This is a genomic window from Rhodococcus qingshengii JCM 15477, assembly GCF_023221595.1.
GTDB classification, from domain to species: Bacteria; Actinomycetota; Actinomycetes; order Mycobacteriales; family Mycobacteriaceae; genus Rhodococcus_F; species Rhodococcus_F qingshengii.
This window is the reverse complement of the sequence record NZ_CP096563.1, coordinates 5,247,661-5,363,003: the sequence shown is the minus strand read 5'-3', so window position 1 is coordinate 5,363,003 and position 115,343 is coordinate 5,247,661. Positions and strand designations below refer to the sequence as shown.

The window sequence follows — 115,343 nt, the reverse complement described above, 5'->3', positions numbered from 1 at the left end:
CAATTCGCGCACTGGCCGACGAGGTCTTCACCAGCAAGGCAACGATCGAGCGCACCAAGGAGATCGAACTCTCCGCCGAGCGCGTCGACCGTGAACTGTGGCGTGAGCTCGCGAGCACCGGGTTGCTCGGTATCGCCCTGCCGGAGGAGTTCGGTGGCGGTGGCCTCGGCTTGTCCGAGCTGTACGCACTGCTCGAACAGCAGGGACGTCACGTTGCGGCCGTGCCGATCTGGGAAACGACCCTTGCAGCATTGGCTGTCAACAAATTCGGCTCTGATTCCCTTCGCGCCGAACTCCTTCCGGGAGTTGCCGACGGCAGTCGATTCCTGACCGTCGGTCTCGAAGAGTTCGGTCCGTACACGGGCGGCGACCCACTGACCACGGCTGAGCAGGACGCCGACGGCAACTGGACCGTGACGGGTGAGAAGGCAGTAGTGCCGATGACTCACGTCGCGAACCTTGCTCTCGTTTCGGCAACCGCTTCCACTGGTACGGCACTGCTGCTGGTCGACCTGAGTGCCGAGGGAGTGACGCTCGAACAGACGCAGTCCACCAGTTGGGAGATCTGTGCCAACGTCACCTTTGCCTGTGCCCCCGCGCAGCTGATCGGTGCGGCTGACGGCACCACGGTTCCGTGGCTGATCGACCGCGTTCAGCTGGCATTGGCCGCAATCCAATGGGGCGTCGGCTCGGGTGCAGTCGCGCAGGCCGTCACGTACCTGAACGGCCGCAAGCAGTTCGGCCGTCCGCTGGCGACCTTCCAGGCCGTCAATCATCAACTCGCTGACTGCTACATCGATCTCGAAGCGATGCGCGTGACACTGTGGCAGGCCGCCTGGCGCATCTCCGAGGGACTGGATCTCGGCACCTCGGTACTGGTCGCCAAGTGGTGGGCTACCGACGGCGGACAGCGCGTCGTGCATCGCACCACGCATGTTCACGGCGGCATGGGCGTCGACACCGACTACCCGGTTCACCGTCACCTGTTGTGGGGCAAGCAGATTGCTGCCACCCTCGGTGGTTCCAGCTCCGATCTGGCGCGTCTGGGTGCGCAGCTCGCATCCGGTGTGGAGGTGCTCGCATGACCGTACTTGCCGGTCGCAGTTACGCAGACGTCGTTGTCGGAGAGGCATTGCCCGAGTTGGCGATCCCGCTGACCCGCACGTTGATCGTCGCCACGGCAATCGCCACTCGCGATTTTCAGGACGTGCACCACGATCCGAGCCTGGCCCAGGAGCGTGGCTCGAAGGATGTCTTCATGAACATCCTCACGAGCAACGGTCTTGTCGGTCGATACGTCACGGACTGGGCCGGATCTGCATCGACCCTGCGCCGCATCGCCATTCGTCTCGGGGCGCCCAACTACCCGGGTGACACCATGACGATGACCGGTGAGGTCGTGTCCAAGGAAGACGGAGTGGTCGTGGTCAAGGTGCAGGGTGCAAACAGCCTCGGCAACCATGCATCCGGCACCGTCGCAGTCGCTTTCAAGGAAGAGGAGAGGCCCTGATGGCGATCAGCCCACTCTCGGGAGCCGCCGCCATCGTCGGCATCGGATCCACCGAGTTCTCCAAGAACTCCGGCCGCACCGAACTGCAGTTGGCGTGTGAGGCCATCGTCGCGGCACTCGCTGACGCCGGTATCGATCCGTCCGAGGTCGACGGTCTGTCCACCTACACGTCGGAGACGAACGGCGAAGCGATCGTGGCTCGCAACTGTGGTCTCGGCGAGCTGAAGTTCTTCTCGCGCATTCACTACGGCGGCGGCGCTGCGTGTGCCACCGTGCAGCAGGCAGCCATGGCAGTTGCGACGGGTGTTGCCGACGTCGTGGTTTGTTACCGCGCCTTCAACGAGCGCTCCGGTGTGCGCTACGGCCTGGGCCAACACGATCGACCGATGGACAGCACGGCTGACCGCGCCGCGTATGCGTGGATGACTCCTCAGGGATTGTCGACTCCCGCTCAGTGGGTCGCCATGTTCGCCCGCCGCTACATGCACCAGTACGGTGCGACGAGTGAGGACTTCGGACGAGTTGCAGTGGTGGCGCGCAAGCATGCCGCCAACAACCCGGCTGCTTGGTTCTACGAGCGTCCGATCACGCTCGAGGACCATCAGAACTCGCGCTGGATCGCCGAGCCGCTGCACCTGCTCGACTGCTGCCAGGAAACCGACGGCGGCCAGGCATTGGTCATCGTCTCTGCCGAGCGCGCAAAGGATCTGGCCAACAAGCCCGTCGTCATCAAGGGCGCCGCTCAGGGCAGTAGCAAGGATCAGCACATGATGACCAGCTACTACCGGCCCGACATCTCCGGTATCCCGGAGATGGGCCTGGTTGCTCGTCAGCTGTACGGCCAGAGCGGCCTGACACCGGACGACATCAACGCCGCGATCCTGTACGACCACTTCACTCCGTTGGTGCTTCCCCAGCTCGAAGAACTGGGCTTCTGCAAGCCAGGCGAAGCAAAGGACTTCATCCGCGAAGGCAACCTCGAGATCGGTGGACGCCTGCCGTCCAACACTCACGGTGGTCAGGTCGGCGAGGCGTACCTGCACGGTGTCAACGGAATTGCCGAAGGTGTGCGACTGGTGCGAGGCACGTCGACCAACCAGCCCGAGGGCGTCGAAAACGTATTGGTCACAGCCGGAACAGCAGTACCCACCAGCGGTCTCGTTCTCGGCGCTGTTTGAGAGAGGAAAAGACAGTGACAACTTCGGAAGCTGCGAAGACCGCCGGCGATTGGCGTGGAGCCGATCTCGGGACCCGCACCGTGTCGTACACCGAGCGCGACGCGATCCTGTACGCACTTGCCGTGGGCGCCAAGGCGACCGAGCTGGACCTCGTCTTCGAGGATCAGCTTCGGGTACTGCCGACCTTTGCTCTGACGCTGGCGCAGTGGGCTCCCGACGCTCTGGGTTCGGCGGGCGCCTTCGACACCTCGACGGCACTGCACGGCTCGCAAGAGCTGAAAGTGCTTGCTCCGCTTCCGCGTAGCGGTGACGTGACCTTGAAGGCTTCGGTCGGCGAGGTGTGGGACAAGGGCGCAGCGGCCGTGTTCGAAGTGAAGGTGGAGTGCGAATACTTCGTCGCGACCTGGTCACTTTTTGCCCCCGGTGCCGGTGGATTCGGCGGAGAACGTGGACCCTCACGTCCGGCGGAGCCGACCGGCGAGCCTTCGTTGACCGGTGTGCTGACCACAGCGGAGAACCAGACGGCGATGTACCGGCTCCTGGGCGACAAGCACCACATCCACATCGATCCCCAGGCTGCGGCGCGGATCAACCAGCCGCGTCCGATCATGCACGGCCTGTGCACGTTGGCCGCCAGCACACTCGAGCTTGCTCGGGTCGCCGGAGTGCATCCGGCTGATCTTGTCAGTCTCGAAGGTCGATTCGCTGCGGCGATCCATCCGGGTGAGGCGCCGTCCATCGTTGCGTGGGGAACTCCCGACGACCTGGCCTTCCAGGTCACCAAGGGTGATCAGGTAGCGATTTCCGGTGCACGAGTGAGCTTCTCCGCTCGCTAGTCCCTCCAGACTCAACTGCGGGGTGCTTGACCCCTCGTCGCGCCCCGCAGTTGTTCACACGAAGAAGCAGCCCCCGAGCGAATCCGCTCAGGGGCTGCTTCGTATTTGTTTCAATCCTGGTGGGTCGCCATGTAGCGAGCCGGGTACTCACCGCCGCCGTGAACGGCGATGTCGGCGCCGTTCACGTACGAGGAGAGCGGGCTCGCCAGGAACAGGCAGGAGTTGGCGATATCGGCCGGCACGGCCATGCGCTCCATCGGAATGGTCCTGGTGACCGCAGCGCCGCCGTCGGCGCCGTAGACCTCGGCGGCAGCCTCGGTACGGATCAGGCCGGTGGTGATGTGGTTGATCCGGACCTTCGGCGCCCATTCGAGGGCCAATGCCTTGGTCAGAACGAGGAGGCCTGCCTTGGCTGCGCTGTACGCCGCGGTTCCGGGCTGCGGGTCGATCGCCGAGACACTGCCGATGTTGATGATGGCACCGCCGTCGTCCTGAGTCTGCATCACTGCATTTGCGGCCTGGGCAACGTTGAAGGGTGCCAACAGGTTCAGGGCCACGATCTTCTCGACGAAGCGGGGTGACACCGTCGCAGCGTCGGCGTCGGGGGAGCCGCCGGCGTTGTTGACCAGGACGTCCAGACGGCCGAAGCGCTCGACGGCATCCTGGACGAGTGCTGCGGCGTCGGCGGGATCGCGGACGTCCGTGGCGCGAAAGGCTGCGCTACGACCGTCGGCGGTGGGTAGGTTTTCGGGCTCGTTACGGCCACAGACCAGCACGTTCGCACCCGCGGCGAGGAAGGTTTCGGCGATGACGTAGCCGATGCCTTTGGTGCCGCCGGTGACGATCACCGAGCGTCCGCTGAAATCGACGGGGTTGGGCAGTGTCACGGTGGAGCCTTCCTGGTGCGGTGCCGAGCTGAATTGCCGCCCAATGTGATTGACGCGACGTGGTCGCACACCTTAGGGTCAAGCAAGTGCTTGGTTGTTTTGTAGGTCGAGTGTAGACGACAAACAGCGGCAGTCACCAGAATCGACCGGTCCCTCCCGCAAAAGGGACCTCGGCGTCGACGGACATTGGAGTGGTCACATGGGCAAGCTCGAAGGCAAAGTCGCACTCATCACCGGTGCGGGTCAGGGAATCGGGCAGGGGATTGCCCTGGCCTTGGCCAAAGAGGGCGCCGTGATCGCCGTTGCCGGCCGCACCGAATCCAAGTTGCACACCACGTGCGGACTACTGGCTGACATCGGTGCGCGCGGTGAGGCGGTGGTCTGCGACGTCAGCAAGAAGGACGACATCACCGACGCCGTGGACCGTACCGTCGAACTGTTCGGCGGAATCGACATCCTGGTCAACAACGCCAACGACTGCAAGCCCGGCCCACTCTCGAGCGTGCTCGACGAAGACTTCGAGCGTTCCTTCGCGACGGGGCCGCTCGCCACCCTGCGCATGATGCAGGCGTCGTACCCCCACATGAACAGTCGTGGCGGTGGCGTCATCATCAACATGGTCACCTCGGCGGCGGTGCGCTGGGATGCCAGTAACTACGGCGCTTACGGTTCCATCAAAGAAGGCATGCGCTCGTTGACCCGCGCTGCCGCCTGCGAATGGGGCAAGGACAACATTCGCGTTCTCAATGTTGCCCCGCACGCCAAGACTCCCGCGTTGCAGTGGTGGATGGAAAAGAATCCCGAAGAGGCAGCGGCATTTGTCGCAGGTATTCCGCTGGGACGCGTCGGAGACCCCGAGGCCGACATCGGTCGTGCCGTCGTCTTCCTCGTCAGCGAAGACGCCGGGTACCTCACGGGTGCCACGATCCCGCTCGACGGCGGCCAGTCGCGCTGGGGCTGACCGCCATCGACCCGATCAGGTCATCACGGCGCCGCCGTCGACGGCAATCGTCTGGCCGGTGACGTTGCGAGCCTTGTCACTGAGCAAGAAGGCGACCATCTCGGCGATGTCTCCGGGCGTCTGAGCTCGACCCATCGGAACCATCTGTGCGACAAAAGAATCGAAGACGTCAGCATCGGAAACATCTGTGAGCGAGGGATCGCGTCGACGCAGTTCCTTGATGGTTCGAAGCCACATGTCGGTGAGGATCAGGCCGGGCATGACCGTATTCGAGCGAAGTCCTCGAGTCGCACCGATCCGGGCGACGCTGTGACTCATCTCGATCACGGCGGCCTTCGACGGTCCGTAGTGCGCGAGCATGTCACCGCCCAAGCGGGCACCGATCGACGCGATGTTGACGATCGCTGCCGGACCCTCGGTTCTGCTCACGAATTCGCGGCACATCAGGAAGCTGCCCTTGGTGTTCACCGCAAAGGTGTTGTCCCACTGGTCTTCGGTGATCTCGAGGAACGGAGTGAAGACGCCGATTCCGGCGCCGTTGACGAGTGCAGTCGGGCTTCCGGCCGATGCAGCCACGTCGAAGGCGTTCTTGACGTCACCTTCACGTCGAACATCGCATCGTGCCGTGTGGACTGCTACGCCAAGGCTTTCCAGGCGTGCTGCGGTGTCGGCGAGTGCGGCCTCTTCGATGTCGAGGAGAAGCAGGGTGCCGAAGTCCTCCGCAAGGCGCTCGGCAATAGCGGCGCCCAACCCGGCAGCTGCGCCGGTGACAATGGCTACGGGCGCGCTCACGGCAGGTGCGTTTCGAGCAGTGGGGCAAGCAGTTCGGCTGCGCGCGCCGCCGTGATGACCTCGCTCGGGTCCACCTTGGTCACGACTTTCGAAGCAGAATCTTCGTAGACATGCTCACCGATGAGTCGCCCCTGCTCGTCGTACGGCCAGACAAATGCCAAGGTCCGACGCACGAGATACCAACCGTTGGGGTCGATGTCCGACGACTGTTCGGGGGCTGCGGGGGTGGATCCACCCGATTCGTGCACCGCGCCGAACACCCCGTCTCCCAGAATCGATCCTGGTACGAATTGACTGAAGAGAGTCTCACCCGAGAATCCGCTGTCGGAGACCGCGAAGTCGGACTGTCCGGTCCACATGACAAGGGTGTCCGTCTCGGCGAGTGACTGGTAGAAGTTGGTGACGGCGTCCATGCCGTCGAGGACAATCGACTGCCCGTCTTCGAACAACCGGTAGACGGGTTCTTCGACGGTCATGTCGGGCGAGAGGATTTCCTTGTAACGACCGGAGACCTCGAGCAATGCGTGGCGCCGGTAGTTTCGGAGGATCTTCTGGTGCCGCGGATTGTCGATGGTTTCCAATTGCTTTTCGACGCCATCCATCATGTGGACGAATTCGTGCTCGTACTTGCTCATCACATCTCCTGGTTTCGCGGATTCGGCGGGCTGTCCGGATCTGCGACAACTGTGACCTGACGTGGCATTCGCTGTACATGTAGAACTTCGTTCGACAATTGCCGGTTTGCTTAACTCCGCTGTTCAGATACCGTGATGGTCATCACTTTGCTGGCGAACGGCGGCCTAAGACAACCGAATGGACGGTAATGAAAAAGGCGAGAAGAGGTGAAGATCTGAATCTGCGGTTGGTGTCCTCGTTGCTCGTCGTCGTGGCGGAAGGGCACTTCGGACGAGCGGCAGACCGGTTGTTCGTCACGGCGCCTGCTCTCAGTCAGCAGATTCGTCGACTCGAGGAGCAGGTGGGAACCGAGTTGATCGATCGCAGTTCGCACCCGGTGGTGCTCACCGCCGCGGGTGAGGTGTTCGTCGCGGATGCACGGCCCGCTCTCGAGTTCGCCGTCCGCGCGATGAACGGGCTCGACGCACTCGAGCGTCGGCGGGCCAGGCGGTTGCGGATCGGATTCATCAACGGGGCGGCCGGAAGTTTGGGACGTGCGGTGATCGATTCGTTGCATGCGGAGGTGGAGCTGGTCCAATTGGACTGGTCCCAACAGGTTTCCGCGGTGGCGAGCGCGACCGTCGACGCGGCCTTCGTGCGACCGCCACTGCCGGTGCTCGACGGTGTGGTGCTCGAACGGATAGGCGTCGAACCGCGGGTGTTGGCTCTGCCTCGAGGGCACCGACTGGCGGGTCGCGCGAGCATCGAGATTTCTGAAATAGATGGGACTGTGCAGGTTTCGAGTGACGGCGCACCACCCGAATGGGTGAAATGGTGGTCGGTGGACCCGCGCCCGAGTGGTGTACCCGTCCGGTACGGTCCCTCTGTCCGCACGATGGACGAAGCGCTCGAGGTTGTCGCCAACGGTCGGGCGGTGGTGATAACGGCAGCAACCATTGCCGAGTACTACACCCGCTCGGATATCAGTTTCGTGCGCATTTCCGACATCGAGCAGTGTTCGATCGATCTGTGTACCCGCGAGGGCGACAGCAGTCCGGCAGTGATCGAGCTACGCAAAGCTGTTTCAGCCCTCGGTACCGCCAGGTGATTGCCGTGTCCTGATGTGATGCGCATGTACTCGGATGAAATATGCATTCTTGCCGTCTTTGTTTTAGTCGGATAGACTAAAACCATGAAAACGATCAGCACGGCACTTGAAATCGTCGAGGCAGCACGAGTTTCGGCCGATGTGTTCGGGGGAGACTCCAGCGATCTCGACACCCGTCGCGCTGCGAAGCGTCGTTTTCATCGGCTCGCCTCCGCCATTCATCCGGACCGGGCGAAGCCCGAAGATCGGGTGCGATACTCGGCCGCAACATCTCGGTTGAACGAGCTATACCGCAGTTGGACAGCGGAGTTCGAGCCGGCAGATTCTCGGCCCGTTTATGTCGGCGAGCGGGGCGAGTACACGTTGGGTGGACTGGTAGCGCGCGGCTCGGTCGCTAACCTGTACCGGTCCGATGCCGGTGTCGTACTGAAGATTCCGCGAGACCCTCGGGCGAACTCGATGATCGAGGCCGAACGGAATGTGTTGACGGACATCGAGAATTCGTGCGAAGCCGGTTGGGCAGTCTCGTACTTCCCGCGATTGATCGATCAAATCACCCATGTGGGCAGCGGCACGAGACGTCAGATCGATGTGTTGGACGATCTGACCGAAGGTTTTGTGAGTCTCGCCGACGTCCGTGAGGCGTATCCAGGTGGCCTCGATCCACGGGACTGGGCGTGGATGCACCGACGGCTACTTCGGGCTCTGGCAGCAGCGCATGCGACTGGTTGGGTGCACACGGCGATTACCGCGGAGAACGTGCTGATCGAGCCTGATCGGCACGGGGTGGTGCTGGTCGGCTGGTCCTTTGCCACCCGTACGGGCAGCCGCCCGGTGGCGACGATCGGTTCCGATCGTGATTCGTACCCACCGGAACTCGGCGAAGGAGCGTCTCCGGCCTGGGACGTCTACATGGCTCATCATTTGATGCTCCGAATGCTGGGCGAGCAGACCCACGAACGGATGAAGGCGTTTGCCGACGGCTGCATGCAGGACAACCCGAGATTGCGTCCCGACGCGGTCGACCTACTGGGTGAGTTCGACGAACTCCTCGATCTTCTCTATGGCCAGCGGACATTTCGTCCGTTCGCCGTTCCATCCACGAAAGGACAGTGATTGTCATGGGCTACGGATACTGGGACGACAACACCTATTTGGCGGGCAAGACTTTTCGTGCCGCACGCGGTGTCGACGATTTCGGTTACACCGATTCGCTTCGGTCGCGTCCGCGAAGCAGTTGGAAAGCGGACCCGACCCTCGACCCCTTCGGCGTCGACAAGCGTGAATGCCGAGACTCGGCCGGGCACCCCGATTCTCTCCCGATAGCAGTGCTTTTCGATGTCACCGGCTCGATGGGCGCTGTTCCTCGAATCATGCAGGACAAGCTCGGAAAGCTGCACGGGCTGCTGCAACGCAAGGGATACGCGGATGATCCGCAGATTCTGTTCGGTGGTATCGGCGACGCCGATTCCGATCAGGTGCCACTACAAGTCGGCCAGTTCGAGTCGGGTAACGCGATGGACGAGCAGCTTCGGACCATCTTCCTCGAGGGCAACGGTGGTGGACAGAAGTCGGAAAGCTATGAATTGGCAGCATATTTCATGGCGCGCCACACCAGTACGGATGCCTGGGAGAAGCGCGGAAGGAGAGGCTACCTCTTCATCATCGGCGACGAGCTGAACAAGCCGCGGCTCTCGGCTCGTCACATCCGTTCGGTGATCGGCGACAAGGTACGTCAGGACGTATCGGTCTCGTCGATCTACCGTGAACTCGAAGAAAGATGGAATGTCTACTTCGTTCTGCCAGATCAGTCGTCGTACTTCAACGATCCGGAAATCGCGGATCACTGGAAGAAGTTGCTCGGTGAACGCTTCGTCAAACTCGACGACCCCGCTGCGGTGTGCGAACTGATCGCGCTGACGGTCGGAATCGGCGAGGACCGCATCGACCTGCGTGACGGACTGGCGGATCTCCGCGACATCGGTTCAAGAGCTGAAGCCGAGACCGTCGGCAAGGCTCTCGCTCTAATTCCAGGGCGCAGCACCGCGACGGTGGCCGGGTTGCCCCACGATCTCGGAACCGATACGGACGATGTCGATTTCGCATAGAAGGAGAGCATGATGGAGCCGTTCGAAGACCGCGATATCGTCGTCGTAGACCTCGGGTTCGGAGATGCGGGGAAGGGAGCAACCGTCGATTGGCTTTGCTCCGACCAAGCCGATTTGGGTGTGGCCGCAGTGGTCCGGTTCAACGGTGGGGCACAGGCAGCGCACAACGTGACGGTCGGCGAGCGCCACCACACGTTTTCGCAGTTCGGTTCGGGAACGCTGTCCGGCGTCCCGACGTTTCTCTCGAGATTCGTGTTGGTCGAGCCCATCGCCCTCGCCCGGGAGGCGCGTGCTCTGGAAGCGCTCGGAGTTCGAAATCCGTTCGATCTGATACGGATCGACGCGCGCGCATTGTTGACGACGCCGATTCACGTGGCCGCCAACAGGGCCCGTGAGGATGCTCGCGGCGGTAACCGACACGGCTCGTGTGGCAAGGGGATCGGTGAGACCGCGGCGTATGCGCTCGAAGTTGCGGATGCGCCTACGGTGGGAGACTGCCGGCGACCTGATTCCTTGCGTCGTAAGTTGTCGGCGTCGGCCACATTCTACGGACCGTTGATCGCGGAGAGTCGCCACGGTTTTCCGCCGATCGACGACATGGTCGACATGTACGCGGAATTCGGTGCCGTCGTGGACATCGCCGACCCGGATGCGCTGGGCGCGTTGGGTGCCCGTGGTCGTCTGGTATTCGAGGGGGCACAAGGTGTCCTTCTCGACGAGTGGCGGGGGTTTCACCCACACACCACGTGGTCGACGGTCGAGCCGTCCAACGCGCGAGCGATGATCGACGAGTTGGGCCGGGACAGTTACGTACTCGGCGTCACCCGCACGTACATGACACGACACGGAGCTGGGCCCTTCCCGACGGAGGATCCGGAGCTGGCGAAGGTGTTGCCCGAGCTGCACAACGGGACGGGTGAGTATCAAGGCGGATTCCGGATGGGCCACTTCGACGAGTTGTTGTTGCACTACGCAATCGAGGTGAGCGGTGGCGTCGACGGTTTGGCGCTTACTCATCTCGACGCGATGGATCGCGCGCGGGCTGCAGGCGTCCCGATCCACGGGGTGCACGCGTACGAAGGATTGCCGTTCGTTCCCGTCGGAGAGTGGAAGGATCTCGATCACCAGCAGGCGCTGACAGATTCCCTGAAAGCCGTAGGGATCGTGCCGAAGGAACTTCCGGCCGACCCGGAGGATTTCGCCCGGTATCTGAGCGAGGAAATGGGTGCGCCGGTAGTGCTGACCGCGAACGGTGCCGACCGGGTCGATCGTCAGATGCGATGCCCAGTGCCTGCATGATGGACGGTGTGGACCAGTCACTTGTCTCGATCGATGTCATCGCGCTCCGGTTCGGCAATCCGGAACCCGGGATGTTGCGATTTGCCGTCACTCCGCGGCAAGCGGAGCCGTACACCGGGCAGTTGGCGCTGCCCGGTGTACTGCTGGGCGCCGGTGAGCGGTTGCAGGACGCCGCCAGGCGAGCCGTGACCACCAAGCTCGGAATTCCCGACGAGAAGATCCTCGTCAGCGGTCAATTGACCGTGTTCGACGAACCCAATCGCGACCCCCGCGGTCCGACGCTCTCGGTGACGATGTGGGCAGTGATCTCGTCGGACGAGGTGCCGGGTTCGGCCGAATGGGTGAGCTGGGACAACCCGGGGGACCTTGCGTTCGACCACAATCGGATAGTCGCCGATACCCGCCCGATCCTTGCTGACACCCTGTTGTGGCGAGATCAGGCATTCACGCGGGCACTACTGGGTCCGTCGTTTCCGGCGTCGTACGCGCTGGCCGTGGCGGAGGAGCTTTCCGGTGTGCGTCCGGACCCGGGCAATTTGAACCGGACGCTCAAAGCGTTGCCAGGGCTGGAACGTACGGACGAACGAGTCCGGGTCAGTGCCACCGGGCGACCCGCGGTGGTCTGGGCGTGGACCGAAAACAGCTGACCTACCTCAGAAGTTGCCCCGCGCGGCCTGCTCACGCTCGATCGCTTCGAACAGGGCTTTGAAGTTTCCCAGTCCGAATCCCAGTGAGCCGTGGCGTTCGATGATCTCGAAGAACACGGTGGGACGATCTCCGATCGGCTTGGTGAAGATCTGAAGAAGATAGCCGTCCTCGTCGCGGTCGACGAGGATGCCTCGCTTCTGCAATTCCTCGATCGGAACTCGAACCTCTCCGATACGCGCGCGCAATTCGGGATCCTCGTAATACGAAGCCGGAGTAGAGAGAAACTCGATTCCTTCGTCGACCAGAGCATCGACTGCTCCGAGGATGTCGTTGGTCGCAAGTGCGAGATGCTGAGCGCCGGGACCTTGGTAGAACTCGAGGTACTCGTCGATCTGTGACCGCTTCTTCGCGATGGCAGGTTCGTTGAGTGGGAACTTGACTCGGTGATTGCCGCTCGAGACGACCTTGCTCATCAGCGCGGAGTAGTCGGTGGCTATGTCGCCGCCCACGAACTCGGCCATGTTGGTGAATCCCATGACCCGGTTGTAGAAGTCGACCCACTGGTCCATCTTGCCGAGTTCGACATTGCCGACGACGTGGTCGAGGGCCTGGAAGATTCGCTTGGGCGCGCCGTCACGCTTGCGGTACGACGACGTCCGTTCGACGTATCCGGGAAGGTAAGGGCCGGTGTAGCGGGAACGGTCGACGAGGGTGTGCCGAGTCTCGCCGTACGTCGCGATGCTGGCCAGGCGAACGGTGCCGTGCTCGTCGGTGACGTCGTGCGGTTCGCTCAACACTGTCGCGCCTTGGGTGATGGCGTGTGCGATGCACTTGTCCACGTCGGGGACGCTGAGCGCGATGTCGCGGATACCGTCGCCATGACGGCTGTGATGCGCGATCAACTCGCTTGTCGGATCCACAGCACCTTTGACGACAAAGCGCACGGCACCGCTCTTGAGTACAAACGCGTGGTGGTCGCGGTTTCCCGTCGACGGGCCTGAATAGGCCACCAATTCCATGCCGAATGCGGACTGGAAGAAATGTGAAGTCTGCGTGGCGTTTCCGACGATCCATTCGAGGCCGTCCCAACCACTCACCGGGAAGGGATCGTGATCGCTGTCGTACTCGACCAGTCCGACCAGCTGGCGTAATTGCTCCAGATCCAGGCCGGCCAACTGTTCGTCGTCGGTGAGAGTCTGTTCGACGGTCATGGTGAGTCCCCTCTGAGTGCGATGTACACAGCGCGGTGCTCGAGTTATGTTCGGCACTGCCAGTACAAACAGATAAGTCCTTCAGAGGTTGGGTAGTCAACGGAGGTAGTTGAAAGTAGACACAGCGCCGGAATGCGAAGATGGTGGCACTGTTTTGTAGGCAATTTGCATAGTTGAACGACGAGTGGAGCAGACGTGAATCTCGACGCAGTGGATCTGGCTCTGTTGGACGCGATGAACAAGCACCCGAGAGCCGGTGCGTTGGAGCTTTCGCGTCAGGTCAAGGTTGCGCGGGCGACAGTGCAGGCGAGATTGAAAAGGATGGAAGATGCGGGCGTCATCGCCGGATACGCGCCGCACGTCAATTTGGCTGCAGCGGGTTTCGGAGTACAAGCATTCGTGACTTTGCAGATCGCCCAGGGGGCGCTCGACACCGTCACCGCGGAACTCGAGGCAATCCCCGGTGTGCTCGAAGCCTTTGCCACCACCGGCTCCGGCGACGTGCTGTGCCGGATTGCCGCTGCGTCGCACGAGGATTTGCAAGCGACGCTGCTCGAACTGAATCGGTCGGGGATAGCCACCCGGTCGACCAGCGTCATGGTTCTCTCGGTTGTGGTGCCGCTCCGGTCGATGCCCCTACTGCAGACTCTGCAGTCGAAGCAGACGACAAAAGCTCCCGCGTATAGACACGACGATCAGTCTCGCTGACGACCCGGAGCCCAGAATCCCAGAACGATCGCGGATACCCACATGATCGCGGCGAGCATGAGTGCTCCTTGATCCATGCCTTTGATGAAGGCTTCACGGGCGAATTCGGCCAACTGGGCACCCTGCGGCCCGGCTGCTTCGGCGACGTGGAGAGCTGCGGCCAGAGAACCGGATACCGGCTCCTTGGCCGGTTCGGGTAGCAAGTCGACCGCGGGCTGGACGTGATTTCCGTAGCCGGCGGCGAGGATACTTCCCGCCAGTGCAACGCCGATGGCGGAGCCGATCTCACGGGTTGCGTCGTTGACTGCTGAGGCAACCCCCTGTTTGGAGTCCGGTGCGTTGGAGACGATGGCAGCAGTGGCGGGGGTTGTCGACAAACCCAATCCAATAGCGGCCACTACCAAGGGAACACAGACTTCGGCATAGGTCGAACTGGCATCCAAGCGCGTCAGGAGTGCAATTCCGGTTCCGAGGAAGGCGACACCGGTTGCGGTGAGGGCGCGAAGGCCGATACGCGGAATCAGTAGGGGCGCAACCACGGACAGGGCCATCACCGGCACGGCGATCGGCATGAGGGCGAGCGCCGATTGCAGGGGGGAGTAGTCGAGCACCAGTTGGAGATACTGCACGATCAGGAAGAACAAGCCGAAAGTCGCCAGGAATTGCAGGGTCAGTGACGCTGCGCCGCTGCCGAATGCACGATTGGCAAACAGTCTGACGTCCAGAAGTGGGTGGCGAGTGCGTAATTCGACCCAGCTGAAGATTGCTGTCATGGCAATTCCGCCGACCAGCAACGCGAGAACTACCGGATCGAGCCAACCACGGGCCGGCGCCTCGATCATCCCCAGGACGAACAGTCCGATCGAGCCGGCGATCAGCGCTGTACCAGGTAGATCGAGTGGAGTTGCCTCCGTGTCCTTCGACGTCACGATCGTGAACGACACCACGAGGATGAGGACCGAGACGACGGCCAGGCTGACGAAAATCGAATGCCAGGACCATTTTTCGAGGAGTAGCCCGGAGACGACGAGTCCGGCGATTGCACCGGACCCTGCGACGCCGGACCAGACTCCGACGGCGCGGGCACGCTGCGCCGGCGGGAAACCTGCAGTGAGTAGAGACAGCGTCGCCGGCATGACAAATGCGGCGCCGACGCCGGATATCACGCGGGAGACGATGACCCACGACGGTTCGTCCGCGAAGACCGGAATCGACGAGCCGGCAGCAAAAACGAGTAGTCCGAACATGAGCAGTTCTCGTCGACCGTATCGATCGCCGAGTGCGCCCGCCGGCAACAAGAGACAAGCCAGCGTGAGCGTGTACCCGTCCACGATCCACGTGAGCTGGCTCTGTGTTGCACCGGTATCGCGGGCCAAGTCGGGAAGGGCCGTGTTGAGAGCGGCCATCGCTGCGACGACCAGCGCGACGGCGCAGCACGCGACCGTCAGCATCCAGATCTGTCGGATGGTCCACGTGGACTGTTCGAGCGTCGTATCGCTACTCACGAAACCTCCCGATAGAAACAAGACCATCAGTATCGTTACAAGAACAGCAGTTCCACAACCCCCAAGTGGGTATAACTGAAGTTGTGACGGTGGGAATCGACAAGCAGGGAATCGAACAGCAGGGAAACGACGAGGACCCGCGCAAACAGCGTTCCAGGTCCAGGTTGCTCGACGCAGCGACCACGCTGCTGGCAGAAGGCGGCGTCGACGCCGTGACGATCGATGCCGTCACCAAGTTGGCCAACGTCGCGCGTGCGACGCTGTACCGCCATTTCGACAGCGGCACGGAGTTACTCGCCGCGGCATTTGCACGTCTACTGCCGCCGGTGCCGGAGATGTCCGGTGAAGGCGATCTCCGCGCGCAGTTGCTCGAGTTGTTGACCAGTCAGGCCAAGGCCATCGAAAGCGCACCGATCCAGGTGACGGCGATGTGCTGGCTCGGCTTGGGGCCGGAACTGAAGGGTTATTCGAGCGTCGATGCCCTGTCCACGGACAAGCCCGAATTGCGATCGCTGCGCCAGACGGTTTTCGAGCAGTACCGACACGCGTTCGATCGGATCCTGCGCTCGCCGGACGCGATCGACGCGTTGGGGGAGTACGACTACGACGTCGCACTTGCTCAGTTGGTCGGACCTTTGGTGCTCACCAAGCTGGCCACGCTGACGCCTCTCGGGGAGGCTGCGTGTGAGCAGATCGTGGACGACTTTCTGGCTGCACGCGGAGTGTCGAGCTGAGAGCTCACGGCTCCAGATTGCGGCGTAGCACGTACTGCTCGAGCCTGTCGATGCCGCGCACTCGTCGCGGACGAAGGTGTCGCAGTTTGAAATTGGCGTCCGAGCCGAGCTGGGTGGCCAGCTCGGAGTCGATCAGCACAGTGCCGGGACGAGCAGAGCTGGTGAGACGCGCGGCCTTGTTGACCACCGAACCGTAGAGATCTCCGAAGCGAACCAACGTCGGCCCCATGGCCAGACCCACCCGAAGCTGCGGATCGTCGTGATCGGCGAGGACCGCCTGCTGGATCTGCAAAGCGATCTCGGCGGCGTGGTGGGGACTTTCAGCGGCAAACATGACCTCGTCACCGACGGTCTTGACCACCCAGCCGTAGTTGCGACCGATGATTTCGGTGGACGCGGACTCGAACCGCTCGAGCAGATCGTTGAGTTCGGCGGAGTCGAGGCCGCGGGTCAGCGAGGTGTACCCGACGATGTCGGCGAAACCCACGACCAGAACACGACTCGCTACTTCTTCGCCCGGGTTTCCGACGTTGCGGCCCGTCGACGACGCGACGTGGCGCTTCCACACGTACGTCTGCAGAGATTCGACAGCGGGAATGATCTCGGCGCCGAGGCGCAGAACGATCTTCCGGATCGCTTCGGGCTCGTGATCTGCCGAGTCGGCGAGCTGGTCGATGATGTGTGTGCTGATCAGCGAGACCTGCCACTCAGCCAACCTCGACATCGACTGCCCCAGTGAACGGGCGGCAGCCACCTCACTGCTCTGCGAGATAACTCCTCGATTGACCATGTCGATGATCGTCTTGAGGGCGTTGGCGTCTTGCTGGGTGAACATGACGGCGTCGGGATCCTCGTCGACGGCAAAGCCCATCGCGACCCACAAACGATCGGCACGCTCGCGTGTCACACCGGCGAATTCCGCGATCTGCGATTGCGTGAAGCAGCGCGGTCCGCCGAGGAGGGACTCCTCGATGTCGGCTTGAATCCGGCTGAGCAGATGAGCATCGACGTCGACCGGATCAGCGGTGTGAGGTTCGGCAACGTGAGATTCAGCAGGGGCGGGTTCGGTGACCTCGTCGATCCACTCTGACTCCGAACTGCTCACCGTGCTCCTTATTGCCGCAACGAATTTCTGTCCACCATCTTCCACGCGGTGCCCCGAGAACAGTACTGAATTGGCCGAACCGTCTACGGATCCTCGGGCTCAGGCGGGCGGTGAGAGTCAACACGTCGGTGGCTTGTGCAAGAGTTGCCCCGAGAAAAGCACTGTCGATACCGAAATGCACGAGATACTTCTGAAAGGACCTGCGCATGCCACCCCGTAGACGTTCCGGCGCTGCCGCATCAACGCCGGATCACCTCACTGCGGACAATCTGGCAGCGCTCGCCACGGCTGTCGCCGAAGGCAAGCGCGCCACCGTCTATCTGCGCGAGGCGACTCCCAGCCTGGGGATCGAAGCCGGTACCTCGGCGAAAGTCGTGTCGGTGGACGGCAACACCGTGATGATCCGCCCCAAAGGCGTCAACGACGAATTGCCTTTCGAGGCAGAGGAATTGCGCATCAACCGCGTCTCCGCGGCACCGGCCAAACCGGCGCCACGGCCCAAACCAGTTGTGGAGTCCGAGCCCCTGATGGAGCCACTCGTAGAGCCTGTTCGACCGAAGCCGCGTGCGCAGCCTGCACCCGCTCCGGTACCGACTACCACTGCTGCCCCTGCCGCGACACCTCGTCCGGCCGTCAAGCGTGCGAAGAAACTGCCGGCCGGCATCAGCGTCACGATCCATGCGGGCGCGGACAACGACTGGAGCGTGACGGTCACACAGGGCGCGAAGCGTCCGGGCAAAGCAGTTCCGGTCGCACCCGATGCGGTCGAGCGAGCTGTCCGCGAGTTGGGTGAGCCCACCGCAATCGAGGCTGTCGAGTCCATCATCGTCGCTGCACGGGACATGGCTGCAGCGCGAGTCGACGAGTTGAGTCGTCAGCTCGAGGAGGCACGCAAGATGCTCGAAGCGCTCGGAGCTACCGACTAGAAACGCTGCGTAGGTCCGCACTTTCCGGGGTATGCGTTTTTTGCAGCGGGGAGATTACCGGCGGAGAGATTGTGATGTTGCAGCGAATTGTTTCGGCTCTGGCAGCGTTGGTCTTGGCACTCGGACTCGGGTTCATCGTCAGCAGCAACGCTGTTGCTGCACCCACGCCCATGGGTGGTGGTTCGGGCATCATCATCGACAATCAACTGGTCTGTACGTTGACCACTATCGGTCACGACAACGGCGGCAGACTCGTGGGTATCACCGCAGGTCACTGCGGTGGTCCTGGATCGTTCGTGATCCCGGAAAGCAACGAGGACGCAGGCGTGGTCGGCACGTTCGTCGAGTCGAACCCGGACCTGGACTACGGGGTCATCCAGTTCGATCCGGGCAAGGTCACACCAGTTCGAACGGTGGGCGCGGCAACCATCACCTCGATCGGCGCTCCGGCCAGCTTCCCGGCTACAGCCTGCAAGGAAGGCCGTACGACGGGCACGACCTGCGGCGTCGTCTGGGGAGACCTGAGCGCCGACGCATCCACCTGGACTCAGATCTGCGTCGACCACGGTGATTCGGGAGCCCCGGTCACGGTCGGGACGACGCTGGTCGCGATGGTCAACGCCTACCTCTGGGTGCCATGCCTGGGGCCGGAACTCGGCACCAACATGACCTCCATCGTGGACACGATCAATGCCCACGGAGGTGTCGGCGCCGGGTACCGGCCCATCTAGCGGCGAGCTGGGATCAGCCGCACACTGCTCCACCCGAGGCTGATCCCACGAGCTTGGAGTACTTGGCCAACACACCACGTGTGTAGCGAGGCGGCAACGGCTCCCAGCCCTTCTTGCGGGCTTCCAATTCGGAGTCGTCGACCAACAATTCGAGTTGTCCGGTACCCACGTCGAGTCGGATCTGATCGCCGTCGCGAACGAACGCGATGGGACCGCCGTCGACGGCCTCGGGCGCAACGTGTCCGACACACAGGCCGGTGGTGCCGCCCGAGAATCGTCCGTCCGTCAGCAGCAGGACGTCCTTGCCGAGACCCGCGCCCTTGATCGCGCCCGTGATGGCCAGCATCTCGCGCATGCCGGGACCACCCTTCGGGCCTTCGTAGCGGATGACGACAACGTCACCGCCGGTGATGGTGCCGTCCTCGAGAGCATCCATCGCGGCGCGCTCGCGTTCGAAAACCCGTGCAGTGCCGACGAATACATCAGACTCGAATCCTGCCGACTTGACCACCGCGCCGCCGGGCGCGAGTGACCCCTTCAAGATCGTGATGCCTCCGGTGGGGTGAATGGGCTTGTTCATCGCCCGCAGGACCTTGCCGTCCGGATCGGGCGGGGTGATGTGCGCGAGATTCTCCGCCACGGTCTTACCGGTGACGGTCAGGCAATCTCCGTGCATGAGTCCCGCGTCGAGCAATGCCTTCATGATCACGGGGACGCCGCCGATACGGTCGACGTCCGTCATGACGTGCTTTCCGAAAGGCTTGACGTCGGCGAGGTGCGGGACCTTCGCGCCGACGCGAGCGAAGTCGTCGAGCGTCAGCGGGACGTACGCTTCGTGCGCGATCGCGAGGAGATGGAGCACCGCATTGGTGGATCCGCCGAATGCCATGACGACTGCAATGGCGTTCTCGAATGCTTCCTTGGTGAGGATGTCCCTGGCGGTGATGCCTCGACGCAGGAGCTCGACAACGGCTTTGCCGCTCTCGCGGGCGAAGCCGTCGCGGCGACGATCCGGTGCGGGCGGTGAAGCGCTGCCGGGCAGCGACATTCCCATGGCCTCGGCGGCGCTGGCCATCGTGTTTGCCGTGTACATGCCGCCGCACGCGCCTTCGCCCGGGCAGATCGCCCGTTCGATGGTGTCGACGTCGGCGCGGCTCATCAGCCCACGCGAGCAGGCGCCAACCGCCTCGAACGCGTCGATGACGGTGACTTCCCGCTCACTGCCGTCGGAAAGTTTGGCGACGCCGGGGAGGGTGGAGCCGGCGTAGAGGAACACGCTGGCGAGGTCGAGGCGGGCCGCCGCCATCATCATGCCGGGCAACGACTTGTCGCAGCCGGCGAGAAGGACCGATCCGTCGAGACGCTCGGCCTGCATGACGGTCTCGACGCTGTCCGCGATCACTTCACGGGAGACGAGGGAGAAGTGCATGCCCTCGTGCCCCATCGAAATGCCGTCGGAGACGGAGATAGTGCCGAATTCGAGAGGGAACCCGCCGGCTTCCCGTACGCCTTCCTTGACGGCCTTGGCCAGGCGATCGAGGGACAGGTTGCATGGCGTGATTTCGTTCCAGGACGAGGCGACGCCGATCTGCGACTTGACCCAGTCGTCGTCGCCCATTCCTACTGCACGCAACATGCCGCGCGCTGCGGTCTTTTCGAGTCCGTCGGTGACGTCACGACTTCTGGGCTTGATGTCGGGTTCGGTCATTTTCCAAGCATAGGCGTCAGCGGGGTGTGTTTCCGGCAGACGAGCGACTCGACTTGCCGACAAACGCCGTCCGTCGTGAATAGACTCGTCGCATCGCAGTTGGGGCTGAGTGTGTCAAGGTCGGTGTGGTTCGAGGCTCGGCCCTCGATTACCGGTTGTAATCGGGATCGACTCGATCAAACTTCCAGAGAAGCGCAGGCGAAGCCTGGGTGAACATCCCGAAGCTCTCTTGAACGCCCGTTCAGGTGCGGGTTCACTCCTAGCGTGCACACGAATGCCTTCGATCGAATATCCAGACGTGGCCTGCTGCAGGGATCGGCGGCCCTCGCCGGCGCAGTAGGTCTCGGTGTCGCTTCGGCGAGCCACGCCGGTGCCGAGGTTCCGGGTGGCAGCCCGGGCTTCGCGCACGGCGTGGCATCCGGTGACCCGTTGCCGGATGCGGTGATCATCTGGACCCGCATCACCCCGACGGCAGACGCGACGCCCGGTTCCGGCGTCGGGCCGGCGGTGACTCTCAACTGGCAGGTCGCGACCGATGAGGGGTTCGCGAGCGTCGTTGCGTCCGGAAGTGTTGCTGCTTCGGCGGATTCCGATCACACCGCGAAGGTCGACGTCACCGGACTCGATTCGTCGACGACGTACTGGTACCGATTCACTGCGGGTTCGGCTGTTTCTCCGGTGGGCCGCACCCGCACGGCTCCGTCGAACTCGGCAGATCTCGATCGTCTCCGCTTCGGCGTGGTGTCCTGCTCCAACTGGGAGGCGGGGTATTTCGGTGCCTATCGTCACCTCGCATTCCGCGAAGACCTCGACGCGATCATCCACCTCGGTGACTACATCTACGAGTACGGGCAGGGGGAGTACGGCGCGAGAAACGGATCCGTTCGCCTTCACGAGCCGGCCCACGAGATCATTTCGCTGGCCGACTACCGAATTCGGCACGCGCAGTACAAGACAGACCCGGATCTGGCAGCTCTGCACCTGAAGCTCCCGTTCATCACCACGTGGGACGATCACGAATCGGCCGACAACGCGTACCGGGACGGCGCCGAAAACCACACTCCCGGTGTCGAAGGTGACTGGGCAGATCGAAAGGCCAACTCGGCCAAGGCATATTTCGAGTGGATGCCCGTCCGCCCGTCGGGTAATGGTTCGAGCGTTCAGCTGTATCGTCGGTTCCGCTTCGGGAATCTGGCCGAGATCTCGATGCTCGATCTGCGTACCTACCGCGACGAGCAACCGACCATGAAGCAGGTCGACGATCCGTCGCGCACCATTACCGGACGCGCACAGATGGATTGGTTGACCAACGGAATCGTCACCTCCCCGACGCAGTGGAAGGTCGTCGGCAATCCGGTCATGATCACGCCCTGCGTGTTCCCGCCGCTGGAACCGGCGACCACCGCGGCGTTGACCGAACTGGTGGGTGTGCCGCAGGCCGGTGTCCCGTACAACACGGATCAGTGGGACGGGTACACCGCCGACCGCACCAGGCTTTTCGACGCGATCACCTCGAACGGTGTGGACAACACCGTCTTCATCACCGGTGACATCCACACGTCATGGGCCTGCGACCTACCGACCAACGCCGCCAACTATCCGGGTGGGCCGACCGTCGGCGCCGAGTTCGTCGTCCCGTCGGTGACGTCGCCCAATATCGACGACATGCTGAAAGTGCCACCGCGCACGGTAACCGTTGCGGCAGAAGAAGCATTCAAGGCCGTGAACCGACACGTGCGGTACGTCGAACTGGATTCGCACGGCTACGGCGTATTCGAAATCGCCCGCGAAGGTACTCAGATGGACTGGTACTACGTCGACGATCTCACCAATCCGCAGAGCAATGCGCACTACGCCGTGAGCTACCGTCTTCCGGCAGGCGCGGGCAGTAGAGTCTCACCCACCTCGGCCGCCCTCGATCAGGCCTCGTACCGACCAGGAGTCGACCAGTGAGTATCGAAGTTTCGCGTCGTAGCGTTCTGATCGGCGGAAGTGTTGTCGCCGGAACGGCATTGCTCGGAACGCCCGCTCGCGCGAGTGTTCCCACCAGCGCCGGAATCCCAGACCTGGACGTGCATGTCATAGTCGTAGACGGCATGCGGCCGGACGAGCTGCGATCGGAGCTCACCCCGACGCTGACCGGGCTTGCGGCCGGCGGTATCCACTACCCGGACGCCAGCGCCATCACGATCGCAGAGACGCTGCCGAACCACACGGCGATGATGACGGGAGTGCTGCCGGCGCGTTCGGGTGTACCCGCCAACTCCGTCTACGATCCGGCCATCGACAAGAAGCGTGACCTCGATCGGCCTTCCGACCTGCAGGCATCGACGGTTCTGGATCGGGTGCGCACCGAACTCGGATTGACCACTGCGAGTGTGCTGTCGAAGCGCTACCTGCACGGGTTGTTCGGTGACCGCGCCTCATTGGTGTGGGATCCGCAGCCGCTCGTTCCCGGTACCGAGCATGCGCCGGACAACTTCACGATCGACGCCTTGATCCGTATCGTCGGCGGGAACTCGCCGCGGCTCTCGTTCACCAACCTCGGTGACGTCGATCGGGTCGGGCACCTGGATCTGTCCGGTCCGTCCATCCGGATCGCTCGCACGGCTGCACTTCAGAACACCGACAACCAGGTTCGCCGCTTCGTCGACTTCCTTCATGACACGGGTCGCTGGAATCGGAGCATTCTGATCGTGTTGGCCGACCACTCCATGGACTGGTCGGAGCCCGCGCGGCTCATCGGCTTGGATCGACCGCTGAACGCGGACCCGTTGCTGGCAGGCAAGATTCGAATCGCCCAGAACGGTGGCGCAGACCTGATCTACTTCATCGGACCCGATGGCGAACGGGCGGAAGCCGTCAGCCGGATTCAGCAGATCGTGGATGGTGTGGACGGCGTCGAATCCAGCCACCTCCCCGCCGAATTCGATCTCGGCACCAATGCCGGTGACGTCGTTGCGTTTTGCGCTCAGGGCTGGCGGTTCAGTGATCCGACTCCACTGTCCAACCCGATTCCCGGCAACCACGGCCACTTCGTGACACTGCCCATTCCGTTCTTCCTCAGCGGCGGACATCCCGCTCTGGACGGTGGACGGAAGATCGACACGCAGGCTCGCACGATCGACGTCGCGCCGACGGTTGCGGCTCTGCTCGGCCTCGGTGCACCTGCCGGCGGCTGGGACGGCGTCGCCCGCACGACGGGTGTGTCGCTGAACGTCTAACGAGGATCGCGACCGGTCAGGGCAATCAGCTTGTCCTGCAACGACGCATCGTCCGGGAGGTCGACGGGATCGGAGAAGAGTCCGCTCTCGGCGAGCATGTCGCGCTGCCCGTCGAGGTCGGACCAGACGGCCTCGACGAGGTCTGGATCGAGCCGCTCGTCTGCTCCGACCGCTCGCGCAAGGTCCCAGGTGTGGATCGTGACGTCCGAGGTCTGCTGGCGCAGATAGGGTTCCACCTTCACCGTGCCGTACGAGAGGTGAACGTGGGCACTGAGGTCCGTCGATTTCCACGCTTTGATTGCGGCATCGGAGTACTTCTGCCATTCGGTCCACAGGTCGTCCCCGACGGGAACGATGTCCGGTGTCGCCTCGCCGACCGTCAGTCCGGCCAGGAGCGGCGGTACCCACTGCTGCTCCTCGATGACGTGGCGGACGAGGTGTTCGACGTGCCAGTCGGAGTCGGGCGTGGGTGCGTTCCAGTCCTCGACCGCAGCGAGTCGTGAACCGAATTCGCGGTGGGCGGTGAGTACGAGTTCGAGCCAATCGAATGCCATCACTCGAGGGTAACCCGATCAGCGTGACGTTAATCGGTGCGTGAGGCTTCGATTCGGTGAAGACTGTCGGGGTTGTCGCTCAGTCGAATCGAGGAGTTTTCATGACCGTCCCCACCGTCACTCTGGCCGAAGGTCTCACTGTCAGCGCCCAGGGATACGGCGCGATGTCCGTCGCCCCGGTCTACGGCCCGGTGGATCCGGCCGAGGCGCTCGCCACGCTGCACCATGCGGTGGACATCGGGATCACGTTCATCGACACCGCCAACGTGTACGGCGAGGGCTCGAGCGAGCGTGCGGTGGGAGAGCTTCTCAAAGACCGCCGGGACGAAGTGCAGTTGGCGACCAAGTTCGGTCTGGTCGGCAACATCGCCAACGGTCAGCGCGGGATCAACGGAGACCCGGCTTACGTGCCGCGGGCACTCGACGAGTCTCTGGGACGACTCGGCGTCGATCATGTCGACCTCTACTACTTGCACCGGGTCGACCCGAACGTGCCGATCGAAGACACCGTCGGCGCGATCGCGGAGCAGGTGAAGGCGGGCAAGGTCCGCAACATCGGCCTGTCCGAGGCGACCGGCGATGAACTGCGTCGTGCGTACGGGGTGCATCCGATCGCGGCGATCCAGTCGGAATGGAGCATCTGGAGTCGGGACGTCGAGAACAAGGTAGTACCCACCGCCGCGGAACTCGGAGTCGGATTCGTGCCCTTCTCACCTGTGGGCCGAGGCTTCCTGGCGGGATCGTTCGATGCGGAGACGCTCGGTGACAACGACCTGCGCCGACGCTTCCCACGCTTCTCGGACTCCGCGCTCCCTGCTAATCAGAAGGTTCTCGACGTGGTCCGCGCCGTCGGTGAGGAGCTCGGCGCGACGCCTGCACAGGTTTCCCTGGCATGGCTCGATGCCAAGGGCCGTCAGCACGGGTTGCCTTCCGTTTCGATTCCCGGCACGCGGTTCGCTGCACGAGTCACGGAAAACGCCGGAGCGTTGGACATCGTTCTGAGCGAAGACCAGATCGCTCGCCTCGACTCCCTCGCCGCGATCACCGAAGGCTTCCGTTCGGCTGATTTGAATTGGGTCTCTCAGGGCCGCGAATAATCATGTCCTGAGCCTTGCGAAAGACAGGAGTAACATACAGACCCGATGAAAAAAGTGTGGTTGGTCTGGGGTGTCGGTGTTTTTGCCTACGTGATCGCCGTGCTTCACCGCACTTCGTTCGGTGTCTCGGGTCTGTCTGCTGCTGATCGGTTCTCGATCTCGCCCAGCGTTCTGTCGAGCTTCGTCGTGCTGCAGATCGTTGTGTACGCCGGCATGCAGATTCCGGCGGGAGTCCTCCTCGACCGCTACGGTTCGCGGATCATGATCGCAGTCGGTGCGTTCATCATGATGTCCGCGCAGTTGGCTCTCGCCTTCACCGAATCGCTGCCCGTCGCGATCGGTGCACGTATTGCCGTCGGTGCCGGGGATGCACTCACCTTCATCTCGGTGTTGCGGTTGGTACCGCAGTGGTTCCCGCCCCGGCAGGTGCCGTTGGTCTCGCAGTTCACGGGCATCCTCGGTCAGCTGGGCCAGGTGATGTCTGCGCTTCCGTTCATGTTGCTGTTGTCCGGACCGGGCTGGACTTTTGCCTACGGCAGCGCTGCCGCTGTCGGACTGTTGGCGTTTGCGCTGGCGTTGAGTGTCATCCGCGACGCGCCTCCCGGTGCCGACGTGGTCGCCGTGCCGGCCGGCGCCAAGGAGATCGGGCGACAGATCAAGACGGTGTGGATGCGGCCCGGCACCCGACTCGGGTTCTTCAGCCACATGGGGACTCAGTTCTCGATCACGACGTTCGCGCTGCTGTGGGGTGTGCCGTACCTGAAATCGGCTCAAGGCCTCGACTCCACGACGGTCGGCTCGCTGCTGACGCTGTCAGTCATCTCGGCAATCGTGGCCGGCCCGATCCTCGGTATTCTCACCGGTCGCTATCCCATGCGTCGATCGTGGTTGGTTCTCACCATCATGGTCGCCAGCGCGCTCATGTGGACGATCGTGCTTTCACGAAGCGAACCGTCTCCGCTCTGGTTGTTGACGATCCTGGTGGTCGTCATCTCGGTGGGTGGACCGGGTTCGGTGATCGGCTTCGACTACGCGCGTACGTCGAACCCGAGTTCGGCGATGGGCACCGCGCAAGGCATGGTCAACATCGGGGGATTCCTCGCTTCCCTCATCGTGATTCAAGTGATGGGCGTCATCCTCGGACACATGGGCGGGTACACGTTCGACGGATTCCGTGTCGCCTGGATGGTGCAATATCCGGTTTGGATTCTCGGTATCGTCGGTGTGCTCGTCACCCGAGGCAAAGCCCGGCGAGCCCTCGCAGCAGAAGGCGTACACGTACGGCCGATTCGCGAAGTCATTCGTCGCAACAAATAACTCGATCGCATCGGGTAATTCATCCCCTGCGGGTGAGGTTCCCAAGCGTCCGAGCCACCAGGCTTGATGGATGAACGACGCAATGAACATCGGACCGGTCGAGCTCGTGGTGCTGGCATTCCCAGGTTCAACTGTGGATCCTGAAGCTGTCGCCGCGCTGCAGAACGTGGTGGAACGAGGTTTTGTCACTCTGCTCGACCTCGTGTACATCGCCAAGGACGCGGACGGACAGGTGTCGCAGATCGACGTCGACGAAGATCTCACCGACATCGGACTGGCGATTCTGTCCATCGAAGCCAAGGCATTGATCAGTGACGAGGACCTGGACGTGGTCCGTGAGTCACTCGAACCAGGAACGTCCGCCGCAGTCATCGTCTACGAGCAGACGTGGGCGCGTGAGCTCGCGTCGACGGTTCGCGGTGGCGGCGGCGACGTAGTCCTTCACGTTCAGATACCGCGCGAGGTAGTCGTCGCAGCGGTCGAAGCAGCATTTCAGTAGCGACAATTACCCAAGGAGTTCGGCATGGTTTTTCGAGGTGGACGCAGAGGGCGGCCGGGGTTGCTCGGCACGGTGGCGCGCACGGCGGTAGTGGCTGGAACCGCAAAGGCGACGTCCAACGCCATGGATCGACGGAGTCAACGAAAGGCCAGCGAGCAGCAGCAGGAATATCAGCAGGAGTACCAGCAGCAACAGCCGCCGCCGCAGCAGCAGGTCGCCCCCGTGCAGTCCGTTCCCCCTTCCGGCGCGGACGATCTGGTCTCCAAGCTGCAGGAGTTGGGACAGCTTCATCAGTCCGGCGTGTTGACCGATGCCGAGTTCGCGGCGGCAAAGGCGCAGTTGCTGAGCTAGCCCTGCTGTTCTCTTCAATTGCGGCAATGCGCATTGCCGCAATTCGGCGTGAAAGGCTGACTTATGATCGACCCACGTGCGGCATCGGCCGCAATCGAAGCCGCGAACGCCCGAGTCGCCGAGACTCTACCGTTCTCCGACGACGCCGACTTCACCGAGGCGAAGCGGGGTTTCGTCGCCGCACTCGATCCGGGGCTGGTTGCCGATTCGGACGGAAAAGTCCTGTGGAACAACGATTCCTACGCGTTCCTTGACGAGGACTGCCCGCCAACGGTCAATCCGAGCTTGTGGCGTCAGTCGAAGTTGGTCGCCAAGCAGGGACTCTTTGCGGTGACGGATTCGATCTATCAGATTCGCGGACTTGATCTGTCGAACATGACGTTGATCGAGGGAGATACCGGAATCATCGTCATCGATCCACTGATCTCCCGGGAAACCGCTGCCGCTGGTCTCGCGTTGTATCGGGAGCATCGTGGTGATCGACCGGTTGTCGCGGTGATCTACACGCATTCGCACATCGACCACTTCGGCGGGGTCAAAGGAGTGACCACCGACGACGACGTCGCCGCCGGGCGATGCGTGATCGTCGCACCCACCGGGCTCGTGGAGCACGCGGTCGAGGAAAACGTCTATGCGGGAACGGCAATGGCTCGACGCGCGGCCTACATGTACGGGGCGGCCTTACCCCGAGGTCCCCGAGGTAGCGTCGGAGCCGGGTTGGGGCAGACCACCTCAACCGGCACACCGACGCTCATTTCGCCGACGGTGTCGATCTCGAAGACAGGTCACACGGAGACGATCGACGGCGTTCGGATCGAATTCCAGATGACGCCCGGAACCGAGGCCCCGTCCGAGATGAACTTCTACTTCCCGGATTTGCGCGCACTGTGTATGGCGGAGAACGCAACTCATACTCTCCACAACCTGCTCACGCTTCGCGGTGCCCTGGTACGAGATCCTCATGTCTGGTCTGCGTACCTGACGGAATCGATCAATCGTTACGCCTCACGATCCGACGTTCTGTTTGCGTCCCACCACTGGCCGACGTGGGGGACCGAACGGCTCACCGAGTTCCTGTCATTGCAGCGCGACCTCTACGGGTACCTTCACGATCAGACACTTCGTCGAATCAATCAGGGGTGGACCGGTCTCGAGATCGCCGAATCGATCGAGCTGCCAACTGCATTGGCGCAAGCGTGGCACACGCACGGGTACTACGGTTCCGTCAGTCACAACGTCAAAGCCATCTACCAGCGATACATGGGTTGGTTCGACGGTAACCCTGCGCATCTGTGGGAGCATCCACCCGTCGAATCGGCCAAGCGTCACGTGGAGTTCATGGGCGGATCAGCAGAAGTGTTACGGAAAGCTCGGGAATCGTACGAGCGCGGCGACTTTCGCTGGGTTGCGCAGGTGGTGAACTACGTGGTCTTCGCTGAACCGGACAACGTCGAGGCCAAGAATCTGCAGGCCGATACCTTCGAGCAACTCGGGTACGGCGCCGAGAACGGCACATGGCGGAACTTCTACCTCACCGGTGCATACGAACTGCGCAACGGCTCAGTGGGGACGCCCACGGTTGCCGCGGCGCCCGACATCACCGCAGCGCTGTCGGTAAGTCAAGTCTTCGATGCAGTATCGCTGCGCGTGGATGGAGTGCGCGCAGCGGGCTCGCACATCGTCGTCGATTGGAACATCACTGACGAAAACATCGTTCACCGAACGGAACTCAGCAACGGAGTTCTGATCCATTTCGACGTGGAAGGTGGGTCTGCAGATGCTGGGTCTGTGGATGCGATGTTCAGTTTGAGTCGGCGCGACTTACTCGGTGTGCTGCTCGGTGGTGTGGACTTGGGTGCCGAGATTGCGAATGGAACCATCTCGGTTTCCGGCGACGCGGCGAAGCTCGCAGAACTTGCCGGATACCTCGACGAGCCGGATCCGAACTTTGCGATAGTCACTCCGACCTAGCGCTGTATCAGTCGTGAACGAGCCTGTACTTCAACAGGTCTCGAGTCGCGCACCTTTTTGAAGTTGTCCGTTTTGTCTCTGGTTCTCGAAAGTATGTTCGATTAAACTTTCGGCATGGATAGTCGGGGAGCGTGGCAGCTGGATGGTGAGGACCTCAAGAGTGAGGTTCTGGATCTGGTGCGTGTCCGGCACGAGTTGCAGTCGCGGTTGGTGTTGTTGATCGTGGAGATGTTTTCCCGTGAGGTTCTCGGTGGGAAGGGTTTTCGGGCGATCGCGCTGTGGTTGCATGGTTCGACGAATTTGGAGATCGGTGAGTGCAGTCTGCTGGTCGGGTTGGCGCGGTTGTTGATGCTCGAACCCGTGGTGGGCGATGCGTTTCATCGTGGTGACGTGGATGCGTTGAAGGCGCGGCAGGTGGCGTCGTTTTGTCAGCATCCACCGAAGAACATGACGCCGGCGGATGTGGACAAGGCTCGCGGGATTCTGTTGGGGTTGGCGTCGCAGAACATTGCCGATTGTGATGCGGTGCGGGCGGCGATTCGGCGGATCGAGAAGCAGTACGGCAAGCGCGAAGACGGGGTTCCGGTGGGTGAGGATTCGGAGCGTAACGAGTTCTACGCGTCGAAGGGCTTGTACGGGCGCGTGTCGGTGAAGGGTGATCTGGATGCGGTGAACGGGGCACGGTTGATCACGTTGTTGTCGAGTCTGTCGGCTCCGACGCCGGAGAAGGACGGTGTCAAAGACACCCGCACTCCGGCACTGCGGCGGGCGGACGGGTTCTGCGAATTGTTGCGCCGGTACGAGCGGGCGGGGTTGGGTCCGATCGAGGGCGGGGTGAAACCGCACATCACGGTGACTGCGTCTGCGAAAGACATGACGGACCTCAAAGCCTTGAAGGATCTACTGCCGTCGACTCAGGAACTGGGTTTCGCGTGGACGGATTGGGTAGGTCCGATCAGTATCGATACCGCGCGGATGTTGGCGTGCGACTGCACGGTAACGCGGATCCTCCTGGATGAGAACGGTGTTCCGCTCGACTGCGGCAAAGAAGCAAGGACCGCGACGGTACCCCAGCGGCGGGCGTTGGCGGTTCGTGATGGTGGGTGTGCGTTTCCGGGGTGCGGAACTCCGTCGGGGTGGTGCGATGCTCATCATATTGTTCACTGGAACGATGGTGGCCCAACAGATCTCGATAATCTGGTCTTGTTGTGCGGTCATCATCACCGGACGCTACATCACACGGAGTGGCGGGTGGAGATCGGGCCCGATCGGAAATCGGTGTTCTATCCGCCGATGTCGATCGATCCGTATCAGCAGCCGATCGGCGGGAACAGCCCACCGACAGCGGCGTGAACCGCGACAACTGACGAATACGCCGGGGCACAACCATGCCCCGGTGCTTGCTCAATCCAGTATTTACTCAAGACAACGTGATGTCGGCAATCAGGCCGTGGTGATCGGATCCCTCGATCTCGATCCGTTCCAAGGATGTCGCCACGGCGCCTTTCGTGATGATGTGGTCGATACCGACCACCGCCGGATACCGCTTGTCGGTCGGATAGGTCGGGATCAGGCCGGAACCCAATTGGTCGGCGGCGCTGGTGTATCCGTTCGTGAGAAGATTCCGGAACTGTTTGTTCGAGTACGACGCGTTGAAGTCGCCGCTCACTATCACGTTGTCCCGTCCGGCGACTTTGTCCATGTAAGACCCAAGCCTTCGCTGCTCGTCCGCCCACACCGAAGGCGGTGAGATGTACGCCGGTGCCGGATGCACGGCGAACAATGTGACTGGCTGCGCCAAGCCGACATTCAGTTCTGCGGACAGCGTTTCGGGTGAGAATCCGTCGAGGCTACGCGGATTGGAGAGTGGAAAGCGACTGTAGATTCCTGCCCCGCCACCACCGTCGGTGTACGGGACGAGGAATTGGTGGCTCAGAACCTCGTCAAGCCCGGCGGCTTTGAGCGCGTCGGCTTCCTGGTACGTCAACTCCTGGACCGTCACCACGTCGACCTCGCGTTCGCGGACCATCGCCACAAGCGACTCCGGATCCGCTGCACCGACCATCAAGTTGGCCTGCATGATTCGAATCGATGGACCGTTCGCAGACGTCGACTCCCCAGTTCCGCCGATGTACAGCGGGCTCACAGACCATCCGAACAACCCAAGGACGAGGATCGAGGCGGCGCACACGATCCACTGACGCCCGATACCCGAGACGACGGCACCGATCAGCGGAGCAATCATCAACAAGGGCGCCACCGACGCCAGAACGATCACGATGTTGTGATCGACGTCCGACTGAGTTGCGATCAAGGCAACCAAACCAGTCACGATGCCGGCCACACCGGCCACGGCCGAAAGGCGGCGAAGAACCAGTCGACGAGGGGTCACGGCATCGGGTTGCATGACGTCCATGGAAGCAGAAGAGCGTCGTAGCTCCGGGAAACTGCAGGTGGAGTCGGTGCGCCCTATTGTTTGCGCCCTATTGTTGCGGATACGGAAGATGGCTGCTGCTGTTCTCACTGACGGAGATCGAGCGGCCGAGTTGGGGGAAGGCGCGTTGAGAGCACGCTGGCCTGTCACAGACTTTGCACCCCGCGCCGATCGGCACGATGGTCGCGGGGTCGTCCGTCTGAATTCCGTGTGAGTAGACCATGCGATCGGCGTAGCCGATGTCGCAACCGAGTCCGACGGCGAAGTTGCGCTCGGGTGCGAGGTACCCGAGTCCGCCGCTGTGGGTAGTGCGCGCCACCCAGAGGTATGTCCGGCCGTCGGGCATCTTCGCGACCTGAGTGAGGATGCGACCTGGGCTCGCGAATGCCTCGTGGATGACCCACAGCGGGCAGCTGCCTCCGACTCTGGAGAAGTGAAAGGCGGTAGCAGACTGACGCTTCGAGATGTTTCCGGCGCGATCGGTTCGGACGAAGAAGAAAGGGATGCCGCGTTGGCCGTGTCGTTGGAGAGTGGACAACCGGTGGCAGACTGTCTCGAAGCCGACCTCGAACTTGAGGCTGAGCAGGTCGATGTCGTACCGCAAGGCCTCAGCGGATTGCAGGAATTGGGTGTACGGGAGTAGCAGTGCGCCGGCAAAGTAGTGTGCGAGTCCGACGCGGGCCAGCGCTGCGGACTCGGCGCTCAATGATTCATCCTCGGCGACAAGGGAATCGATCACGTCGGCCTGCGTGAAGAAGGCCAACTGCATTGCGATCTGGAACGCGCGTTGTCCTGCCGACAGACGACGGGCGAGTGTGAGGACCGACTTGTTCGGATCGTAGTAACGCTTGGGGCCGAGCTTGTCGGGTTCGTCGGTACGGATCGTCACGGTGACGCCGTGCTGATCGCGAAGTAGTCGTGCCAGTTGCAAATCCACTGCGCCCACGGACAATCCGTTGTCCAGGAACATCTGCTCGGCAGCGTCGTCCAGAACGGCGATGTGATTCTTTCGGTCGTAGAAGAAGTCCCGAACTTCCTCGTAGGGCATCGGTACGAGTGACACATCGGACGCTGGTTCGCCGGACAACTGCGTCGAGAACTGGTCCAACTGCTCTGTCGCGGCGTGAAGGCGGCGGTGCAACATCACGAGGGTGCGTCCGACCGCCGGCATGCGGGCCACCAATTCGTCCACCTCGGCCAGAGATACGTCTCCAGATTCCGAAGTTTCGGCCAAGGCGTGATGAACGTCCGCAACCAGGCGTGCGTCGGAATCGGAGGCGAAGAATTGCACGTCGAGATCGAACTCGGCGTTGAGCTTGAGAAGGACGGGCACCGTCAGCGGTCGTTGATCGTTCTCCAGTTGATTGACATAGCTGGGGGAGAGTTCGAGTGCCTTCGCCAGTGCGGACTGTGACAGGTTTCGTTCCTCCCGCAGCCGTCGCAGCCGCGCTCCCGCGTACATCTTCTTCATCGAATCTCCTCGGTGCCGATCGCGTTCACCCTACCGAGAAGCTATTCGCAACATTCGCAACATCGCAGCATTGTCATTGCACAAATAGGCAATTGCGAGGGCCTATCCCGAGGTGAATGAGCTGCGTAGCGTGCAAATAGATACCGAAGAACGTGAGAAGAGGACCGATGAAGACGCATCTCGTACGCACTCACCGCTCTGCCGAAGAGTTCCCCAAGGAAGACCACCTCGCGTGGAAGATCGCGGAAGTTGCGACGGATTCCGTCGACGTCACCGACGCCACATCCGACATGATCGTCAACCGGATCATCGACAACGCGGCAGTTGCCGCAGCTTCCCTGGTGCGCCGTCCCGTGGTGAATGCGCGGGCGCAAGCACAGTCGCATCCGTATACGCCGGGCTCCACCGTGTTCGGTATCCCCGGTACGTTCTCGCCTGAATGGGCCGCCTGGGCCAACGGTGTCGCGGTTCGTGAACTCGATTTCCACGACACGTTCCTCGCCGCCGAGTACTCGCACCCCGGAGACAACATCCCGCCGATCCTCGCCGTCGCTCAGCACACCGGCCGTGACGGTCGAGACCTGATTCGTGGTCTGGCGACCGGCTACGAGATCCAGATCGACCTGGTTCGGGCTATCTGCCTGCACGAGCACAAGATCGACCACGTCGCACACCTCGGCCCCTCGGCTGCGGCAGGTATCGGAACTTTGCTGGGCCTGGGCACCGAGACGGTCTACCAGGCAATCGGCCAGGCACTGCACCTCACGACAGCGACACGTCAGTCCCGCAAGGGCGAGATCTCCAGTTGGAAGGCGTACGCGCCTGCGCTGGCAGGCAAGGTTGCCGTAGAGGCGGTCGACCGTGCGATGCGCGGTGAGGGCGCACCGTCACCGATCTGGGAAGGCGAAGACGGCGTCATCGCCTGGCTACTCGGTGGCCCGGACAAGGAGTACCACGTTCCGCTGCCCGGTTCGGGTGAGGCGAAGCGCGCCATCCTCGACTCGTACACCAAAGAACACTCCGCGGAGTACCAGAGCCAGGCGCCGATCGACCTCGCTCGCCGAATGCGTTCTCGTGTCGGTGATCTCGACCAGATCGCGTCGATCGTCCTGCATACCAGTCACCACACCCACGTCGTCATCGGCACCGGTTCCGGCGATCCGCAGAAGTTCGACCCGACCGCCTCGCGTGAAACCCTCGACCACTCGGTGATGTACATCTTTGCCGTTGCGCTACAGGACGGTACGTGGCACCACGAACATTCCTACGCGTCCGAGCGTGCACAGCGCGCGGACACGATCGAGCTGTGGAACAAGATCTCCACGCGCGAAGATCCCGAATGGACACGCCGTTACCACTCGACGGATCCGGACGAGAAGGCTTTCGGTGCTCGCGCCGAGATCACCTTGAAGAGCGGCGAAGTCATCGTCGACGAGCTTGCGGTGGCCGATGCGCACCCGCTCGGCGCACGTCCGTTCGCTCGCGATCAGTACGTCGCGAAATTCCGCACCCTCGCCGAGGGCGTCATCGAGCCGAGCGAACAGGACCGCTTCCTCGATGCGGCTCAGCGCACCGCCGAATTGAAGGCAGGCGAACTCGATCAGCTGACCTTCACCGTTTCCGAAGACGTTCTCGCTCGGGCTCCCAAGGTCGCCAAGGGACTTTTCTGATGTCGGGCCTCATCGCAGCAGCGACGTCTGCAGCCGACAAGCGGATTGCCTTCCGGGCGGGGCTGACGTCCGGAAAGATTCAACGACTCCCGGGTGCGATCAATCCGCTGACAGCCAGACTGATTCAGGAAATCGGGTTCGAGGGTGTCTACGTTTCAGGTGGTGCGTACTCCGCCGGATTGGCGCTTCCCGACATCGGACTGACCACCTTGACCGAGGTCGCCGGCCACAGCAAGCAGATCGCGCGCGTCACGGACCTCCCGACGCTCATCGACGCCGACACCGGTTTCGGTGAACCTATGAGCGCGGCCCGCACGGTCACGATCTTCGAGGACGACGGAATAGCCGGTCTGCACCTCGAGGACCAGATCAACCCGAAGCGCTGCGGGCACCTCGACGGCAAAGCAATTGTGCCCACCGAAGACATGGTTCGCCGTGTTCGTGCTGCAGTGTCGGCGCGTCGTGACCCGAACTTCGTCATCTGCGCGCGCACCGATGCTGCCGGAATCGACGGTATCGACGCGGCGATCGAGCGAGCAAAGGCCTATGTGGATGCCGGTGCTGATTTGATCTTCACCGAAGCTCTTGCCACCGAAGCAGACTTCGAGAAGTTCCGCGCAGCAGTCGACACTCCGCTCCTCGCCAACATGACCGAGTTCGGGAAGTCGAACCTCATTTCGGCGAAGACATTGGAAGAGATCGGTTTCAACGCCGTCATCTACCCCGTGACCACCCTTCGGCTGGCGATGTTCGCTATCGAAAAGGGTCTGCGCGAGATTTTTGCGGAGGGCACGCAAGAAGGACTGCTCGGCGAAATGCAGCATCGCAGCAGGTTGTACGAGATTCTCGAGTACGAGCGCTACAACGAATTCGACAGTGGCATTTTCAATTTCAGCTTGGAGGGGAGTAGGACATGACCGAACAGATTCCGACGATCTACAAGGGCTTGGCCGGAGTTGTCGTCGATACGACGGCTATCTCCAAGGTAGTGCCCGAGACGAATTCGTTGACGTATCGCGGTTACGCAGTGCAGGACCTTGCCGCGAACTGCAGCTTCGAAGAAGTTGCGCACCTGCTCTGGTACGGCGAACTGCCGACTCCCGAGCAGCTCGAATTACTCTGCCTGCGTGAGCGTGCGGCCCGTCGTGCCGACCGCTCACTGCTCTCACTCCTGACCAAGATGCCGGACAACTGCCACCCCATGGATGTTGTCCGCACGGCGATCAGCTACCTCGGCGCCGAGGATCCGGCGGAGGACGACAACTCGGAGAAGGCCAATCTGGCCAAGGCGCTGCGGATGACGGCTGTGCTGCCGACCATCGTCGCAGCCGATTTCCGCCGCCGGCGCGGTCAGGATCCCATCGCGCCGCAGTCGGACCTGGGTTTCGCCGAAAACTTCTTGAACATGTGTTTCGGTGCTGTTCCGGAGTCGGCGATCGTGAAGGCCTTCGAGGTCTCGCTGATCCTGTACGCGGAGCACTCCTTCAACGCCTCGACGTTCGCCGCTCGTGTTGTGACGTCCACACTTTCGGACATCTACAGCGCAGTGACCGCTGCTATCGGCACGCTCAAGGGCCCGTTGCACGGCGGTGCAAACGAAGCTGTCATGCACGACATGCTCGAGATCGACGACCCCGACCGCGCCGAAGCCTGGATGTCGGAGAAGTTGGCTGCCAAGGAGAAGGTCATGGGCTTCGGGCACCGCGTCTACAAGAACGGTGATTCGCGTGTTCCGACCATGAAGCAGGCCCTCCTCGACGTCGCGGCAGCGACCGACGGCGAGAAGTGGGTGCAGATGTACGAGATCCTCGAGAAGACCATGGTCAGTGCCACCGGAATCAAGCCGAATCTCGATTTCCCCACGGGCCCTGCATATTTCCTCATGGGCTTCGACGTCGAGATGTTCACGCCGATCTTCGTGATGAGCCGCATCACCGGATGGACGGCGCACATCATCGAGCAGGGGCAGTCGAATGCACTGATCAGGCCGCTGAGCCAGTATTCGGGCGTGCCACAGCGCACAGTCGTGGCATGACACTTTTTGCTGTCGTGGCATGACACCCCTTTGATACTGCGTCGGCGAGGTTCGGTTCTGGCATCACCGTCTCCTGGCCTCGTCGACGCTTCTCCGTTCGCACTATCTGCAACTTTGCATCGAGAATTCGCAAAGATATTCAAGTGCAATGTGTTTCGACTCTTCTCTACCGGAAATAACGTGAGTGTCATGACTGAAACGCACGAAGAAATCTTGATCATCCGTCGTGGCGAGACCCTCGACGTCGTGTTCAACCGGCCGGAAAAGCGCAACGCATTGACCCCGCAGATGTACGACGCCATTGCCGGAGCCTGCCGGCGCGCCGACTCCGACCGCGAGATTCGGTTACTCACTCTCCGAGGTGCTGGGGGAGAGGCGTTCTCGGCGGGCTCCGACATTGGCCACTTTCAAACCTTCTCGAGCTTTCAGGACGGGCTCGACTACGAAAGCCGGTTCGTCGGCGTACTGACCGAACTCGAGAAAGTGAGTGTTCCCACCCTCGCGGTCATCGACGGTGTGTGCGCGGGAGCAGGGCTGTTGCTGTCGGCAGCGTGCGATGTGCGGATCGCGACGCAGGGGTCACGCTTCTGCCTACCGATCGCGCGCACACTCGGAAACTCGTTGTCGATCCATTCCGTGGCGTTGCTGGCGGACAGGATCGGCAGTTCGCGTCTGATGTCGTTGATCGCTCGGGCTGGGGTGATGTCGAGTGGCGAGGCTCTGCGGAGCGGCTTCCTCAGCGACTGTGCAACAGAGTCCGAGTTCGCGACCCTGACTGCCCAGGTATCTCGCGATCTACTTGCCGCCGCCCCGATGACCGTCTGGACTATTCGGGAGTCCCTGCGACGCATCAGAACCCGAGTGATTGCCGACAACGATGATCTGATGAGCATGATCTACAGCAGTGACGACTTCAAAGCCGGCGTCGACGGTTTCCTTCGCGGGGAACGACCGGTGTGGGCCGGCGTGTAGTTCGGCGGTAGAACCACAGGCTTGCGTTGGAGCGCGCTCTAACCCCTAGCGTTGCCGACCATGACAACAAAGACCTGGATCATCACTGGAGTTTCTCAGGGTTTCGGCCGTGAACTCGCACTGTCTGCACTTCGATCGGGGGACGCGGTAGTCGCTGCAGTTCGTCGTCCCGAGTCCGTTGCAGATATTGCGTCGGCGAATCCGGATCGGTTCTCGGCGGTGACGTTCGACGTCAGAGATACCGCAGCGGCTCCGGGCGTCGTCGAATATGCGCTCGAGCGTTTTGGTCGCATCGACGTGCTGGTCAACAATGCCGGTCGTGGGATGGTCGGCGCGGCGGAGATGGTGGACGATTCGACCTTGCGGGATCTCATGGAACTGCACCTGATCGGACCCGCCGCGTTGGTGCGCGCCGTCCTCCCGTCGATGCGAGTGCAGGGCAGCGGGACGATCGTGCAGATGAGCAGTCAAGGCGGCCGTATGTCGTTTCCCGGCGTCGGGGCGTACTCGGCGTCGAAGTTCGCTCTCGAAGGTTGGTCGGAGGCTCTCGCCGGTGAGGTCGCGCAGTTCGGCGTTCGGGTGATGATCGTCGAGCCCAGCCGATTCCGTACAGCATTCAACACGCCTGGCGTTCTGAGCTTCGCCGAATCATCATCGGAATACCGTGATTTGCTGGATCCCGTTCTGCGGGACATGGCGGCCGCAGACGGTGTTCAGGAGGGTGATCCGGAGAAAGCGAGCAATGATCAGAACCTGTGGATGGTTCTCGGCGAGGCGGCGTGAGTGGGCGCACCTTCCCGGGAATGATCTGAAATTCCATCAGCTCTGATCAGGACCGGCGTTGGCGCGCTGGTTCGGGAAGGTACGCCCATGCTCACGGTAGTTCAGGATCAGCAATCCTCCAACGACGACAGCGGTGTTGGTCGGTCGTTGCTTGACGAGATCGTTCGCGACGGTGCCCGGCAGATGCTCGCGGCGGCGTTGGCCGCCGAAGTCGCCGCATACATCGAGCAGTTCGCCGAGCATCTCGATGAGCACGGCCGGCGGCTGGTGGTCCGCAACGGCTATCACCACGAGCGTGACGTGCTCACCGCGGCGGGGGCGGTGACGGTGACCGCACCGCGGGTCAACGACCGCCGTGTCGACGCCGAGACCGGTGAACGGCAACGGTTTTCCTCGGCGATCCTGCCGGCGTGGTCACGCAAGTCCCCGCAGATGACCGAGGTGTTGCCGCTGCTGTACCTGCACGGGCTGTCCAGCGGCGACTTCGGTGCGGCGTTGGAGCAGTTCCTCGGCACTGGTGCCGGGCTGTCGGCCTCGACGATCACCCGGCTGACCGCGCAATGGCAGGACGAGGCGAAGGCCTTCGCCGACCGGGATCTCTCGGGCACCGATTTCGTGTACCTATGGGTCGACGGCATCCATCTCAAGGTCCGCCTGGAGCAGGAGAAGCTGTGCTTGCTCGTGATGATCGGCGTCCGCGCCGACGGCCGCAAGGAGCTCGTCGCGCTCACCGATGGGTTCCGGGAGTCCACAGAGTCGTGGGCTGATCTGCTGCGCTCATGCCGACGCCGCGGGATGACCGCCCCGGTGCTGGCCGTCGGTGATGGGGCGCTGGGGTTCTGGAAGGCACTGCGGGAGGTGTTTCCGGATACCCGTGAACAGCGCTGCTGGTTTCACAAGCAGGCCAATGTGCTTGCTGCGCTGCCCAAGTCGGCTCATCCAGGTGCGACCGCGGCGATGCGGGAAATCTACAACGCCGAGGACATCGACAAGGCCCAGGTCGCGATCAAGGCCTTCGAGGTAGATTACGGCGCGAAGTACCCCAAGGCGGTCGCCAAGATCGTCGACGACGCCGACGTGCTCCTGGAGTTCTACCGGTACCCGGCCGAGCACTGGATCCACTTGCGCACTACGAATCCGATCGAATCGACGTTTGCGACCGTGCGGTTGCGAACCAAGGTCACCAAGGGCCCTGGGTCACGCGCAGCGGGGATTGCCATGGCCTACAAGCTGATCGACGCCGCACAAGCCCGCTGGCGGGCGGTCAACGCCCCCCATCTGGTCGCGCTGGTCCGTGCCGGCGCGGTGTTCCACAAAGGCAAGCTGCTCGAACGACCCATCGACATCTCACCCGCTGAGCCCGACGAATCAAGCGAAACGGAGGTCGCCTGAAACACCCTCATCCACAGGTCTTGACAATATCTCGAGAAAGCAGCAGAGATCATCACCTCGCTTGTGCACAGCGAGAATGTGCCACTTCGTCTGCCACTCGGAAAGGAAGCCGTGGAGCGTGTCTCCGCGTCGTATCGGAAGAATCTCGCCGAGGTATGCGTCTGGGCCGACCTGGCTCGCAGTGCAGACTTCGCGGATGCTGCCGGCCCTGTCCGCCCGTTCTAGGCTGAGAGTCATGGCTACGGAAGACTTGATGCGTAAGGCACTCGAGGCACTTGGGGAAGTGGACGGGCCAATGTCGATCGAGGTGATTCACCGACTCGTCGATGCAGGGGACGTTCAGGAGCCGATGTCGATCGCCGAAGTCTCGGACCTGCTGGATGTCTCGGCACATACGCTGCGCTACTACGAGAAGATCGGTCTGGTCGAGGTCGATCGTGACTCGAGCGGACATCGTGTGTACGGTCCGGAATCTGTTCGCAGGCTGGTGTTTCTGACCCGCATGCGCATCTCGGGTATGGCGATTCGCGACCTGCAGCACTACGTCGAACTGGTCGACGCCGGTGAAGGGACAATTCCGGAGAGGCTCGACATGCTGCTCGAGCACCGGGACACCGTTCGTCGGCAGATCAAGGAGCTCACGTTGTCTTTGGCTGCGACGGAGTACAAGATTGCGACGTACGGCGGGCGGACCGGAGAGCAGAAGTAGCGCGGGCTACTTCTCCTGCGTTCGATCCAGCCCGCCTTCCATGGATAGCGCCAACTGCTCGAGTGCCGTGAGAATTTTTCCGCGGTCCCGCCCGAGTTGGGTGAACAATTCACCGTGAGCGGCAAGTTCGCGAGGAAAGACGTCGTCGACGACAGCGTTTCCCTGGACCGTCATCGTGATCAGTGCAGATCGCCTGTCTTCGGGATTGCTTGTGCGGGAGACGAGTCCTCGCTTCTCGAGTCGCGCGAGTGCCTTGCTGACTCCGGCCCGAGACATACCGAGGCGTTCGGCGAGACGAATCGCGGTGACCGGTTCCTCGGCGTATCGAAGTGGCACAAGGAGTTCCACTTCCGAGACGCTGAGGTCCGCGGATCGGTACACCGGTTCGACGGCGAGTTCGAGAAGCGCCGTGATCCGCTTGAGTTGCGCGACTACTTCCATGGGCGAGGTGTCGAGGTCGGGATTGTTTTCGGCCCAGAGGTTGCAGGTACGGGAGCGGAGTGTTGGTTCGTTCACGATTCCTCAACTTTGTTAACCGGTAAACAAATTTGCTAGATTGCCAGAATAGCCCACCGTCTCGGGTGGGACGATCTGCGGACTGGGGGAGCACATGAGGTTCGACGTGGTGATTGTCGGTGGCGGTGCGGCGGGGTTGAGTGCCGCGCTTGTTCTGGCTCGGGCTCGGCGGCGAGTGATGATCGTCGATGCAGGTAACCCGCGCAATGGTGTCTCCGAGCACCTGCACGGGTACCTGACGCGGGATGGTGAGAGTCCTACGCAATTACTTGCGGCCGGCCGCAAGGAGGTTCTCGAGTACGGCAGCGAAATGACGACTGGCACCGCAATCCGAATCGAGCGCACGGACGACGGTGGGTTTCTTGTGCAAACCGACGCGACTGCGTCGCTGGAGGCACGGACTGTTCTGGTTGCTACTGGGTTACGTGACGAGCTGCCGAACATCGCTGGGCTGCAAGATCGCTGGGGCGTCGACGTTCTGCATTGTCCCTACTGTCACGGGTACGAGGTTCGAGATTCCCCGATCGGTGTGCTCGGTGGTGGCAATAGGCCGTTCACCATTCATCAGGCGTCGTTGGTGCGTCAATGGTCGGAGGATGTCGTCTTCTTTCCCAACCGTATCGAGCTGACGGGAGCCGAACGGGAGCGGCTGATTGCCAGGGGGATTCGCATTGTCGAAGGCGATGTGGCTGGCGTGTCGGTTGGCGATGGTAGATTGGACGGCGTCGAACTGGCCTCCGGTCAGGTAATTCCGCGAAGCGTAGTGTTTGTCGGCCCACGGTTTGTTCCGCGAGGCGATCTGTTGACTGACCTGGGGTGTGAAGCCGACGAAAATGGTTGGGTGGTAACTGATCCTGCAGGCAGCACAAGTGTGCCTGGAGCCTGGGCCGCGGGGAATGTGTCGGATTCTCCGGCGCAGTTGATCACCGCCGCCGCTGCCGGATCAAAGGCTGCGATTGCACTGAATCACTATCTGCTCGAGCAGGATATCGTGCGAGCGGTTGCGATCGCAGCCGAACTTCAGCCGAGTGAAACCGGAAGCAACCCTCGCGGGGTCTCTTGAGCGATCTGGTTCAGCGCAGACTCCAACGTCGGAAATTGATACTGGAAGCCGCTGTCCGCGAGCACCCCTGGTGAAACCCAGCGACTCTTCGTTACCAGTTCAGCCTCGGTGCGGATGATTCGTGCGCCGAACTCGAGCATCCAGCCCGGCGTCGGAAACCCATATTGTCGGCCAAGTTTCGCTCGTACCATCCGCATCATGTCGGTGTTGGTTACCGGATACGGGGATGCGATATTGACCGGGCCTGAGATCTCCGGATTCTCGTAGACGTGGATGATCGCGCGAATGACGTCGGCGATGTAAATCCAGCTGAACATCTGTCGGCCGTCGCCCATTCGTCCGCCGAAGCCCATTCGGGCGAGGTTGACGAACGGATTGATCGCCCCACCGCCGGCTCCGAGGACGATCGACATCCGAAGTGCCACTTTGCGAACAGGCGTTGGGGCTGAGAACAATTCGTGTTCCCACGCTCGCGCGACCGCTACGGAGAATCCCTTTCCCAGCTCTCCGTTCTTCTCGTCCATCGGTCGATCTCGTGCGTCTCGGTAGATCGTGCCGGTACTGGCATTCGCCCAGAGTGAGGGTGGCTGCGGCGTGCGGGTCAGCGCACGACCCAACAGTGCAGTCGTTTCCACTCGGGAGGAGAAGATGTCGTCGGCATTGCGCTTGTTGTAGCGGCAGCTCACGGAGCGGCCGGCGAGGTTGACGAGCAGATCCGTGCCGCTGAGTACATCGGCGACGCCGTGCTCGTCGGACCACGTGGCATCGCTCGTTCCTCCCCGGCCGATCGTCCGAACGTCGACCCCGTTGGATTCGAGCGTTCGAAGAAGGTGTTGGCCTACGTAACCCGACGCACCACAGACAACAACGGTCTTCATGGTTTTGTGTTCCCCTCTGCAGAAACGACTTTTGTCATCAGGGCGGCGACATCGCCGACCAGACCTCGTGCCACTGGCAGCCGGGCGAGGGTGAGCGCTTTCGCGATGATCGGTACCAGGCCGTCGACGAGGGATCGGGTACGAGTTTGCCCCGGAGACGCGTCGGTGACCCAGTGTAGCGTCACGCCCAGATAGCTGAGCCACAAGAGCGTGGGGAGCTGGGTCTCCAATGACGCCGGCGTCTTCTGCTTCGACGCCGCCAGTGCTTCACGCATCAGATCGACGGCCATCGATCTCGCATCGGTCGACTCGGCCGAGAACGGGCTGGACTGTGATGTGGTGGGCAGGGCAACGTGCAGAAACGTGCTGCCGAAGCCGTGATAGGGCCCCATGACATCGAGTCCGGTGTGCAGAACAATCCTGAGATTTTCTGTCAGTGACCCACCTTCGCGAAGGAGTGGAAGCGCCCGCGCGCGGTGATCGCGTTGGATGACGAGATACAGCTCGTGAACCAGTTCGTCTTTACTGGCGAAGTAGTAGTAGGCGTTCCCGAGCGAGACCTCTGCCTCATTTGCGATCTTGCGCATGGTCGTCGCTGCGAAGCCTTCGTCGCGGAAGAGCCGCAATGCTGTTTCCACCAGCTTTTCCCTGGTCTCGATCCCGCGAGTACTCATCGACACTCCTTCTTTGAACATGTTCAAGTGCAGCGTACGCCCTGGAGTTGAACACGTTCAAGAGTGGATCTGTTGCGTGAAATATAATAAGCGCGCATACTAAATGTATGAATGAATGTGCTTTCGGTTCGCCAGGTGGTCGGCGATGAACGCATGGTTGGGAGTTGTGTCCGCCGAACATGTGCGTCGCGCAGTGGATCTCGGTATCGCACAGATCGGGCACGGAAAGAGAGCCGGATTGGCACGGATGAAAGCAGGTGACGTGCTGGTCTACTATTCGCCGGTCGAGTCCATTGGTGATCGAGATCCGTTGCGCGAGTTCACAGCTCTCGGTGTGATCGAAGAGGGTGAGATCTGGCAGGCGGACGAGGGGTGCTTCAAGCCGTTTCGGCGTCGAGTGCGATACGAGCAGTTCACACCCGTTCCACTCGGCGATGTGCGGAGTCGATTGGCGCTGACCTCGGCACCGAATTGGGGGTATCAACTCCGGCGTGGCTTGATTCCGTTGGATGACAACGACGTCGAGGTTCTGCGTTCGACGACGAGCTGACACACTGGCGCTGTGGCGAAGAAACTGGAAACCGACTTCGAGGACGCGGACGAGAGTCCCGGTCTGATGTTGTGGCGTGTCACCAATGCTTGGCAAGCCTCGATTCGCGCGGCGCTGCGACCTTTCGACCTGACCCACGTGCAGTTCGTTCTGCTCGCAGCACTGACCTGGCTGGATGCAGAGACGCCGATAACTCAACGCGGTCTTGCCGAGTACGCGCGCACCGACGCGATGATGACGTCACAGGTGATTCGGACCCTCGAATCCAAGGGGTTTGTCGAACGACGTCCACATCCGACCGATGCTCGTGCTCGCTCGCTTGCCGTCACGCCGGTGGGTGCGGCCTTGGCCGGCAGGGCGAACCGCGCGGTGGAATCTTCGGACCGGGAATTCTTCGCCGCTCTGGGGGATCGTCAGGCGGCCTTCGTCGCGATGCTCGGCGCGCTTGATCGACGGTAACAACCCTCAGTTTCGAGGAGGTTGCTCTGTAGTTCTCTGCAGCAGTGCGTATTTGGCTTCCAGTCCGTCCAGTAGGGATTCCAGCGCGAGTTCGAAACTGGCACCGTCGATTTCCGCAGCACGCTCACGCAACAGATGTGCTCGCGTGAGGTGCGGGTAACGCTCGGCGTAGATCGCAGGATCGTCCACGAATCCGCCGGAGAACGTCGCCGTCGCAGCACCCATGACCACGTACTTGACGGAAGCGCCGATCAGTGTTGCCGTGCGCTGTGGCCATCCGGCGCGCACCAGTCCGCCATGGATGGCGTTCGCGCGATCGAGGGCGATGGGCCTGACGCTCGGACCGTAGGCCAAGTAGGGAACGATATTGGGATGCTTGCCCAGGGCGGCGTGGTAGGACCGCGCCCACGTGCGTAGCGCGCCGCGCCAATCGTCGGAGTCGAAGCCGCTCACGTCGACGGACTCCATGATGACGTTCGCGACGTCGTCGAGTAACTCGTCCTTGTTGGCGTAATGGCTGTACAGCGACGGTGCCTGTACGCCGAGAACAGTGGCGAGTTTGCGCATCGAGAAGTCGGTCAAACCGTGCTCGTCCACCAGTTTCAGGGCGGTGTCCCTGATGATCGGCTTACTCAGTAGTGGAACCCGCGGTCGCGCCATCGCCCAGAACCCTTTCGTCTGAAAGTACTGGACAACCTTACACTGTGAGTTTATTATCCAATTAACCTAACAGTGTTCGGGAACGTGGAGGATCAGATGACACGGGTGTTCGAGAACAAGTCCGATCTCCTGGGGGCGGTCGGTGAAACGCTGGGCTCGAGCGAGTGGGTCGAGGTCACCCGCGAGATGGTCCATCAATTTGCCGACGCGACCGGTGACCATCAGTGGATTCACGTCGACGACGAAAGGGCAAAGCGTGAATCACCTTTCGGTGGTCCGATTGCCCACGGGTATCTGACTCTCTCGCTCCTGCCGCTTCTGTCGAAGTCCGTGTATCGCATCGACGGCGCGAAAATGGTCGTCAACTACGGGTCCGACAAGGTTCGATTCCCGAGTCCGGTGCCAGTCGGGGCCAAGGTTCGAAATACCGCAGTGCTCTCCGCAATCGAAGAATTGCCGAACGGTTCACTACAGAGTCAGATCACCAACACCGTCGAGATCGAAGGCGTGGACAAGCCCGCCGTTGTTGCGCAGACCGTCGCACGAATCTTGTTCTGAAACCCTGCCAGAAGAAAGCAGACTCCATATGAATCTCGAATTGACCGGTGAGGAAGTTGCGTTCCGCGAGGAGATGCGAAAGTTCTTCACCACCGAATTCTCGCCCGAACTTCGAGCACGTGCAGCCGGATTCGGAAAGCTGACTCGTGAGGACATCGTTGCGGGTCAACAGATTCTGAACGCACACGGGTTGGCGGTTCCACACTGGCCGGTCGAATGGGGTGGCAAGGACTGGACTCCGGTTCAGCGCCACATCTATTCCGAGGAAATGCAGTTGGCGTCGGTACCCAACCCGTTGCCGTTCAACGTGAGCATGGTTGGGCCCGTTATCGCTGCCTTCGGTTCGCAGGAGCAGAAGGAGAAATTTCTCCCCGCTACGGCCAACGCCGATATCTGGTGGTGCCAGGGTTTTTCGGAACCAGAAGCCGGTTCGGATCTCGCTTCACTCAAGACGGCCGCTGTCCGTGACGGCGCGGATTACATCGTCAACGGTCAGAAGACGTGGACTACTCTCGCTCAGCACGCCGAGTGGATCTTCTGTCTGGTTCGCACAGATGCCAGTGCCCAGAAGCGGCAGGCCGGAATTTCGTTCTTGCTCATCGATCTGGCAACTCCCGGCATCACGGTTCGCCCCATCAAACTGATCGACGGCAGCGTCGAGGTCAACGAGGTGTTCTTCGACAACGTCCGCGTACCTGCGGAGAATCTTGTCGGCGAGGAGAACAAGGGCTGGGACTACGCCAAGTTCCTGCTCGGCAACGAACGCACGGGGGTCACACGGGTTGGGTTCTCCAAAACCCTTGTCGCCACGGCAAAAGAGAAGGCGCGGGAGGTCCACGTCGGAAAAGGCACACTCCTCGAGGATCCGTTGTTCGCGGCTCGGTTGGCTGAGTTGGAAAACGAACTGCTTGCACTGGATCTGACTCAACTGCGAGTTGTGGCGAGTTCGGCAGACGGAAAGCCGAATCCGGCATCGTCGCTGCTCAAGCTCCGTGGCTCCGAATTGCAGCAGGCGGCAACGGAATTGCTGATGGATGTTGCGGGTCCGGACTCGTTGCCGGTGAACACGGCCGAGATCGACTCGCCGGAGTGGGCGCAGCAGGCGGCGCCGCGCTACCTGAACTACCGGAAGGTTTCCATCTACAGCGGATCAAGTGAGGTGCAGCGCTCCATCATTGCCTCCTCGATCCTCGGATTGTGAGCATCTGACATGAATTTCGAACTCGACGACGAGCAGACGATGCTTCGCGACACGACGCGTGAATTGCTCAACCGCAGCTACGACGCGGAGAAGCGCAACGCCACCTCGGCTACTGACGAGGGATGGAATGCCGCGGTGTGGAAGCAGTTCGCGGAGCTCGGGCTGCTCGGCCTGCCGTTCGCGGAGGCTGACGGCGGAATGGGCGCTGGACCGGTCGAGACCATGGTCGTGATGACCGAACTGGGCCGTGCGCTTGCACCCGAGCCGTACTTGGGTGGTGTTCTGATCCCCGGCGGTTTGATCGCGGCTGTCGGTTCGGCAGATCAGCGGGCGCGGCTCCTGCCGGCGCTCAGCGACGGGACCACTCTGTCGGCCTTCGCGCATACGGAACCCGGCACGCGCTGGCCGGTCGCCACCGTCACGACCACGGCGTCGCAGTCGGGATCGGGGTGGACTATCACCGGCGTCAAGAACCCGGTCCTGCAGGGCGACAGCGCGCACGTCGTGATCGTCAGCGCCGCACTTCCAGACGGGGGCACCGGGCTCTTTCTGGTAGATGCGGAAAGCGCGGGTGTCTCATGGAGCAAATACGCAACTCACGACGGCCGTCGCGGTGCGCAGTTCACGTTCACCGATGCCGCGGCCGAACAACTTGGTGAGGGCGGCGATGTCACGGAGGCGATCGTCGAAGCAGAGGTTCGGGCGCAGGCAGCTCTGTGCGCCGAGGCGATCGGAATCATGACCGAGGCTCTGCGACTGACGACGGAATACCTGAAGCAGCGCAAGCAGTTCGGTGTTCCACTCGCGAAGTTCCAGACGCTGACTCATCGTGCGGCCGACATGTACGTGGCGCTCGAACTGGCGAGCAGCATGAGTCTGTACGCCACCATGGCCATCGCCGACGGAGTGATCGATCCGACCATCGCGTCGCGAGCGAAGCTGTCTGTCGGTCGCGCCGCGCATCAGATCGGTCAGGAAGCAATTCAGATGCACGGTGGTATCGGTATGACAGCCGAGTATCCGGTCGGGCACTACGTCTCACGGCTGGTGGCCATCGAACACACTTTGGGCGCATCGGACGATCACCTCAGGGTGCTGGCCGCCGGCGTCTCGAACTATTCGATGGTGAACGTCACCGAGTAGATCGGTGGTGACGATAACGGGAGGTCACGCGCAGGTCGCGTGGCCTCCCTTGTCTGTGCGGGGGCCGACCCGCGGTATTCGCGGTCAAGTAAAATTCCTGTGATCAGTCCGAGAAGAGAAAGGGATCGAAGTGACCGCGCATACCGAGCAGCTCGAGTTCCAAGCAGAAACACGTCAGCTGCTGGATCTGATGGTTCATTCAATCTATACGAACAAGGACAGCTTCCTTCGTGAGTTGATCTCCAACGCTTCGGACGCGCTGGACAAGCTCCGCCTCGAGTCGTACCAGGACAAAGACCTCAACGTCGACGTCTCCGATCTGCACATCGAGATCGACATCGACAAAGCGGCGCGCACCCTCACGATCCGCGACAACGGCATCGGCATGTCGCGTGACGAGGTCGTCGACCTGATCGGCACGCTCGCCAAGTCCGGCACCGCCGAGGTACGTCGTAAGCTCAAGGAAGCCAAGGATGCAGCGGCATCGGAAGAACTGATCGGTCAGTTCGGCATCGGTTTCTACTCCACGTTCATGGTCGCGGACAAGGTCACGCTGCTGACCCGCCGTGCCGGTGAAGATCACGCGACGCGCTGGGAGTCGACCGGCGAAGGCACGTACACGCTCGAGCATGTGAACGAGGCGCCGCAGGGTAGCTCCGTGACCTTGCACCTGATGCCCGAGGATTCCGAGAACGGCCTGCACGACTACACGTCGGAATGGAAGATCAAGGAACTGGTCAAGAAGTACTCCGACTTCATCGCGTGGCCCATCCGCATGGATGTCGCTCGTACGTCGACGCCGGCCGAGGGCGAGGAGCCCGAGGTCACCATCGAGACCGAGACGATCAACTCGATGAAGGCGCTGTGGACTCGCGCCAAGGACGAGGTGTCCGAGGACGAGTACAAGGAGTTCTACAAGCACGTCAGCCACGCCTGGGACGAGCCTCTCGAGGTCATCCCGATGAAGGCCGAAGGTACTTTCGAATACCAAGCGCTGCTGTTCATTCCGTCGACGGCGCCGTTCGATCTGTTCATGCGTGAGCGCAAGGCCGGGATCCACCTCTACGTCAAGCGCGTCTTCATCATGGACGACTGCGAAGAGTTGGTGCCCGATTACCTGCGCTTCGTCAAGGGCGTGGTCGACGCACAAGACCTCTCGCTCAACGTCTCTCGTGAAATTCTGCAGCAGGACCGGCAGATCGCTGCCATCCGTCGTCGTCTGACCAAGAAGGTCCTCTCGACCATCAAGGACATGAAGGCGAACGAGCCGGAGAAGTACTCGACTTTCTGGACCGAGTTCGGACGCGCGCTCAAGGAAGGCCTGATGGCCGATGCCGACAACCGCAAGACGCTGCTCGACATCTCGTCCTTCGCCTCGACCAACAGCGAAGAGGGCGTGACCACTCTCGCCGAGTACGTGGAGCGCATGAAGGACGGTCAGGAACAGATCTACTTCATGACCGGCGAATCTCGTCACCTCATCGAAAGCTCCCCGCACATGGAGGCTTTCAAGGCCAAGGGCCTCGAGGTTCTGGTACTTACCGACCCCGTGGACGAGATGTGGGTCGACGCTGTCTCGGACTTCGACGGCAAGACCTTCCAGTCGATCGCCAAGGGCGAGGTCGACCTGGACACCGAGGACGAGAAGAAGGCGGCCGAAGCCGAGCGCGAAGAGAAGGAAAAGGAATTCGGCGCGCTGCTGACGTGGCTGTCCGAAACCCTGTCCGACGACATCAAGGAAACGCGTCTCTCGACGCGCCTGACCACGTCGGCTGCCTGCATCGTCGGCGACGCGTTCAGCATGTCTCCGACGCTCGAGAAGATGTACAAGGCTTCGGGTCAGCCTGTTCCACACAGCAAGCGCATTCTCGAGCTCAACCCGGAGCATCCGCTTGTCTCGGGTCTGCGGGAGGCGCAGGCCGCCAATGACAATGCAGAGAACCTGACGGAGACGGCTCAGTTGCTCTACGGCATGGCGTTGCTTGCCGAGGGCGGTGAACTGAGCGATCCGGCGCACTTCACGCGCCTGCTGGCCGATCGTTTGGCTCGCACAGTCTGATCGCGTCTAGCTCGCTCGAACTCCCGGCACTCACCTTCATCGGTGGGTGCCGGGAGTTTTTTCTTGATCGTTTTCTAATGAGGACCGTTTCTGTCCGCAATAACTTCTAACGTAGTTCTCACAGGGCACGAACCCACGAGCGAAGGAAAACATCATGAACGCACCGATCACCACCGTCACCGGCGAGCGCGCGGATCTCCTCCAGAGCCTGCGTCGGCATCGTGAATTCCTTCTCTTCACCGTCAAGGACCTCACCGACGAGCAGGCCGCTTCGAGGCCGACCGTGAGTGAACTGTGCCTCGGCGGATTGATCAAGCATGTGGGTCAGGCGGAAAAGGGATGGGTCGACTTCATTCTGGAAGGGCCGGCCGGACTTGGTGGGGACTTCGACCCGACCCAGTGGTCGGAAGAGATGCAACAGGAACGGGCGAACGAATTCGCCATGGTCGAGGGTGAAACCTTGGCAGGCATCGTTTCCGAGTACGAGGGGATCGCGGCCAGGACCGACGAGTTGGTGGCCTCGCTGGACAGCCTCGACATCTCGCATCCACTGCCGTCGGCGCCGTGGTTCGAAGCGGGAGCTCGCTGGTCAGCGCGGCGCGCATTGCTGCACATCATCGCCGAGACGGCCCAGCATGCGGGCCACGCGGACATGCTTCGCGAAGCCATCGACGGTTCCAAGACGATGGGTTGATGGATGGATTGATCCACCGGGATGTTTACACATCACACAAATATGTAACACTAGTGTCTATGAGCACCGAAAAGTCTGCCTTGCAACCGCCGATGCAGTGGGACGCCTGGGGCGATCCGGCCAAGAAGCGTGAACTGTCGAACGCAGTCACATCATTGTTGACCGGATTTCTCGGTGTCTCCGCACCGACTCGATCGCGTCTCGCCATCGAAGACGTCCAGGTGGCTCCGTCCGCTATGGCCCAGTCGCATGTCGAAGCGTTGGCTGGGCTGGTCGGGGCCGAGTACGTCAGTACCAAGGATTCGGATCGAATCCTTCGGGCCGGTGGCAAGAGCACCCCGGATCTGCTGCGCCGTCGTAGCGTCGAGCCGCAGGACGCACCGGACGCAGTCGTCACTCCAGGGACAGACGCAGAGGTCGAGCAGGTTCTCCGATACTGCTCTGCCAACCGGATCGCAGTGGTCCCGTTCGGTGGTGGCACCAGCGTCGTCGGCGGGCTCGATCCCATTCGTGACGGGTTCGACGCAGTTCTTTCTCTCGATCTGCGCAGGTTCGATCAGCTTGTCGGGTTGGACGAGGAATCGGGCATTGCGACGTTCGGCGGCGGAACTACCGGCCCACGGGCCGAGGAGCTTCTGCGTGAGCACGGTTTCTCGGTCGGGCACTTCCCGCAGAGCTTCCTGTTCGCCACTCTGGGCGGGTTTGCCGCCACCCGGTCTTCGGGGCAGGCGTCGGCTGGATACGGGCGCTTCGAGGACATGGTTCAGGGCCTCACCGTTGTCACCCCGAGTGGAGTGATCGAGACCGGGCGTGCGCCGGCATCCGCTGCAGGCCCCGATCTGGGTGAGCTCTTTGTCGGCTCCGAGGGCACCTTCGGCGTCATCACGCACGTGCGTGTGCGGGTTCACCGTCTGCCCGAGACCACCGTGCGCGAAGGGTGGAGCTTCCCCGACTTCGCCACCGGCGCAGCTGCATTGCGTGAGCTTGTCCAGGAAGGATCGGCTCCGACCGTGCTGCGGTTGTCCGACGAGGCCGAGAGTGGCGTGAATCTGGCGACCACCGACAAGATCGGCGAGAACGCCTTCACCGGTGGTTGCCTCGGCATCACCACCTACGAGGGCACCGCTTCGCACACCGCTGAACGGATGGCGGAGGCCCGCGCAATTCTCACCGCTCACGGCGGCACGTCGCTCGGTGAGGAGCCCGGAAACAGCTGGGAACACGGGCGATTCGATGCGCCGTATCTGCGTGACGCTCTGCTCGACGTCGGCGCACTGTGCGAAACCCTCGAGACGGCAACCACCTGGGGTAACCTCGCGAACCTGCGCTCCTCGGTCACCGAGGCGCTGACCAAGGCTCTCATCGAGCAGGGGACTCAGCCGCTCGTGATGTGCCACATTTCGCACACCTACAAGACCGGTGCTTCGCTGTACTTCACCGTCGTCAGCGCGCAGACCGAGGATCCGATCGCTCAGTGGCACAAGGCGAAAACTGCCGCTGGCGATGCGATCATCGCCGCCGGTGGCACGATCACCCATCACCACGCTGTCGGCGCCGATCACCGCCCATGGATGAAGGACGAGATCGGTGAATTGGGCGCGAACATCCTTCGCGCAGTGAAGAATGCAGTGGACCCTGCCGGCATCCTCAATCCTGGAAAGCTGATTCCGTGACCGAAACCCGCAGTCAGATCGAGAAGGTTACCGTCCTGATCAATCCGATGGCGGGACATGGTCACGCGCCTGCGGCAGGACGCAAAGGTGTTGCGCGACTGCGCGCTCGGGGAGTTGCCGTCACCGAGATCATCGGAACCGACGCCGACGACGCCAAGAAATTGGCCCGTCGTGCGATCGAGGAGGGTACCGACGCGCTGGTGGTGGTCGGCGGTGACGGTGCCATCAGCATCGGATTGCAGGCTGCCGCGTTGACCGATACTCCTATCGGGCTCATCCCGGCGGGCACCGGTAACGATCACGCCCGTGAGTTCGGCATTCCCACAGGCGATCCCGAGGCAGCCGCCGATGTGATCGCCGACGGCGTCGTGCAGCAGTCCGACCTGGCGAAGATCACGCTGGCCGACGGTTCCGTCGTCTGGTCGGGAACGATCATCGCGAGCGGATTCGATTCGCTGGTCAGTGAACGGGCCAATCGGATGTCGTGGCCCAAGGGGCCGATGCGCTACAACCTGGCGATGCTCGCCGAGTTGGCGAAGATGAAGCCGTTGCCGTACCGGATCGAACTCGACGACGAGGTCATCACGGTGGACGCGACGCTGGTCGCTGTTGGCAACGGGCGCTCGTACGGTGGCGGCATGCTCATCACGCCAGGAGCGTCGAAGTCGGACGGGTTGCTGGATCTGACCGTCGTCGGGCACGGTTCGAGGTTGCGTCTGGTGCGCCTGTTTCCGCGGGTGTACAAGGGAACTCACGTCTCGCTCGACGCGGTGCAGACGTACCGATCCAAGAAGGTCCGGTTGGTCTCCGAGGGCATCATCGCTTACGCGGACGGTGATCGGGTGGGACCGTTGCCCATCACGATCGAGGCAGTTCCCACGGCGCTCAACATCTTGACGCACACTCGGATCTGAGTCGGTTCTGCCGGGCACTAGGTAGCGGTGGTGTCAGACTTCTCGGATGAACGAATCGACGAAGTCGGCGCACCGCCGCACTGCGTGGACGTCGGAGAAATGGCAGCTAGCCACCGACATCCCGTTGACCGCTGCGGCCTGCCTTTTCTTGGTGGCGTACGCGTACCAAGTGCTGGCGCAACCGACGGGCCTTCCACATCGTCTGACCGAATGGACGATGTGGGCTGCGTGGGTCGTTTTTGCCGTCGACTACGCAGTTCGCCTGTGGTTGGCACCTGCCCGCGGTCGCTGGTTCGTCAGGCATCTCTTGGACTTGGCGATGGTGGTGTTGCCCATGCTGCGTCCGCTGCGCCTACTTCGGTTGGTCACACTGCTTGCGATAGTTCACCGCTCGAGCGGGCAAAGCTTGCGTGGACGGGTGGTTATTTACGCCACTGGTGCCACGGCCTTGCTGATCGGTGTCGCGGCGCTGGCCATGCTCGATGCCGAGCGTCACGCGCAGGGCGCTGCCATCACGTCGTACGGAACGGCATTGTGGTGGGCGATGGAGACGGTCACGACCGTCGGTTACGGAGACATGGCGCCCGTTACCACGACCGGGCGCATGATCGCCGGAGCATTGATGATCGGCGGAATTGCGTTGCTGGGCATCGTGACTGCCACACTCGCTTCCTGGTTGGTCGAGCGCGTGGCGGAACAGGACGAGGCATCCCAGGCCGCGACGCGTAAGCAGGTGGCGGACCTGTCCGAGGAAGTCCGAGCCTTGGCCACCCGCACGCACCGAGTCGATCTCGCGTCCGTTGATACCGATTCGCTGCGTCGCGAACTGGCGTCGAGGGGAGTCGTGGCGCAGCATGCACCTTCGGACAATTGACCCGCAGTACAGCAAACAATAGAACGATGGTCTGATAATCTTGCGTGATGGTGGCGACCCATGGATTCCAGCGCGCGCGCAGGCCGGAGCAGATCGAAGCGCGTCGGTGCGCGATTCTCGATGCGGCCCGCGCGATGCTCGGGTCCAGGCCCGTCGCCGATATCAGCCTGCGTGAGCTCAGTGAGAGCGTCGGACTGGCGAAGTCGAACGTGCTTCGCTACTTCGACAGTCGCGAAGCCATCTTTCTCGAAGTGCTCGACGAGAACTGGGTTGCGTGGTTGGACGGGTTGTCCGAGTCGTTGACCCCGACCGGTGACGACTCGCCGTTCGCCACTGAAATCCATGTGGCATCGACGGTTGCGGAATCGCTTGTCGCACAGCGTTTACTGTGTGAGTTGATGAGCGTCATGGCCGGTGTCCTCGAAAGAAACATCTCCGTCGACTTCGCCCGTGACTTCAAGAAGCGGGCAACGGTCAACTCGGGAAGGTTTGCGTCGCTGATTCATTCGCAATTGCCTCACCTCTCGGAGGGCGACGCGGCTCAATTCGCCAAGGTAACCCTGGTGATTGTTGCAGGCTTGTGGCCGACTGCCGAGCCTGCCGAATCCATGGTCGTCGTACTGAACGAGATGCAGGCGCCCCCTGCTGCCGACATGTTCGCAACCGGCCTACGTGAAGGTCTGATCAATCAGCTCGTCGGGCTGTCGGCGCGAGCGGCAACCCGAACGAGCTGAGCCCGTTCAGGCGCTGTGCAGCGTCAGGACGGTGATCTCGCTCGGTGCGAACACGCGGAATGGTGGACCCCAGAACCCGGTTCCGCGGCTTGTGTACAACTGCGTGCGGTCGCCGTGACGGGTGAGCCCGTGCACCGAAGGTTGATCGAGTTTGACCAGAAAGTTGAAGGGCCAGATCTGTCCGCCGTGGGTATGACCGGCGAGCTGCAGATCCACTCCCGCGGAAGCGGACTGAGTTACCTGCTTCGGTTGATGGGCGAGCATCAGGATCGGCAAATCGGGGTCGGTGCCGGCAAGGGCCATATCGAAGTTCGCGCCGTGACCGTCGAGCTTCGATCCCAGAGCGGTGGCGTCGTCGACTCCGGCGATGACCAGGTTGTCGCCGCCCTTGGTGACGACGAGGTGCCGGTTGTGCAGGGCATCCCAGCCGATCGAGGTCATGTAGTCGAGCCACTCCTGAGCCTCGTGGAAGTACTCGTGATTCCCGGTGACGTAGACACGAGCGAGTCTGGCTTCCACCGACGCGAGTGGGGTGGCTTGGCCGAGGCGCTGCTCCACTGTTCCGTCGGCAATGTCACCGACGTGGGCCACGATGTCGGCGTCGAGTTCGTTGACTGCCGCGATCACGCGCTCGGACCACTTCTCGCGATTGATCGGGCCGAAATGGGTGTCGGTAATTGCGACTACCCGAAGCTTGTCCATTCCCGCTCCGAGGCGAGGGATGGTGACGTCGACGTGCTTGATCCGTGGCAGTCTCATGGCTTCCCGATAGCCCCAGATCAGCAGAACGGCCGAGGTGATCAGTGCCGCAACGGCGACGATTCTCGATCGAAGCGGGTCATCCACGCCGCCGACGAGCAATCCGAGCCTCAGGACTTCACCGAGCAGGGTCCACACGAACACGACCCAGATGATTCCGAGGAGGGCGTCGCCGACCAGGCGAACTGGATCGCGGTCAGTGTGTCCGTGGCTGAGCATCATGGTGGCAGGCAGGGTGATCAGGAGGGCGGCAAATAGAACGGTGCCGAAAACTGCCACCGCTGTCGGCCAGTCCGGCCGGACGAACAAGCTCCACCACGGGTACACGAACAACAGAGCCAAGATCGACGCGACAATCGCGGATATGGCAACGATCCGCAACGGTCTGCGGCGCGGAACTCGAGCGACGTCGGTCGCCTGGGGTGTAGTCACCCCGTCCAGAGTAAAGGTCCACTGGTCTATTAACAAGGGGACGGTGGTCCGCTATCGGAATGTCGGTGTTCTCGGATAGGTTTCCGAACGTTGAAACTCGGCCAGTGATCAGGTGGGTGGCGCATGGAGAAGTACGACGTCAAGAAGGCACACAAGGATCTCTATTCCCCCGGGCGCAGCGATTTTGCCCTCGTGACCGTCCCACGCTTCGGCTACTTCGCCGTCGACGGTCACGGTGATCCCAACACTGCCACCGAGTACTCCGAGGCGCTCGAAGCGCTGTATTCGGTGTCCTACGCGACCAAATTCGCGAGCAAGAAGGAACTGGATCGCGACTTCGTCGTGGGCCCGCTGGAAGGGTTGTGGCGGGCAGATGACCCCGAGGTGTTCGTGACGCGGGACAAGTCGTCGTGGGATTGGACGATGATGATCTCGCAACCGGAGTGGATCACGGAGACCGAACTGTCTGCGTCGATTGACGCAGTCCGGGCCAAGGCAGTGCGGGCCAAGAAGGAGAGTACCGCTCTCGACAAGGTCAGGTTTCTCGAGTTGGAGGAAGGTCTGTCCGTCCAGATTCTTCACGTCGGCTCGTACGACGACGAAGCTCCCACCCTGGACCGGCTGCACAACACGTTCATCCCGTCGAACGGCCTGAGCTTCAACGGCGATCATCACGAGATCTACCTCAGCGACGCTCGCCGGACGCCGCCCGAGAAACTGAAGACGGTTCTGCGTCAGCCTGTTTCGAGGTAGCGATTACGGCTCGAGGCCGCGCAACTTCTCGAGGTCGCGTCGCTCGCGTTTGGTCGGTCTGCCGGCGCCGCGATCACGTCGCGGGATGGACGCGATCAGTTCGGGAGGCGGTGGGGGTGGTGAATTATCCTGCAGGCAATCGGCGGCCAGTACGGCGCTGACTCGTTTCGTGATCGGCTTGACCACGACGACGATGCGTTCGATGCCGGATACACGCACCCGCACCTCGTCGCCGGCTTTCACCTGCTGAGCCGCCTTTGCCGACGTTCCATTGACCCGAACGTGTCCCGATCGGCAGGCCGTCGCCGCCTGCGAGCGTGTCTTGAACAGCCGAACCGCCCACGTCCAGCTGTCCACGCGGACACTGATCGCGTCGGAGGGGAGTTGGGCTGGCACGCACTCCAGCCTACCGACGAGTGCTCACAGACCCTGCGCGCGGATGCCCGAGTAGGCGCGCGGCGCATACCGCAGTCGTAGCGGCAGCAGATGCCAGAACCGATCTGTCAATGTCAGGAAGCGGGCGAACCAGAAGTACATCCGTTCGTCGCGCGGCGTCCATTCCCATTCAAGGGTCTTGCGTGCCTTCTCCGGCATCAGTGCCTTGCCGATCCAGTTCGCCACGGCCATCGTGGGGCGAGAGCTAAGACGCCACAGCCACGCCGGAACCTTCGGAGCCGGTGCGATGTCGTGCTCGGCGATGCGCGTCGACCATTTTGTGGTGTGGGTGTTGATCAGGTGGTTGTCGAGCATGTCTTCCCAATACGTGCGGAAGCTGGCGTAGTCGTCGAAAGCCGGTCGATCGGTGAGACCGTAACAACGCCACCAGGTTACGGCCTCACGGACAAGCTGGTCCTTCTGCCCCGCCGTGAACTTCTTGTACGCGAATCGCTCGTTGAAATCGAGTATCACCTCGAAGAACGTGACGTGTGTCCACCAGAAAGTGTCAGGAGCGAGGGCGTGGTAACGCCCGCCGGTTTCGTCGATTCCTTTGAGATCGGTGTGGAAGTTGCGAACGAGCGTGCCTGTGCCCTCTTCGGTCCGGTCGTACACGACGCCGTAGATGGGCGGCAGTGAGCGGAACAGGCGGTCGAGCGGGTTGTCGAAAAAATTCGAATGATCCTGCAGCGCTCCACTTACCGCGGGATGCATGTTCTGCAGCGTGCCTGCGCGTCCGAGATACAGCAGACCGCGAACGTCGCCGAAGTGTGTCCACGTCAGGGAACCGGGGCCGATCGGATCGGCTCGTAGTTCCCGGGACTCTGGTCGCGCCTGGGGCTTAGGTCGACGAGTATCGGTGTCCGGATCGCTGCTCATCTGGTTGACCCTCCGCCTGCGCTCATGTGACAACGGTTGTTGTCAAATGATGACTTTTGCTGCGCCGCGCGAATTTGTCAATGGATTCGGCTAGATCTGCCCGAAAACAACTCCGGCCCCTCACCTGCAACAGGTGAGGGGCCGGAAGAGTGAAGCGGTCGGACTCAGGCGTATTCGTAGAAGCCGCGACCGGTCTTCTTGCCGAGGCGACCGGCGTCGACCATGCGGCGAAGCAGCGCCGGCGGAGCGTAGTGCGGTTCTGCGAATTCCGCGTACAGCGACTCCGCTGCTGCGAGAGCGATGTCGAGACCGACGGTGTCGAGCAGCGTCAGCGGGCCCATCGGGTAGCCGCAGCCGCCCTTCATGGCCTCGTCGATGTCTTCTGCTGTGGCGTAGCCGGATTCGAGCATCCGGACAGCCTGGCACAGGTACGGGATGAGCAGAGCGTTGACGATGAAGCCCGAACGGTCGCCCGCGCGAACCGTCTTCTTACGCAAGGTGTTCTTGGCGTAGTCGGTGACGGCGAGAACGGTCTCTTCGGACGTCGTCAGGCTGACCACGATCTCCACGAGCGGCATGACCGGCACGGGGTTGAAGAAGTGAACGCCGACAACCTGGCCGGGGCGCGAGGTGGCCTTGGCGATCTTGATGACGGGGATCGACGACGTGTTGGTCGCCAGAATGCCTGCAGGCTTGACGATCTTGTCGAGCTTGCCGAAGATCTCGTACTTGAGAGCTTCGATCTCGGGAGCAGCTTCGATCACCAGATCGCGATCGGCGAACTCTTCCATGTCCAAGGTGACGCGGACGCGTGCGATCGCGGCGTCGGCGTCTTCCTGGGTGATCTTGCCCTTGGCGACGCCGCGGTTGATCGACTTGGCGATCCGTTCGCGAGCAGCGGCGGCAAATTCTTCTTTGGTTTCGAGCACCAGTACCGAGCTACCGGCTTTTGCACAAACTTCGGCAATGCCGGCACCCATGGTGCCGCCGCCGATTACGCCTACGAGTTCCACAATTCTCCTCAAAAATTAGGGGCAAGCCCCTGTGCGCCGTTCCGGTAGTCAGAACTACCAGAAAGGCGCACAGGGGCGCGAAGTGCCTTACTTCAACAGCGCACGCGACATCACGACGCGCTGGATCTGGTTCGTGCCTTCGTAGATCTGCGTGATCTTGGCGTCGCGCATCATGCGCTCGACTGGGAAGTCGGTGGTGTAACCGGCGCCACCGAACAGCTGCACTGCGTCGGTGGTGACCTCCATGGCAACGTCGGAAGCGAAGCACTTCGCCGCAGCGGAGATGAAACCGAGGTTCTTCTCGCCGCGCTCGGCGCGAGCTGCGGAGGTGTAAACCATCAGACGTGCGGCTTCCACCTTCATCGCCATGTCGGCGAGCATGAACTGCACAGCCTGGAAGTCGCTGATGGACTTGCCGAACTGCTTGCGGTCCTTGGTGTATGCCAGTGCTGCGTCGAGTGCACCCTGGGCCAGGCCGACGGCCTGTGCGCCGATGGTGGGACGCGTGTGGTCGAGCGTCTCGAGAGCCGTCTTGAAGCCGGTGCCCGGTTCGCCGATGATGCGGTCACCGGGGATGCGGCAGTTCTCGAAGTACAGCTCGGCGGTGGGGGAGCCCTTGATGCCGAGCTTCTTTTCCTTCGGTCCGACGACAAAGCCCTCGTCGTCCTTGTGGACCATGAAAGAGGAGATGCCGTTTGCGCCCTTGTCGGGATCGGTGACAGCCATGACGGTGTACCAGGTGGACTTGCCGCCGTTGGTGATCCAGCACTTGGAGCCGTTGAGGATCCAGTCGTCGCCGTCAGCCTTTGCGCGGGTTCGCATCGAAGCGGCGTCGGATCCGGCTTCACGCTCGGACAGTGCGTACGACGCCATTCCGCCGTTGACGAGGTCCGGGAGCACCTTGGACTTGAGCTCTTCGGAACCCTTGAGGATCAGGCCCATGGTGCCGAGCTTGTTCACAGCGGGGATCAGCGAGGAGGATCCACAGACGCGGGCGACTTCCTCGATGACGATGCAGGTGGCGACGGAATCGGCGCCCTGGCCGTCGTAAGCCTCGGGAACGTGGATGGCGTTGAAGCCGGACGCGTTGAGAGCGGTGAGCGCTTCCTCGGGGAAACGTGCGTTCTCGTCGACGTCCTTGGCGTACGGCGCGATTTCCTTCTCGGAGAGTCCGCGGATAGCAGCCCGCAGTTCGTCGTGCTCTTCGTTCAGTGCGAAGAGATTGAAATCCGGGTTTCCTGCCATGGGAACGCTCCTTGGTGAAGGTGGCTTGAAGGCGGTCGGTGCGGCTCCGGCGTTACCAGCGAGATTCGCGGACAGACCGGTGCCCATGACCCCAGTCAAACACGGCACTGAGTGCCAGGTCAAGGGATGGGTGTGTGAAGTTTCGGTGCACGAGCAGTGTCAGCCGAGTTGTTCGTGGATTTTTCTGCTGATCTCATCAGCGGACGTGCCCGGGGGAAAGGCTACTACCAGCACGGACTTCGATTCTGGCGTGCTGGTCTTGGACCCGGGTGCCACGCCGTACGTCCGCCGAACGTCGAGCAATGCCTGACTTAGTGCGTCAGCTGTGGCGTCCTCGTCGCCTTTGATCATGCTTCGCAAGAGGTAGTTGTGGCACGCGGTGACAGCTGCGGCAAAACCGACAACCTCGAGGACAGGTTCGCGGGGCACAGCGCTGCGCAGGTAGTCGACGAAGAGGCGCTCGTAGCGGAATCCGGTGACGAGTTCGCGGTCGCGAAGAGCCGGAACATGCTGTACGACGCGGTATCGCCGCATCGACAGGTCTCGGTTCCTGCGGAAGAAATCGAAGACCAGTCCCGCGGCCTCGCACACGGACGCCCAGGGGTCGGCGGAATCGGACGCGAGGAACTCTGCGACGTGTTCGAGGAGGGACTCGTGATCGGCGAAGATCACGTCTTCCTTGGAGCGGAACTGCCGGAAGAACGTCCGACGCGACACACCGGCGGCAGCGGCGATCTGCTCGACGGTGGTGGCTTCGTACCCGTTCTCCGAGAACAACCGGATCGCTTGAGACGCGACGTGTACCCGAAACTGTGCGGGGTCAGTTCCGGGTACATCGGAGCGCTCGGTCATGGATGCAAGTATCCAGGTTTCGTCGGCGTCAGTTGTCGGCGCGTAGCTGGAACTTGAGAACCTTGCCGGTGGGGGTGCGAGGAAGGTCGAGCGGGAAGACGATGTCGCGGGGAACCTTGTACCCGGCCAGCAAAGTGCGGGTGTGCTCGACGATGTCTTCGGCGGATGCCTGTAATCCCTTGCCCAGCACCACGAATGCCTTCGGGCGCTCGCCCCACTTCTCGTCCGGAACGCCGACGACTGCCACGTCGATCACCGCGGGGTGACTCATGATCGCCTGCTCCACCTCGACGGTGGAGATGTTCTCGCCGCCGGAGATGATGATGTCCTTCGCGCGGTCCTTGAGCTGGATGTATCCGTCGGGATGCATGACGCCGAGGTCGCCGGAATGGAACCAACCACCGGCAAATGCTTCGGCTGTCGCGGCCTCGTCGCGGTAGTACCCGAGCATCACGTTGTTGCCGCGGAGCACGATCTCACCCATGGTCTGGCCGTCGGCGGGGACGTCGTTCATCTCGGCATCGACAACGCGAGCATTTTCGGCCTGCACCATGCCGACTCCCTGACGAGAGAGAAGTGCGGCGCGCTCGGACTGCGGCTTGTCGTCCCAGGCTTCCTGGTATTCGCAGATCGTGTAGGGGCCGTATACCTCGGTGAGGCCGTAGACGTGAACGACGGTGACACCGATGTCTTCGAGTTTTCCGATGATCGTCGGTGACGGGGGAGCGCCGGCGGTGGTGATGCGCAAGGCGTCGACCTTGTGGGCCTGGTCTGCGTCGGCGATGGTGGAGCAGACGGTAGGAGCGCCGCACAGATGTGTCACGCCCAGATTGTCGATGGCGTCCCAGATCGCATCGGCGCGGACCGCGCGCAGGCAGATGTGTGTGCCCGCGGCCTGAGTGACGGCCCACGGCGTGCACCACCCGTTGCAGTGGAACATCGGCAGTGTCCACAGATACTTCGTCGCTCCGTCGAAGCCGTTGTGGAATGTCTCGCCGAGCGAGTTCAGGTACGCCCCGCGGTGGGAGTACATGACGCCCTTGGGTTTTCCGGTGGTACCCGAGGTGTAGTTGATGGCGATGCACTGCTGCTCGTCGTCGACGCCCCAGTGCAGTGGCTGATCGGAGAGAGCTTCGCCTTCGGCAATCAGATCGGCGTACTGCCCGGTGACGATTCCGGTGGGAACGTCCGGATAGGGGACGGTGGAGTCCGGGATCTCGACGATCTCACGCAGGCTCTCCACGTTTGCCTTGGACGAGGTGACCGAACCGACGAATTCGGAGTCCACGAACAGGATCGTGGTTCCCGAGTGATCGAGAATGTATTCGAGTTCGGGACCGGCGAGGCGTGAGTTCAGGGCGATCAGGACCCCGCCGGCGAGGGGGACGGCAAAATGCGCGAACAGCATCTCGGGTACGTTCGGCGCCAGGTATGCAACGCGGTCACCGGGCTGAATGCGTTCACGCAGGACGCGGGCCAGAGCCGCGACCTCGTCACCGAACTCTCGGTACGAGTAGGTCCGGTCGCCGTGAACGACGGCGGTGCGCTCGGGGAACACCGCGGCGCTGCGCTCGAGAAAGCGCAGCGGACTGAGCGGGGTGTTGTTGGCTGCGACAGCTGTCGGGACAGACACGGTTCCTCCGAAGGCGACGTGGCACGGTTGGTGTCACGATAAGTGTGATCGGCACTACAAATGGCCTGGATGCACGCTATTGCCCAGCCAAAGGTGCCGCTACCCTCTGAATTGGGTACGTGGAGGTGAGAGTGAGCAGGGTACTGAGACCGAGCGACGACGACGCGTTGCGCGCCGAACTGCGTCGGCTGCACCCCAAAACCGAGTTGCCGGTTCTGTTCGGCGGCTGCGTCAGCGACCGGTCGCTGACCATCACCGGTCACGTCGGCACGCGCAGCAACATCCTGCGAAACCTGCGGATCGACGCCGAATGCGGACTCGGCGGTCGGGCGATCGCAGAACAACGACCGGGCGCGGTCCAGGACTACGCGAACTCGTCGCACATCACTCACGACTACGACTACGAAGTGGGCACCGAAGCGATCGAATCCTTGATGGCAGTCCCGATCGTCGTTCGCGGGGTTACTCGCGGAGCGATCTACGGAGGACTGCGTGCCAACCTGCCGATCGGCGACGTGATCGCAGAGACGATGATGCGATCGTCGTACGCGTTGGCCCGAGAATTCGAGATTCGCGACGAAGTAGATCGTCGGGTGGCGATGCTCGATACCGCTGCGGTGGAACATGGTTCGAACCGCGATGCCCAGATATCCGAAGGGTTGACCGAGAGCGTCCTGGCGCTCGGCGAGATCGCGGCGAACCTCGAGGACATGGCTCTCAGCGCGCAGGTCCTCGCGGTCGAGGCAAAGTTGCGGGCGTTGGCGTCGCCGAAACCTTCCGCGAACACTCCAGTCGCGAACACCGTTGTCCTGTCGCCACGCGAGCGGGAGGTGATGGGGTACGTCGCTCTCGGACTGCGCAATGCCGAGATCGCCGAGAGGTTGTCCCTGAGCGTCGAAACGATCAAGACGTACATGAGGAATCTGATGGGAAAACTCGACGTCCGCAGTCGTCACGAAGCGGTCGTGGAAGCGCGGCGGCAAGGTTTGATTCTGTGAGGGCTTGATTCTCTGATCGGTCCCGCCAAGCGGAATTTCGGAACTGCGTCGCCACTCCGGTTGATATGACGGACCTCACTATCGGCAGAGTTCGACACGAGTGATGAGGGCATCGATGCAGGATTTGTTCGACAACAACGACATGACCGGCCTGGCCGAAGCGATCAAGAGCGGCGACGTCTCCGCCAAGGAAGTCCTCGAGTTCAGTCTGGACAGGCTCGACGAGCGCAACCCGGCAGTCAACGCGGTGATCAGTGAGCGCCGAGAGGAAGCGCGCAACGAGGTATCAGGCGGCCTGCCGGATGGTCCACTGCAGGGCGTCCCGTTCGTGATCAAAGACCTCGGCATGGACGTCGCAGGATTGCCGAGCACCAATGGATCTCGATTGTTCGCCGACGCTGTGGCAGAAAAAGATTCGACGCTCGTCGAGCGCTACCGCCAGGCTGGTCTGGTTGTCATCGGCAAGACGAACACCCCGGAGTTCGGCAAGAACGCGAGTACCGAACCTGCGCTGTTCGGACCCACCCGTAACCCTTACGCCCTTGATCGTTCGCCCGGCGGATCTTCGGGTGGCACGGCTGTAGCTGTTGCCGTCGGGATTGTGCCAGGCGGGCATGCCAGCGACGGTGGTGGATCGATCCGTATTCCCGCATCGGCCTGCGGCCTGGTAGGCCTCAAGCCGAGCCGAGGACGTACTCCGACGGCACCGGCGCGCACGCTCTTCTCGTCGCCGATGAGTGTTCATCACGCGCTCACCCGAAGTGTCCGCGACACTGCGTTGCTTCTCGATCTGTCCGCCGGGCCGACAGTGGGCGATCCTTACGTGATCCTGGCGCCGAAGCGGCCGTACATCGAGGAAGTGGGTGCCGATCCCGGACGGTTGCGGATCGGTCTGAGTAACGCTCTTCCTGACGGCACACCGGTGGACCCGGAGTGCTCGGCCGTCGCGACCGGTGTTGCCGGCCTGCTCGAAGAACTCGGTCACGATGTCACCGAGAGTGCCCCGAACTTTCCGCTCGATGCGCTCACTGCCGGGCTGTCGGTGTTGATGGGCATTCCGATGACGATCGAGGTCGACGAACGACTCGACGCCCTGAACCGCGCGATCCGCGACGACGACCTCGAGCCGATGGCGCGGATGATCTACGACCGCGCGAAGTCCGAAAGTGCGACGAACGTCGTCAAGGCGCTGCAGGAACTCGAGCGGGCCGCCCAGGTGATCGGTGCGTTCTTTGTCGATCACGACCTGTTGCTGACTCCGACGATGGCTCGGCCGGCAGCTCCGCTCGGTCTGCTCGATACGGCGAATCCTATGTCGATCTGGGAGCATTCGGCCGGGTACAGCGGCTTGACCAGTCCGTTCAACAGTTCAGGTCAGCCGGCGATTTCCTTGCCGATGGGTCATGACTCGGCCGGCGTTCCGATCGGCGTGCAGTTGGTCGGCGCGTTCGGCCGTGAAGATCTGCTGATTCAGGTTGCGTCGCAGCTCGAAACAGCCCGTCCGTGGTCCATTGCGCCGGTGTGGCCGCCGGTCCCGGCGTAGCGCGCGGTCGTCCGAGCCGGGGAGGACGTCAGGCGATGATGCGAATCGGCCACTGGCCGTTCACATCTGCCACGTCCCTCCCTTGGCTGAGAAGGTACTCGGCGAAATCGCGTTGCCGCTCGGCGTGCCAATCGGCTTGATCGACCATGAGATCGAGCCCCAGGATGTCGGGGAACCGCACGGCCAACTCGCGGGCCAACGCTGCCGCAGCTTTGGCATCGGCCTCGGCTTCGTGCGCCGACTCCAATGAAATTCCGTAGTGCTCGCACACGGCCGCAAGCGTTCGCTTGCCCTTGCGGAACGTATCCATCGCCCGATCGATCACGTACGGATCGATCACCAACCCCGGAACGAATGCAGGCTTGCCGATGCGCAGACCCTCGGCATGCATGACCGTCAGATCATAGGAGGCATTGAACGCCACGACGGCGTGATCGCGCGCCCAGGAATTGTGCAGAGCCTCGCGAATCTCTTCGTAGCCCTCGGAATAATCCTGGCCGTGTTGCGCCGCGAACTCGGTGCTGATGCCGTGAACAGCCGAGGCGCCGGCGGGGATGTCGACGCCGGGATCGAGTAGCCACGTGCGTGTTTCGACACTCGAACCGTCGATCACCGCGACGCAGGCACTGACGATACGAGCGGTCGACGGATCCCGCCCCGTGGTCTCGAGGTCGAACGCGCAGATCGGGCGATCGGACCAGCTACTCATCGGGGGCCTTTCGGTGCAGAACGTCATGTCCGAATCACTATGCACCCCCCTACCGACACAAACGACGAACAGCCACCTCCGGGGTGAAGGTGGAGGTGGCTGCTGCGTGACTGTGTGACGGACCTACAGAATCTCGGTTCCGACCGTGAAGCGATCCATGACGTCTTCGCGCGGAGTCACACCGAAGCCCGGTCCCTGCGGCACGGCGATGTGGCCGTCCTCGATGACAAAAGGTTCGGTGATGTCTTCCTTGTAGAAGCGATCGGACGCCGAGATGTCGCCGGGCAGCGTGAATCCGTCCAGCGCCGCGAGGGCTGCGTTGGCGGCGCGGCCGATTCCGGTCTCGAGCATTCCGCCGCACCACACCGCAATACCGTGCGCCGAGGCGAGATCGTGAATGCGCTTGGCTTCCAGATATCCACCGACGCGGCTCGGCTTGATGTTGATGACCGAAGCGGCGCCGAGCGTGATGGCATCCGCCGCATCCTTGGCCGACTCGACCGACTCGTCGAGGCAGATCGGAGTCGAGAGGGACTGGGCAAGCTTGGCGTGCTGCACCAAATCGTCCTCGGCCAGCGGCTGTTCGATGAGGAGCAGTGCGAATTCGTCCAGGCGGCGCAGCAACTGCGCGTCGACGAGGGTGTACGCGGCATTCGCGTCGACCTGCAGAGGGACGTCGTAGCCGAACTCCTTGCGCACCGCAGCGACGGGAGCGATGTCCCAGCCCGGCTTGATCTTCAGCTTGATTCGCACGTAACCCTGCGACAGATAGTTACCGACGGTTTCGAGTAGCTGCGGAATGCTGTCCTGGATGCCGACGGACACTCCCGAGGGCACCCGAGTGCGAGTGGCACCGAGGTACCGAGCGAAAGACTGTCCACGAGCGCGCAATTCAGCATCGAGGATTGCCATTTCGATAGCCGACTTCGACATCTGGTGACCCACGACGTGGTGAAGTACGCTGCCGACCGTCTCGGCCGAGAGCGGCTGATCCGACTGCGACTTACGCAGCGTCGGAACGAGATACTCGCGAAGCATCGCCCGCGCACCAGCGGTGTATTCGGAGTTGTAGTACGGATCGCTGAGCGAGCCGCACTCGCCCCAGCCGACGGTCTCCACCGGACCGTTGGGGCCGTCGGTGGTGCCGCTCACTTTCAGGACGAGGGTGTTGCGCTCGAGCTGGGTGCTGAATGACGTGGTGAAGGGGGAGACGAGAGGGATGCGCAGTTCGCGCAATTCGACGGACTCAATGTGCATGGACTTGCTCTTCTCCGGTTGTCTCGCAGATTTTCGTGAACATGTAATAGCCGCTGGGGTCGAAGCCGGTCGATTGCCATTCCTTCGAGGCGATCAGTGGTTCGAGGTACTCGCGAAGCGCGTGTCGCCAGGCAAAGGCAGAGGCGCGGTCGACTGTTCTCAGATGCTCGATGTCTCTGGGTATTCCGACTGCGATATCGACGCAGTCGGGTGGGATCGGGAGCATTCGAGGCGTACCGTCTTCGGTGGGTTGAAGCACCTTGAATGTATCATTCACGGCCACAGTAGAACTCGGAGATCCATCGACGTCGAGGTCCCAACTGACGAGCATACGATCGCTGGCGTCGCCTGCGTTGATTCCGTCTGCCATCGACCCGTAGAAATCCGGGTTGTATTCGGCCGGTTCGGCTCCGAGACGCTGAATGTTGAAATAGGCATTTCGTGCGACCAGTGGATCGAAGGTCCACCGGATCGTCCTGACGCCGCGCTCGATGCACCAGTCTCGCTGATGATGCTTGAGGGCGCGGCCGATTCCCTTGCCTGCGTGTCCCGGTAGTACTCCGGCGATGTGTGAGTGCAGAACCTCGCCGAGAGGCTCGACGAAGAATCCGACGCAACCACCGATCATTTCGCCTTCGGAAAAGGCTCCCACCACGTAGTGACCACCGTGGTGAAGCGCAACCAACATCGCCGTGCCGAAATGAGCCGGTCCGGGACTGGTAGCCCAGATCTCGTCGAAAACGGCGGATAGATCGGCTATTTCGCGGGTATCGACCAGTTCTCGAAACTCAACCGCTTTGCTTTTCGACACGAGGGCCCCCTTCAGACGTGATCGAACGAATAAGGCCCGCAACCAACGCCGTCCTCGGAGCGATTGCGGACACGAGCGCATGCTCGGTCTCGGCGTGTGCACCGCCGCCGACGCCACCGAGGCCGTCGAGGGTGGGGATACCGATACCGGCAGTGAAGTTTCCGTCCGAGGCTCCGCCTACGGCGAGGCCGACGGGCGTAGTCAGATCATGCTCGAGCGCAACGCGTTCCGCCAACGCCAGCAACGGTGCGGACATCGTCCCTTCGAGAGGTGGACGGTTGACACCACCCGAGACCGTGACTACGGCTTCGGGGTGGATTGCCTGCAGGGCTCGGATATTCGCATCGACGCGCTCCTGCTCGGCGGCGCTGGTTGCGCGCACGTCCACGTCGACGAAGGCTTCTGCCGGAACGGTGTTGGTTGTGGTTCCGGCTGAAATGACAGTCGGGGTGACGGTGGTTGCCTGTGCCGGCGAGGACAAGTCGTTGATCGCGATCACGAGACGAGCCAGTTCTACTGCAGCGTTGATGCCTTTTTCCGGCTCCAGCCCGGCGTGGGCGGCGCGACCGGCAACATGGATCCGATACAGCGACACTCCCTTGCGGACAGTCTTCAGTTCGCCACCGTCACCGCCGGCCTCGAGAACCAGTACCGCGCCTGCCGCAAGTTCCTCGATGAGGGACCGCGACGTGGGTGAACCGATTTCTTCGTCACCGGTCACGAGGAGTGTGATTCCGTCGAGTGCATCGTCGCCGTGCAGCTCCCGGACGATAGCGAGGGCGTGGATTGCCTGAACGACACCAAGTTTCATGTCGAGTCCGCCCGGACCTCGGAGCGCTCCGTCGGTGACGGCTGCGGGCAGGCGTGTCAGGGTGCCGATCGGCCACACGGTGTCATGATGACCGAGCAGCATCAGCCGCGTCGGTGAGCTGCCGAAACGGGTCACCAGATGGGTACGGCCTTCCGTCACTATCGACTCCGGTGTCACGCCGAGTCGTTCGTGGACAAGGTCTGACGTCCACTTCGCGCTGCGGGCAACAGCTTCGAGATCGTGTGACGGCGACTCGACTTCGATGAGCGCGATGGCGTCCTCGAGGATCTGAGGAAGTTGGCGCTCGGCCAGATCGCGGAGAATGGTCATCGGTTGTTCACTCGCGGATACGCGCGGCTTCCGACGTGTAGCAATTGTGTACTCCCGTTGTCGGAGAAAGTGATCCGGATCCAACCCGCTGATTGAGGTAGTTGGGTCGCGAATACTCCAGGGTGAACTTCGATCAGGCTGAGAGAGACGGACTCTGCGCTTTCGGCGGTGACCGAAGGGTCGATGTGATCGGTGCGGCGGGCGGTCAGGGAACCGCCGGTCCTTTCCAAGACGAAATCGGCTGCGGCATCGCGGTACAGGCCGCACAGCGCATCGAGTTCTTCAGGTGAGGACGTGACGCGGGTGTGGGGGTCACCAGGCGAGAATGCCGGTGTCACACTGACGCCGCCTATCGAACCGATTACTTCAGCCAGAAGATCGCCGGAGAGAGCGTCCATTGCTCCACCGTTGGCCATCAGGACCACGGCTAGACCGCACGACGGCACCACTCGCAAGAACGACTGCTGGCCGAGAGTTCCGCCATTGTGGCCATGAGCCAGTACCCCGCCCCAATTGTGCAGCAGCCACGTGGTTCCCATGATGTCCGCTGACGACACGTCACCGATCTGGCGGCGCTCCTCGAGCATCGCCAGATGAGTGGAACGCCGAAGGAGAACCGGATCCTCGCGCATCGAGTCCTGAGCGAACAGGAGTAGATCTTCGGCCGTGCTGTTGATGAGGCCGGCGGGGCCCATCGAGCGGGGGATGAGGAACTGTGGTGTCTGCTCGAGATTGTCGGCGCCGCCGACGTGCCCGACTGCGGCGCCGCCGACGTGCCCGACTGCAGCGCGGTGCAGTGCCGTCTCCTCAGGCAGGGTCGTGGTTTTGGTCAGGCCGAGCGGTTCGATGATCCGCTCGCGCAGAACCGCGTCCCAACTCTTACCTCGGAGAACCTCGATGATTCGTCCGGCGATCACGAAGCCGGTGTTGCAGTACGACCAATCGGTGCCGGGGGCGAAGAGCTGCACCGTTGATTTCAGTGCTGCGACGTATCGCTCGACGCAGTCGTCCCCGCGTCCGCCGTCGATGAAAACGTCACCGTCGATGCCACTGGTGTGAGTCAACAGGTGGCGAGTCGTGACCGTTTCGGTGGCTACCGCGTCGGCAACTGCGAAGTCCGGCAAGATGTTCCGGACAGGTGAGTCGAGATCCAGCAATCCTTCTTCGACGAGCTGCATGATCAGGGTGGCCGTCCAGACCTTGCTGATCGAACCCATCTGGAACAACGTGTCGGGCGTAGCCGCGACGCCGGTGCGGGTACTGACGACACCGGACGTGACCACGGTGCGGGAGAATCCGCTGCGGGTTGTGGTCAGAATTCCCAGTGAGGCGCCGGGCACCCCGTACTTCGCACTCAGGGTGTCGAGTCGGTACTGCCAGTAGTCGGGATCGACCGTGGTCAGTGCGGGCTTGGGGGAGAGGTGCCGTTCGATCCAGTCGACGAGACGAGTGCTGTACTCCAGTCGGTGCGACGGCCGACCCGTCAACACGAAGTCATGTGACGCGTCCGGGAAAACAACCAACTCGGTCGGGGTGCCGGCCAAACGCAGTCCACCGAACCACTGTTCGGCCTGGTTGACTGGGCAACGGACGTCGCTGCCGCCGTGAAGGATCAGCGTCGGTGTCGTCACCTGGGAGACTCGCCCCAGCGGCGAAAGTTCCCGTACCCGAGATGACTGCGGGTCGAATTCGACCGTCTGCAGCAAGATGCCCTCGTCCGAGGGGCCGGCCGTGTTCGCGATGTCGCAAACGAGACCACCGGCGACTGCGACGGCAAACCGATCGGTGACGGACGTCAGGGCACACGTCATGAATCCGCCGTAGCTGTAGCCCGTGAGCACCAGTTGCTTCGGATGGGCCATCCCCTCGGCGACAAGGGTTTCGACTGGTTCGAGCAGGTCGGCACGATCCGCCTCACCCCAGCCGTCTCGCACACCGTCGAAGAAGTCGTTTCCGTAGCCGTCACTTCCGCGCGGATTGATCATCAAGACCGTGTATCCCAGCGCGACCAGTTCCGCGTGGTATGCGTGCATCGGGGTGGGTGTTCCGGTCCAGGCATTGTGTGGTCCGCCGTGGACGTCCAGAACCAGCGGACCGGCGCCCGTGACGTTCGGGTCGCGCAGGATCCAACCCTGAACACGGGTGCCGTCGCTGATGTCGAACCAACGCTCGGAGGCGACTGGAAACGCGACGGAAGTTGTCAGTTCCGTGTTCAATTCGGTGACCGTTTCGACTGCACGAGTCTCGAGGTCGATGACGGCGACCTCGCCGAAGGATGTCGCCGTTGCCAGCGCGACGACGGCTCGCCCGGACGTCAGGGCAAGGCCTGAGACCACTGTCTGCTCGCCGGTGAGAAGTGGTGAGACGGAGCCTGATCCGAAATCGACCTTGTGCAGTTCGGTGGAGCCGTGGTTGCGGATGCAGAAGACGATGTCGCCGTCGGCGGTGAAACTCGGTGCGCCACCGGGATAACCGGTTCCGCCCGGCATGACGTTTCGGTCGAGTCCGGACGTCAGGCTGCGGTCTTCCACTCGCTGGTCGCGGTGCAGGACAAGAAGTTCGTTGTTGTGAATGATCGGTGTGTGCCAACCGACTGCTACGACGGCGTCGCCGGCAGGTGTCCATGCAAGTGGTCCTGCGATGCCGCGTGCGTGCCCCAACATCCGCGGAGCGGAGGCGAGATCAGTCAGCGATACGGTCCAGGCGGAACTCGCCCGCGTCAGATCGGCGTCGCCGTCCATCGCCGCGGTGAAAGCCAGTTCGGTGCCGTCGGGACTGTACGCGGGATGCGAAGCGTCCCAATCGCCGTCCGTCAGCTGCCGTAGCGAGCCGGCGGCCAGATCGAACTCGAACAGGTGCGCCCGAACGCTGCCCCGGACACCGGATCCGTCGACCTTGTAGTTGAGGCGCTTCGCCACCAAGAGGCATGACGATCCGGCGGCAGTGCGGTCGACGGGGGCGCTGAAGGCGATCCGAGCGCCGTCGGGAGAGAACACCGGTGCCCCCGCGCCGAGCGGGAGCTGCGCCGTGGTGGTCAGCTGTGTTGCCGGGCCCCCCGTGGCGTCGACCTTCCACAGTTGTGGTGTGCCCGAGGAATCCGGCCGAACGAAGACCAACAGCGTCGAAACGGGATGCCAGGCCGGCGAGGTGTCGGCAGGTCCCGCGGTGAGCTGTAGTTGCGGGGAAGCCAACCAGATCGAGTGCTCGTTGGTATCCGCAGCCGGATTCGCTTCGGTACGTACGTATGCAATGCGTCCCGACGCCGATACGGCGATGCTGGTCGGTGTAACCACGGACGCGTAATCCTGGATTCTCGCCGAACGACGTTCTTCGGCACGGGCTACGGCAGCGGGGGAGTCGAGAGTGGTCGGCGTTGTCATTGGAACATCGGCTCCCCGAATGTCGGGATCGCGGACAACAGCTTTGCCGTGTACGGCTCCTTCGGCGAATCGATCACGTCGAGAACCGGCCCGTGCTCGACGATCTCGCCGCCGAGCATGACTGCGACGTGGTCACAGACGTAGCGGATCACCGCCAGGTTGTGACTGACGAACAGAACCGTCAGACCAAGCTGCTTCTGCAGATCCACCAACAGATTCAGAACCGCGCCCTGCACGGACACGTCCAGAGCGGAGGTGATTTCGTCGGCAAGCAGAACTGCCGGTGCGGCTGCCAAAGCCCGCGCGAGAGCAACGCGTTGGCGCTGACCACCCGACAACGACGATGGGTATTCGTGCGCCTTCTCCACCGGCAGTTGGACGGTGGTGAGGAGTCGAGCGACCTCGGCAGCGCGGTCGCCGCGGCTGCGCCGAGCTTTGTCACGACGCTCGGTGGACCGCAGCGCCTCGGCGAGTGACTGGCCGATGGTCATTCGCGGGTCGAGGCACGAGTACGGATCTTGGAAGACCATCTGGATCCGGTGGCGCAGACGAGCCGTCGCGCCGCGGGCGTGAGCGACGTCCACACCGTCGAGAAGGATCTGGCCGGAACTGGGCTCGGCCAGGCCGACAGTTGCTCGCGCCAGTGTCGACTTTCCGGAACCCGATTCACCGACGAGACCGACCACCGATCCGGAGGGGATGTCGAGATTGATGTTCTTGACGGCGTGGAACTTTTTCGAACCGCTACCGAGGTGGACGTTGACGTCACGGAATTCGAGTCTGCTCATCGGATCTCCTCTGCAACAGCCAACAGTTCTTCCAACTCGATGTCGGCGGTGCTCTCCTCGGCGTCGAGGCTCTCCACCTGCCAGGCTTCGTCGACGGTGGCAAGCGGCTTGTCGCGATCGGTGCTCATGGTGGGGACCGCGGCGATCAGCGCGCGGGAGTACGGATGCTTTGCACGGCCGGCAATCAGATCGTCGACTGCGATGTCTTCGACGATTTCGCCGGCAAACATGACCAGGACACGGGTGCACATGCCGGTGATGACGGCCATGTCGTGCGAGATGAGAAGGATTGCGGCGCCGGTTTCTTCGCGAACCTCGTGGAGCAGCCCGAGGACCTCACGCTGAACGGTCACGTCGAGCGCAGTGGTGGGTTCGTCCGCGATGATCAGAGCGGGCTTACCCATCAGACCCATGGCGATCATCGCGCGCTGACGCATACCGCCGGAGAACTCGTGGGGGTACTGCTTCGCACGCCTGGGCGCGTCGGGGATCTTGACGGCGTTCAGTCGCTCGACTGCCGCCTTCTTCGCGTCGGCCTTGCTCATACCTTCGTGGAGCCAACCGATCTCGGCGACCTGGTATCCGACCTTGAGAGACGGATTCATGGACGACATCGGATCCTGGAACACCATCGCCATACGTGTGCCGAGTTGGCGGGCAACCTTGCGCGAAGCCGCGTCGTCCGGCCGCTTGCCGTCCTTCATCAGCACGGTGCCGTCGAACTCGATGAGCCCGGCGTCGACCACGGTGGGGTGGTCGGTCAGCTGCGCAATTGCCATGCAACTCAGTGACTTTCCGGAGCCGGATTCACCGACGATGCCTACGGTTTCGCCGCGATGAACTGTAAAACTGATGTTGTCGACGGGGCGACGCCAGTCGTCACCCGCGGGGACTGCGACGGACATGTTGCGGACGGTCAGTACCGCGTCTTTGTCGGTGGGCGTCGAATCGGCCTGGGCAGTTTTCCGGTTGATCGGCTTCCACTTCGGCAGGCGACTGCTGATCGGGCTGCGAACTCCCGCGCCGCGAGCAATGGCCTCGCCGAGCAGCGTGAAGGTCAAACCGGCGAGCACGACGGCGATGCCGGGGGCGAGTGCGGTGGCCGGGTTGACGAAGATCTTCGACAGACCTTCGTTGAGCATCCGACCCCAGTCGAATGCAGGCGGCTGAATGCCCAAGCCGAGGAACGAGAGTCCGGCGAAGACCACGAGGCCGCTGCCGACAGCGATGCTGGCATTGACGATGAGTGGTTCACGGATATTGGGGAGAATGTGGCGGAACAGCAGCCCCGGCTTGGTAACCCCGAGGATGCGTGCTGCGTCGATGAAGTCGCGTCCGTTGACCGACGAAGCCAGTGCGTACGTCAACCTCGCGAACGGCGAGGCCAGGGCGAGACCGATGGCGATCACCGCGCTGCCAGCACCCTGTCCGAGAACGACCAACAGGAAGATCGCGAGGAGCAGCCCGGGGAATGCGATGGCGAAGTTGAGGAATGCCACGACCATTCGTCCGACCCAGCGGGGAGCGAGCGTCGGGAGCGTACCGAGTATCAGGCCAATTGTGACACCGAGTGCGACGGCTCCGAGAGCCATGAGCACCGACAGTCTCGCGGCGGTCATCGTGCGGGCGAAGACGTCACGTCCGCCGGCGTCGGTGCCGAAGATGTGCTCGGAACTCGGTCCCTGAGACAGTGCCTTCGGGTTGGCTGCGACAGCGGCGTCACCCCAGATCATCGGTCCGAAGATGACGAGGGCGATCAGAGCGGTCAGGAAGGTGAGGGCCAGGATTCCCAATGGGGTGCGGAACGTTCCGACGATCCAGTGTCGTCGCGGGGGCGTCTTGGGGGCCGCAGTGGGGGCCGTAGGTGAGGTGCTCAACTCAGTTCTCCCGAATTGTGGATCGTGGGTCGATGAGAGCGAGCACCACGTCGACGATGAAATTGATGAGAAGGACGATGGCGCCGTAGATCACGACCAGTGTCTGGGCGAGCGGGTAGTCCTTCTCGGTGATGGACTTGACCAGTGCCATGCCCATGCCGGGCCAGGCGAAGATGCTCTCGATGAGCACGGTGCCGGCAATCAGACCGCCCAGGAGGAGTCCGGCGAGCGTCAGCGTCGACGTCATGAGGTTGGGCATTGCATGACGGAAGTAGATTCGTGCCACGGGCATTCGCTTGGCGCGCGCCGTACGGATGTAGTCCATGTCCAACACGCCGAGCGCCTCTGCACGGACGATGCGCGACATCGAGGCGATGGCACCGATCGACATGGCCGCGACCGGGAGGATGTAGCTTTCCGGTCCACCTCGGCCGGCGACGGGCAGAACAGGGAACGTGACGGCAAAGAGGTAGACCAGCGCCGTACCGAACATGAACTCGGGGATCACGGCGATGGTGCCCGACGTTGCGGTGTAACCGATCTCGACTCCGCGTCGTCGACCGTTGCGGGTCAGTGCAGCGAAGATGAGGCCGATCGGAATGCCCACTAGCAGCACCGTGACGACTGTGAGTACAGCCAGTTCGAGTGTTGCCGGGAGGCGGGACGCGATCACCTCGAAGACCGGAGTCCTCAAGGTGATCGAGTCACCGGGATTCCCGCTCAGCAACCCGCCGACGAATCGGAAGTACTGCTGCCACAAGGGAAGGTCGTAACCGAGCTGAGACCTCGTTGTCTCGACCAGTTCGACCGGTGCGTTCATTCCCAGTGCCAATCGAACCGGGTCTCCCGGAATCAGTTGGAGCATCAGGAACGCCGCAGTCACCAGCGCCCAGAGTGAAATCACGAAGGTGCCGAAACGACGCAGAAGATATGCGGGCCAGCTGTCGGACTCGAGCCACTTTGCTCGAGCCTGAGGCGCCGCTTCTGGTTTCGCGGCTTCAATAGTTTGACTCATGGGCTGTCTTTCCGGAGGGCGGGATGCTGGGGCGGGAAGATATTTCAGAGTGGGCGGACGGCCTACTGGTAGAGACGCAGCGCAGAACCGTTGAGCGACTTGCCGAATGAGAGTCCGGCCTTGTTGAAGTACACGTTCATGACGGAGTCTGCGAAGGGCACGGCCGCGATCGTCTTGGTGAGCTCCGACTCGGCGTCGGCCCAGGCGTCACAAGCGTCGCTACCGGTCAGACCGGAAGCCGTGGTGGCTGCTGCTTCGTAGGCGGGGTTGCTGACCGATCCGAAGTTCTTGCCTGCTGCGGGAACCGGCCCGGCAAAGTACGCAGTGAAGGTGCTGGGCAGCGAGGAGTTGACCTGGACCCAGGCGATGTCCCAGGCAGAGTTGTCCTTGCCGCTCAGAATGACGTCGATGATCTTGTTCGAGTCGCCCCCGGTCACCTCGACGTTTGCGCCGAGTTCGGACCACGCCGACTGAGCAAGTTCGGCCGCCGCGTTGCGCGGATCGTCGGTGCCGTCGTACACGAGACGGAGATTGAGCGGCTTGCCATCCTTGCTTCGCTTGCCGTCAGCGCCGGCGGTCCAACCAGCGCCGTCCAGTGTTGCCTTGGCGGCAGTGAGGTCGAAGTCCGGAATGTTGCCTGCGACAGAGTCGTAAACGCAGGCGCGCGGTTCGACGGCGACGAGGCTGGTTGCCCGGACCCCGTGTCCGGCGGTGATGACCTGAGTGAGGTCGTCGAGATCGACCGCTTGGATCAGGGCCTTGCGCACTGCGGGATCGCTGGTGGGATTACTCGCGATCTGGTTGAAGTACATCTGGCCTGCCGGCAGTGGCCGACCGACGGAGTCCAGATTGGCTGCCGCGACGCGGTCCTTGTCCGGACCGGCGATCGGAGCTGCGTTGAGTTCACCCGAGAGCAGCTGATTTGCGGCGGTGCTCACGTTCGGCGACATGGCGGCGACGACCGTCTTGGGGACGCCCGGGGTGTCGGAGGTCGTGCCGTCGGGGCCCCAGTTGTAGCCCTCGCGACGCTGGAACGTGTAGTGGTCGTTGGCGGCAACTTCGGTGACTTCGAACATGCCGGTGCCGAGCGACTTCTTGTTCGACGCTGTCGGATCTTTCAATCCGGCCTCGCACAGGATCGGCAGGCGACCGACGTTGAGAAGAAGGAACGGGCTCGGCGCCGGAGTGGTCACCGTGACAGTGCGCGTTGCAGGATCGGCAGTCGCAGTGGCGCCGGTCGGCACGGAGGACCCGCGCAACTGTGAACCGTTGTCCGGGTTGGCCACGAAGTTGATGTTGTCCGCGACGGTCTGCGGTGTCAGCGTCGATCCGTCGGTACAGGTCACCCCGTCACGGATGGTGAAGGACGCCGAGGTCGGGGTCTCCTCCCACTTCTCCGCCAACCACGGTCCGACTTCACTGGTATCGGGATCCTGGTAGATCAGGTAGTCGTACGCCAAACGCGACAACTCGGCGGTCGCCGAGGCGGCCGACATGATCGGGTTGAGAGCACCCGGATCGGCCTGCAGGGCGAAACGGAAGGTCCCGTCGGTGGCCGGTTCACCGCCACTGGCGCCCGAGGACGTGCCTCCCGAGCCACAAGCAGACAACACAAGCGTGAGCCCTGCGGCTGCCGCAAGTGTTGGATAGAAGCGGTGTTTCATGGTGCCTCCGTGATGGAGCAGGGGCCCGAGCGAAAAACGTGAGGGCGCGGTTGAGTGTTGACTGCTAAATCTTGGCGCATGACGTGACGCGCATCTCTGTCGATCCTCACGAAAATCGGGTCGATTTTCGTCCGCTCCCACGAAAACCGTCAGGATCAGTGAATACCTGTCCGTATACCGACAGCGACCGGCGAAACACGACGATTTCCCCGGTCGCTACCGGCGGTCTACTGGTACAGGCGCAGGGCCGAACCGGTGAAATTACGGCCGAATGCGAGACCCGCATTGTTGAAGTAGAGAGTCGTGATCTTGTCGGCAAAAGGTACCGCGGAGTTTGCTTTGATGATCTCTGATTCGGCGTCTGCCCAAGCGGCACAAGCATCCTCGCCGGTCAGTCCCGAAGCCTTGGCGACGGCTGCGTCGTAGGCCGGGTTGGAGATCGACGAGAAATTGAGTCCCGCAGCTGGCACCGGACCGGAGAGGAAGGGTACGAGCATGCTGGGCAGCGCGACGTTGATCGGCTCCCACGCAACATCCCACGCGGTGTTGTCCTTGCCGCTGAGTGCTACATCGAGGATCTTGTTCGAGTCTCCGCTGGTGAGTTCGACAGTTGCGCCCAGATTGTTCCAAGCGTTGAGTGCGACGTCGGCGGCAGCATCGGTCGAGTCACCGAACGTTTCGTAGACCATCCGAAGTCGGAGCGGTGTGCCGTCCTTGCTGCGCTTACCGTCGGCACCGATTTTCCAGCCCGCTGATTCGAGAGTTTCTGCGGCTGCGCTGGGATCGAAGGCCGGCAGGTTTCCGGCGACAGAGTCGTAGATGCAGGCCCTCGGTTCGATGGACACCATCGTGGTAGACCGGGTTCCGCGGCCGGCGGTGAAGATCTCGGCGAGGTCGTCGAGATTGAGCGCCTGGACAAGGGCTTTGCGCACGGCCGGATCGCTGGTCGGATTACCCGGGCTGTGATTGAAGAACATCTCGCCTGCCGGAGCCGGCTGCTTGACCGTGTTCAGGTTCGCGGCATTCAATCGGTCCTGATCGGCGCCGGAGACGGCGGCGGCATTCAGATCACCGGACAACAGCTGATTCGCAGACGTACTCGTATTGGTCACGATGGACGCGACGACATTCTTGGGCACTCCGGCAATGTCGGAGGTGGTGTCGTCAGGTCCCCAGTTGTATCCGTCGCGCCGAACGTAGGAGTAATGATCGTTGGCGACTGCCTCGGTCATCTGGAACATGCCCGATCCGAAGGTCGTCTTGTTTGCCGCCGTCGGATCCTTCAACCCTGCCTCGCACATGATCGGAATCCGCGCCAGATTGAGGAGCAGGAAGGGCGAGGGCTCCGGAGTCGTAACAGTCACTGTCCGTGTTGCCAGGTCGGCGTTGGCAGTTGCAGTTGCCGGTGCGTACACCCCGCGGAGAGCGGATTTGTTTGCGGCGTTCGTGATGAAGTTGACGGTGTCTGCGACAGTCTGAGCAGTCAGGGCGGATCCGTCGGTACAGGTGACGCCGTCGCGAATGGTGAACGACGCGGAAGTAGTTGTCTCTTCCCATTTTTCGGCGAGCCACGGCTTGGTGACGCCGGTATCGGGATCTGGGTTGAGCAGATAGTCGTAGCTCAGACGTGCCAGTGCGTGTGCCGGTGAAGCGGCAGTCATCAGCGGATTCAGAGCGCCGGGGTCGGCCACGAGTGCAAACTTGAAGGTGCCGTCGGTGAGCGGCTCACCCCCACCCGAACCTGATGTTCCACCCGACGAGCATGCGGTCAGGGCAAGGACAGTGCCGGTTGCCGCGGCCAGTAGTGCGTAGGACCGTTGTTTCATGGTGCCTCCGGAAGGTGTGGTCCCGCCCGAGTGACGCGAGGTCTGTCGGGTCAGGAGCAAAAGACGATTGCTTGAATCTTCACCCAACAAAAGAACGAGAACATCGTCCGGATTTACGAATGTTTCGTGAGACTTGGTAGATCGCTACAACATTGTCGGATGGAAGAGACGAAGCTGGAGCATCAGGCTGAATCGAGTTTCCGGATCATCGAGATCGATGCCGGCAATCCCGGCAAGCTTCTTGAGGCGGTACCGGAACGTGTTGACGTGGATGTGAACCAAGGACGCAGCAGCCGGAATGTCGCCGAACGTGTCGAGCCAGGCGCGGAGAGTGTCGACAAGGTTGATGTCGTGACTGCGGTCGTACTCACGCAGTACCGCGAGCGGACCCGATGCGGTCTCGTTCTCGTCCGCCAGGGCGTCGGAGAGGCGCAGAAGTAGGGAATTGATCTGCACGTCGTCGGCGCGCGCGACGGTCCGGCCCGAGGAATTCCACGTCGACCTCAGAACGCGAAGTGCTCGGTCGGCTTCGTCGCGTGACTTCTCCAGCGTCATCACGTCGGCCACTGTCGCACCGATTCCGATGACCACCGACTTTTCCGAACGGGAACGGTCTGCAAACTCCGACGCGATCCGACGCACGTAGTCGTCGTCGGTCTGGTGCCGGGTGTGTGGGATTACGGCGTAGACGGTGCCGCCGATCGCTGCCGCCACCGACAGCGGAAATACTTGGTCGAGATAGGTATTGAGTGTCAGGGCCAGTTGATCGACGTCGGCTTCGGCCTCCAACGATGCACCGGCGCCGCTACGGAAGCCGGCCGCAAGCACGTTTGCTTTCGAACGGCCGTAGCCCAGTCGCTCGGCCGCTTCCTTCGCTGAAGTGCCGCCACTCAGTAACGTGATCACCTCGCCCAACCTCAGTCGTCGTGCCGAATCCGCGGCCAGTTTGGCGCGAAGCAAACTCATGGCGGCCACGCCCGCAGCCTCGACGAGCGTTTTGACCTGTAATTCGTTCGGCTCCTCGTCCAAGATCACCCAGATCGAACCGAGGATCTGCGATGCCGCATGTATTCGCATGCCGACGCGGGGCCTGATGCCCGGCCCGATACCCGGTAGAAATACCGGCAGGGTAGAGCCGTAGATCTTGTTGAAATACCCCATTGACCTGAGCCGATCGGAATAGTGCTGCGGCACTTGATGTCCGAGGACACTCTGCTTACGTGCCTCGTCGCCGAAGGCTTGATCCGCCGAGAACGCGAGGATCCGGCTCGACTGATTCTCGATGGTGACCGGGCCGTTCAATACCTGAGCGATCGAGTTGGCAAGATCGAACAGGTCGGCGTCGGCGGCCGACGTGCGGTCCCCGTTGTTGCCGGATTCGAGGATCTCGTTGATCAACGACGCGCTTTGCAGCCAGCTTGCATCCTTGACCATTCCGAGGAGTGCGACGTCGGTGTCGGCCACCGCTTTCTCGACGAGGCCGTCGAAGTCCAGGGGCTCTTTGACGATCAGCGCTACCGCACCTGCCGAGCCGTATTCTCTTACCGCCGTTGCGATATCGGCCGAACCTGCGAGACCTGCGCCGAGTACGACGGCGCCCGCACTGTCCTGGGTAGCTTCGGACCCTTCGTGCAGGGTCACGCGGCTGACAGTGCGGGCGCCGTCGACGGTGTCGCCACCGCTGAGGAACGTCATTCCCAGTCTGTCGACGATGTCGACGATCGATACTCCCGTAGGTGTGGTCACCACCACACCTTAGGGGGAGCGGGGTCGATCAGTTGTCTGGTTGCCCTGCTCAGTTGCTGGGCTGCTCCGCCACGGCCTTCTCGACGAACCGGCGGGTCTGATCGAACGCCGCGGGCACCTGGACGGAATCGGTCATGTCACTGATCTCGGACCACCGTTCGGCGACGACCTCGGGCGAGAGTGCGCCTTCGGGGATGTAGACGCCCTGCGACTCTTCCATGCGAGCGATCGCGAAGACGCCGGCGCCGGCGCTGAGGATGGTCTTCGTCGGTGCGTCATCGGAGACCATGAACAGTGCGCCGGGTGAAATCGATTCGGGTGCAAGCAGAGCGAGAGTCTTCTCGTCGAGGAGGTCTTCGGTCATGCGGGTCGCGGCGGTCGGGGCCAGCGAGTTGACGCGGATGCCCTTGCGTTCGCCCTCGATGGCGAGAACGTTCATCAGGCCGACGACGCCGGACTTCGCGGCGCCGTAGTTCGCCTGGCCGAAGTTGCCGTAAATTCCCGATGCTGACGTAGTCATGAGGATGCGTCCGTAGTTCTGTTCGACCATGTGCGGCCAGACTGCCTTGGAACAGATGACGGAACCCATCAGATGCACGTCGATGACTTTGCGGAAGTCGTCGAGCTCGGCCTTGATGAACGACTTGTCGCGCAGGATTCCGGCGTTGTTGATCAGGATGTCCACGCGGCCCCACTTGTCCACGGCCGTCGCGACCATGGCGGCAACGGCGTCGACGTCGGTGATGTCGCAGTGGTCCGCGATGGCCTCGCCGCCCAGCTCGACGATTTCCGCCACTACTTTGGCTGCTGCGGTATCAGCGCCGCCACTGCCGTTGACCGAGCCACCCATGTCGTTGACGACGACGCGTGCGCCGCGTGCGGCGAGGGCCAATGCGTGTGAACGGCCGAGTCCGCCGCCTGCGCCCGTGATGATCGCTACCTTGCCGGAAAAATCCAACGACATTGGAAAACCTCTCTGATCTGGGATACTACTCAGTATTACTATGCGATGGCGTGGAAACAGTCAAGGGCCGGCAGGCAGTGTGAATGGGAGTGGAAGTCGAATGAGTAGTGATCTTCCGGACGTGCGATCCGCGATCATCACCAGCGCCGCCGACGCCTTTGCCGAAGACGGTTACGCGGCCACGACTGTAGATTTACTGGCCGATCGAATCGGCGCCACCAAAGGTCTTGTCTACTACCACTTTCGTTCGAAGTTCGACATCTACCTGGCAATCTACGAGCGCGGGATGAGCCTGCTCCGCGCTGAGGTCGAGTCTCGGATGGGCGGGGCAGAAAGCGGCCTCGCGCGTCTCGAAGCGATGTCGCACGCCCACCTGGTCAATCTCATGACACATCTCGGGTACCACCACACGATCCACCAAGGCGTCCGGGGCCAGATGAACTCCGCGCTCAAACCGAGACAACAGCAAGTCCTCGTGGAACTGAATTCGCTGCGACTCGATTACGAGAATCTGTTCGTCGACGTGATGACCGAAGGTGTCGCGGATGGTTCCATTCGTGCGGGCTCACCTCGAATGGCGGCAAAAGTCCTCCTCAGCAGTCTCAACGGCATCGACCTCTGGTACCGAAGGCGTGAAGGGCAGACTTTGGCGGAGACGGAGTCGTTGGCGGACCAGATCGTCGAACTGTTGATCGGCGGATTGCGCGCTGCGAACTGACTGAAAGCTGCATTCGTCGAGCGGGTTTCCTCCGACCGGTTCGTGCTGTCCTGCGGCTTGTCGTTCGGTTTGTCCCGCTCTGACAGTCGGGGTAGCATGTTGGCGTCGTGCGCGGACTTGCGTAGGAATTCAGGGAAGAGGAGGTGTGGCTGTAATGCGTGGCCAACCTCCGAGTACCAACTGAAGCTGTAGCCGCCCGGGTTGATCCGGTATTTTGCTGCAGCTTCATCGTGTGTTCATCGGCTTCGGCTTTGCTGTGAAGCAAGCGTCGTCGTTCACTCTTCCCTCGAAAGCTGTTCAGCATGCGCGAATTTCGTCGTTCACGTTCGGTACTGCCGCGTCGTTCCGCGGGGCTCGGTGACTCACATCCCGGACACTCGCGTGCCGCACGCACCGTCGTCAAGGCTGCCCCGCCCGAGGCGGTGGCGCCCGTCGAATCGACCGTCGTCAACAGCGGCGTGTACCGCGACGGCGAGCGGATAGCGTCACCGTCCACGCTGGCGGAAGCACTGTCATGCCTTCCGGATTCGCAGTCGATGGCGTGGATCGGCATGTACCGGCCCGACGACGCCCAGTTGTATGCCGCTGCACAACATTTCGACCTCCACGAACTGGCGGTCGAGGATGCGATCGTCGCGCACCAGCGCCCCAAGCTCGAGCGCTACGGTAAGACGCTGTTCGTGGTGCTGCGTGCTGCGCGGTACCGCGACGAGACCGAGCGGGTCGAATTCGGCGAGTTGCACATCTTCTGTGGTCCGAACTTCATTCTGACCGTCCGTCACAGTGAATCGCCGGATCTGTCGGCGGTGCGGACTCGCATGGAGAACGATCCTGACCTGTTGCGGTTGGGTACCGAGGCCGTTCTCTATGCCATTCTCGACGCAGTCGTCGACGGGTACGCCCCGGTGGTGGCCGGCCTGCAGAACGACATCGACGAGATCGAAACCGAAGTATTCAGTGGCGATCCCGGAGTTTCGCGTCGCATCTACGAACTGACCCGTGAGGTGATCGAATTCCAGCGGGCGACGCGTCCGCTGCTGGGAATGCTGCGTGGGTTGTCGGCAGGGTTCGACAAGTACCACACGGACGAGGAGCTCCAGCGATACCTGCGCGACGTCACCGACCATGCGACGACGGTGGTGGAGCGGGCCGACGGCTTTCGTCAGTTGCTCGGAAACATCCTCACGGTGAACGCAACTCTGGTGTCGCAGAACCAGAACGAGGAGATGCGCAATCTGACGCAGGCGAGCTACGCGCAGAACGAGGAGATCAAGAAGGTCTCGGCGTGGGCGGCAATTCTCTTCGCGCCGACGCTCATCGGAACCGTGTACGGAATGAACTTCGACGACATGCCGGAGCTGCACTGGCACTTGGGCTATCCGTTTGCACTCTCGATGATGTTCCTGACCTGTGGAAGTCTCTACACGATCTTCAAGCGTCGGGGCTGGCTGTAGAAAGCGCCGGCTGTAGAAAGCGCTGTGCGCCTTGCCAACCGAGATCGGTTGTCAAGGCGCACAGGTGTTTTTCGGGAGGGCGCTCGAATCAGAGCGTTGCGACGCAGACCGTGAACTTACGTTCCGGGTGCTCGAATCCCGAGTCTGCCCCCGAACCGCATTCGTCGATCGACGTGGAGTTCTGCAGGATTTCGACGACCTCGACTACATTGGTGCCGCTGGTATCCGAGCATTCGATGCGGGCGGGCTCGTCCATTCCGCTGCCGAGGTCCATGCATCCGCCGACTACCCAGTCGACGTCGAGACAGACAGCGCCCTGCTCGTCACCCGCGAGGGTCTCGTAGTAGTACGAGTCGACATCGGAGGCACACAGATCAGAGGTGGGAACCTTGGCGACCACCTTGTAGTTGGAATCCTTGCTACCGCAGTCCGCGTTGTCGATTTCCGCGGCCGTCGTGGTACCGCCGAGTTTGACGCAATCACCGATCGACACGTCGATGTCGACGTCGCCGCCATCGTCCGAACCCTCCTGGCCGGTGATCTTCGAGGTGGTCGGGGCTGCGGAGGTAGTGGTCGAATCGGCAACCGAGGAAGATGATTCCGCAATGGCTTTCGGCTCGATGTCGGAACCGCAACCGACGGTGAAGGCGGCGATTGCAGAAGTTGCGATCACCGCAGTGCAAAGTCGCCGGACGATTCCGGACATAAGGACCCCTTTGTTGATTCTTGGATAGTTCTGTTGGTTCGTGGATTGTTCGGGACCTATTCCAATACATCGGTAGTCGAATTGCCAACCGGACTGTCAGTATGGGTAGGTGGAGCTACCCCTGATGCCGCCGCTCGCCCCGATGCTCGCGAAGGCTGCGGCCACTGTGCCGCCTCAGCCCGAGTCCGGTGACCCGACGTGGTCGTACGAGCCGAAATGGGACGGATTTCGAGCAATCATCTTTCGTGACGGTGACGAAGTGGTGCTCGGATCGCGAGGAGGAAAGGACCTGGCGCGGTACTTTCCCGAAGCGGTGGAAGCTGTCAAGTCTGAATTGCCCGAAAAATGTGTGGTGGACGGAGAACTGGTGGTTCCCCGTGAGATCGACGGTGTGACGCGCCTGAGTTGGGAAGCGCTCTCCGAGCGGATTCACCCCGCCGCGAGCCGCGTCGCATTGTTGTCGGAACACACGCCCGCGCAATTTGTCGGGTTCGATTTACTGGCGCTCGGGGATCGCGACGTCTCGATCGAGGACTTCGGGGTTCGACGTGCGTTGCTCCTCGATTGCGTCGGTGGCGGGCCGAGTTGCCACGTCACGGCAGCGACGGCCGACAGCGCCGAAGCAATGGCCTGGTTCGAAACCTTCGAAGGCGCGGGTCTCGACGGGGTTGTCGCCAAGAGGCTGGCGGGACCGTACCTGCCGAACAAGCGCGAGATGATCAAGGTGAAACACGCCAGGACCGCGGATGTCGTACTGCTGGGCTACCGTCCCCACAAGAGTCAGCCAGGTATCGGGTCGATGCTTCTTGGTCTGTACGACGGTTCCGAATTGAAGATGGTCGGTGGCGCTTCTGCTTTCACCGCGGCGCGGCGGATCGAGTTGTTGGCCGAACTCGAACCTTTGCGCCTCGGGGACGACGTTGTAGCCGAGGGAGAGGCCAGCCGGTGGAGATCGGCCGCAGACCGCTCCTGGATTCCGCTTCGTCCTGAGAGGGTGCTCGAAGTGGCGTACGACCAGATGGAAGGGGAACGCTTTCGGCACGCTGCACGATTCCTGCGCTGGCGTCCGGACAGGGTGCCCGACGAATGCACTTTCGATCAGTTGGAGGTTCCGGTGCGATACGACTTCGCGGATGTTCTTGCAGGCGGTAAGTGATGGCGAGCCCGGCAGAGGAACTGGACGTCGACGGGATCGCGGTCCGATTGTCGAGCCCGGACAAGATCTACTATCCGCAGTTGGGTGAGGACGGCGGAACCAAACGGCATCTTGTCGAGTACTACCGAACGGTGGCGCTGCAGGGTGCAGCGTTGCGGGCGCTCCAAGATCGGCCCACGCATCTTCAGCGATTCCCCGACGGCACCGAGGGCGAAGAGGTTTACCAGAAGCGGCTGCCGGCAAAACGGCCCGAGCACGTCGAATCCTGCGAGGTCACGTTCCCGTCGGGTCGCAAGGCCGACGTCCTTCGAGTGCGAAGTGCTGCGAACATCGTGTGGGCCGCCAATCTCGGGACTGTCACGTTTCATCCCTGGGCCGTGCGGTGCCCGGACACCGACCACCCGGACGAACTGCGCATCGATCTCGATCCGCAACCGGGGACCGGGTTCGACGAGGCCGTTGCCATCGCGGACGAGGTCCTTCGCCCTCTGCTCGCCGAGTTGGGATTGGAAGGATTTCCCAAGACGTCCGGTGGCCGAGGCCTTCACGTCTACATCCCGCTCGAGGCGCGCTGGGATTTCGTCGAGGTCCGTCACGCGGGTATCGCCCTTGCTCGTGAAGTCGAGCGTCGTAGTGCCGATCGCGCCACAACCGCGTGGTGGAAGGAAGAGCGGGGTGAACGGATCTTCATCGACTTCAATCAGAATGCCCGTGACCGGACGATCGCGGCGGCGTATTCCGCTCGTAAGACGCCGATCGCAACTGTGTCGACGCCGGTGACCTGGGACGAACTGCGCGACGTGCATCCAGACGACTGCACCATCGCCACGGTTCCCGGCTTGCTCGCCGATCGTGGTGATCCGATGGAAGCCATGCACGACAAGGCCTTTGCCCTCGATGTTCTGTTGGAGATGTGGGAGAAGGATCTGGCGGCAGGACTGGGCGATCTGCCGTACCCGCCGAACTATCCCAAAATGCCCGGTGAACCCAAACGTGTTCAACCGAGCAAGGACCGCGATCGGAAGAACAAAGACGGGTAGCGTCAGAGGCGGACATATCGGGTAATTCGATCAGACGTCGAATGTACGGTCACGTCGAATGCACTGTGGGGGTTGGATATGGATCGCCGGAAAATGCGAGCAGCAAGCTTAGCGGCGGGTGGCGTGATTCTTGCCGCCTTCGGATTGTCACTCGGTAGCGGAACAGCGTCGGCCGCGACGTTGGATTGTTCGGCGCGCGGGCAAGATCAGACGATCGTCGACGGGTCATCCGCATGCCGAGCGGTGGCAGATCCCTCCAGTTACGCGATTTCACACGTCGAGGGCGACGGTGTCGGCGTCGCGGATTCTCGAGACGGTGGCAGGTCGGCAGGCGTCGGACTCTTCGGCGGCGTTGCTGCGGCGGAGTCGCGCGGTGGGTTACTTGCCGCCGTTGCGTACGGCCCGGGTTCGCTCGCACTCGGTCGCACCGACTCCTCACCCTTTGCCGTGGTGCTCAGCGGACCTGGCGGCAGAGCGGCAGTGGGTGACGCGGACGTCGGGGCGATCTGCTCAGGTGGTCCCACCCTTGTTTTCAATATCGCCACAGGTCAGGGATGTTTCAGCGACGGCACTTCGACGTGGGTCACCCCGTGAGGGCACCCCGGCCCTGAGCCTCTTGCGTGACAGTGGTCACAATGGTGTCAAGCTCCTGCCACCGATCGGGTGACCGGGCAACTTGATCAGCGGGGATCGGAGGACGCGATGACTCCCAGTGCACGACGGGGTTCACTCGCCCGGGTGGAGGTGCCTTCGCGCACCGAGCTGTACGTGGACCGGCGATTCCTTCCCTTGGCCGACCGCTTCTTCGCGATGTATCGCCAACCGCAACAAGGCGGCGGTGCGCTGGTCGTGTACCTGGGCGGCGAGAAAGTGCTCGACATCTGGGCCGGCAATGCCGATCGTGATCGGCGCTGGGACCACGACACGGTGTCGCTGTCGTTCTCGACCGGCAAAGGCGTCGCCAGCACCGTCGTTCACCGACTCGCCGAACGTGGGTTGATCGACTACGACGCCCCGGTTGCTCGGTACTGGCCTGAATTCGCGGCGGCCGGCAAGGACAAGATCACCGTCCGCGAACTGATGTCACATCGCGCGGGCCTTCACCGAGTTCGCGGCTTGATGCCGCATCCTCTCGACCTGATGGACTACGACGCGGTCGTTGCCGCCCTGGCTGCCGAGAAACCGGATCCGCGTCGGCTTCGAGGCCCCGGCTATCACGCTGTGACCTACGGCTGGTTGGTAGCCGAACTTGTGGCCAGGGTGACCGGTCAGCCGTTCATCGACGTCGTACAAGCGGAGATAGCGAAGCCCCTCGGAGTCGACGAATTCTGGTACCGCGTACCCGAAACCGAACGTCCACGGATCGCGAAGCTGTTCCCACATATCAACCCTGCCGGCTTGAACTGGGCCTTCGCGTCGACCGTGCTCTCACACGTCGGTCCGACTCGCGGACTCGCCGAGGCCGCGATGCCGGACGGTTTCGACGTCATGGTGCGCAACCCGGCTGTCCACGACGCTGTCATGCCGGGCTGGAACGGAGTGTTCAGCGCGCGTGCTCTCGCGAAGATGTACGGCGCCATCGCGAACGGCGGCGTGATCGACGGGAAGCGGTTCCTGAAGGAATCGACCATCGACCAGATGTCGACCATCCAGACTCGCGATCGGGATTACGTGCTGGCGGTGCGGCCCAACTGGACTCTCGGTTACCACCCGCCGATCATTGCCGCGCGGCGGCAGCCGCGGAATGCGATAGGCCACTACGGAGTCGGCGGTTCAGGCGCGTATGCGGACCTGTCCAGCGGACTCTCGCTCGGTTTCACCACCAACAGGTTGGGTAGTGCTGTGACAGCTCTCGGTGATCTTCGCCTTGCGAGGCTCGGCGCCGAGGCGCAGGAGTTGGTTCGTCGAATCTGACACGAAGGGAATGCCATGAGCAGCAACGTGTACCGGGTGACCGAGATCGTCGGCTCGTCCACCGAGAGCAGTGACGCGGCAATTCGCACCGCCATCGCCCGGGCGAACGAGACGGTGCGCAACCTCGAATGGTTCGAGGTGGTGGAAACTCGCGGTCACATCGAGAACGGCGCCGTGGCGCATTTCCAGGTCACGTTGAAGGTCGGCTTCCGGCTCGACGGCGACGAATCTTGAGTCGTCGTTCATGAGTGTTGATCTCAGGGCGGCCGTCGGGTTCATGGCGGGACATGCCAGAACTCTCGATCGGCATCGACTGAAATTGATTCTCGGACAGGGGGACCGGACCGCGGCATTGGCGGCTGTGGACAGTTATCGCAACCCGGACGGTGGGTACGGCTGGGGACTCGAACCGGATCTTCGCTCGGCATCGAGCCAACCTGGCGGCGCGCTGCACGCCTTCGAAGCCTTTGCCGACATCGGAACGCCGACGCCCAGAGCCGTCGAACTGTGCGACTGGTTGCAGACCAATTCGCTGGCAGACGGCGGTTTGCCGTTCGCCTTCCCGATCGCCGACCCGGCCGGTTGTGCGCCCTTCTGGGTGGATGCGGATCCGTTGGCGCCGTCGTTGCAGATCACCAGCATCGTGTGTGCTGCAGCGGCTCGCGTTGCCGAATTCGACGAGGCCGTCGCCGAACATCCGTGGTTCGCCTCTGCCGTTCGATATTGCCTCGACGCGATCGACGGGGCGGATTCTCTGCATGCCCTCGAGCTCGCCTTTGCCTTGCAGTTTCTCGACGCGGTTCACCGGAACAGTCCCGAAGCGTCGTCGTTGGTGAGCACTCTTGGTTCGCGTATCCCGGCTGACGGCTTGGTTCACGTGGACGGGGGAGCCGAGGGCGAATTCATGCGGCCCCTCGATTTCTCACCGCTTCCCGGCGGCCCGACCCGCGCGTTGTTCGACGCATCAGTGATCGAGTCCGAACTGTCTGCGCTCGCTGCGCGACAACATGGCGACGGCGGTTGGGCGGTGGATTTCGACAGCTATTCGCCCGTCGCGGCGTTGGAATGGCGAGGTCACGCCACCGTGCAGGCGGTGTGGCTGATGAAGCGCAATGGGGTGATCTGAAAACGATTCTCGCGCCAAATTGGAACACGTTATAGTCTGGGAACCAGTTCGAGCTTCGTGTTTCAGGGATAGGGGAATGTCATGGCGTATGTGATCACGCAGCCGTGCTGCAACGACGCCTCGTGTGTTGACGTGTGTCCGGTCAATTGCATTCACCCGACACCGGACGAAGCTCCGTTCGCGACCACCGAAATGCTCTACATCGATCCCGACACCTGCATCGATTGTGGTGCGTGTGTGGACGAATGCCCGGTCGAGGCGATCTTCCCGGACAACGAACTCGACGAGGACGACGCGCCGTACCTGCAGATGAATGCGTCGTACTTCGAGAAGCATCCGATGGGCCCGGATTGGCCCGAGCCGATCACGATGGCCAAGATCGATCCCGAACTGGGAACGCTGAAAGTGGCGATCGTCGGCTCCGGCCCGGCCGCCTGCTACGCGGCGATGGAACTGACCGGCAAGCCTCGCGTCGAGGTCGACATGTTCGATCGACTTCCCACTCCATACGGTTTGGTGCGCGCCGGCGTGGCGCCAGACCATCCCGGAACCAAGGGGGTCACCGATCAGTTCCGCGCCGTCGTCGCGAAGAAGACTGTGCGCTGCCACTTCAACGTCGAGGTGGGCACCCACATCTCGCATTCGGAACTCTTGGACCATCACCACGCAGTGATCTACGCGGTGGGTGCTGCCGGGGATCGCAAGCTCGAGATCCCGGGCGAGGATCTGCCGGGAAGTCACGCCGCCACCGAGTTCGTCGCCTGGTACAACGGCCACCCGGGATATGCCGATCGGACTTTCGATCTGTCCGGCGAGCGAGCGGTGATCGTCGGAAACGGCAACGTCGCACTCGACGTCGCACGCATCCTGGTGACCGACCCTGACCAGCTTGCGAAGACGGACCTCGCCGAGCACGCATTGGAAGCGCTGCGGAACAGCAAGATTCGTGAGGTGGTCATTCTCGGGCGTCGTGGGCCGGCGCAGGCCGCGTACACCAATCCCGAACTGTTGGCGCTCGGACAGATGGCGAACGTGGACGTAGTCGTCGACCCGATCGAAGCCGAACTCGACGAGGCCAGTCAGGCGTTCGTGGAAAGCGATGCCGCCGAGCCGTCCGTCCTGCTCAAGGTCAAGCAGGCGCAGGAATTTGCTTCGCGTACCGCAGATCCTTCTCGCAAGCGGATCGTTCTCCGGTTCCTCACCTCTCCCGTCGAGATCCTCGGCGACGGTGAAGTCTCGCAGGTGCGGATGGTGAAAAACGAATTGGTGGCAACGCCGACCGGTCAGCTCTCCGCCCGGCCTACCGAGACCGAGGAGACGATCGACACTTCACTGGTGCTTCGGTCGGTCGGATACCGCGGCACACCGATGGCCGACTTGCCCTTCGACGACGCTCGCGGCGTGATCCCCAACGAGAACGGCAGAGTAATCGACACCGAGACCGGAACGCCGATCCCGGGTGTCTACGTCGCGGGTTGGATCAAGCGCGGACCGACGGGCGTGATCGGCACCAACAAGTACTGCTCCGCCGAGACCGTGTCGATGATCTTCGACGACTTCGCTGGTGGGCGCCTCGCCACCCCGACCGAGGATGCCGACAAGTTGCAGGTTTTGTTGGCAGACCGGTCGCCGGATCAGGTGGACTATCAAGGTTGGCAGCGTATCGACAAGGCAGAACGCGCATCCGGTGCCGCAACCGGACGACCGCGAACCAAACTCATCTCGATCGAATCCATGTTGGCCGCTGCCCGCAGCGACGGATAGCAACGTTTGGGCGAACATCCGAATTGCTCGATTGCCGCTTTTGTGTGTTAATGACTATGGAAATGTGCGGTTTGCTCTCTTCGGCGTGCTCGGGTGTGTAGGTGTGCGCCCGGCGGGCGCGTCCGAATGGTGCATCGGCATCGGTGCCAGGCGGGTATCGATGCCGGCCGCGCAAAATCCACGTGAGTACGTGGTCATTCGAGCGAAGGTAGTGACATGGGCAGCAAACAGGGTCGTCGGACGTCACGGGTTGCCGTGGCAATCGTCGGAGCGGTGGCTGCCGGCCTGGCTCTCGCCGGACCTTCCGCGGCCGTTCCTCTCTTCCCCGGTGGACCCGACATTCCGTTGCCCGTCATTCCCGGCGTTCCGTACCTCGATCCGGCGATTCCGGTTCCGGGCATCCCGGGTACACCGATTCAGGCTCCCATCGGCGTCCCCAACTTCTCCGCGCCGTCGCTCAATCCGTCCGCGGGTGAGACAGTCGGCATCGCGCAGCCGATCATCATTCGTTTCAACGAGGCCGTCGGCGACCGTGCTACGGCCGAGCGCGCGATTCGCGTGACCACCGATCCTCCGGTCGAGGGCAGCTTCTACTGGATCAACGACAGCCAGGTCCGTTGGAAGCCGACACAGTTCTGGCCGGCGAACATCTCCGTGACCGTCGACGCCGGTGATTCGCACTCCACGTTCAACATCGGTGACGCACTCGTCACCGTCGCGGACGACAACACCAAGCAGGTCACCGTCACCCGCAACGGTGAGGTCGTGCGCACCATGCCGACGTCGTTCGGCAAGCCGGGTCACGAAACACCGAACGGCACGTACATCGTCGGCGAGCAGTTGCGCGACATGTACATGGATTCGTCCACGTACGGCGTCCCGATCGATTCTCCCGAGGGTTACCGCACCTACGTCGAGTACGCGACACGAATTTCCTACAGTGGCATCTTCGTCCATGCCGCTCCGTGGTCGGTTGCGCAACAAGGTTTCACCAATGTCAGCCACGGCTGCCTCAATGTCAGCACCGAGGACGCCAAGTGGTTCTTCGAGAACGCAGGCAAGGGTGACCCGGTGATCGTGCAGAACACCGCAGGTGGAGTCCTCAGCGGCGCCGACGGATTGGGCGACTGGAACCGCTAGACATCGACGAGGAAGGCCCTGCGCGAGAAGTATTCGCGCAGGGCCTTTTTCGTGTCGCGTTCAGCTCGAGTGTCTTGTACGTTCACCATTCATTCGTTGCGGGCGGTCAGACTGCCTCAGTGAGATCGAGTCCGGAAAGAACGCTGCCCACATCAGGCAAGCCAGGTCTGTGGGGCAGACCATGGCGTGATTACGCGCTGTTCGCGCTCTTGGTAGGTCCCAATCTCGCGTTGCTGATCTTGTTCACCTATCGCCCGCTGGTGGACAACATCCGACTTTCGTTCTTCGACTGGAACATTGCGGACCCGAAGGCGACGTTCATCGGGCTGAGCAATTACCGCGAGTGGTTCGGACGAAGCGACACCTGGCAGATCGTCACCAACACAGTGGTATTCACATTGGTCACAGTGGTGGGTTCGATGGTCATCGGTTTGGCGTTGGCCATGCTGCTCGATCGCAAGCTCGTCGGGCGAAACCTGGTCCGGTCGGCCATCTTCGCGCCGTTCGTGATCTCCGGTGCAGCGATCGGTGTCGCGTTTCAGTTCGTCTTCGACCCCAACTTCGGCCTGATCCAGGATCTCCTGCACCGTGTCGGACTCCAATCGCCCGACTTCTATCAGGATCCCCACTGGGCGCTGTTCATGGTGACGGTGACATACATGTGGAAGAACCTCGGGTACACGTTTGTCATCTATCTCGCTGCACTGCAAGGAGTTCGGCAGGAGCTGAACGAAGCTGCCGAAATCGACGGCGCCAAGCCGTGGACCAAGTTCCGCCGGGTTCTCCTACCTCAGTTGCGCCCGACGACGTTCTTCCTCTCCATCACCGTCATGCTCAACTCGCTCCAGGTCTTCGACATCATCAACGTCATGACCCGAGGTGGTCCGCTGGGTACAGGGACGACAACGATGGTCTACCAGGTGTACAACGAGACGTTCCGAAACTTCCGGGCGGGCTACGGTGCGACGGTTGCCACCATCATGTTCCTGATCCTGCTGATCATCACCGTCTACCAGGTTCGTGCCATGGATCGGGGAGAAGAGAAATGACAGCGGTAGAGGAAAAGAAAAGCGCTGCTCCGACTTCCGTCGTTAGGCCGGGGCCGGACCGCAAGAACGTGGACCGGCGTGAGGTCGGTGTGAAGATCCTCGGCTATGCGGCAATGGTGATCGCGTTGGTCATCATCGTCCTGCCGCTCTACTGGATCGTGATGACCTCGTTCAAGGAGCGCCCGGAGATCTACACGCAGCCGGCAACGTGGTGGCCGTCGTCGCTGCATCCCGAAAACTATTCGGAAGCAACCACATCGGTCCCGTTCTGGATGTTCTTGCGGAACTCGATAGTGATCACGACGATTCTGTCGGCGGCGAAGTTCGTTCTGGGGACTCTCAGCGCCTATGGGCTTGTTTTCCTGCGCTTCCCGGGGAAGAACTTCGTCTTTCTCGGAATCATCGCCGCATTGATGGTTCCGAACCAGATCACCGTGATCTCGAATTACGCGCTCGTGGCAGAGTGGGGCTGGCGTAACACGTTCCAGGGCATCATAGTTCCGCTCGCGGGTGTAGCCTTCGGTACGTTCCTCATGCGCAACCACTTCCTCTCGATCCCTTCGGAGATCGTCGAGGCGGCGCGGATGGACGGAGCCGGCCACTGGCGGTTGCTCTGGCGCGTGGTGCTCCCCGTTTCCGGACCCACGATGGTGGCGTTCGGCATCATCACGGTGGTCAACGAATGGAACGAGTACCTGTGGCCGTTCCTCATGTCCGACGATTCCTCGGTAGCACCGCTGCCGATCGGATTGACCCAACTGCAGAACAACGACGGACTTACCAACTGGGGTCCGGTCATGGCAGGAACGGTGCTGACGATGCTACCGATCCTGGTGATTTTCCTTCTGCTGCAAAGACACATGATCAAGGGCCTCACCTCCGGTGCGGTCAAGGGCTGACAGCTTTCCCGTCACATTTCTTTCTCGAGGAGCAGTAATGGCAAACATGAACAGGCGCGGATTCTTTAGCCTCGGCGGTGCAATCGCCGCCGGCGCCGCACTGACCGCGTGCGCGGGATCCGGCGGGTCGAGCGCTGATGCTGCGGGAACATCCGGTGCGTCGGGTGATTCCAACACCATCACCTTCTGGTCGAACCATCCGGGTAAGTCCACCGACGTGGAGAAGGAACTGATCAACCGCTTCCAGACCAAGTACCCGGACCTGAAGGTCAACTTGGTGGACGGCGGCAAGAACTACGAAGAGGTGGCACAGAAGTTCAACGCTGCCCTCTCCGGTGGAGATGTGCCCGATGTGGTTGTGCTGTCGGATGTCTGGTGGTTCAACTATGCACTGGCCGGGGCAATCGAGCCGCTCGACGGACTCTTCTCCGAGGTGGGGGTCGACTCGGCCGACTACGTCGATTCACTGCTCGCCGACTACCTGTTCCAGGGCAAGCACTATGCGCTTCCCTACGCGCGGTCGACGCCGTTGTTCTACTACAACAAGGCGGTCTGGTCGCAGGCAGGTCTTCCCGACCGTGGGCCGGCGACATGGCAGGAGTTCGACGAGTGGGGACCCGAGCTGCAGAAGGTCGTGGGCAACGGCAAGTTGGCACACGGGTGGGGCAACGCGAAGGATTACCTCGGCTGGACCTACGAAGGCCCAATCTGGACGTTCGGCGGCTCGTACTCCGACCAGTGGAATCTGCAGCTCGACAACGAGAAGACCATTGCCGCAGGGCAGTTCCTCTCCAGCATGATTCACGACAAGAAGTACGCCGCGGTCTCCACTGACATCGCGAACGAATTCGGTACCGGCATTCTGGCGTCGACCATCGCGTCGACGGGCGATCTGTCCGGCATCAAGAAGACTGCCAACTTCGACTTCGGCACCGCTTTCCTCCCGGCAGTGGACGGAACTCCCGGTTGCCCCACCGGCGGTGCCGGGCTTGCCATCCCGTCCAAGATCTCCGATCAGCGTAAGAAGAACGCGCTCAAGTTCATCGACTTCATCACCAATGGTGAGAACACGGCGTACTTCTCGCAGAACGTCGGCTACATGCCGGTCCGCAAGTCGGCAACCTCGGAGCCGAGCATGAAGGCGTTCCTCGACGCGAACCCCAACTCCCGTACCGCTGTGGATCAGCTCTCGCGTACGCGCTCGCAGGACTACGCACGCGTGTTCGTCCCGGGTGGGGATCAGATCATCGGCACCGGACTCGAGCAGATCGCTCTCCAGAAGGCCGACGTCGCATCGACATTCGCCGGCGTTGCCACGCAGTTGCAGCAGATCATCGACCGGCAGATCACCCCCAAGCTGCCGAAGTAGTAGGAGAGAACACTCATGGCCAACGTGCAATTCGCGGGAGTCACGCACCGCTACGAAGGAACCGATCGACCGGCAGTCGACCGTCTCGACCTCGACATCGCCGACGGTGAGTTCCTGGTACTCGTAGGACCTTCCGGTTGCGGTAAGTCCACCAGCCTGCGAATGCTCGCCGGTCTCGAGTCCGCGTCGGACGGCCGGATCGAGATCGGCGGCACGGACGTCACGCACCTCGCTCCGCGAGCACGTGACGTCGCCATGGTGTTTCAGAGTTACGCGCTGTACCCGAACATGACCGTCGAGCAGAACATGGGTTTTGCGCTCCAGAACGCGGGAGTGGGAAAGGCCGAGCGACGGGAACGGGTACTCGAGGCCGCGCGGATGCTCGAACTCGAACCCTTGCTCGGACGGAAACCGGCAAAGCTGTCGGGCGGGCAACGTCAGCGAGTTGCCATGGGTAGAGCCATCGTTCGCCATCCCAAGGTGTTCTGCATGGACGAACCACTCAGTAATCTGGACGCCAAACTGCGCGTCAGCACACGGTCGCAGATCGCCGCCCTACAGCGTCGACTCGGCACCACGACGGTCTACGTCACCCACGATCAGGTCGAAGCGATGACGATGGGGGACCGAGTGGCGGTGATGCTGGACGGTCGCTTGCAGCAGGTGGCGAAGCCGCGCGAACTCTACGACAACCCCGTCAACACCTTTGTGGCCGCCTTCATCGGATCGCCCGGCATGAACCTGATCGAAGCGCCGGTCGAGGGAACCGTCGCAGTGCTCGGTGATCTGCGGATTCCGCTGCCCACCGGGGCGTCCGAGCGGGAGCGGGTCGTCGTGGGAGTGCGCCCGGAATCGTGGGATCTGGTGGGAGCGTGGCGAAAGGGCTCGCTGGCCGTGGATGCCGATCTGCTCGAAGAGTTGGGAGCCGAATCGTTCGTCTATGCAAAGGGTGCCCCGGATTCGCAGTGGCAGAGCCGATCCGGTCGAATCGTCATTCGCGTCGACCGGAAGATGTCGGTGGCACCGGGGGAGTCGCTTCATCTGCTGCCCAAGGCCGGCGAGGTGTACTTCTTTTCCGCGGAGACCGGAGTACGTCTGTAGCGATACTGTGTGCGGCATGACCGTCGCACGTTCGCTGTTGCTGTTCGTACTCGCCGCGCTGCTCGAAATCGGGGGCGCGTGGTTGGTGTGGCAGGGAATTCGCGAGCACAAGGGATGGATCTGGGTGGGGCTCGGCGTCATCTCGCTCGGCCTCTACGGTCTGGTCGCCACCATGCAACCCGATGCGAACTTCGGGCGCATCCTCGCCGCGTACGGCGGGATCTTCGTCGCAGGTTCACTGCTGTGGGCGGTGGTGATGGACGGATTCCGCCCGGATCGTTTCGACATCGCCGGTGCGCTGATCTGTCTGGTCGGCGTCGGGGTGATCATGTACGCCCGGTAGGCCTTCGGCCCCGTGCGCGCTCAGGGAGTCCAGGGGGTCCCTAAGCGCGCACAGGGGCTTGCCCCTGCTACCAGATCTTCACACGCTTCTCCGGCTCCAAATACAGTGCGTCACCGGGCTTGACGTCGAACTCCTCGTGGAACGTGTCGAGGTTGCGGACGACGCCGTTGCACCGGAACTCCGGCGGCGAGTGCGGGTCGACGGCCAGACGGCGAAGCGCTTCGGCCTCACGGGCCTTCGTGCGCCATACCTGCGCCCACCCGAAGAACACGCGCTGCAAGCCGGTGAGTCCGTCGATGACCGGAGGTTCGGTACCTTCGGTCGCGATCTTGTACGCCGCGATCGCGATCGACAGCCCGCCGAGGTCGCCGATGTTCTCGCCGATCGTGAACTCGCCGTTGACGTGGTGGCCCGGCAGTTCCTTGGGCTCGAACTCGTTGTACTGCTCGATGAGAGCCTTTGTGCGCTTGCCGAATTCGCTGCGGTCCTCGTCGGTCCACCAGTCGACCATGTTGCCGTCGCCGTCGTACTTGGCGCCCTGATCGTCGAATCCGTGACCGATCTCGTGGCCGATGACGGCGCCGATGCCGCCGTAGTTGGCAGCGTCGTCGGCTGCCGCGTCGAAGAACGGCGGCTGGAGAATGGCTGCGGGGAACACGATTTCGTTCATGCCCGGGTTGTAGTAGGCGTTGACGGTCTGCGGCGTCATGAACCACTCGTCACGGTCGACGGGGCCGCCCAGCTTGGCCAGGTCACGGTCGTACTCGGCGGCGTATCCGCGACGGTAGTTGCCCACCAGGTCGGTTGCCGAGATCTCGAGTCCGGCGTAGTCGCGCCACTTGTCGGGGTAACCGATCTTCGGGGTGAACTTCTCGAGCTTGGCCAATGCAGCCTCACGAGTCTGCGGGCTCATCCACTCGAGGTCGGAGATGTTGCGGCGGTACGCCTCCTGCAGGTTTGCGACCAGTTCCAGCATGCGGGTCTTCGCCTCTGCGGGGAAGTGTCGATCGACGTAGAGCTTGCCGACGGCCTCGCCGAGCAGATCCTGGACCAGGCTTACCCCGCGCTTCCAGCGCTCACGGTTCTCTTCGGTCCCGGACAGTGTGGTGCCGTAGAAAGCGAAAGTCTCGTCGACCAGGGCCGAATGCAGGTAAGGGGAGCGGGCATGAAGCACCTTCCACGCCGCCCATGCCTTCCAGTCGTCCAGTGACTCCGACGCCCAGAGTGCGGTGAAGGTGTGCAGGAATTCGGGCTGGCGGACCACGATCTCGGCGAACTTCTCCGAATCGGCGCCGAGACCGGACAGCCAGGCCGCCCAGTCCAAACCGGGGTTCTGCTCGGTCAGTTCCTCGAAGCCCACCAGGTTGTAACTCAAATCTGCGTCACGACGCTTGACGACGTCCCAGTGCCCGGCCGCGATCTTCTTCTCGAGTTCGAACACACGCTGGGCGTCGTACCCGACGCCGGCCAGGGTGAACATCTTGTCGATGTGCGCGACGTACTTCTCGCGGATCTCCGCGTAGTTGTCCTCGCGGTAGTACGACTCGTCGGGGAGGCTGATTCCCGACTGGCTGAAGTGGATCAGGTACCGCTCGGAGTTCTTGGCATCGGTGTCGACGTAATGCGAGATGGCACCGCCGACGCCGACGCGCTGGTGGCGTCCGATCACGGTGGCCAGCGACGACCGGTCCGGCGCATCGGCGACGGCGTCGAGCTCGTCGTCGATGGGGCCGAGGCCTGCGGCCTCCACGGCGTCGGCGTCCATGAAGCTCGAGTACAGGTCGCCGATGCGCTGTGCATCGGTACCGGCGGCCGAGTTGGACTCCGCGGCTTCAGTGATGATGGTCTGTACGTCTTCTTCGGCCTTGTCGTAGAGCGTCCGGAAGGCCCCGTCGACTGCGCGGTCTGCCGGAATCTCGTATTCGGCGAGCCATTTTCCGTTGACGTGGACGAACAGATCGTCCTGCGCCCGTGTGTCGCCGTCGAGGTGGGTGAGGTCGATGCCTGAGCGATGAGCCGTGGTCATTTCTCCATCCTTACACGATCATGACGAACTGCTCGGTGTGTGCGCGATCGCTCCACGCCGAGTTCATCTCTTGTGCTGGGCAACGTCGGTATGGCATGGCACGATCGAATACGTGACCAGCAGACCTGCCGCAGATCCGCACCTGCAGGACCTCGCGCGACTACGACGTGTGCGAGACCGTATCGACCGGGAGTACGCGCGGCCTCTGGACGTGGAGGCGCTCGCGCGGGGAGTGAACATGTCTGCGGGGCATCTCAGTCGCCAATTCCGTCAGGCATACGGAGAACCGCCGTACGCCTACCTGATGACCAGGCGAATCGAGCGAGCGATGGCGTTACTGCGGCGCGGAGACCTCAGTGTCACGGACGTCTGCTTCGAGGTCGGTTGCAGCTCTCTCGGCACTTTCAGCAGCAAGTTCACCGAATTGGTGGGGGTTCCGCCCAGTGTCTATCGGCGCGAGGCCGAGCAGTCGACAGCAGGAATGCCGTCCTGCGTGTCCAAACAAGTCACCAGACCGATCAGGAATCGAGAAGCGCAGACCGCGCAGCCGCAATTAACGTGATCGCCATGAACATCACCATTCACTCGAGTTTCCTTCCGCAGGACGACCCTGAAGCCGCCCTGAACTTCTATCGCGACACGCTCGGCTTCGAGGTTCGCAACGACGTCGGCTACGACGGGATGCGTTGGATCACGGTGGGGCCGCCCGGCCAGCCCGGCACCTCCATCGTGCTGCATCCGCCGGCCGTCGATCCCGGAATCACCGACGAGGAGCGCCGCACCATCATCGAGATGATGGCCAAGGGCACCTACGGCGGACTTCTCCTGGCCACCAAAGATCTGGACGACACGTTCGAGCGGCTTCAGGCCGGCGACATCGACGTCGTCCAGGAACCGACCGAGCAGCCGTACGGCGTTCGCGATTGCGCCGTCCGGGACCCAGCGGGAAACCTGATCCGTATTCAAGAACTGCGCTGAGCCCGTCAACTGCGCTGAGACCGTCGGCGATCGACTGACAGATGGAGACACGATGACTGCCTTGCACACCGCAGACAGCCACGATTTGATCCGCGTGCAAGGCGCGCGGGTGAACAACCTCGAAGACATCAGTGTCGAGATCCCGAAGCGGAGGCTGACGGTATTCACCGGCGTCTCCGGTTCGGGGAAGAGTTCGCTGGTGTTCAGTACGATCGCCGCGGAATCGCAGCGGATGATCAACGAGACCTACAGCGCTTTCGTTCAAGGATTCATGCCGACGCTCGCGCGGCCGGACGTCGATGTTCTCGACGGCCTGACCACCGTGATCATCGTCGATCAGCAGCGGATGGGAGTCGACCCGCGCTCGACCGTCGGAACCGCCACCGACGCCAACGCGATGCTCCGCATTCTGTTCAGCCGTCTCGGAAAGCCTCACATCGGTTCGCCTCAGGCGTTTTCGTTCAACGTGGCCTCGATCTCCGGAGCAGGCGCGGTCACGATGGAACGCGGCGGACGTCAGACGAAAGAGCGTCGCAGCTTCAAGATCACCGGCGGCATGTGTCCGCGGTGTGAGGGACGAGGGGCGGTCAACGATTTCGATCTGACCGCGTTGTACGACGACACCAAGTCGCTCAACGAGAGTGCGATCACGGTCCCCGGCTACAGCATGGAGGGTTGGTACGGCCGGATCTACCGCGGCTGCGGTTTCTTCGATCCCGACAAGCCGATCAAGAAGTACACCAAGAAGGAACTGAACGATCTGCTCTACAAAGAGCCGACCAAGATCAAGGTCGAAGGCATCAACCTGACGTACACGGGTCTGATTCCGCAGATTCAGAAGTCGTTCCTGGCCAAGGACGTCGACGCGATGCAGCCCCACATCCGGGCGTTCGTCGAGCGGGCGATCACGTTCACCACCTGCCCCGAATGCGACGGGACGCGACTGAGCGAGGGGGCGCGGTCGTCGAAGATCAAGGGCGTCAACATCGCCGACGCCTGCTCGATGCAGATCAGCGATCTCGCGGAATGGGTCAGCGGACTGAAGGAGCCTTCGGTCGCGCCGTTGCTCACGACGCTCGGTGAAACTCTCGACTCGTTCGTGGAGATCGGACTCGGCTACCTCAGTCTCGATCGGCCGTCGGGAACCCTCTCCGGCGGTGAAGCTCAGCGCACCAAGATGATTCGTCACCTGGGTTCCTCGCTCACCGACATCACGTATGTTTTCGACGAGCCCACCACCGGCCTGCATCCGCACGACATCGCGAGGATGAACGACCTACTGCTGCGCCTGCGGGACAAGGGCAACACCGTGCTCGTGGTCGAGCACAAGCCGGAGACGATCGTGATCGCCGACCACATCGTCGACCTCGGTCCGGGTGCGGGTAGCGCCGGCGGAAACGTCTGCTTCGAGGGCACCGTCGACGGTTTGCGTGCCAGCGACACCGTCACCGGCCGTCACTTCGACGACCGGGCCGCAATCAAAGAGACCGTGCGGGAGTCCACCGGAGCAATCGAGATTCGTGGAGCGAACTCACACAACCTCCAAGATGTAGACGTCGACGTACCGCTCGGCGTACTGGTCGTGGTGACCGGTGTGGCAGGGTCGGGCAAGAGTTCGCTGATCCACGGCTCGCTCGCGAAACGCGAAGACGTGGTGTCGGTCGATCAGAGCGCGATCCGCGGCTCGCGTCGGAGCAACCCGGCGACGTACACGGGGCTGCTCGACCCGATTCGCAAGGCATTCGCCAAGGCCAACGGCGTGAAGCCGGCGCTGTTCAGTGCCAACTCCGAGGGCGCCTGCCCGACGTGCAACGGCAACGGCGTCATCTACAGCGACCTGGCGATGATGGCCGGCGTTGCCACTCTCTGCGAGGAGTGCGAGGGCAAGCGCTTCCAAGCCGAGGTACTCGAATACAAATTCGGTGGCAAGGACATCAACGAGGTTCTCACGATGTCGGTGGCCGAGGCCGAGGAGTTCTTCGGCGACGGTGAGGCCAAGACCCTCGCTGCGCACAAGATCCTCGTCCGACTGGTCGACGTGGGGCTCGGATACCTCACGATCGGCCAGCCGTTGACGACGCTGTCGGGCGGTGAGCGTCAGCGCATCAAGCTGGCAACCCACCTGGGCGAGAAGGGCGGCGTGTACGTCCTCGACGAGCCGACCACCGGACTGCACCTGGCCGACGTCGAGCAGTTGCTCGGCCTGCTCGATCGACTCGTCGATTCCGGTAAGTCAGTCATCGTGATCGAGCACCACCAAGCGGTGATGGCACACGCAGACTGGATCATCGACCTCGGCCCTGGTGCCGGTCACGACGGCGGTCGGATCGTCTTCGAGGGCACTCCCGAGGAACTGGTCGCCGACGGCTCCACCCTCACCGGAAAGCACCTCGCGGCATACGTCGGCAGCTGACCGGGCTCCTACCTCAGGCGTCGATACCCAGGTTGATGACGGCGAGGTAGGACCCGTCCGACTGCTTTTCGACGGTCATGAGGCCGGTGTCGTCGTAGATGCCGTCACTGGCGTTGTTCGTGTTGTTCTCACGACCGGTGTGCTCGCTGTACGGGGACTGCGAGTACACCTCGTCGAGAAGGGTCTCGTCGAAGAAGGTCTGCGACGTGAGGACCGTTTTCTTGTCGATGTGAACCTTGACGTGGATGTGGGTGGTGCGGCCCATGTACCAGCCGGGAAAGATCGTGGTGAACTGCGCGATGCCGTTTGCATCCGTGGTCTGGGCGCCGCGCAGGTAGGTGCCGTCGTCGGTGGTGGTGGCTTCGGTGTCGCCGACGCTGTACGAACCGTCGGAGGTCTCACCGGACCCTCCCATGCCGCCGCCCATTCCGCCGGTGGCGCCTGACGGTGGTTCGCCCATTCCGCCTCCGGGTGCACCTGACGGAGGTTCACCCATCCCGCCGGCCGGGGGAGTTCCGCCACCGCCGCCGCCGTTGGCGCTCAGCGAACCGGATTCGAAGCCGGAGTACACGCCGCCGGCGTCGCAGTGCCAGATCTCGACGACGGCGTTACTGACCGCGCCGATGCTGCCGTCGACGTTGCACTGGCTGTTGTCCTGCACGCGCATCGCAACCTGCAGCGTGGTGCCCGGACGGTCCTCGCGGATGTCGCCGCGAATGGAGTCGACGTCGAACCAGTAGGGACCCTGCGTCTCTTCCTTGCTCATGACACACTGCGGTGCTTTGGCCAGAAGTGCGGTGACAGCGTCGCCGGACGTGGCCGCGGCGGAAGTGCCGGAAGTGGTTGTCGTCGACGCAGCCGCAGCCGAAGTCGTCGTGGCGGTGCCACTGTTGCCGGAGCACGCTGCGATGAGCCCGCCGAGACTGATGGTTCCGCCGAGGGCGAGAGCCCGCCGACGGCTCACGCGCAGCCTGCTCGCTTCGATGTCTTTGTTCACGCCGCTGTACCTCCATTGTGTGGGCTGTTGTCTCAATGGTGGACGGGCGACCTGGTGCGGAACTGGTTATCCGCTGTGAACTTGCTGGGAGAGCATCTGAATGCTCGAAGTGGCCCGCACATAGACCTGTCCGCCGGCGTCGACGATGCGAGTTTCGATCAGCGCGAGCCTGCGCCCGGCACGAATCACGGAGGCCTCGGCGCGCAAGACCGGCCCGCCGATGTCGGGTGAGCGCAGGAAGTCGATCTTGTGGTCGAGGACGCGATAGTCCTGGTCGACGCGGGTCAGGGTCTGGGCAGACAGGCCAGTGATGGCGTCGACTGCCGAGATGAGGACACCGCCCTGAACGGCGCCCAACGGGTTGGCCATCCAGGCCACGGTTGCGAACTCACCGACGACGGAACCCGGGGTCACGTCGACGACAGCAAGATCGAGGAGACCGGCGAGTGGACCGCGTTCGAGTTTGCCGTCGCGGATTCCTTCGACGACGTCGGACCCGGACAACCCGCTCAGGTTGCTTGTCTTCTCCGGCGTCGGGACGGGCAGCGGCTCGCCCTCTACGTAGTCGTCGATTCCCACGACGGGGGGACGCGAGACCACCATGGCGCGACCGGCCATCACTGCCAGAAGGGTGCCGTTCTCGTCGCGAAGTTGCCCGGATGCGAGTCCGACGCCGTCGTCGAGATGCACGAGTGTTCCGGTGGCACCGACGTCCGCGATGTCGGGGATGTCGGCGCCCGCACTGACCGTGACCTGCGCGAGCACGGACTGATGGCCCGAGGTCAGTCCCGAGTACACCGCGCCACCCATGGCACCGTCGATCATGACTCCGATGGAACCGAGCACGGTCTTGCCACGGTGATCGTGGAATCGCTCGCCGACGGCCTGCGCGAAGGCCAGGTCCCCGGGCTCGACCGAAACGGCGCGCACACCCATCAATGTGTTGAGTGGGTCAAGCTTCTTGACGGGCGCGGCGGAGTTGTCGATGCTCATCTGTCGAGTATCTCCAGCGCGCCGAGTCCTGCCGAGACCGGGTCTCAACCACCGATACGTGAATGCATCTCCCAGACGAGGACTTCGGCCCCGGCGTCGGAGGTCAGCTGCTGGCCACCCGAATCGCTCAACCGGACAGCATCGCCTTCGTACAGTGTGCCGACGCCCTCCATCTCGGCAGTGCCCTGCGCGACGAAGACGTGCAGGAACCGTGCGCCCGGAAGATTCACGGAGGTGCCCGGCAGAATGCGTGCGACATGCATGGCGGCGTTCTTGTTGTTGATGCGAATCGCCGAATGATCCTTGTAGCGCTCCATCCCGGAGGCAACCGGGATCAGACCGCCGCGCAGCAACTCGTCGTCGATCTCGAGCTGTTCGTAACCGGGGGTCAGTCCACCTTCGTCCGGTACCACCCACATCTGGATGAAATGCACGGGGTCGGAATGCTGTTCGCCGCCGATACGCCACGAATCGTTCTTCTCACTGTGCATGATTCCGGTACCGGCGCTCATGCGCTGGGCGAGTCCCGGATAGATGACGCCGGTGTGGCCGATGGAATCCTGGTGCACGAGCGAACCGCGAAGCACCCAGGTCACGATTTCCATGTCCTTGTGCGGATGGGTGTCGAAACCGGTTCCCGCCAGTACGGTGTCGTCGTTGTTGACGAGCAGCAATCCGTGATGAGTGTTGTCCGGATCGTAGTGCTGTCCGAACGAGAACGAATGTTTCGAATCCAGCCAGGAGACGCGGGATTTCAAGCGATCGCCGGAGCGGTGCACATCGATGTGCGGTGTCGTCCGTGGGGCCTGTGCTCGACCAGATGCCATGGCTCCTCCTTCTGTACCACCGGGATCCACCACAATCGGGATCCGCCACTACCGGCATCCACCCTACGACGAACCTGCTGTGTAGTCCGAACATTGGGCGTACTCGGTGGTGTCGTCAGTTCGTCGACGCGTGCATCTCCCACACGAGTATCTCCGCATCGCCGATTCCCTCGACTCGTTGACCGCCAGTATCCTTGAGTCGCAACGAATCTCCCGGACCGAGCAATCCGACTCCCTCGACGTCGACAGTGCCACCGGCGATGAAGCCGTGCACGTACGGCGCATCCGGGAGAGATACCGACCCACCGGTCTCGAGGCGAGCAACATGCAGTGCCGCATGTTTGTTGTGCAAGCTGATCGCGCTGTGATCGCGATGCGCGGGCATCCCCGACGCCAGGGTGATCAGGCCACCGCCGTCGAGTTCGGAGTTGATGTCGAGTTCCTGATAGCTCGGAGTCACTCCGGATTCGTCCGGGGGTATCCACATCTGGACGAGGTGAACGGGCTCGGTGACACGCGAGCCGTCGGCCCGGAAGCGATCGTTGCGCTCGGAGTGCAGGATTCCGGTACCGGCGCTCATTCTCTGCGCGAGTCCGCGATGGATGACCCCGGAGTGCCCAGCGGAATCCTGGTGAACCAGAGATCCGCTGAGCACCCACGTCACGATCTCGGTGTCGCGGTGCTGATGAGTGTCGAAACCGTAGTCGGCTTCGATGATGTCGTCGTTGTTCACCAACAGAAGTCCATGCGCGTACGCGGCGTGATCGAAGTTTCCGGCGAAGGGGAAACTGTGACGCGCCGTGAGCCAGCCGTAGTTGAGATGCGCGCGTTCGTCAGCTCGCTGGACGACTACCGACGACATGTCAGCTCAGCGTCTCGTGTGCCGCCGGGATGGATCCCAGGCGTCCGGCCTGGAAGTCCTCGAAGGCCTGCATGACCTCGGACTTGGTGTTCATGACGAACGGCCCGGCCATCGCGATGGGCTCACGAATCGGTTTGCCGCCGAGGATGAATACCTCGAGAGATTCGGTCCGTGAATCCTGGCGATCGGAGGCGGCGACGGTGATGGAGTCACCGCGTCCGAAGACAGCTGTCTGTCCGACACGAATGGGCCGACGCTCTGCCCCGACCGTGCCTTCGCCGGCGAGCACGTAGACGATCGCGTTGAACTCGGGGTTCCACGGAAGCGTCAGGCTCGCACCCGGGGCCACAGTCGTGTGGGAGAGCGCGATCGGTGTGTACGTCGAACCAGGTCCGGCGTGGCCGGCGATGTCTCCGGCGATGACGCGTACCAAGGCTCCGCCGTCCGGCGAGGAAAGCAGGGCCACCTTGTTACCGGTGATGTCCTGGTACCGCGGAGATGCCATCTTGTTGTCGCGAGGCAGGTTGACCCACAGTTGGACGCCGTGGAAAAGGCCGCCGCTGAGGACGAGGTGCTCCGGCGGAGTTTCGATGTGGAGGATGCCGCCACCCGCGGTCATCCACTGGGTGTCGCCGCCGCCGATAATGCCACCGCCACCGTTGGAGTCCTGGTGCTCCATGATGCCGTCGATCATGTAGGTCACGGTTTCGAAGCCGCGGTGCGGGTGCCACGGTGTGCCCTTGGGTTCTCCGGGTGCGTAGTTGACCTCGCCCATCTGGTCCATGTGGATGAAGGGATCGAGGGCGGAGAGGTCGATGCCGGCGAAGGCGCGGTGAACGGGAAAGCCTTCACCTTCGTATCCGACCGGTGCGGTGGTGATGCTCTTGACGGGGCGGTCGACTGCTGACTCTGCCGGCTCGTCGAGACGGGGCAGGGCCAAGATGTTCTCGACTGTCACAGCAGGCATGTCGTACTCCTTGTATCCGTGAAGCTGATGTCAGGTAGTTGATTGTTCAACTATCTCATTCGGAGTCAACAAAGTCGAGCCCCGGGTATTCCCGGGGCTCGACTGGTGTTCGGATCAGCGCAACATGCTGCCGAGGGTTTTTGCCGCTGCCATGACCTCGGCGCCCAGCGCTGCTTGGTCCTCGGAGTCGAACACGGAGATTCCGAGGCTGGAGATGGCGTCGCGGCGTCGGCCGGGGATCACCGCCGAGATTCCCAGGACCGACGGGATGACCTCGCCGACGGTCACTGCGTAGCCGCGTGCGCGTGCCGCCGTCACTTCCTCTCGTTCCCCGCTCGTCGGCGGGAGTGAGGCAAGGATGGAGAGCCCGGCGGAGCCGCGGTCGATCGGATCGACCTGCCCTGGATGAAACGCGACGTGAACCTTGGCGCTGCGCGGTTCGACCACCATCAGCGCGCGCACTTCGGTATCGCTCTCGCGGACCACCAGGTGCGCTGTCGCCTCGGTGGCCTCGGCAAGTTCTTGAAGTATCGGGCGAGCGAGAGTGCGCAAATCCTGTTCCACCGGTTCGGCGAGGGTGACCAGGCCGGCGCCGAGAGTGACGCGCTTGAAGGAGTCCTTGCGGCACAGGTGATGAGCCTCGAGCGTGCGGATCAACCGATGTGCGACGGTTCGGTGGACTCCCACTCCGTCGGCGATGTCGGTGACCGACAAGCCGTGCGGATAGGACGTCAGGAGTTCCAGGATCTCGAGTCCGTGGTGCAGCGTTTTCGACATGCTGGAGTCCACTTGAACTGCACTTTTGCGCGGTCGGTGTTCCTCGCTCAGCTCTGACATCAAATCCCTTTCTTGACGTTTGTGAGGTATGCCACCTACGCTTTGAACATATCGCACAGTGTGTGCGATTATCGCACACTTTACGAAGCTGCACAACCTTCGGGTGGATGCAGCGCAGCGTGTTCGGAGAGAACCTTCATGAGCAACTACAGCGTCGTGGCAACGGAGGACGTTGCCGCAATCCACCAGCTGTACGGCCACCAGAGTCATTGCATAGACTCTGGGCGCCAGCAGGATTGGGCGCAGACATTCACCGATGGCGGTGAGTTTCATTCCCCCAGTTATCCGGAACCCGTGGTCGGTTTCGACGACCTTGCGGCTTTTGCTGCTCGCTTCTTCGCGGCGGCGGAAGCTGCCGACGAGGTGCATCGCCACGTTCTGACCAATCTCGTCGTCGAGGCGGTGGACGAGAGTGCTCTCACAGTGCACGGGTACCTGCAGATCGTTGCCACCGCTCGCGGCGGAGACTCGCGACTGGTGCGGATGACAACTGTCACAGATCACGTGGTTCGGGTCGGTGAGGAGTGGAAGATCGCCCGCCGCACCGTTTCCCGCGACGACGCGCCCCGAGCGTCCGAACAAGCTTGAAGTGCCGAAATGTTTCTTGCACAACAATATTCAGTAGGAGAAGTACATCATGACCGAAAGCTCTGACCAGACGAACCCGGGCCGTACCGTTGTGACGCAGATGTCGGCGGTGTACCCGGAGTTGGCAGGCAAGGTCGCAGTGGTGACCGGCGCGGCTCAGGGTATGGGTGCGACGTTCGCCGAAGGACTGGCAACGCGCGGCGTACATGTCGTCGGCGCCGACATCAACGAAGAGCAGATGCTCGCCACGGCCGCACGAATCAACACGGACCTCGAATCGAATGCACTGGCGGACAAGCCGGGTCGCGTCGTCGGAGGTCGGGTCGACGTCACCAAGCCCGACGAGCATGAATTGCTTGCACAGTTGGCGTTGAAGGAGTTCGGCCGGGTCGATTTCTGGATCAACAATGCGGGTATCTTCCCGTTTGCGCTGGCCGAGGAGATCACCCCGGAGCAGATCGGCGCAACGCTGAGTGTCAATGTCGAAGGAGTGCTCTACGGTGCGCAGGCGGCGGCACGTCACCTCGGTCCCGGCGGCGCCATCGTCAACATGTCTTCGGTGTCTGCGCTGCGTGTGCGGAAGGGGAGGGGCGCATACTGCACGTCGAAAGCTGCCGTTGCGCACCTCACGGAGTCTCTCGCAGTGGAGTTCGGCGACAAGGGTATTCGGGTCAACTCCATTGCACCCGGCTACATCGACACGGCGATGACGAAGTGGGTCCAGGAAGATCCGATCGCGCTCGCGAACGCACTCGACGCGGTACCGCTGCATCGTCTGGGCTCGCCCGAAGAGGTCTTCGGCCCGCTGCTGTTCCTGCTCTCGGACAGCGCGCGTTACGTCACCGGGCACAGCATTGCGGTGGACGGTGGTTCGCGGCATGTCTGAGTCCACGACATATCCCGGCGTCGTTCTCGTTACCGGCGGTGCTGCCGGGATGGGAGCGCATCACGCGCGCACTCTCGCCGCGCGCGGTTCGCATGTCTGCATTGCCGATGTTTCGGATTCATCCGGCGTGGTCGACGACATCGTCGCCGCAGGCGGATCGGCATCCGCTCATATTCTCGACGTCACCGATGCCGAGGCCTGGGACCGGGTTGTCGACGAAATTCGCACCACCCGTGGGGAACTCGGCGGACTGGTCAACAATGCCGGTATCTCGCGTCGGCTCGAATTCATGGACACCCCGAACGACATCTGGGAGCTGACCATGAAGATCAACCTCTTCGGCCCGTTCTACGGTATGAAGGCGGTGGCGCCGCTGATGCGCGAGAGTGGTGGCGGATCGATCGTCAACATCTCGTCCATCGCCGGTCAGATCGGATACTTCTCTCCGGCTTACTCGTCGAGCAAGTGGGGTCTGACCGGTCTGTCGAAGTCGGCCGCAGGCAACTTCGCGCAGTGGGGGATTCGCGTCAACTCGGTGCACCCGGGACTGGTCGGTACGGCGCTGCTCGGCGGCGCGAACGACTTCGTCGCCGCGTCACTGAAGTCGGTTCCCTTCGGACGCATGGGAACTCTCGACGAGATCACCGAAGCAGTGCTGTTCCTGCTCTCGAACAGTTCCACCTACACCACCGGTACGGAACTCACTGTCGACGGCGGGTTGGTGTCGAACGGTCTTTACCACCGCATCATCGCGGAGACTGGAGAACTTTCATGACCGAACACTGGGACGTCGTTGTCATCGGTGGCGGCGGAGCAGGTCTCGCCGCTGCGGTGTCGGCAGCTGAAGAAGGCGCATCCGTTCTGCTGTTCGAATCCGAAACCGAACTCGGTGGATCCACCGCGCTGTCGGCCGGCATCTTCACGGCCGCCGGAACGAGCGTGCAGGCCGGCCTCGGCGTCGACGACTCGGCAGAGAAGTTCTTCCAGCACTACATGGACCTCAACCAGTGGATGCTCTCACCCGGATTGATTCGTGCGTTCTGCGAAAACGCCGGTCCGACACTGGAATGGCTCATCGGACTCGGCGTCGAGATTCCCGCGACGATCTCGGGTAACGCTCACCAGCCGGGACTCGCCCAAGCCGGCGTCGAGGACGTCTGGCGCGGCCACGTGCCCAAGGACCAGGGATACGGACTGATTCAGGTGCTGGACAAGGCTCGTCGTAAGCACGGGATCGAGGTCATCTTCGGAACACGGGTGCAGAAGCTGATCGAGGAAGACGGTCGGGTTGTCGGCGTTGTCGCCGACGACATCGAGGTGCCTGCGGGCGCCGTCGTTGTTGCCTCCGGTGGATTCGCGCAAGATCCGGGTTTGGTGGAACGCCACTTCCCGGACGCGAACAAGGCCGGAGAGGCCTTGTTCGTCGTCGCAGCCGAGGGGAGCCGCGGAGACCATCTTCGTTTTGCCGAAGACCTCGGTGCTTCCCTGGCGGGCGACGGCTGGGGTCTGATGCTGCCCACCGTCTACTTCCAGCGATTCCACCACTGGCAGGCCGGCTTTCCGCCGAAGTCGCGGATCTACGTCAACCAGGACGGCCGTCGTTTCATGGACGAGGACAGCTCGTACGCGGTCTCGACCGGCATCATCGACCATCAGGGTGGATACGGTTGGATGATCTTCGACGAGAACGCTCGCGTGAATCTGGCTCCAGGATATGCGGATTGGAATCCCGAACGCATCGAGGAAGAAGTTGCCGCCGGTGGCACGATTCGTGCGGACACGATCGAAGACCTCGCAGTGGCTACGGGTGTTCCGGTTGCGACGTTGGCGCAAACCCTGCGTCGATGGAACGACCAACTGCCCAGCGGTCACGACGACGACTTCCTCCGCCATCGCACGTTGCGGAACAAGGGTGCCGTCGGCAATCCGGATCCTATTGCGACAGCTCCGTTCTATGCCGCGAAAATCCTTCCGGCAGAGCTCGTCTGTACGCATGCGGGAATGGAGATCAACACCGATGCCGCCGTGCTCGGCAGCACCGGAGTACCTATCGAGGGTCTGTACGCCGCAGGTGAGGCCGGCGCCGGAATCCTCGGACTGAGATACGTGGGCGGCGGCAATGCGGTTGCCAACGCTTTGACCATGGGCCGCGTAGCGGGACGTAATGCGGCGAATTACACCAGGACCAGCGCTGAGAGCGCACCGGTCCATTCCATCGCGCACTCCTGACGTCCGACGTCTGCGCGGCACCGAATCCAGTCAGTATCCAATCCAGGCAGGGAACAACATGTCAGAGAATGAGACCATGGCGAGAGCCGAATCCACCGAGGGCAGCAGCGTGGCAACCGAACGACAGTCGACGACGAAGGTAATTCGCGCGGCCATCGTCGGTACCGTCGTCGAGTACTACGACTTCGGTATCTACGGATACATGGCCACGACGATCGCCGCGCTGTTCTTCGTTTCCCATGACCCGAACGCAGCACTGCTCGGTACCTTTGCAGCATTCGCCGTGGCCTTCTTCCTACGCGTGCCCGGCGGCATCTTCTTCGGCCACATCGGCGACAAGTACGGCCGCAAGAACGCGCTGTCCTGGACCATCCTCCTGATGGTTCTCGCGACAGCCGGAATGGGCCTGCTGCCGACTTACGCCACGTTGGGTGTGTGGGCGACGTCCATCCTGGTTCTGGCTCGTTGCCTGCAGGGCTTCGCGGCCGGCGGTGAACTCGGCGGCGCCAACGCGTTCGTCTCCGAGTCCGCTCCCAAACGGTGGCGTGCGACGCAGACCTCGATGGTCAATACCGGCACCTACCTGGGTTCGCTGGCAGCTTCGCTCATGGCCCTCGGCCTGACGTCGGTGTTCTCGCAAGAGCAGATCCTCGAATGGGCTTGGCGTATCCCGTTCCTGCTCAGCCTGCTGATCGGTGGCATCGGTATCTGGATCCGCAGCCAGATGGAAGACACTCCTCAGTTCGAAGAACTGCAGGACAAGGGTGAGACCAAGAAGCTTCCCATCCGTGAGTTGCTCAGCACCTCCGGTGGCAGCGTCGTCAAGATCATCCTGCTGGGCGCACTCATCACCGGCGGTTACTACATCGCCTCGGTGTATGCCGCGACGTACCTGCAGACCACCGGCGGTCATTCGTCGCGCGTTGCTTTCCTTTCCACCTCTCTTGCACTGGTTCTCGGCGTCATCACGTTGCCGATCTCGGGATACATGGCAGACAAGTACGGGCGTCGGCCGGTGCTGTTCGCCGGTAGTGCCGCCGCAGTGGTTCTCGGAATCCCGATGTTCATGATGATGGCCGGTTCTGGCATCTGGCAGGCGGTTGTCGGTCAGTCAGTGCTCTTCATCTGCGTTTCCGTTGTCAACGGTGCTTCGTACGTGACCTATGTCGAAATGCTGAAAGCATCTGTGCGGTACAGCGGTCTGGCATTGGGTAACAACGTCACCAACATGTTCCTCGGTGGCACCGCGCCTTTCATCGCCACCTATCTCATCAGCTTGACCGGTAACTCTCTCGCTCCGGCTGGATACTTCGTCTTCTGTGCGGTGATCACCCTCGTCACGGTCTTCTTCATCAAGGAGACCAAGGGTGTTGAACTGCAGGTTGATTGATCATCGGGTAGAACAGGAGCCTGACCGTGTCCCTCGCTGACAAGCAAGAAATCACCGAAGTTCTGTATCGCTACGCTCGGGCCGTCGATCGGAAGGATTTCGACAGCGTGGCCCTCTGCTACTTCGACGACGCGATAGACAACCACGGTGGT

General features: G+C 62.3%; 110 protein-coding genes (2 of these 110 only partly in view). 69 read left to right on the top strand and 41 right to left on the bottom strand.

The window, feature by feature from the left end:
- The 4 genes in view from M0639_RS24580 to M0639_RS24565 are tightly spaced (at most 14 nt apart) and all read left to right on the top strand, a layout consistent with a single transcriptional unit that may run on beyond the window.
- Positions 1-1,085: the 3' portion of an acyl-CoA dehydrogenase family protein gene (locus tag M0639_RS24580; protein ID WP_064074300.1), read on the top strand. Its footprint begins 31 nt before the window's first position; the window shows 1,085 of its 1,116 coding nt (coding positions 32-1,116); its start codon lies off the left edge, out of view; the stop codon is at positions 1,083-1,085.
- Positions 1,082-1,510: a MaoC family dehydratase gene (locus M0639_RS24575; protein ID WP_003940399.1), complete on the top strand. Its 429-nt coding sequence runs from the start codon at positions 1,082-1,084 to the stop codon at positions 1,508-1,510. Before M0639_RS24580 ends, M0639_RS24575 begins: the two co-directional genes overlap by 4 nt.
- The gene (locus tag M0639_RS24570) at positions 1,510-2,688 is read left to right on the top strand and encodes a lipid-transfer protein (RefSeq protein WP_003940050.1); all 1,179 of its coding nucleotides are present in this window, start codon (positions 1,510-1,512) and stop codon (positions 2,686-2,688) included. The genes M0639_RS24575 and M0639_RS24570 overlap by 1 nt, the downstream gene beginning before the upstream one ends.
- A 14-nt stretch (positions 2,689-2,702) precedes the next feature.
- Positions 2,703-3,524: a MaoC/PaaZ C-terminal domain-containing protein gene (locus M0639_RS24565; RefSeq protein ID WP_007732645.1), complete on the top strand. Its 822-nt coding sequence runs from the start codon at positions 2,703-2,705 to the stop codon at positions 3,522-3,524.
- Between the two features lie 110 nt (positions 3,525-3,634).
- Here the strand turns inward: M0639_RS24565 and M0639_RS24560 are convergent, their stop codons facing one another.
- Entirely contained in the window at positions 3,635-4,411 is a 777-nt protein-coding gene (locus tag M0639_RS24560) for an SDR family oxidoreductase (protein WP_003940546.1), read from the bottom strand.
- A 199-nt stretch (positions 4,412-4,610) separates the two neighbouring features.
- Here M0639_RS24560 and M0639_RS24555 point away from each other — a divergent pair, with 199 nt between their 5' ends.
- Positions 4,611-5,372, top strand: coding sequence for an SDR family NAD(P)-dependent oxidoreductase (locus tag M0639_RS24555; protein WP_064074301.1), 762 nt, complete (start codon positions 4,611-4,613; stop codon positions 5,370-5,372).
- A 15-nt stretch (positions 5,373-5,387) separates the two neighbouring features.
- Here the strand turns inward: M0639_RS24555 and M0639_RS24550 are convergent, their stop codons facing one another.
- Both M0639_RS24550 and M0639_RS24545 read right to left on the bottom strand, forming a co-directional pair.
- A complete protein-coding gene (locus M0639_RS24550; protein ID WP_007732641.1) occupies positions 5,388-6,164 on the bottom strand; it encodes an SDR family NAD(P)-dependent oxidoreductase in 777 nt (258 codons plus the stop codon).
- Positions 6,161-6,799, bottom strand: coding sequence for a hypothetical protein (locus M0639_RS24545; RefSeq protein WP_064074302.1), 639 nt, complete (start codon positions 6,797-6,799; stop codon positions 6,161-6,163). The genes M0639_RS24550 and M0639_RS24545 overlap by 4 nt, the downstream gene beginning before the upstream one ends.
- Positions 6,800-6,987: 188 nt before the next feature.
- Here M0639_RS24545 and M0639_RS24540 point away from each other — a divergent pair, with 188 nt between their 5' ends.
- The 5 genes from M0639_RS24540 (at position 6,988) to M0639_RS24520 (ending at position 11,941) form a co-directional block, all read left to right on the top strand.
- On the top strand, positions 6,988-7,887 hold the full coding sequence (locus M0639_RS24540) for a LysR family transcriptional regulator (protein WP_064074303.1): 900 nt from the start codon (positions 6,988-6,990) through the stop codon (positions 7,885-7,887).
- An 84-nt stretch (positions 7,888-7,971) separates the two neighbouring features.
- Positions 7,972-9,003: a hypothetical protein gene (locus M0639_RS24535; RefSeq protein ID WP_064074304.1), complete on the top strand. Its 1,032-nt coding sequence runs from the start codon at positions 7,972-7,974 to the stop codon at positions 9,001-9,003.
- A 5-nt stretch (positions 9,004-9,008) separates the two neighbouring features.
- Positions 9,009-9,995 carry a hypothetical protein gene (locus tag M0639_RS24530; RefSeq protein WP_064074324.1) on the top strand — a complete coding sequence of 329 codons (987 nt, stop codon included), beginning with the start codon at positions 9,009-9,011 and terminating at the stop codon, positions 9,993-9,995.
- A 9-nt stretch (positions 9,996-10,004) separates the two neighbouring features.
- Positions 10,005-11,294: an adenylosuccinate synthetase gene (locus M0639_RS24525; protein WP_064074305.1), complete on the top strand. Its 1,290-nt coding sequence runs from the start codon at positions 10,005-10,007 to the stop codon at positions 11,292-11,294.
- Complete coding sequence (locus M0639_RS24520; RefSeq protein WP_020909123.1) at positions 11,291-11,941, top strand: NUDIX hydrolase; 651 nt, start codon at positions 11,291-11,293, stop codon at positions 11,939-11,941. Before M0639_RS24525 ends, M0639_RS24520 begins: the two co-directional genes overlap by 4 nt.
- Before the next feature lie 6 nt (positions 11,942-11,947).
- Here the strand turns inward: M0639_RS24520 and hppD are convergent, their stop codons facing one another.
- On the bottom strand, positions 11,948-13,153 hold the full coding sequence (gene hppD, locus M0639_RS24515) for a 4-hydroxyphenylpyruvate dioxygenase (RefSeq protein ID WP_064074306.1): 1,206 nt from the start codon (positions 13,151-13,153) through the stop codon (positions 11,948-11,950).
- Positions 13,154-13,348: 195 nt separating this feature from the next.
- On the opposite strand from hppD, the gene M0639_RS24510 reads away from it, so the two are divergent.
- Positions 13,349-13,861 (top strand): Lrp/AsnC family transcriptional regulator, encoded by a 513-nt coding sequence (locus M0639_RS24510; protein WP_054831433.1) that lies wholly within the window; start codon positions 13,349-13,351, stop codon positions 13,859-13,861.
- Here the strand turns inward: M0639_RS24510 and M0639_RS24505 are convergent.
- Positions 13,849-15,393 carry an MFS transporter gene (locus M0639_RS24505; RefSeq protein ID WP_064074307.1) on the bottom strand — a complete coding sequence of 515 codons (1,545 nt, stop codon included), beginning with the start codon at positions 15,391-15,393 and terminating at the stop codon, positions 13,849-13,851. The genes M0639_RS24510 and M0639_RS24505 overlap by 13 nt on opposite strands.
- Before the next feature lie 56 nt (positions 15,394-15,449).
- Here M0639_RS24505 and M0639_RS24500 point away from each other — a divergent pair, with 56 nt between their 5' ends.
- Positions 15,450-16,100, top strand: a complete 651-nt coding sequence (locus M0639_RS24500; RefSeq protein WP_030537009.1) for a TetR/AcrR family transcriptional regulator — start codon at positions 15,450-15,452, stop codon at positions 16,098-16,100.
- A gap of 4 nt (positions 16,101-16,104) precedes the next feature.
- Here M0639_RS24500 and M0639_RS24495 read toward each other — a convergent pair whose 3' ends face one another.
- Positions 16,105-17,205, bottom strand: a complete 1,101-nt coding sequence (locus M0639_RS24495) for an adenylate/guanylate cyclase domain-containing protein (protein ID WP_007732623.1) — start codon at positions 17,203-17,205, stop codon at positions 16,105-16,107.
- A gap of 206 nt (positions 17,206-17,411) precedes the next feature.
- Here M0639_RS24495 and M0639_RS24490 point away from each other — a divergent pair, with 206 nt between their 5' ends.
- A complete protein-coding gene (locus M0639_RS24490; RefSeq protein WP_003940205.1) occupies positions 17,412-18,131 on the top strand; it encodes a DUF6319 family protein in 720 nt (239 codons plus the stop codon).
- Positions 18,132-18,205: 74 nt separating this feature from the next.
- Entirely contained in the window at positions 18,206-18,862 is a 657-nt protein-coding gene (locus M0639_RS24485; protein WP_007732621.1) for a S1 family peptidase, read from the top strand.
- 13 nt (positions 18,863-18,875) lie between these two features.
- Here the strand turns inward: M0639_RS24485 and ilvD are convergent, their stop codons facing one another.
- Positions 18,876-20,570: a dihydroxy-acid dehydratase gene (gene ilvD, locus M0639_RS24480; protein ID WP_003940201.1), complete on the bottom strand. Its 1,695-nt coding sequence runs from the start codon at positions 20,568-20,570 to the stop codon at positions 18,876-18,878.
- 264 nt (positions 20,571-20,834) lie between these two features.
- On the opposite strand from ilvD, the gene M0639_RS24475 reads away from it, so the two are divergent.
- A complete protein-coding gene (locus tag M0639_RS24475) occupies positions 20,835-22,523 on the top strand; it encodes an alkaline phosphatase D family protein (RefSeq protein ID WP_064074308.1) in 1,689 nt (562 codons plus the stop codon).
- A complete protein-coding gene (locus M0639_RS24470) occupies positions 22,520-23,794 on the top strand; it encodes an alkaline phosphatase family protein (protein ID WP_007732611.1) in 1,275 nt (424 codons plus the stop codon). The genes M0639_RS24475 and M0639_RS24470 overlap by 4 nt, the downstream gene beginning before the upstream one ends.
- On the opposite strand, the gene M0639_RS24465 is transcribed toward M0639_RS24470, so the two are convergent.
- A complete protein-coding gene (locus M0639_RS24465) occupies positions 23,791-24,348 on the bottom strand; it encodes a TIGR03086 family metal-binding protein (protein WP_007732609.1) in 558 nt (185 codons plus the stop codon). The genes M0639_RS24470 and M0639_RS24465 overlap by 4 nt on opposite strands.
- Before the next feature lie 101 nt (positions 24,349-24,449).
- Between M0639_RS24465 and M0639_RS24460 the strand changes: the two genes are divergently transcribed.
- The 6 genes from M0639_RS24460 to M0639_RS24435 all read left to right on the top strand — a co-directional run bounded on the left by M0639_RS24460 (position 24,450) and on the right by M0639_RS24435 (position 30,936).
- Positions 24,450-25,445, top strand: coding sequence for an aldo/keto reductase (locus tag M0639_RS24460; RefSeq protein ID WP_050656831.1), 996 nt, complete (start codon positions 24,450-24,452; stop codon positions 25,443-25,445).
- A gap of 45 nt (positions 25,446-25,490) precedes the next feature.
- Entirely contained in the window at positions 25,491-26,762 is a 1,272-nt protein-coding gene (locus M0639_RS24455; protein ID WP_007732605.1) for an MFS transporter, read from the top strand.
- 70 nt (positions 26,763-26,832) lie between these two features.
- Positions 26,833-27,261 (top strand): DUF6325 family protein, encoded by a 429-nt coding sequence (locus M0639_RS24450; protein WP_007732604.1) that lies wholly within the window; start codon positions 26,833-26,835, stop codon positions 27,259-27,261.
- 24 nt (positions 27,262-27,285) lie between these two features.
- Positions 27,286-27,612 (top strand): SHOCT domain-containing protein, encoded by a 327-nt coding sequence (locus tag M0639_RS24445; protein WP_003939954.1) that lies wholly within the window; start codon positions 27,286-27,288, stop codon positions 27,610-27,612.
- A 63-nt stretch (positions 27,613-27,675) separates the two neighbouring features.
- Positions 27,676-29,583, top strand: a complete 1,908-nt coding sequence (locus tag M0639_RS24440; RefSeq protein ID WP_064074309.1) for an alkyl/aryl-sulfatase — start codon at positions 27,676-27,678, stop codon at positions 29,581-29,583.
- A 114-nt stretch (positions 29,584-29,697) separates the two neighbouring features.
- The gene (locus M0639_RS24435) at positions 29,698-30,936 is read left to right on the top strand and encodes an HNH endonuclease signature motif containing protein (RefSeq protein ID WP_064074310.1); all 1,239 of its coding nucleotides are present in this window, start codon (positions 29,698-29,700) and stop codon (positions 30,934-30,936) included.
- 67 nt (positions 30,937-31,003) lie between these two features.
- Here the strand turns inward: M0639_RS24435 and M0639_RS24430 are convergent, their stop codons facing one another.
- Positions 31,004-31,999 (bottom strand): endonuclease/exonuclease/phosphatase family protein, encoded by a 996-nt coding sequence (locus tag M0639_RS24430; protein WP_064074311.1) that lies wholly within the window; start codon positions 31,997-31,999, stop codon positions 31,004-31,006.
- A gap of 67 nt (positions 32,000-32,066) precedes the next feature.
- Complete coding sequence (locus M0639_RS24425; RefSeq protein WP_003939891.1) at positions 32,067-33,488, bottom strand: short-chain fatty acyl-CoA regulator family protein; 1,422 nt, start codon at positions 33,486-33,488, stop codon at positions 32,067-32,069.
- Positions 33,489-33,655: 167 nt separating this feature from the next.
- Between M0639_RS24425 and prpD the strand changes: the two genes are divergently transcribed.
- From prpD to M0639_RS24385, 8 genes are all read left to right on the top strand, one after another.
- Positions 33,656-35,158 (top strand): 2-methylcitrate dehydratase PrpD, encoded by a 1,503-nt coding sequence (prpD, locus tag M0639_RS24420; RefSeq protein WP_003939787.1) that lies wholly within the window; start codon positions 33,656-33,658, stop codon positions 35,156-35,158.
- Positions 35,158-36,075 (top strand): methylisocitrate lyase, encoded by a 918-nt coding sequence (gene prpB / locus M0639_RS24415; protein WP_003940134.1) that lies wholly within the window; start codon positions 35,158-35,160, stop codon positions 36,073-36,075. Before prpD ends, prpB begins: the two co-directional genes overlap by 1 nt.
- The gene (locus M0639_RS24410; RefSeq protein WP_047269777.1) at positions 36,072-37,193 is read left to right on the top strand and encodes a bifunctional 2-methylcitrate synthase/citrate synthase; all 1,122 of its coding nucleotides are present in this window, start codon (positions 36,072-36,074) and stop codon (positions 37,191-37,193) included. The genes prpB and M0639_RS24410 overlap by 4 nt, the downstream gene beginning before the upstream one ends.
- Positions 37,194-37,382: 189 nt before the next feature.
- On the top strand, positions 37,383-38,165 hold the full coding sequence (locus M0639_RS24405; RefSeq protein ID WP_064074312.1) for an enoyl-CoA hydratase: 783 nt from the start codon (positions 37,383-37,385) through the stop codon (positions 38,163-38,165).
- Between the two features lie 60 nt (positions 38,166-38,225).
- Positions 38,226-38,948 (top strand): SDR family oxidoreductase, encoded by a 723-nt coding sequence (locus tag M0639_RS24400; RefSeq protein ID WP_248671213.1) that lies wholly within the window; start codon positions 38,226-38,228, stop codon positions 38,946-38,948.
- An 87-nt stretch (positions 38,949-39,035) separates the two neighbouring features.
- Complete coding sequence (locus M0639_RS24395) at positions 39,036-40,340, top strand: IS256-like element ISRer3 family transposase (RefSeq protein ID WP_042927240.1); 1,305 nt, start codon at positions 39,036-39,038, stop codon at positions 40,338-40,340.
- Positions 40,341-40,418: 78 nt separating this feature from the next.
- On the top strand, positions 40,419-40,565 hold the full coding sequence (locus M0639_RS24390) for a hypothetical protein (RefSeq protein WP_231915053.1): 147 nt from the start codon (positions 40,419-40,421) through the stop codon (positions 40,563-40,565).
- A 10-nt stretch (positions 40,566-40,575) separates the two neighbouring features.
- Positions 40,576-41,049, top strand: coding sequence for a MerR family transcriptional regulator (locus tag M0639_RS24385; RefSeq protein ID WP_064073482.1), 474 nt, complete (start codon positions 40,576-40,578; stop codon positions 41,047-41,049).
- A gap of 6 nt (positions 41,050-41,055) precedes the next feature.
- Here M0639_RS24385 and M0639_RS24380 read toward each other — a convergent pair whose 3' ends face one another.
- Entirely contained in the window at positions 41,056-41,565 is a 510-nt protein-coding gene (locus M0639_RS24380) for a MarR family winged helix-turn-helix transcriptional regulator (protein WP_054800781.1), read from the bottom strand.
- 94 nt (positions 41,566-41,659) lie between these two features.
- Between M0639_RS24380 and M0639_RS24375 the strand changes: the two genes are divergently transcribed.
- A complete protein-coding gene (locus M0639_RS24375; RefSeq protein WP_037125744.1) occupies positions 41,660-42,628 on the top strand; it encodes an NAD(P)/FAD-dependent oxidoreductase in 969 nt (322 codons plus the stop codon).
- Here the strand turns inward: M0639_RS24375 and M0639_RS24370 are convergent.
- Both M0639_RS24370 and M0639_RS24365 read right to left on the bottom strand, forming a co-directional pair.
- On the bottom strand, positions 42,586-43,506 hold the full coding sequence (locus M0639_RS24370; RefSeq protein ID WP_058037692.1) for a TIGR01777 family oxidoreductase: 921 nt from the start codon (positions 43,504-43,506) through the stop codon (positions 42,586-42,588). The genes M0639_RS24375 and M0639_RS24370 overlap by 43 nt on opposite strands.
- Positions 43,503-44,180 (bottom strand): TetR/AcrR family transcriptional regulator, encoded by a 678-nt coding sequence (locus tag M0639_RS24365; RefSeq protein ID WP_042453557.1) that lies wholly within the window; start codon positions 44,178-44,180, stop codon positions 43,503-43,505. Before M0639_RS24365 ends, M0639_RS24370 begins: the two co-directional genes overlap by 4 nt.
- 145 nt (positions 44,181-44,325) lie before the next feature.
- Here M0639_RS24365 and M0639_RS24360 point away from each other — a divergent pair, with 145 nt between their 5' ends.
- Together M0639_RS24360 and M0639_RS24355 are read left to right on the top strand one after the other, a co-directional pair.
- Positions 44,326-44,730: an EVE domain-containing protein gene (locus M0639_RS24360; RefSeq protein WP_050656414.1), complete on the top strand. Its 405-nt coding sequence runs from the start codon at positions 44,326-44,328 to the stop codon at positions 44,728-44,730.
- 12 nt (positions 44,731-44,742) lie between these two features.
- Complete coding sequence (locus M0639_RS24355) at positions 44,743-45,189, top strand: MarR family winged helix-turn-helix transcriptional regulator (RefSeq protein WP_003940281.1); 447 nt, start codon at positions 44,743-44,745, stop codon at positions 45,187-45,189.
- 6 nt (positions 45,190-45,195) lie between these two features.
- Here M0639_RS24355 and M0639_RS24350 read toward each other — a convergent pair whose 3' ends face one another.
- Positions 45,196-45,849 (bottom strand): TetR/AcrR family transcriptional regulator, encoded by a 654-nt coding sequence (locus tag M0639_RS24350; protein ID WP_007731342.1) that lies wholly within the window; start codon positions 45,847-45,849, stop codon positions 45,196-45,198.
- A 96-nt stretch (positions 45,850-45,945) separates the two neighbouring features.
- Here M0639_RS24350 and M0639_RS24345 point away from each other — a divergent pair, with 96 nt between their 5' ends.
- The 9 genes from M0639_RS24345 (at position 45,946) to M0639_RS24305 (ending at position 55,699) form a co-directional block, all read left to right on the top strand.
- Positions 45,946-46,407, top strand: coding sequence for a MaoC family dehydratase (locus tag M0639_RS24345; RefSeq protein ID WP_003939959.1), 462 nt, complete (start codon positions 45,946-45,948; stop codon positions 46,405-46,407).
- A 28-nt stretch (positions 46,408-46,435) separates the two neighbouring features.
- On the top strand, positions 46,436-47,608 hold the full coding sequence (locus M0639_RS24340; RefSeq protein ID WP_058037693.1) for an acyl-CoA dehydrogenase family protein: 1,173 nt from the start codon (positions 46,436-46,438) through the stop codon (positions 47,606-47,608).
- Between the two features lie 9 nt (positions 47,609-47,617).
- Positions 47,618-48,751 (top strand): acyl-CoA dehydrogenase family protein, encoded by a 1,134-nt coding sequence (locus tag M0639_RS24335; protein WP_058037694.1) that lies wholly within the window; start codon positions 47,618-47,620, stop codon positions 48,749-48,751.
- 130 nt (positions 48,752-48,881) lie between these two features.
- The gene (gene htpG, locus M0639_RS24330; protein WP_064073481.1) at positions 48,882-50,810 is read left to right on the top strand and encodes a molecular chaperone HtpG; all 1,929 of its coding nucleotides are present in this window, start codon (positions 48,882-48,884) and stop codon (positions 50,808-50,810) included.
- A 154-nt stretch (positions 50,811-50,964) separates the two neighbouring features.
- Positions 50,965-51,504: a DinB family protein gene (locus M0639_RS24325; RefSeq protein ID WP_030535159.1), complete on the top strand. Its 540-nt coding sequence runs from the start codon at positions 50,965-50,967 to the stop codon at positions 51,502-51,504.
- Between the two features lie 92 nt (positions 51,505-51,596).
- Positions 51,597-53,177: an FAD-binding oxidoreductase gene (locus tag M0639_RS24320; RefSeq protein WP_064073488.1), complete on the top strand. Its 1,581-nt coding sequence runs from the start codon at positions 51,597-51,599 to the stop codon at positions 53,175-53,177.
- On the top strand, positions 53,174-54,091 hold the full coding sequence (locus tag M0639_RS24315; RefSeq protein ID WP_007731349.1) for a diacylglycerol kinase: 918 nt from the start codon (positions 53,174-53,176) through the stop codon (positions 54,089-54,091). Before M0639_RS24320 ends, M0639_RS24315 begins: the two co-directional genes overlap by 4 nt.
- 46 nt (positions 54,092-54,137) lie before the next feature.
- Positions 54,138-54,965 carry a potassium channel family protein gene (locus tag M0639_RS24310; protein WP_007731350.1) on the top strand — a complete coding sequence of 276 codons (828 nt, stop codon included), beginning with the start codon at positions 54,138-54,140 and terminating at the stop codon, positions 54,963-54,965.
- 47 nt (positions 54,966-55,012) lie between these two features.
- A complete protein-coding gene (locus M0639_RS24305; RefSeq protein ID WP_007731351.1) occupies positions 55,013-55,699 on the top strand; it encodes a TetR/AcrR family transcriptional regulator in 687 nt (228 codons plus the stop codon).
- 6 nt (positions 55,700-55,705) lie between these two features.
- Here the strand turns inward: M0639_RS24305 and M0639_RS24300 are convergent, their stop codons facing one another.
- A complete protein-coding gene (locus M0639_RS24300; protein WP_054781212.1) occupies positions 55,706-56,890 on the bottom strand; it encodes a metallophosphoesterase in 1,185 nt (394 codons plus the stop codon).
- Between the two features lie 123 nt (positions 56,891-57,013).
- Between M0639_RS24300 and M0639_RS24295 the strand changes: the two genes are divergently transcribed.
- Entirely contained in the window at positions 57,014-57,643 is a 630-nt protein-coding gene (locus M0639_RS24295) for a GyrI-like domain-containing protein (protein ID WP_064073480.1), read from the top strand.
- Positions 57,644-57,646: 3 nt separating this feature from the next.
- On the opposite strand, the gene M0639_RS24290 is transcribed toward M0639_RS24295, so the two are convergent.
- The 6 genes from M0639_RS24290 to M0639_RS24265 form a co-directional block, all read right to left on the bottom strand.
- Complete coding sequence (locus M0639_RS24290) at positions 57,647-58,039, bottom strand: RNA-binding S4 domain-containing protein (protein ID WP_029256216.1); 393 nt, start codon at positions 58,037-58,039, stop codon at positions 57,647-57,649.
- 24 nt (positions 58,040-58,063) lie between these two features.
- Positions 58,064-58,957, bottom strand: a complete 894-nt coding sequence (locus M0639_RS24285; protein WP_064073479.1) for an oxygenase MpaB family protein — start codon at positions 58,955-58,957, stop codon at positions 58,064-58,066.
- Between the two features lie 164 nt (positions 58,958-59,121).
- The gene (locus M0639_RS24280) at positions 59,122-59,970 is read right to left on the bottom strand and encodes a 3-hydroxybutyryl-CoA dehydrogenase (protein ID WP_020909078.1); all 849 of its coding nucleotides are present in this window, start codon (positions 59,968-59,970) and stop codon (positions 59,122-59,124) included.
- Between the two features lie 87 nt (positions 59,971-60,057).
- A complete protein-coding gene (locus tag M0639_RS24275) occupies positions 60,058-61,215 on the bottom strand; it encodes an acyl-CoA dehydrogenase (protein ID WP_003939784.1) in 1,158 nt (385 codons plus the stop codon).
- A gap of 159 nt (positions 61,216-61,374) precedes the next feature.
- Positions 61,375-62,067, bottom strand: coding sequence for a TetR family transcriptional regulator (locus tag M0639_RS24270; RefSeq protein ID WP_003939674.1), 693 nt, complete (start codon positions 62,065-62,067; stop codon positions 61,375-61,377).
- Positions 62,068-62,095: 28 nt separating this feature from the next.
- Positions 62,096-63,700: an acyl--CoA ligase family protein gene (locus M0639_RS24265; RefSeq protein WP_003940122.1), complete on the bottom strand. Its 1,605-nt coding sequence runs from the start codon at positions 63,698-63,700 to the stop codon at positions 62,096-62,098.
- A gap of 131 nt (positions 63,701-63,831) precedes the next feature.
- Between M0639_RS24265 and M0639_RS24260 the strand changes: the two genes are divergently transcribed.
- Both M0639_RS24260 and M0639_RS24255 read left to right on the top strand, forming a co-directional pair.
- Positions 63,832-64,698: a helix-turn-helix transcriptional regulator gene (locus tag M0639_RS24260; RefSeq protein WP_030535167.1), complete on the top strand. Its 867-nt coding sequence runs from the start codon at positions 63,832-63,834 to the stop codon at positions 64,696-64,698.
- A gap of 115 nt (positions 64,699-64,813) precedes the next feature.
- Complete coding sequence (locus M0639_RS24255; protein WP_003940167.1) at positions 64,814-66,241, top strand: amidase; 1,428 nt, start codon at positions 64,814-64,816, stop codon at positions 66,239-66,241.
- Between the two features lie 28 nt (positions 66,242-66,269).
- Here M0639_RS24255 and M0639_RS24250 read toward each other — a convergent pair whose 3' ends face one another.
- From M0639_RS24250 to M0639_RS24195, 12 genes are all read right to left on the bottom strand, one after another.
- A complete protein-coding gene (locus M0639_RS24250; protein WP_003940028.1) occupies positions 66,270-66,950 on the bottom strand; it encodes a 3'-5' exonuclease in 681 nt (226 codons plus the stop codon).
- Between the two features lie 123 nt (positions 66,951-67,073).
- Entirely contained in the window at positions 67,074-68,207 is a 1,134-nt protein-coding gene (gene menC / locus M0639_RS24245; protein ID WP_030535169.1) for an o-succinylbenzoate synthase, read from the bottom strand.
- A complete protein-coding gene (locus M0639_RS24240) occupies positions 68,197-69,018 on the bottom strand; it encodes a GNAT family N-acetyltransferase (RefSeq protein WP_007731362.1) in 822 nt (273 codons plus the stop codon). Before M0639_RS24240 ends, menC begins: the two co-directional genes overlap by 11 nt.
- On the bottom strand, positions 68,996-70,159 hold the full coding sequence (locus M0639_RS24235) for a M20/M25/M40 family metallo-hydrolase (RefSeq protein WP_064073478.1): 1,164 nt from the start codon (positions 70,157-70,159) through the stop codon (positions 68,996-68,998). The genes M0639_RS24240 and M0639_RS24235 overlap by 23 nt, the downstream gene beginning before the upstream one ends.
- Complete coding sequence (locus M0639_RS24230; RefSeq protein ID WP_064073477.1) at positions 70,156-73,539, bottom strand: serine hydrolase; 3,384 nt, start codon at positions 73,537-73,539, stop codon at positions 70,156-70,158. Before M0639_RS24230 ends, M0639_RS24235 begins: the two co-directional genes overlap by 4 nt.
- On the bottom strand, positions 73,536-74,327 hold the full coding sequence (locus M0639_RS24225; protein ID WP_003940215.1) for an ABC transporter ATP-binding protein: 792 nt from the start codon (positions 74,325-74,327) through the stop codon (positions 73,536-73,538). The genes M0639_RS24230 and M0639_RS24225 overlap by 4 nt, the downstream gene beginning before the upstream one ends.
- On the bottom strand, positions 74,324-76,204 hold the full coding sequence (locus M0639_RS24220; protein WP_231915054.1) for a dipeptide/oligopeptide/nickel ABC transporter permease/ATP-binding protein: 1,881 nt from the start codon (positions 76,202-76,204) through the stop codon (positions 74,324-74,326). Before M0639_RS24220 ends, M0639_RS24225 begins: the two co-directional genes overlap by 4 nt.
- A gap of 1 nt (position 76,205) precedes the next feature.
- Positions 76,206-77,219, bottom strand: a complete 1,014-nt coding sequence (locus M0639_RS24215) for an ABC transporter permease (RefSeq protein WP_003940249.1) — start codon at positions 77,217-77,219, stop codon at positions 76,206-76,208.
- 62 nt (positions 77,220-77,281) lie between these two features.
- Positions 77,282-78,883, bottom strand: a complete 1,602-nt coding sequence (locus tag M0639_RS24210; protein ID WP_064073475.1) for an ABC transporter substrate-binding protein — start codon at positions 78,881-78,883, stop codon at positions 77,282-77,284.
- A gap of 227 nt (positions 78,884-79,110) precedes the next feature.
- Positions 79,111-80,709: an ABC transporter substrate-binding protein gene (locus M0639_RS24205; RefSeq protein ID WP_064073474.1), complete on the bottom strand. Its 1,599-nt coding sequence runs from the start codon at positions 80,707-80,709 to the stop codon at positions 79,111-79,113.
- Positions 80,710-80,853: 144 nt separating this feature from the next.
- Positions 80,854-82,455, bottom strand: coding sequence for a PucR family transcriptional regulator (locus tag M0639_RS24200; protein WP_007731373.1), 1,602 nt, complete (start codon positions 82,453-82,455; stop codon positions 80,854-80,856).
- Positions 82,456-82,504: 49 nt separating this feature from the next.
- A complete protein-coding gene (locus M0639_RS24195; RefSeq protein WP_007731375.1) occupies positions 82,505-83,419 on the bottom strand; it encodes an SDR family NAD(P)-dependent oxidoreductase in 915 nt (304 codons plus the stop codon).
- Between the two features lie 100 nt (positions 83,420-83,519).
- Between M0639_RS24195 and M0639_RS24190 the strand changes: the two genes are divergently transcribed.
- Positions 83,520-84,137, top strand: coding sequence for a TetR/AcrR family transcriptional regulator (locus M0639_RS24190; protein WP_007731377.1), 618 nt, complete (start codon positions 83,520-83,522; stop codon positions 84,135-84,137).
- A 302-nt stretch (positions 84,138-84,439) separates the two neighbouring features.
- The gene (locus M0639_RS24185; protein WP_007731382.1) at positions 84,440-85,591 is read left to right on the top strand and encodes a magnesium and cobalt transport protein CorA; all 1,152 of its coding nucleotides are present in this window, start codon (positions 84,440-84,442) and stop codon (positions 85,589-85,591) included.
- Between the two features lie 88 nt (positions 85,592-85,679).
- Here the strand turns inward: M0639_RS24185 and lppU are convergent, their stop codons facing one another.
- On the bottom strand, positions 85,680-86,297 hold the full coding sequence (gene lppU, locus M0639_RS24180; RefSeq protein ID WP_007731384.1) for an LppU family putative lipoprotein: 618 nt from the start codon (positions 86,295-86,297) through the stop codon (positions 85,680-85,682).
- A gap of 109 nt (positions 86,298-86,406) precedes the next feature.
- Between lppU and M0639_RS24175 the strand changes: the two genes are divergently transcribed.
- From M0639_RS24175 to M0639_RS24115, 13 genes are all read left to right on the top strand, one after another.
- Positions 86,407-87,453 carry an ATP-dependent DNA ligase gene (locus M0639_RS24175; RefSeq protein ID WP_064073473.1) on the top strand — a complete coding sequence of 349 codons (1,047 nt, stop codon included), beginning with the start codon at positions 86,407-86,409 and terminating at the stop codon, positions 87,451-87,453.
- On the top strand, positions 87,453-88,493 hold the full coding sequence (gene ligD, locus M0639_RS24170; RefSeq protein WP_064073472.1) for a non-homologous end-joining DNA ligase: 1,041 nt from the start codon (positions 87,453-87,455) through the stop codon (positions 88,491-88,493). Before M0639_RS24175 ends, ligD begins: the two co-directional genes overlap by 1 nt.
- Positions 88,494-88,571: 78 nt before the next feature.
- Complete coding sequence (locus tag M0639_RS24165) at positions 88,572-89,087, top strand: DUF6764 family protein (RefSeq protein WP_037128623.1); 516 nt, start codon at positions 88,572-88,574, stop codon at positions 89,085-89,087.
- Between the two features lie 108 nt (positions 89,088-89,195).
- Positions 89,196-90,407 (top strand): serine hydrolase domain-containing protein, encoded by a 1,212-nt coding sequence (locus tag M0639_RS24160; RefSeq protein ID WP_064073487.1) that lies wholly within the window; start codon positions 89,196-89,198, stop codon positions 90,405-90,407.
- A 15-nt stretch (positions 90,408-90,422) separates the two neighbouring features.
- Positions 90,423-90,641: a dodecin gene (locus M0639_RS24155; RefSeq protein WP_003939815.1), complete on the top strand. Its 219-nt coding sequence runs from the start codon at positions 90,423-90,425 to the stop codon at positions 90,639-90,641.
- A gap of 10 nt (positions 90,642-90,651) precedes the next feature.
- Positions 90,652-91,533 (top strand): hypothetical protein, encoded by an 882-nt coding sequence (locus M0639_RS24150; protein WP_064073471.1) that lies wholly within the window; start codon positions 90,652-90,654, stop codon positions 91,531-91,533.
- Between the two features lie 81 nt (positions 91,534-91,614).
- Positions 91,615-93,297 carry an FAD-dependent oxidoreductase gene (locus M0639_RS24145; protein WP_064073470.1) on the top strand — a complete coding sequence of 561 codons (1,683 nt, stop codon included), beginning with the start codon at positions 91,615-91,617 and terminating at the stop codon, positions 93,295-93,297.
- A gap of 216 nt (positions 93,298-93,513) precedes the next feature.
- Positions 93,514-94,437, top strand: a complete 924-nt coding sequence (locus tag M0639_RS24140; RefSeq protein WP_007731397.1) for a L,D-transpeptidase — start codon at positions 93,514-93,516, stop codon at positions 94,435-94,437.
- A 74-nt stretch (positions 94,438-94,511) separates the two neighbouring features.
- The gene (locus M0639_RS24135; protein ID WP_003940557.1) at positions 94,512-95,486 is read left to right on the top strand and encodes a carbohydrate ABC transporter permease; all 975 of its coding nucleotides are present in this window, start codon (positions 94,512-94,514) and stop codon (positions 95,484-95,486) included.
- Complete coding sequence (locus tag M0639_RS24130) at positions 95,483-96,385, top strand: carbohydrate ABC transporter permease (protein ID WP_003939837.1); 903 nt, start codon at positions 95,483-95,485, stop codon at positions 96,383-96,385. The genes M0639_RS24135 and M0639_RS24130 overlap by 4 nt, the downstream gene beginning before the upstream one ends.
- A gap of 37 nt (positions 96,386-96,422) precedes the next feature.
- Positions 96,423-97,754, top strand: coding sequence for an ABC transporter substrate-binding protein (locus M0639_RS24125; RefSeq protein WP_064073469.1), 1,332 nt, complete (start codon positions 96,423-96,425; stop codon positions 97,752-97,754).
- A gap of 15 nt (positions 97,755-97,769) precedes the next feature.
- Complete coding sequence (locus M0639_RS24120; protein ID WP_054187729.1) at positions 97,770-98,855, top strand: ABC transporter ATP-binding protein; 1,086 nt, start codon at positions 97,770-97,772, stop codon at positions 98,853-98,855.
- 16 nt (positions 98,856-98,871) lie between these two features.
- The gene (locus M0639_RS24115) at positions 98,872-99,198 is read left to right on the top strand and encodes a YnfA family protein (RefSeq protein WP_003940244.1); all 327 of its coding nucleotides are present in this window, start codon (positions 98,872-98,874) and stop codon (positions 99,196-99,198) included.
- A gap of 67 nt (positions 99,199-99,265) precedes the next feature.
- On the opposite strand, the gene M0639_RS24110 is transcribed toward M0639_RS24115, so the two are convergent.
- On the bottom strand, positions 99,266-101,224 hold the full coding sequence (locus M0639_RS24110) for a M13 family metallopeptidase (RefSeq protein ID WP_007731407.1): 1,959 nt from the start codon (positions 101,222-101,224) through the stop codon (positions 99,266-99,268).
- A gap of 112 nt (positions 101,225-101,336) precedes the next feature.
- Here M0639_RS24110 and M0639_RS24105 point away from each other — a divergent pair, with 112 nt between their 5' ends.
- From M0639_RS24105 to M0639_RS24095, 3 genes are read left to right on the top strand one after another with little or no spacing between them, the layout of a single operon-like run.
- Positions 101,337-101,786 (top strand): helix-turn-helix transcriptional regulator, encoded by a 450-nt coding sequence (locus M0639_RS24105; protein WP_030535180.1) that lies wholly within the window; start codon positions 101,337-101,339, stop codon positions 101,784-101,786.
- A 5-nt stretch (positions 101,787-101,791) separates the two neighbouring features.
- Complete coding sequence (locus M0639_RS24100) at positions 101,792-102,202, top strand: VOC family protein (protein WP_054800782.1); 411 nt, start codon at positions 101,792-101,794, stop codon at positions 102,200-102,202.
- 52 nt (positions 102,203-102,254) lie between these two features.
- Positions 102,255-104,615, top strand: coding sequence for an ATP-binding cassette domain-containing protein (locus M0639_RS24095; protein ID WP_064073467.1), 2,361 nt, complete (start codon positions 102,255-102,257; stop codon positions 104,613-104,615).
- Positions 104,616-104,628: 13 nt separating this feature from the next.
- On the opposite strand, the gene M0639_RS24090 is transcribed toward M0639_RS24095, so the two are convergent.
- From M0639_RS24090 to M0639_RS24065, 6 genes are all read right to left on the bottom strand, one after another.
- Entirely contained in the window at positions 104,629-105,612 is a 984-nt protein-coding gene (locus M0639_RS24090; RefSeq protein ID WP_064073466.1) for an intradiol ring-cleavage dioxygenase, read from the bottom strand.
- Between the two features lie 66 nt (positions 105,613-105,678).
- Complete coding sequence (locus M0639_RS24085; protein WP_064073465.1) at positions 105,679-106,605, bottom strand: PaaI family thioesterase; 927 nt, start codon at positions 106,603-106,605, stop codon at positions 105,679-105,681.
- A 44-nt stretch (positions 106,606-106,649) separates the two neighbouring features.
- Complete coding sequence (locus tag M0639_RS24080) at positions 106,650-107,432, bottom strand: pirin family protein (protein WP_003940511.1); 783 nt, start codon at positions 107,430-107,432, stop codon at positions 106,650-106,652.
- A 115-nt stretch (positions 107,433-107,547) separates the two neighbouring features.
- Positions 107,548-108,294 carry a pirin family protein gene (locus M0639_RS24075; protein WP_003939960.1) on the bottom strand — a complete coding sequence of 249 codons (747 nt, stop codon included), beginning with the start codon at positions 108,292-108,294 and terminating at the stop codon, positions 107,548-107,550.
- Between the two features lies 1 nt (position 108,295).
- Entirely contained in the window at positions 108,296-109,261 is a 966-nt protein-coding gene (locus M0639_RS24070) for a pirin family protein (RefSeq protein WP_007731415.1), read from the bottom strand.
- 114 nt (positions 109,262-109,375) lie between these two features.
- Positions 109,376-110,098, bottom strand: a complete 723-nt coding sequence (locus tag M0639_RS24065) for an IclR family transcriptional regulator (RefSeq protein ID WP_003939719.1) — start codon at positions 110,096-110,098, stop codon at positions 109,376-109,378.
- A 138-nt stretch (positions 110,099-110,236) separates the two neighbouring features.
- Here M0639_RS24065 and M0639_RS24060 point away from each other — a divergent pair, with 138 nt between their 5' ends.
- The 6 genes from M0639_RS24060 to M0639_RS24035 all read left to right on the top strand — a co-directional run.
- Entirely contained in the window at positions 110,237-110,686 is a 450-nt protein-coding gene (locus M0639_RS24060; protein ID WP_007731417.1) for a nuclear transport factor 2 family protein, read from the top strand.
- Between the two features lie 49 nt (positions 110,687-110,735).
- Entirely contained in the window at positions 110,736-111,572 is an 837-nt protein-coding gene (locus M0639_RS24055; RefSeq protein WP_064073464.1) for an SDR family NAD(P)-dependent oxidoreductase, read from the top strand.
- Positions 111,565-112,347, top strand: a complete 783-nt coding sequence (locus M0639_RS24050; protein WP_064073463.1) for an SDR family NAD(P)-dependent oxidoreductase — start codon at positions 111,565-111,567, stop codon at positions 112,345-112,347. Before M0639_RS24055 ends, M0639_RS24050 begins: the two co-directional genes overlap by 8 nt.
- On the top strand, positions 112,344-113,801 hold the full coding sequence (locus M0639_RS24045; protein WP_050654819.1) for an FAD-dependent oxidoreductase: 1,458 nt from the start codon (positions 112,344-112,346) through the stop codon (positions 113,799-113,801). Before M0639_RS24050 ends, M0639_RS24045 begins: the two co-directional genes overlap by 4 nt.
- Positions 113,802-113,877: 76 nt before the next feature.
- Entirely contained in the window at positions 113,878-115,191 is a 1,314-nt protein-coding gene (locus M0639_RS24040; protein WP_007731424.1) for an MFS transporter, read from the top strand.
- 26 nt (positions 115,192-115,217) lie between these two features.
- On the top strand, positions 115,218-115,343 hold the beginning of the coding sequence (locus M0639_RS24035; RefSeq protein ID WP_030535188.1) for a nuclear transport factor 2 family protein. It continues 363 nt past the right edge of the window; only the first 126 of its 489 coding nucleotides appear in the window; the start codon lies at positions 115,218-115,220; the stop codon falls past the right edge of the window.

What these genes read in the sequence shown, in the direction of transcription:
- M0639_RS24575 (WP_003940399.1), top strand. Translation starts at nt 1,082, where the DNA reads ATGACCGTACTTGCCGGTCGCAGTTACGCAGACGTCGTTGTCGGAGAG.
- M0639_RS24570 (WP_003940050.1), top strand. Translation starts at nt 1,510, where the DNA reads ATGGCGATCAGCCCACTCTCGGGAGCCGCCGCCATCGTCGGCATCGGA.
- M0639_RS24555 (WP_064074301.1), top strand. Translation starts at nt 4,611, where the DNA reads ATGGGCAAGCTCGAAGGCAAAGTCGCACTCATCACCGGTGCGGGTCAG.
- M0639_RS24545 (WP_064074302.1), bottom strand. Translation starts at nt 6,799, where the DNA reads ATGAGCAAGTACGAGCACGAATTCGTCCACATGATGGATGGCGTCGAA.
- M0639_RS24540 (WP_064074303.1), top strand. Translation starts at nt 6,988, where the DNA reads ATGAAAAAGGCGAGAAGAGGTGAAGATCTGAATCTGCGGTTGGTGTCC.
- M0639_RS24535 (WP_064074304.1), top strand. Translation starts at nt 7,972, where the DNA reads ATGAAAACGATCAGCACGGCACTTGAAATCGTCGAGGCAGCACGAGTT.
- M0639_RS24530 (WP_064074324.1), top strand. Translation starts at nt 9,009, where the DNA reads ATGGGCTACGGATACTGGGACGACAACACCTATTTGGCGGGCAAGACT.
- M0639_RS24525 (WP_064074305.1), top strand. Translation starts at nt 10,005, where the DNA reads ATGATGGAGCCGTTCGAAGACCGCGATATCGTCGTCGTAGACCTCGGG.
- M0639_RS24520 (WP_020909123.1), top strand. Translation starts at nt 11,291, where the DNA reads ATGATGGACGGTGTGGACCAGTCACTTGTCTCGATCGATGTCATCGCG.
- hppD (WP_064074306.1), bottom strand. Translation starts at nt 13,153, where the DNA reads ATGACCGTCGAACAGACTCTCACCGACGACGAACAGTTGGCCGGCCTG.
- M0639_RS24505 (WP_064074307.1), bottom strand. Translation starts at nt 15,393, where the DNA reads ATGGTCTTGTTTCTATCGGGAGGTTTCGTGAGTAGCGATACGACGCTC.
- M0639_RS24490 (WP_003940205.1), top strand. Translation starts at nt 17,412, where the DNA reads ATGCCACCCCGTAGACGTTCCGGCGCTGCCGCATCAACGCCGGATCAC.
- M0639_RS24485 (WP_007732621.1), top strand. Translation starts at nt 18,206, where the DNA reads ATGTTGCAGCGAATTGTTTCGGCTCTGGCAGCGTTGGTCTTGGCACTC.
- ilvD (WP_003940201.1), bottom strand. Translation starts at nt 20,570, where the DNA reads ATGACCGAACCCGACATCAAGCCCAGAAGTCGTGACGTCACCGACGGA.
- M0639_RS24465 (WP_007732609.1), bottom strand. Translation starts at nt 24,348, where the DNA reads ATGGCATTCGATTGGCTCGAACTCGTACTCACCGCCCACCGCGAATTC.
- M0639_RS24460 (WP_050656831.1), top strand. Translation starts at nt 24,450, where the DNA reads ATGACCGTCCCCACCGTCACTCTGGCCGAAGGTCTCACTGTCAGCGCC.
- M0639_RS24455 (WP_007732605.1), top strand. Translation starts at nt 25,491, where the DNA reads ATGAAAAAAGTGTGGTTGGTCTGGGGTGTCGGTGTTTTTGCCTACGTG.
- M0639_RS24450 (WP_007732604.1), top strand. Translation starts at nt 26,833, where the DNA reads ATGAACGACGCAATGAACATCGGACCGGTCGAGCTCGTGGTGCTGGCA.
- M0639_RS24445 (WP_003939954.1), top strand. Translation starts at nt 27,286, where the DNA reads ATGGTTTTTCGAGGTGGACGCAGAGGGCGGCCGGGGTTGCTCGGCACG.
- M0639_RS24440 (WP_064074309.1), top strand. Translation starts at nt 27,676, where the DNA reads ATGATCGACCCACGTGCGGCATCGGCCGCAATCGAAGCCGCGAACGCC.
- M0639_RS24435 (WP_064074310.1), top strand. Translation starts at nt 29,698, where the DNA reads ATGGATAGTCGGGGAGCGTGGCAGCTGGATGGTGAGGACCTCAAGAGT.
- M0639_RS24430 (WP_064074311.1), bottom strand. Translation starts at nt 31,999, where the DNA reads ATGGACGTCATGCAACCCGATGCCGTGACCCCTCGTCGACTGGTTCTT.
- M0639_RS24425 (WP_003939891.1), bottom strand. Translation starts at nt 33,488, where the DNA reads ATGAAGAAGATGTACGCGGGAGCGCGGCTGCGACGGCTGCGGGAGGAA.
- prpD (WP_003939787.1), top strand. Translation starts at nt 33,656, where the DNA reads ATGAAGACGCATCTCGTACGCACTCACCGCTCTGCCGAAGAGTTCCCC.
- prpB (WP_003940134.1), top strand. Translation starts at nt 35,158, where the DNA reads ATGTCGGGCCTCATCGCAGCAGCGACGTCTGCAGCCGACAAGCGGATT.
- M0639_RS24410 (WP_047269777.1), top strand. Translation starts at nt 36,072, where the DNA reads ATGACCGAACAGATTCCGACGATCTACAAGGGCTTGGCCGGAGTTGTC.
- M0639_RS24405 (WP_064074312.1), top strand. Translation starts at nt 37,383, where the DNA reads ATGACTGAAACGCACGAAGAAATCTTGATCATCCGTCGTGGCGAGACC.
- M0639_RS24400 (WP_248671213.1), top strand. Translation starts at nt 38,226, where the DNA reads ATGACAACAAAGACCTGGATCATCACTGGAGTTTCTCAGGGTTTCGGC.
- M0639_RS24395 (WP_042927240.1), top strand. Translation starts at nt 39,036, where the DNA reads ATGCTCACGGTAGTTCAGGATCAGCAATCCTCCAACGACGACAGCGGT.
- M0639_RS24385 (WP_064073482.1), top strand. Translation starts at nt 40,576, where the DNA reads ATGGCTACGGAAGACTTGATGCGTAAGGCACTCGAGGCACTTGGGGAA.
- M0639_RS24375 (WP_037125744.1), top strand. Translation starts at nt 41,660, where the DNA reads ATGAGGTTCGACGTGGTGATTGTCGGTGGCGGTGCGGCGGGGTTGAGT.
- M0639_RS24370 (WP_058037692.1), bottom strand. Translation starts at nt 43,506, where the DNA reads ATGAAGACCGTTGTTGTCTGTGGTGCGTCGGGTTACGTAGGCCAACAC.
- M0639_RS24365 (WP_042453557.1), bottom strand. Translation starts at nt 44,180, where the DNA reads ATGAGTACTCGCGGGATCGAGACCAGGGAAAAGCTGGTGGAAACAGCA.
- M0639_RS24360 (WP_050656414.1), top strand. Translation starts at nt 44,326, where the DNA reads ATGAACGCATGGTTGGGAGTTGTGTCCGCCGAACATGTGCGTCGCGCA.
- M0639_RS24350 (WP_007731342.1), bottom strand. Translation starts at nt 45,849, where the DNA reads ATGGCGCGACCGCGGGTTCCACTACTGAGTAAGCCGATCATCAGGGAC.
- M0639_RS24345 (WP_003939959.1), top strand. Translation starts at nt 45,946, where the DNA reads ATGACACGGGTGTTCGAGAACAAGTCCGATCTCCTGGGGGCGGTCGGT.
- M0639_RS24340 (WP_058037693.1), top strand. Translation starts at nt 46,436, where the DNA reads ATGAATCTCGAATTGACCGGTGAGGAAGTTGCGTTCCGCGAGGAGATG.
- M0639_RS24335 (WP_058037694.1), top strand. Translation starts at nt 47,618, where the DNA reads ATGAATTTCGAACTCGACGACGAGCAGACGATGCTTCGCGACACGACG.
- M0639_RS24325 (WP_030535159.1), top strand. Translation starts at nt 50,965, where the DNA reads ATGAACGCACCGATCACCACCGTCACCGGCGAGCGCGCGGATCTCCTC.
- M0639_RS24320 (WP_064073488.1), top strand. Translation starts at nt 51,597, where the DNA reads ATGCAGTGGGACGCCTGGGGCGATCCGGCCAAGAAGCGTGAACTGTCG.
- M0639_RS24310 (WP_007731350.1), top strand. Translation starts at nt 54,138, where the DNA reads ATGAACGAATCGACGAAGTCGGCGCACCGCCGCACTGCGTGGACGTCG.
- M0639_RS24305 (WP_007731351.1), top strand. Translation starts at nt 55,013, where the DNA reads ATGGTGGCGACCCATGGATTCCAGCGCGCGCGCAGGCCGGAGCAGATC.
- M0639_RS24295 (WP_064073480.1), top strand. Translation starts at nt 57,014, where the DNA reads ATGGAGAAGTACGACGTCAAGAAGGCACACAAGGATCTCTATTCCCCC.
- M0639_RS24285 (WP_064073479.1), bottom strand. Translation starts at nt 58,957, where the DNA reads ATGAGCAGCGATCCGGACACCGATACTCGTCGACCTAAGCCCCAGGCG.
- M0639_RS24275 (WP_003939784.1), bottom strand. Translation starts at nt 61,215, where the DNA reads ATGGCAGGAAACCCGGATTTCAATCTCTTCGCACTGAACGAAGAGCAC.
- M0639_RS24270 (WP_003939674.1), bottom strand. Translation starts at nt 62,067, where the DNA reads ATGACCGAGCGCTCCGATGTACCCGGAACTGACCCCGCACAGTTTCGG.
- M0639_RS24255 (WP_003940167.1), top strand. Translation starts at nt 64,814, where the DNA reads ATGCAGGATTTGTTCGACAACAACGACATGACCGGCCTGGCCGAAGCG.
- M0639_RS24250 (WP_003940028.1), bottom strand. Translation starts at nt 66,950, where the DNA reads ATGAGTAGCTGGTCCGATCGCCCGATCTGCGCGTTCGACCTCGAGACC.
- menC (WP_030535169.1), bottom strand. Translation starts at nt 68,207, where the DNA reads ATGCACATTGAGTCCGTCGAATTGCGCGAACTGCGCATCCCTCTCGTC.
- M0639_RS24235 (WP_064073478.1), bottom strand. Translation starts at nt 70,159, where the DNA reads ATGACCATTCTCCGCGATCTGGCCGAGCGCCAACTTCCTCAGATCCTC.
- M0639_RS24230 (WP_064073477.1), bottom strand. Translation starts at nt 73,539, where the DNA reads ATGACAACGCCGACCACTCTCGACTCCCCCGCTGCCGTAGCCCGTGCC.
- M0639_RS24225 (WP_003940215.1), bottom strand. Translation starts at nt 74,327, where the DNA reads ATGAGCAGACTCGAATTCCGTGACGTCAACGTCCACCTCGGTAGCGGT.
- M0639_RS24215 (WP_003940249.1), bottom strand. Translation starts at nt 77,219, where the DNA reads ATGAGTCAAACTATTGAAGCCGCGAAACCAGAAGCGGCGCCTCAGGCT.
- M0639_RS24210 (WP_064073475.1), bottom strand. Translation starts at nt 78,883, where the DNA reads ATGAAACACCGCTTCTATCCAACACTTGCGGCAGCCGCAGGGCTCACG.
- M0639_RS24205 (WP_064073474.1), bottom strand. Translation starts at nt 80,709, where the DNA reads ATGAAACAACGGTCCTACGCACTACTGGCCGCGGCAACCGGCACTGTC.
- M0639_RS24195 (WP_007731375.1), bottom strand. Translation starts at nt 83,419, where the DNA reads ATGTCGTTGGATTTTTCCGGCAAGGTAGCGATCATCACGGGCGCAGGC.
- M0639_RS24190 (WP_007731377.1), top strand. Translation starts at nt 83,520, where the DNA reads ATGAGTAGTGATCTTCCGGACGTGCGATCCGCGATCATCACCAGCGCC.
- M0639_RS24185 (WP_007731382.1), top strand. Translation starts at nt 84,440, where the DNA reads ATGCGCGAATTTCGTCGTTCACGTTCGGTACTGCCGCGTCGTTCCGCG.
- lppU (WP_007731384.1), bottom strand. Translation starts at nt 86,297, where the DNA reads ATGTCCGGAATCGTCCGGCGACTTTGCACTGCGGTGATCGCAACTTCT.
- ligD (WP_064073472.1), top strand. Translation starts at nt 87,453, where the DNA reads ATGGCGAGCCCGGCAGAGGAACTGGACGTCGACGGGATCGCGGTCCGA.
- M0639_RS24165 (WP_037128623.1), top strand. Translation starts at nt 88,572, where the DNA reads ATGGATCGCCGGAAAATGCGAGCAGCAAGCTTAGCGGCGGGTGGCGTG.
- M0639_RS24160 (WP_064073487.1), top strand. Translation starts at nt 89,196, where the DNA reads ATGACTCCCAGTGCACGACGGGGTTCACTCGCCCGGGTGGAGGTGCCT.
- M0639_RS24155 (WP_003939815.1), top strand. Translation starts at nt 90,423, where the DNA reads ATGAGCAGCAACGTGTACCGGGTGACCGAGATCGTCGGCTCGTCCACC.
- M0639_RS24150 (WP_064073471.1), top strand. Translation starts at nt 90,652, where the DNA reads ATGAGTGTTGATCTCAGGGCGGCCGTCGGGTTCATGGCGGGACATGCC.
- M0639_RS24145 (WP_064073470.1), top strand. Translation starts at nt 91,615, where the DNA reads ATGGCGTATGTGATCACGCAGCCGTGCTGCAACGACGCCTCGTGTGTT.
- M0639_RS24140 (WP_007731397.1), top strand. Translation starts at nt 93,514, where the DNA reads ATGGGCAGCAAACAGGGTCGTCGGACGTCACGGGTTGCCGTGGCAATC.
- M0639_RS24130 (WP_003939837.1), top strand. Translation starts at nt 95,483, where the DNA reads ATGACAGCGGTAGAGGAAAAGAAAAGCGCTGCTCCGACTTCCGTCGTT.
- M0639_RS24125 (WP_064073469.1), top strand. Translation starts at nt 96,423, where the DNA reads ATGGCAAACATGAACAGGCGCGGATTCTTTAGCCTCGGCGGTGCAATC.
- M0639_RS24120 (WP_054187729.1), top strand. Translation starts at nt 97,770, where the DNA reads ATGGCCAACGTGCAATTCGCGGGAGTCACGCACCGCTACGAAGGAACC.
- M0639_RS24115 (WP_003940244.1), top strand. Translation starts at nt 98,872, where the DNA reads ATGACCGTCGCACGTTCGCTGTTGCTGTTCGTACTCGCCGCGCTGCTC.
- M0639_RS24110 (WP_007731407.1), bottom strand. Translation starts at nt 101,224, where the DNA reads ATGACCACGGCTCATCGCTCAGGCATCGACCTCACCCACCTCGACGGC.
- M0639_RS24100 (WP_054800782.1), top strand. Translation starts at nt 101,792, where the DNA reads ATGAACATCACCATTCACTCGAGTTTCCTTCCGCAGGACGACCCTGAA.
- M0639_RS24095 (WP_064073467.1), top strand. Translation starts at nt 102,255, where the DNA reads ATGACTGCCTTGCACACCGCAGACAGCCACGATTTGATCCGCGTGCAA.
- M0639_RS24085 (WP_064073465.1), bottom strand. Translation starts at nt 106,605, where the DNA reads ATGAGCATCGACAACTCCGCCGCGCCCGTCAAGAAGCTTGACCCACTC.
- M0639_RS24080 (WP_003940511.1), bottom strand. Translation starts at nt 107,432, where the DNA reads ATGGCATCTGGTCGAGCACAGGCCCCACGGACGACACCGCACATCGAT.
- M0639_RS24075 (WP_003939960.1), bottom strand. Translation starts at nt 108,294, where the DNA reads ATGTCGTCGGTAGTCGTCCAGCGAGCTGACGAACGCGCGCATCTCAAC.
- M0639_RS24070 (WP_007731415.1), bottom strand. Translation starts at nt 109,261, where the DNA reads ATGCCTGCTGTGACAGTCGAGAACATCTTGGCCCTGCCCCGTCTCGAC.
- M0639_RS24065 (WP_003939719.1), bottom strand. Translation starts at nt 110,098, where the DNA reads ATGTCAGAGCTGAGCGAGGAACACCGACCGCGCAAAAGTGCAGTTCAA.
- M0639_RS24060 (WP_007731417.1), top strand. Translation starts at nt 110,237, where the DNA reads ATGAGCAACTACAGCGTCGTGGCAACGGAGGACGTTGCCGCAATCCAC.
- M0639_RS24055 (WP_064073464.1), top strand. Translation starts at nt 110,736, where the DNA reads ATGACCGAAAGCTCTGACCAGACGAACCCGGGCCGTACCGTTGTGACG.
- M0639_RS24050 (WP_064073463.1), top strand. Translation starts at nt 111,565, where the DNA reads ATGTCTGAGTCCACGACATATCCCGGCGTCGTTCTCGTTACCGGCGGT.
- M0639_RS24045 (WP_050654819.1), top strand. Translation starts at nt 112,344, where the DNA reads ATGACCGAACACTGGGACGTCGTTGTCATCGGTGGCGGCGGAGCAGGT.
- M0639_RS24040 (WP_007731424.1), top strand. Translation starts at nt 113,878, where the DNA reads ATGGCGAGAGCCGAATCCACCGAGGGCAGCAGCGTGGCAACCGAACGA.